At 67.5% G+C, this 115,343-nt stretch carries 88 protein-coding genes, 2 pseudogenes and 2 riboswitches (1 of these 92 only partly in view); of the genes and pseudogenes, 52 read left to right on the forward strand and 38 right to left on the reverse strand.

Going from position 1 to position 115,343, the window contains the following annotated elements; genetic code table 11:
* The 3 genes from QFZ33_RS08095 to sufU all read left to right on the forward strand — a co-directional run.
* Positions 1-2,429, forward strand: partial view of a LuxR C-terminal-related transcriptional regulator gene (locus tag QFZ33_RS08095; protein WP_307026425.1) — the 3' portion only. Its footprint begins 337 nt before the window's first position; only the last 2,429 of its 2,766 coding nucleotides appear in the window; its start codon lies off the left edge, out of view; its stop codon occupies positions 2,427-2,429.
* 484 nt (positions 2,430-2,913) lie between these two features.
* Positions 2,914-4,239, forward strand: coding sequence for a SufS family cysteine desulfurase (locus QFZ33_RS08100; RefSeq protein WP_307026427.1), 1,326 nt, complete (start codon positions 2,914-2,916; stop codon positions 4,237-4,239).
* Positions 4,240-4,268: 29 nt separating this feature from the next.
* Entirely contained in the window at positions 4,269-4,718 is a 450-nt protein-coding gene (gene sufU / locus QFZ33_RS08105; protein WP_307026429.1) for a Fe-S cluster assembly sulfur transfer protein SufU, read from the forward strand.
* Between the two features lie 10 nt (positions 4,719-4,728).
* Here the strand turns inward: sufU and nhaA are convergent, their stop codons facing one another.
* From nhaA to QFZ33_RS08125, 4 genes are all read right to left on the reverse strand, one after another.
* Positions 4,729-6,081: a Na+/H+ antiporter NhaA gene (gene nhaA / locus QFZ33_RS08110; RefSeq protein WP_307026431.1), complete on the reverse strand. Its 1,353-nt coding sequence runs from the start codon at positions 6,079-6,081 to the stop codon at positions 4,729-4,731.
* Between the two features lie 166 nt (positions 6,082-6,247).
* Positions 6,248-6,469, reverse strand: coding sequence for an SCO4848 family membrane protein (locus tag QFZ33_RS08115; protein WP_307026433.1), 222 nt, complete (start codon positions 6,467-6,469; stop codon positions 6,248-6,250).
* Between the two features lie 4 nt (positions 6,470-6,473).
* Positions 6,474-6,971 (reverse strand): DUF2505 domain-containing protein, encoded by a 498-nt coding sequence (locus QFZ33_RS08120; protein ID WP_307026436.1) that lies wholly within the window; start codon positions 6,969-6,971, stop codon positions 6,474-6,476.
* A 47-nt stretch (positions 6,972-7,018) separates the two neighbouring features.
* A complete protein-coding gene (locus QFZ33_RS08125; protein WP_307031718.1) occupies positions 7,019-8,533 on the reverse strand; it encodes an SDR family oxidoreductase in 1,515 nt (504 codons plus the stop codon).
* Positions 8,534-8,818: 285 nt separating this feature from the next.
* Between QFZ33_RS08125 and mfd the strand changes: the two genes are divergently transcribed.
* Positions 8,819-12,622: a transcription-repair coupling factor gene (mfd, locus tag QFZ33_RS08130; RefSeq protein WP_307026438.1), complete on the forward strand. Its 3,804-nt coding sequence runs from the start codon at positions 8,819-8,821 to the stop codon at positions 12,620-12,622.
* Between the two features lie 5 nt (positions 12,623-12,627).
* Entirely contained in the window at positions 12,628-13,449 is an 822-nt protein-coding gene (locus QFZ33_RS08135; RefSeq protein ID WP_307026440.1) for a metal-dependent hydrolase, read from the forward strand.
* Here the strand turns inward: QFZ33_RS08135 and QFZ33_RS08140 are convergent.
* The 7 genes from QFZ33_RS08140 to nirB all read right to left on the reverse strand — a co-directional run bounded on the left by QFZ33_RS08140 (position 13,441) and on the right by nirB (position 21,635).
* Entirely contained in the window at positions 13,441-14,403 is a 963-nt protein-coding gene (locus tag QFZ33_RS08140) for a DMT family transporter (RefSeq protein ID WP_307026442.1), read from the reverse strand. The genes QFZ33_RS08135 and QFZ33_RS08140 overlap by 9 nt on opposite strands.
* Before the next feature lie 115 nt (positions 14,404-14,518).
* Positions 14,519-14,752, reverse strand: a complete 234-nt coding sequence (locus QFZ33_RS08145; protein ID WP_003801920.1) for a hypothetical protein — start codon at positions 14,750-14,752, stop codon at positions 14,519-14,521.
* A 46-nt stretch (positions 14,753-14,798) separates the two neighbouring features.
* Positions 14,799-15,542: a deoxyribose-phosphate aldolase gene (gene deoC, locus QFZ33_RS08150; protein ID WP_307026444.1), complete on the reverse strand. Its 744-nt coding sequence runs from the start codon at positions 15,540-15,542 to the stop codon at positions 14,799-14,801.
* 69 nt (positions 15,543-15,611) lie between these two features.
* A complete protein-coding gene (locus tag QFZ33_RS08155; RefSeq protein ID WP_307026446.1) occupies positions 15,612-16,511 on the reverse strand; it encodes an FAD-dependent oxidoreductase in 900 nt (299 codons plus the stop codon).
* A 275-nt stretch (positions 16,512-16,786) separates the two neighbouring features.
* Positions 16,787-17,953, reverse strand: a complete 1,167-nt coding sequence (locus tag QFZ33_RS08160) for a uroporphyrinogen-III synthase (protein WP_307026448.1) — start codon at positions 17,951-17,953, stop codon at positions 16,787-16,789.
* 14 nt (positions 17,954-17,967) lie between these two features.
* On the reverse strand, positions 17,968-19,002 hold the full coding sequence (cobA, locus tag QFZ33_RS08165) for a uroporphyrinogen-III C-methyltransferase (RefSeq protein ID WP_307026450.1): 1,035 nt from the start codon (positions 19,000-19,002) through the stop codon (positions 17,968-17,970).
* A 2-nt stretch (positions 19,003-19,004) separates the two neighbouring features.
* Entirely contained in the window at positions 19,005-21,635 is a 2,631-nt protein-coding gene (gene nirB / locus QFZ33_RS08170; RefSeq protein WP_307026452.1) for a nitrite reductase large subunit NirB, read from the reverse strand.
* Between the two features lie 296 nt (positions 21,636-21,931).
* On the opposite strand from nirB, the gene nirD reads away from it, so the two are divergent.
* A complete protein-coding gene (gene nirD / locus QFZ33_RS08175; protein ID WP_307026454.1) occupies positions 21,932-22,297 on the forward strand; it encodes a nitrite reductase small subunit NirD in 366 nt (121 codons plus the stop codon).
* 32 nt (positions 22,298-22,329) lie between these two features.
* On the opposite strand, the gene QFZ33_RS08180 is transcribed toward nirD, so the two are convergent.
* Positions 22,330-24,114, reverse strand: coding sequence for a phospho-sugar mutase (locus QFZ33_RS08180; protein ID WP_307026456.1), 1,785 nt, complete (start codon positions 24,112-24,114; stop codon positions 22,330-22,332).
* Positions 24,115-24,244: 130 nt separating this feature from the next.
* Here QFZ33_RS08180 and QFZ33_RS08185 point away from each other — a divergent pair, with 130 nt between their 5' ends.
* Positions 24,245-24,739, forward strand: coding sequence for an RrF2 family transcriptional regulator (locus tag QFZ33_RS08185; protein WP_307026458.1), 495 nt, complete (start codon positions 24,245-24,247; stop codon positions 24,737-24,739).
* 7 nt (positions 24,740-24,746) lie between these two features.
* On the opposite strand, the gene QFZ33_RS08190 is transcribed toward QFZ33_RS08185, so the two are convergent.
* On the reverse strand, positions 24,747-25,565 hold the full coding sequence (locus QFZ33_RS08190; RefSeq protein ID WP_307026460.1) for a purine-nucleoside phosphorylase: 819 nt from the start codon (positions 25,563-25,565) through the stop codon (positions 24,747-24,749).
* A 118-nt stretch (positions 25,566-25,683) separates the two neighbouring features.
* Here QFZ33_RS08190 and QFZ33_RS08195 point away from each other — a divergent pair, with 118 nt between their 5' ends.
* Together QFZ33_RS08195 and QFZ33_RS08200 are read left to right on the forward strand one after the other, a co-directional pair.
* Complete coding sequence (locus QFZ33_RS08195; protein WP_307026462.1) at positions 25,684-27,099, forward strand: NAD(P)H-quinone dehydrogenase; 1,416 nt, start codon at positions 25,684-25,686, stop codon at positions 27,097-27,099.
* Between the two features lie 224 nt (positions 27,100-27,323).
* On the forward strand, positions 27,324-27,695 hold the full coding sequence (locus tag QFZ33_RS08200) for a hypothetical protein (RefSeq protein WP_307026464.1): 372 nt from the start codon (positions 27,324-27,326) through the stop codon (positions 27,693-27,695).
* 10 nt (positions 27,696-27,705) lie between these two features.
* On the opposite strand, the gene QFZ33_RS08205 is transcribed toward QFZ33_RS08200, so the two are convergent.
* The 4 genes from QFZ33_RS08205 to QFZ33_RS08220 all read right to left on the reverse strand — a co-directional run bounded on the left by QFZ33_RS08205 (position 27,706) and on the right by QFZ33_RS08220 (position 33,693).
* Entirely contained in the window at positions 27,706-28,413 is a 708-nt protein-coding gene (locus QFZ33_RS08205) for a hypothetical protein (protein ID WP_307026466.1), read from the reverse strand.
* 93 nt (positions 28,414-28,506) lie between these two features.
* Positions 28,507-30,069, reverse strand: coding sequence for an FAD-dependent oxidoreductase (locus tag QFZ33_RS08210; protein ID WP_307026467.1), 1,563 nt, complete (start codon positions 30,067-30,069; stop codon positions 28,507-28,509).
* Positions 30,066-32,267, reverse strand: coding sequence for a molybdopterin oxidoreductase family protein (locus QFZ33_RS08215; protein WP_307026469.1), 2,202 nt, complete (start codon positions 32,265-32,267; stop codon positions 30,066-30,068). Before QFZ33_RS08215 ends, QFZ33_RS08210 begins: the two co-directional genes overlap by 4 nt.
* Position 32,268: 1 nt before the next feature.
* Positions 32,269-33,693 (reverse strand): MFS transporter, encoded by a 1,425-nt coding sequence (locus QFZ33_RS08220; RefSeq protein WP_307026471.1) that lies wholly within the window; start codon positions 33,691-33,693, stop codon positions 32,269-32,271.
* A gap of 280 nt (positions 33,694-33,973) precedes the next feature.
* On the opposite strand from QFZ33_RS08220, the gene QFZ33_RS08225 reads away from it, so the two are divergent.
* Complete coding sequence (locus QFZ33_RS08225; protein ID WP_307026473.1) at positions 33,974-35,386, forward strand: MFS transporter; 1,413 nt, start codon at positions 33,974-33,976, stop codon at positions 35,384-35,386.
* A gap of 100 nt (positions 35,387-35,486) precedes the next feature.
* Here the strand turns inward: QFZ33_RS08225 and QFZ33_RS08230 are convergent, their stop codons facing one another.
* The 4 genes from QFZ33_RS08230 to QFZ33_RS08245 all read right to left on the reverse strand — a co-directional run bounded on the left by QFZ33_RS08230 (position 35,487) and on the right by QFZ33_RS08245 (position 41,519).
* Positions 35,487-37,298 (reverse strand): acetyl/propionyl/methylcrotonyl-CoA carboxylase subunit alpha, encoded by a 1,812-nt coding sequence (locus QFZ33_RS08230; protein ID WP_307026475.1) that lies wholly within the window; start codon positions 37,296-37,298, stop codon positions 35,487-35,489.
* A 102-nt stretch (positions 37,299-37,400) separates the two neighbouring features.
* Complete coding sequence (locus QFZ33_RS08235; RefSeq protein WP_307026477.1) at positions 37,401-38,060, reverse strand: Maf family protein; 660 nt, start codon at positions 38,058-38,060, stop codon at positions 37,401-37,403.
* Positions 38,061-38,170: 110 nt separating this feature from the next.
* The gene (locus tag QFZ33_RS08240; protein ID WP_307026479.1) at positions 38,171-40,741 is read right to left on the reverse strand and encodes an MMPL family transporter; all 2,571 of its coding nucleotides are present in this window, start codon (positions 40,739-40,741) and stop codon (positions 38,171-38,173) included.
* Between the two features lies 1 nt (position 40,742).
* Entirely contained in the window at positions 40,743-41,519 is a 777-nt protein-coding gene (locus QFZ33_RS08245; protein WP_373427243.1) for a TetR/AcrR family transcriptional regulator, read from the reverse strand.
* Between the two features lie 189 nt (positions 41,520-41,708).
* Here QFZ33_RS08245 and QFZ33_RS08250 point away from each other — a divergent pair, with 189 nt between their 5' ends.
* Positions 41,709-42,272 carry a hypothetical protein gene (locus tag QFZ33_RS08250; protein WP_307026481.1) on the forward strand — a complete coding sequence of 188 codons (564 nt, stop codon included), beginning with the start codon at positions 41,709-41,711 and terminating at the stop codon, positions 42,270-42,272.
* Positions 42,273-42,312: 40 nt separating this feature from the next.
* Here QFZ33_RS08250 and QFZ33_RS08255 read toward each other — a convergent pair.
* The 5 genes and pseudogenes from QFZ33_RS08255 to QFZ33_RS08275 all read right to left on the reverse strand — a co-directional run bounded on the left by QFZ33_RS08255 (position 42,313) and on the right by QFZ33_RS08275 (position 48,311).
* Positions 42,313-43,018: pseudogene (locus QFZ33_RS08255) on the reverse strand (alpha/beta fold hydrolase).
* 104 nt (positions 43,019-43,122) lie between these two features.
* Positions 43,123-44,526: a dicarboxylate/amino acid:cation symporter gene (locus tag QFZ33_RS08260; RefSeq protein ID WP_373427244.1), complete on the reverse strand. Its 1,404-nt coding sequence runs from the start codon at positions 44,524-44,526 to the stop codon at positions 43,123-43,125.
* A 221-nt stretch (positions 44,527-44,747) separates the two neighbouring features.
* On the reverse strand, positions 44,748-46,433 hold the full coding sequence (locus QFZ33_RS08265; protein WP_307026485.1) for a DUF885 domain-containing protein: 1,686 nt from the start codon (positions 46,431-46,433) through the stop codon (positions 44,748-44,750).
* 52 nt (positions 46,434-46,485) lie between these two features.
* Positions 46,486-46,731 (reverse strand): acyl-CoA carboxylase subunit epsilon, encoded by a 246-nt coding sequence (locus QFZ33_RS08270; protein ID WP_214850353.1) that lies wholly within the window; start codon positions 46,729-46,731, stop codon positions 46,486-46,488.
* Entirely contained in the window at positions 46,728-48,311 is a 1,584-nt protein-coding gene (locus QFZ33_RS08275; RefSeq protein ID WP_307026486.1) for an acyl-CoA carboxylase subunit beta, read from the reverse strand. The genes QFZ33_RS08270 and QFZ33_RS08275 overlap by 4 nt, the downstream gene beginning before the upstream one ends.
* A gap of 230 nt (positions 48,312-48,541) precedes the next feature.
* Here QFZ33_RS08275 and QFZ33_RS08280 point away from each other — a divergent pair, with 230 nt between their 5' ends.
* The 21 genes from QFZ33_RS08280 (at position 48,542) to QFZ33_RS08380 (ending at position 81,215) form a co-directional block, all read left to right on the forward strand.
* Positions 48,542-49,444 (forward strand): SDR family oxidoreductase, encoded by a 903-nt coding sequence (locus tag QFZ33_RS08280; RefSeq protein ID WP_307026488.1) that lies wholly within the window; start codon positions 48,542-48,544, stop codon positions 49,442-49,444.
* Positions 49,445-49,523: 79 nt separating this feature from the next.
* Positions 49,524-50,540 (forward strand): biotin--[acetyl-CoA-carboxylase] ligase, encoded by a 1,017-nt coding sequence (locus tag QFZ33_RS08285; protein WP_307026490.1) that lies wholly within the window; start codon positions 49,524-49,526, stop codon positions 50,538-50,540.
* Entirely contained in the window at positions 50,533-51,132 is a 600-nt protein-coding gene (locus QFZ33_RS08290; RefSeq protein WP_307026492.1) for a PH domain-containing protein, read from the forward strand. Before QFZ33_RS08285 ends, QFZ33_RS08290 begins: the two co-directional genes overlap by 8 nt.
* Positions 51,122-52,327 carry an adenylate/guanylate cyclase domain-containing protein gene (locus tag QFZ33_RS08295; RefSeq protein ID WP_307026494.1) on the forward strand — a complete coding sequence of 402 codons (1,206 nt, stop codon included), beginning with the start codon at positions 51,122-51,124 and terminating at the stop codon, positions 52,325-52,327. Before QFZ33_RS08290 ends, QFZ33_RS08295 begins: the two co-directional genes overlap by 11 nt.
* Positions 52,328-52,564: 237 nt before the next feature.
* On the forward strand, positions 52,565-58,669 hold the full coding sequence (locus QFZ33_RS08300; RefSeq protein WP_307026495.1) for an Ig-like domain-containing protein: 6,105 nt from the start codon (positions 52,565-52,567) through the stop codon (positions 58,667-58,669).
* 81 nt (positions 58,670-58,750) lie between these two features.
* Entirely contained in the window at positions 58,751-59,722 is a 972-nt protein-coding gene (locus tag QFZ33_RS08305) for an AAA family ATPase (RefSeq protein WP_307026497.1), read from the forward strand.
* A gap of 22 nt (positions 59,723-59,744) precedes the next feature.
* Positions 59,745-61,049 (forward strand): DUF58 domain-containing protein, encoded by a 1,305-nt coding sequence (locus QFZ33_RS08310; protein ID WP_373427339.1) that lies wholly within the window; start codon positions 59,745-59,747, stop codon positions 61,047-61,049.
* Positions 61,046-63,469, forward strand: coding sequence for a transglutaminase family protein (locus QFZ33_RS08315; protein WP_307026500.1), 2,424 nt, complete (start codon positions 61,046-61,048; stop codon positions 63,467-63,469). The genes QFZ33_RS08310 and QFZ33_RS08315 overlap by 4 nt, the downstream gene beginning before the upstream one ends.
* A 14-nt stretch (positions 63,470-63,483) precedes the next feature.
* Positions 63,484-64,863 carry an RDD family protein gene (locus QFZ33_RS08320; RefSeq protein ID WP_307031721.1) on the forward strand — a complete coding sequence of 460 codons (1,380 nt, stop codon included), beginning with the start codon at positions 63,484-63,486 and terminating at the stop codon, positions 64,861-64,863.
* Positions 64,860-65,738, forward strand: a complete 879-nt coding sequence (locus QFZ33_RS08325; RefSeq protein ID WP_307026502.1) for a PP2C family protein-serine/threonine phosphatase — start codon at positions 64,860-64,862, stop codon at positions 65,736-65,738. Before QFZ33_RS08320 ends, QFZ33_RS08325 begins: the two co-directional genes overlap by 4 nt.
* Complete coding sequence (locus tag QFZ33_RS08330; protein WP_307026504.1) at positions 65,725-66,384, forward strand: hypothetical protein; 660 nt, start codon at positions 65,725-65,727, stop codon at positions 66,382-66,384. Before QFZ33_RS08325 ends, QFZ33_RS08330 begins: the two co-directional genes overlap by 14 nt.
* A gap of 73 nt (positions 66,385-66,457) precedes the next feature.
* Positions 66,458-67,573, forward strand: a complete 1,116-nt coding sequence (locus QFZ33_RS08335) for an FHA domain-containing protein (RefSeq protein WP_307026506.1) — start codon at positions 66,458-66,460, stop codon at positions 67,571-67,573.
* Positions 67,570-69,222, forward strand: a complete 1,653-nt coding sequence (locus QFZ33_RS08340; protein ID WP_307026508.1) for a serine/threonine-protein kinase — start codon at positions 67,570-67,572, stop codon at positions 69,220-69,222. Before QFZ33_RS08335 ends, QFZ33_RS08340 begins: the two co-directional genes overlap by 4 nt.
* Before the next feature lie 90 nt (positions 69,223-69,312).
* Complete coding sequence (locus QFZ33_RS08345; protein WP_307026511.1) at positions 69,313-70,017, forward strand: hypothetical protein; 705 nt, start codon at positions 69,313-69,315, stop codon at positions 70,015-70,017.
* Entirely contained in the window at positions 70,014-74,474 is a 4,461-nt protein-coding gene (locus QFZ33_RS08350) for an FtsK/SpoIIIE domain-containing protein (protein ID WP_307026512.1), read from the forward strand. The genes QFZ33_RS08345 and QFZ33_RS08350 overlap by 4 nt, the downstream gene beginning before the upstream one ends.
* 88 nt (positions 74,475-74,562) lie before the next feature.
* Entirely contained in the window at positions 74,563-75,222 is a 660-nt protein-coding gene (locus QFZ33_RS08355; protein ID WP_307026514.1) for a hypothetical protein, read from the forward strand.
* A gap of 128 nt (positions 75,223-75,350) precedes the next feature.
* Positions 75,351-77,645 (forward strand): NAD-dependent DNA ligase LigA, encoded by a 2,295-nt coding sequence (gene ligA / locus QFZ33_RS08360; RefSeq protein ID WP_307026516.1) that lies wholly within the window; start codon positions 75,351-75,353, stop codon positions 77,643-77,645.
* Entirely contained in the window at positions 77,642-78,481 is an 840-nt protein-coding gene (locus QFZ33_RS08365; protein ID WP_307026518.1) for an inositol monophosphatase family protein, read from the forward strand. Before ligA ends, QFZ33_RS08365 begins: the two co-directional genes overlap by 4 nt.
* Positions 78,482-78,613: 132 nt before the next feature.
* A complete protein-coding gene (locus QFZ33_RS08370; protein WP_307026521.1) occupies positions 78,614-79,126 on the forward strand; it encodes a GNAT family N-acetyltransferase in 513 nt (170 codons plus the stop codon).
* Positions 79,127-79,166: 40 nt separating this feature from the next.
* A complete protein-coding gene (locus QFZ33_RS08375) occupies positions 79,167-79,550 on the forward strand; it encodes a RidA family protein (RefSeq protein ID WP_214850445.1) in 384 nt (127 codons plus the stop codon).
* Positions 79,551-79,694: 144 nt separating this feature from the next.
* The gene (locus tag QFZ33_RS08380; protein WP_307026524.1) at positions 79,695-81,215 is read left to right on the forward strand and encodes an HNH endonuclease signature motif containing protein; all 1,521 of its coding nucleotides are present in this window, start codon (positions 79,695-79,697) and stop codon (positions 81,213-81,215) included.
* A 189-nt stretch (positions 81,216-81,404) separates the two neighbouring features.
* Here QFZ33_RS08380 and QFZ33_RS08385 read toward each other — a convergent pair whose 3' ends face one another.
* On the reverse strand, positions 81,405-82,067 hold the full coding sequence (locus QFZ33_RS08385; RefSeq protein WP_307026526.1) for a response regulator: 663 nt from the start codon (positions 82,065-82,067) through the stop codon (positions 81,405-81,407).
* Between the two features lie 40 nt (positions 82,068-82,107).
* The gene (locus QFZ33_RS08390; protein ID WP_307026528.1) at positions 82,108-83,829 is read right to left on the reverse strand and encodes a sensor histidine kinase; all 1,722 of its coding nucleotides are present in this window, start codon (positions 83,827-83,829) and stop codon (positions 82,108-82,110) included.
* Positions 83,830-84,025: 196 nt separating this feature from the next.
* On the opposite strand from QFZ33_RS08390, the gene QFZ33_RS08395 reads away from it, so the two are divergent.
* The 4 genes from QFZ33_RS08395 to gatB all read left to right on the forward strand — a co-directional run bounded on the left by QFZ33_RS08395 (position 84,026) and on the right by gatB (position 89,228).
* Complete coding sequence (locus QFZ33_RS08395; protein WP_307026530.1) at positions 84,026-85,516, forward strand: CitMHS family transporter; 1,491 nt, start codon at positions 84,026-84,028, stop codon at positions 85,514-85,516.
* Positions 85,517-85,857: 341 nt separating this feature from the next.
* On the forward strand, positions 85,858-86,154 hold the full coding sequence (gene gatC, locus QFZ33_RS08400; protein WP_003802035.1) for an Asp-tRNA(Asn)/Glu-tRNA(Gln) amidotransferase subunit GatC: 297 nt from the start codon (positions 85,858-85,860) through the stop codon (positions 86,152-86,154).
* Between the two features lie 3 nt (positions 86,155-86,157).
* On the forward strand, positions 86,158-87,720 hold the full coding sequence (gene gatA, locus QFZ33_RS08405; protein ID WP_307026532.1) for an Asp-tRNA(Asn)/Glu-tRNA(Gln) amidotransferase subunit GatA: 1,563 nt from the start codon (positions 86,158-86,160) through the stop codon (positions 87,718-87,720).
* Positions 87,720-89,228 (forward strand): Asp-tRNA(Asn)/Glu-tRNA(Gln) amidotransferase subunit GatB, encoded by a 1,509-nt coding sequence (gene gatB, locus QFZ33_RS08410; protein ID WP_307026534.1) that lies wholly within the window; start codon positions 87,720-87,722, stop codon positions 89,226-89,228. The genes gatA and gatB overlap by 1 nt, the downstream gene beginning before the upstream one ends.
* Before the next feature lie 93 nt (positions 89,229-89,321).
* Here gatB and QFZ33_RS08415 read toward each other — a convergent pair whose 3' ends face one another.
* Positions 89,322-90,230, reverse strand: a complete 909-nt coding sequence (locus tag QFZ33_RS08415; protein WP_307026536.1) for a LysR family transcriptional regulator — start codon at positions 90,228-90,230, stop codon at positions 89,322-89,324.
* Between the two features lie 133 nt (positions 90,231-90,363).
* Here QFZ33_RS08415 and tdh point away from each other — a divergent pair, with 133 nt between their 5' ends.
* The 5 genes from tdh to QFZ33_RS08440 all read left to right on the forward strand — a co-directional run bounded on the left by tdh (position 90,364) and on the right by QFZ33_RS08440 (position 95,956).
* Complete coding sequence (tdh, locus tag QFZ33_RS08420; RefSeq protein WP_307026538.1) at positions 90,364-91,410, forward strand: L-threonine 3-dehydrogenase; 1,047 nt, start codon at positions 90,364-90,366, stop codon at positions 91,408-91,410.
* A 64-nt stretch (positions 91,411-91,474) separates the two neighbouring features.
* Complete coding sequence (locus QFZ33_RS08425) at positions 91,475-92,671, forward strand: glycine C-acetyltransferase (protein WP_307026540.1); 1,197 nt, start codon at positions 91,475-91,477, stop codon at positions 92,669-92,671.
* 45 nt (positions 92,672-92,716) lie between these two features.
* Positions 92,717-93,835, forward strand: a complete 1,119-nt coding sequence (locus QFZ33_RS08430) for an NAD(P)/FAD-dependent oxidoreductase (RefSeq protein WP_307026542.1) — start codon at positions 92,717-92,719, stop codon at positions 93,833-93,835.
* A gap of 11 nt (positions 93,836-93,846) precedes the next feature.
* Positions 93,847-95,058, forward strand: a complete 1,212-nt coding sequence (hutI, locus tag QFZ33_RS08435) for an imidazolonepropionase (protein WP_307026544.1) — start codon at positions 93,847-93,849, stop codon at positions 95,056-95,058.
* A gap of 109 nt (positions 95,059-95,167) precedes the next feature.
* A complete protein-coding gene (locus QFZ33_RS08440; RefSeq protein WP_307026546.1) occupies positions 95,168-95,956 on the forward strand; it encodes a DeoR/GlpR family DNA-binding transcription regulator in 789 nt (262 codons plus the stop codon).
* Here QFZ33_RS08440 and QFZ33_RS08445 read toward each other — a convergent pair.
* Positions 95,953-96,633: a histidine phosphatase family protein gene (locus QFZ33_RS08445; RefSeq protein WP_307026548.1), complete on the reverse strand. Its 681-nt coding sequence runs from the start codon at positions 96,631-96,633 to the stop codon at positions 95,953-95,955. The two genes, QFZ33_RS08440 and QFZ33_RS08445, sit on opposite strands and share 4 nt — an antisense overlap.
* A gap of 87 nt (positions 96,634-96,720) precedes the next feature.
* Here QFZ33_RS08445 and QFZ33_RS08450 point away from each other — a divergent pair, with 87 nt between their 5' ends.
* Complete coding sequence (locus tag QFZ33_RS08450; protein ID WP_307026550.1) at positions 96,721-97,500, forward strand: CPBP family intramembrane glutamic endopeptidase; 780 nt, start codon at positions 96,721-96,723, stop codon at positions 97,498-97,500.
* A gap of 141 nt (positions 97,501-97,641) precedes the next feature.
* Here QFZ33_RS08450 and QFZ33_RS08455 read toward each other — a convergent pair whose 3' ends face one another.
* Positions 97,642-98,280: a VOC family protein gene (locus QFZ33_RS08455; protein ID WP_102970773.1), complete on the reverse strand. Its 639-nt coding sequence runs from the start codon at positions 98,278-98,280 to the stop codon at positions 97,642-97,644.
* A 130-nt stretch (positions 98,281-98,410) separates the two neighbouring features.
* A riboswitch (SAM riboswitch) is annotated at positions 98,411-98,486 on the forward strand.
* Between the two features lie 11 nt (positions 98,487-98,497).
* Here QFZ33_RS08455 and QFZ33_RS08460 point away from each other — a divergent pair.
* The 4 genes and pseudogenes from QFZ33_RS08460 to QFZ33_RS08475 all read left to right on the forward strand — a co-directional run.
* Positions 98,498-98,685: pseudogene (locus QFZ33_RS08460) on the forward strand (PLP-dependent transferase); the annotation flags it as partial.
* A 105-nt stretch (positions 98,686-98,790) separates the two neighbouring features.
* Positions 98,791-98,906: riboswitch (SAM riboswitch) on the forward strand.
* Between the two features lie 12 nt (positions 98,907-98,918).
* Positions 98,919-100,121, forward strand: a complete 1,203-nt coding sequence (gene metX / locus QFZ33_RS08465) for a homoserine O-acetyltransferase MetX (protein WP_307026553.1) — start codon at positions 98,919-98,921, stop codon at positions 100,119-100,121.
* A 215-nt stretch (positions 100,122-100,336) separates the two neighbouring features.
* Positions 100,337-101,719 (forward strand): MFS transporter, encoded by a 1,383-nt coding sequence (locus tag QFZ33_RS08470; RefSeq protein ID WP_307026555.1) that lies wholly within the window; start codon positions 100,337-100,339, stop codon positions 101,717-101,719.
* A gap of 101 nt (positions 101,720-101,820) precedes the next feature.
* Entirely contained in the window at positions 101,821-102,957 is a 1,137-nt protein-coding gene (locus QFZ33_RS08475) for a zinc-dependent alcohol dehydrogenase family protein (protein ID WP_307026557.1), read from the forward strand.
* Positions 102,958-103,031: 74 nt separating this feature from the next.
* Here QFZ33_RS08475 and QFZ33_RS08480 read toward each other — a convergent pair whose 3' ends face one another.
* Positions 103,032-103,964: a LysR family transcriptional regulator gene (locus QFZ33_RS08480; protein WP_307026559.1), complete on the reverse strand. Its 933-nt coding sequence runs from the start codon at positions 103,962-103,964 to the stop codon at positions 103,032-103,034.
* A 114-nt stretch (positions 103,965-104,078) separates the two neighbouring features.
* Here QFZ33_RS08480 and mmsB point away from each other — a divergent pair, with 114 nt between their 5' ends.
* Positions 104,079-104,981 carry a 3-hydroxyisobutyrate dehydrogenase gene (mmsB, locus tag QFZ33_RS08485; RefSeq protein ID WP_307026561.1) on the forward strand — a complete coding sequence of 301 codons (903 nt, stop codon included), beginning with the start codon at positions 104,079-104,081 and terminating at the stop codon, positions 104,979-104,981.
* Positions 104,982-105,031: 50 nt separating this feature from the next.
* Positions 105,032-106,516 carry a CoA-acylating methylmalonate-semialdehyde dehydrogenase gene (locus tag QFZ33_RS08490; RefSeq protein WP_307026563.1) on the forward strand — a complete coding sequence of 495 codons (1,485 nt, stop codon included), beginning with the start codon at positions 105,032-105,034 and terminating at the stop codon, positions 106,514-106,516.
* Positions 106,517-106,671: 155 nt separating this feature from the next.
* Here QFZ33_RS08490 and QFZ33_RS08495 read toward each other — a convergent pair whose 3' ends face one another.
* From QFZ33_RS08495 to QFZ33_RS08505, 3 genes are all read right to left on the reverse strand, one after another.
* The gene (locus tag QFZ33_RS08495) at positions 106,672-107,313 is read right to left on the reverse strand and encodes a hypothetical protein (protein ID WP_307026565.1); all 642 of its coding nucleotides are present in this window, start codon (positions 107,311-107,313) and stop codon (positions 106,672-106,674) included.
* A gap of 107 nt (positions 107,314-107,420) precedes the next feature.
* Positions 107,421-108,605 carry a winged helix DNA-binding domain-containing protein gene (locus tag QFZ33_RS08500; RefSeq protein ID WP_307026567.1) on the reverse strand — a complete coding sequence of 395 codons (1,185 nt, stop codon included), beginning with the start codon at positions 108,603-108,605 and terminating at the stop codon, positions 107,421-107,423.
* A 128-nt stretch (positions 108,606-108,733) separates the two neighbouring features.
* Positions 108,734-109,636 (reverse strand): SGNH/GDSL hydrolase family protein, encoded by a 903-nt coding sequence (locus QFZ33_RS08505; protein WP_307031723.1) that lies wholly within the window; start codon positions 109,634-109,636, stop codon positions 108,734-108,736.
* Between the two features lie 94 nt (positions 109,637-109,730).
* On the opposite strand from QFZ33_RS08505, the gene QFZ33_RS08510 reads away from it, so the two are divergent.
* Positions 109,731-110,381 (forward strand): alpha/beta hydrolase, encoded by a 651-nt coding sequence (locus QFZ33_RS08510; protein ID WP_307026569.1) that lies wholly within the window; start codon positions 109,731-109,733, stop codon positions 110,379-110,381.
* A 22-nt stretch (positions 110,382-110,403) separates the two neighbouring features.
* On the opposite strand, the gene QFZ33_RS08515 is transcribed toward QFZ33_RS08510, so the two are convergent.
* Positions 110,404-110,637, reverse strand: coding sequence for an RNA-binding S4 domain-containing protein (locus QFZ33_RS08515; RefSeq protein ID WP_003802087.1), 234 nt, complete (start codon positions 110,635-110,637; stop codon positions 110,404-110,406).
* Between the two features lie 33 nt (positions 110,638-110,670).
* Between QFZ33_RS08515 and QFZ33_RS08520 the strand changes: the two genes are divergently transcribed.
* The 3 genes from QFZ33_RS08520 (at position 110,671) to QFZ33_RS08530 (ending at position 114,189) form a co-directional block, all read left to right on the forward strand.
* Complete coding sequence (locus QFZ33_RS08520; protein WP_307026571.1) at positions 110,671-111,684, forward strand: DMT family transporter; 1,014 nt, start codon at positions 110,671-110,673, stop codon at positions 111,682-111,684.
* A 154-nt stretch (positions 111,685-111,838) separates the two neighbouring features.
* Complete coding sequence (locus QFZ33_RS08525) at positions 111,839-113,224, forward strand: glycine--tRNA ligase (protein WP_307026573.1); 1,386 nt, start codon at positions 111,839-111,841, stop codon at positions 113,222-113,224.
* Between the two features lie 2 nt (positions 113,225-113,226).
* Positions 113,227-114,189 carry a GNAT family N-acetyltransferase gene (locus QFZ33_RS08530; RefSeq protein WP_307026575.1) on the forward strand — a complete coding sequence of 321 codons (963 nt, stop codon included), beginning with the start codon at positions 113,227-113,229 and terminating at the stop codon, positions 114,187-114,189.
* Positions 114,190-114,242: 53 nt separating this feature from the next.
* Here QFZ33_RS08530 and QFZ33_RS08535 read toward each other — a convergent pair whose 3' ends face one another.
* Positions 114,243-115,103, reverse strand: coding sequence for a lysophospholipid acyltransferase family protein (locus tag QFZ33_RS08535; RefSeq protein WP_307026577.1), 861 nt, complete (start codon positions 115,101-115,103; stop codon positions 114,243-114,245).
* Between the two features lie 17 nt (positions 115,104-115,120).
* A complete protein-coding gene (locus tag QFZ33_RS08540) occupies positions 115,121-115,330 on the reverse strand; it encodes a hypothetical protein (protein WP_307026579.1) in 210 nt (69 codons plus the stop codon).
* Positions 115,331-115,343: the final 13 nt, after the last annotated feature.

A 115,343-nucleotide genomic window follows, 5' to 3' on the forward strand; every position in this document is an offset into this window, starting at 1 on the left:
TCGCCCCCGAGGAAGCCGACTCCCCGGTGGCGGTGCTACGGGCCGTCTGGGCCCACTTCCAGGAGCTGAAGGGAATCAGCGACCTCAACGGCCGCACCGACGCCCCCGTGCTCCTGGTGGTGGACGACGCCCACCACCTCGATGACGCCACGGCCAGCATGGTGGTGGACATGACCTCGGCCGGCTGGGCGACCGTGCTGGCAGCCGGGCGGCCGCGGCCGGGGCTGCCCCAGGCCCTGAACCAGCTCTGGTATGACGGCCTCGCCGAACGCATCGATCTCCGACCGCTCAGCGGCGAGCAGGTCAGGGAGGTAGTGGAACACACCCTCCAGGGGACGGTTCCCGTCAGCACCGTCCAGTCGCTGTGGTCTGCTTCGGGCGGCAACCCGCTGCTCCTCGATTGCCTGCTGAGTGATGCAACAGCCGCCGGAACCCTGGTCCAGCGGAACGGAATCTGGGTGCTGCTCGGACCGTTGCCGGCTGACGGACCCAGGCTTTCGGATCTCGTGGTGAAGGATCTCCTCCGGAGAACGCCGGAGGAGCAGGATGCGCTCAAGGTGATCGCTTTGGCCGAGCCGGTGCCCAGGCGCCTGATCGAGGACGTCTGTGGCGCCGGCGTCGTGCGTTCCCTGCTGGATAACCAGGTGGTGAGCGAATCCGCCGCAACGCATACCGAGCTGCGGCTCACCCATGCCATCCTGGGCGAATCAACGCGGCGCCAGGTGTCCGTCTCGCGGAGCCTGCAGTTGCGGCAGAAGCTTGATGCCCATCTGGATCCCGCCGCCGCAAGTGCCGAAGGCAGGCTGCGGCTGGTCGAATGGTCGCTGGAATGCGGCATGGAGGTGCCCGACCGGGAGCTGCTGGACGCGGGGCTGCTGGCCGCGACGACGTTCAACAACGCCGGCGCCCGGCTCATGGCCGGTCATGTGCGGACACCGGAGCTGCAGGCCCATGCGCTCTCAATCACCGCGCGGGCCAACTTCAATGAGGGGAAGTACCGCGAGGCCGCCGAACTCCTTGACGACTGCTGGCTCGATCTGGCGGGGGATGCGGAAGCTCCGCAGGTCCTCATGCTGAGGGCGTCATCCCACATGGCGCTGGGCAAGTCCGTGCCGTCGCTCAGGGCTGAATCACGCCACCAGCTGGCGGAGGCCGGGATCGCCCCGGACGATGCCTGGCAGGACAGGATCCACGGGCTGCTGGAGATGGCGGCCACCGGGGATCACGAAGGCATTAACGCTGTCATCACGGCGCTGGGGACCACGGACCCGGACACTGCGTCGGGCGTCGAGGCGACACAGCACGCCGTGGCGCAGGCCCTACTTGCCCAGACGCTGGTCGCCGCCGGCAGGTCACACCAGGCCCACGCCGCCGCGGCGGCCGCCGGCCCTTTCCTGCCCGCGCTCAGCGGCGGCCTGTACTTCTTCAACGAGTTTGTCCTGACGCGGCTGGCCATCAGCACCCTCGCTGCCGGCAACTGGGAGTCGGCCGAACATGAGCTGTCCGGTTATCCGGCGGAGCGCACCGAGGGTGCTTCGACCTTCGGCGGCGGGATCCAGGCATTGCGCGGCCTGGGACTGCTGCGGCAGGGGCAGCTGGAGCGCGCCTACCAGGTCCTCCTTCCTGCCGTTGAGGCACTCCGGGTCAATGACCCGCTGCAGGAGTTCAGGTTCGGCTCGTCGCTTGCCTTCTACGCCGCAGCACGCCTGGGCGACACCGCCCAGGCGAAGCGGCTCGAACAGGACTTCATCTCAGCCAGGCACGCCAGCGGACCCGGCTGCGACGCCGTCGCGGAGGCCTATGCGGCCGCCGCGGCGGAATACCTCGACCGGAAGGGCAGCGGCCTGGACAGGCTCCGTGAGCTCGCGGGGTCCGAGGCCGTTACGGACCATCCCGGAACCAAGATGGAGTGCCTCATCCTTTGCTCGGATCTTGGCGAGCGGTCGCTGGTGCAGGAGCTCGCCGCGCTCGCCACCACCGTCGAGGGCCGGTGGGCAGCCGGCTGGCGGCAGCTGGCCCAGGCCTGGGCCTCGGAGGACGCCGACGTCCTCATGGACACAGCCGCCGCCCTGGAGGAAGCGGGCCTGCTGAACCTGGCACGCGAGGCATACGCCCGGGCCGGCGCGCTGCTGGATGCCGCAGGGGAGCGGCGACGCGCCCGCCAGGCCATCGCGCACCGGGAGAAATGCGACCAGGAGCTCGGCGAGCGGTTCCGGGAAAGCCCGTTTGTCGCCTCCGTCCCCAGCGTCCATCTGACGCGCCGCGAGCGGGACATCGTGGAGCTGGCGGTGCAGGGCCTCTCCGACCGCGAGATCGCCCAGCACCTGATGGTGTCCGTGCGGACCGTCGAGGGCCATCTGTACCGCAGCTACGTCAAGCTCGGCGTCCGCCGGCGCGACGAGCTCGCGCTCGCCCTGCCGAAGAAGTAGCGCCTCCCAAACTGATTTTTTCTGGCCCCCTCAGGGCAAGATCCGCGCGGTTGCGCGCCGGACATCACTACCTGCGGGAACCAGTAGTTGAGTACTCAGAAAAACGAGTACCTGATACTGGTGCCGCGGGCGCCAGTACGCGATTAACTAATAGTGGCAGCGGAAGCCGGGCTGATCTCCCCTCCGAAGCTGCCACCAGATTTTCCAGGTCTCGCACCAGATTTCCGGCCCCAAAGGCCGGGTAAGGCGGGGCCGGCGACGTCAGAGCCTTCTGAGACCGAGGCTCTCCCCCCAGCCGTCGCCGGTCCTTTGAAGTAGTAAGTCCGCAACAAGCGAATATCTGACGGCATGATAAGGGCGGCCCGCAGCGACGAGGGCCGCCCTTCGCATGCGCCCCGATCAGGCGGGCTCCGCTCCTGCCATGCTGCGGCCAAAGGTGCTGTGGGACAATTGAGATGTACCTCAAGGCACCCAAGGAGTCCCATTGGCCGTAGTATCAACGCCAACCACGCTGACGCGTGCCCTTTCTGCGATGGACAATGCTGAGGTCCTGCGGATCCGCAACGACTTTCCGGTGCTGAACCAGACGGTCAACGGCCGCCCGCTCATCTACCTGGATTCCGGCGCCACCTCGCAGAATCCGCTGAGCGTCATCGAGGCCGAGCAGGAATTCTACGAGCAGCGGAACGCTGCCGTGCACCGCGGTGCCCACCACCTTGCCGTGGAGGCCACCGAGGTGTTCGAGGACGCCCGGCAGACCGTGGCCGACTTTGTCGGGGCGTCCTACGAGGAGATCGTCTGGACCTCCAACGCCACCGAAGGCCTGAACGTCATCAGCTATGCGCTGTCGAACGCCGCCCTGTGGGCAGCCCAGGGACGCGGCGGCTCCCGGCTGCGGGACTTGGCTCTGGGACCCGGCGATGAAATCGTGGTCACCGAAATGGAGCACCACGCAAACCTGATTCCCTGGCAGGAACTGGCCTACCGGACAGGTGCCACGCTGCGTCACATCCCGCTGGACGACGCCGGGGTGCTGCGGATGGATGAGGCAGCGGAAATCGTGGGGGAGCGTACCAGGCTGCTGGCGTTCACCCACGCCTCGAATGTGCTGGGCACCATCAACCCGGTCAGCGATCTTGTGGCCCTCGCCCGGCGGGCAGGCGCCCTGGTGGTGCTGGATGCGTGCCAGTCGGCACCGCACCTCGCCCTGGACGTCAAGCAGTTGGATGTCGACTTCGCTGTTTTTTCCGGCCACAAGATGCTGGGGCCAACCGGCGTCGGCGTGCTTTACGGCAAGCAGGAGCTCTTGGACGTGCTCCCACCGGTCCTGACCGGCGGTTCCATGATCACCACCGTGACCATGGAACGCGCGGAGTACCTCCCCGCACCGCAGCGGTTTGAAGCCGGCACCCAGAAAATTTCGCAGGCGGTGGCCCTTGCCGCCGCGGTCAACTATCTGACGGAAACCGGCATCGACCGGGTGCATCGCTGGGAGTCCGAGCTCGGCCAGCGGATGGTGGCGGGCCTGGAAGCCATCGACGGCGTCCGCGTGCTGGGTCCGGCCGCCGGCCAGGACCGCATAGGGCTGGCGGCCTTTGACGTTGCCGGTGTCCACGCGCACGACGTCGGCCAGTTCCTTGACGCGCGGGGCATAGCGGTCCGCGTGGGCCACCATTGCGCGCAGCCGCTGCACCGGCGCCTGGGCCTGACGGCCACCACCCGGGCCAGCGCCTACTTGTACAACACCACCGACGACGTGGACGAATTCCTGGACGCAGTGTCCGGAGTCCGCGCCTACTTCCGGGCCTAGCCCGGATCCCCGACGACAGGTACCTGAGCATGAGCCTCGACCAGCTTTACCAGCAGATCATCCTGGACCACTCCAAGGCCCGGCACGGCAGCGGATTGGCCGCCACGGCTGCCCCGGACGGCGCGTCCACCGGCCAATCACACCAGCTCAATCCCGTGTGCGGCGACGAGGTCACCCTGCGCGTGGCCGTGGACCACGGCACGGTGACTCAGCTGGCGTGGGACGGGGCCGGCTGCTCGATCTCCATGGCCTCCGCTTCCGTGCTGAGCGAGCTGGCCGAGGGCATGACCGTGGACGAACTCCGCTCGGTGATCGGGAACTTCCGCGATGTCCTGCGGTCCCGGGGAAAGATCTCTGCCGACCCGGAAATCCTCGGCGACGCAGCTGCCTTTGAAGGCGTGGCCCGCTACGCCGCGAGGGTGAAATGCGCCATGATCTCCTGGGTTGCGGCCGAGGATGCCCTGAACCAGGCGGCCTGAGGGCCGGTTTTCACAGGTCCCGTTCCGACCGTTCGAAGACATCCGGCACGCCGTCGCCGTCGTCGTCCCTTGCCTCCTCCGCTTCAAGGCGGCGGTAGTGCCTGTTGCGGGCCTTAAGCACGACGGCGGCCAACGCTGCGGCAGTCAGCGAACCGGCCAGGATGGCAACCTTTGCGTGATCGTCCTTGGTCGAGCCCGATCCGAAACTCAGTTCGGCGATCAGCAGGGAGACCGTGAAGCCCACGCCCGCCAGGAGGGAAAGCCCCGCGACGTCGACCCACTTCAGTCCGTCGTCGAGCTGCGCGCGGGTGGTTTTCGTGACGAGGAATGTTGTCCCCAACACGCCGATGGCTTTGCCAACGATCAGCGCTGTCACGATGCCCACCGCCACCGGGTCGGACAGGGCAGACATGAGTCCCGTAGTTCCGCCGAGCGCAACGCCCGCCGAGAAGAATGCGAAGACAGGAACCGCGAAGCCTGCAGACAATGGACGTAGCCGGTGTTCCAGGCGTGCAGCCATGCCGGTGGCGCCGTCGTCAATGGTGCTGACGTCGGTGGCGCCTGAGTGGCTGTACCGCCGCGAGGCCGCCACCGGAACGGTGAAGCCGAGCAGGACGCCAGCCACCGTGGCGTGGATGCCGGAAACATGCACGAGTGCCCACGTGGCCGCCGCCAGCGGCAGGAGCAGGTACCAGTGGCTCACCCGCTTCTGCACCAGCCACGCGAACAGAGCCAGCGGGACAAGGGCGGCGAGCAGCAGGGCCGGCTGGAGCCCGGAGGAGTAGAAGAACGCGATGATGCCGATGGCGATCAGGTCATCCACCACGGCGAGGGTCAGCAGGAACGTCCTCAGAGCGGCGGGCAGGTGGGTGTTGATGACAGCCAGCACTGCCAGCGCGAACGCAATGTCGGTGGCGGTGGGGATGGCCCAGCCCCTGAGCGCCTCGGCGCCCGCATTCCAGGTAATGAAGGAGTAGATGATGGCCGGGACAGCCACCCCGCCCGCTGCCGCCGTCACCGGAACGACCGCGCGGGACGGCCTGCGCAGATCGCCGGAGACAAACTCGCGTTTCAGTTCCAGGCCGGCAATGAAGAAGAACAGTGCCAGCAGTCCGTCGGACGCCCAGTGCCCCAGGGTCAGTTGCAGGTGCCAGGGCTCGTAGCCCAGCTTGAAGTCACGCAATCCAAAGTAGGCGTCGGCGGCGGGGGAGTTGGCCCAGATCAGCGCTGCGGCTGTAGCGGCGAGGAGGAGTGCGCCGCCTACGGTCTCCGTCCGGAGGATGGCGGCAATGCGCAGATACTCCGAATACGTGGAACGGCTGAAAACCCGGAACTTTCGGGCTGGGACAGGTGGCTTGGGCATTGGAGCTCCTCGCGAAGGGTCGACAAAAATCTTGCCGACCAGACTTCCCGGCGCACCTTTTGGACTAGCTTATCTGACTGGCGAAGATCCCTGGTTGAGCTTGTCGAAACCCGGGTTCCGACAAGCTCAACCAGCGGACCCAGCCGGTGCCAGTGAGCCCGCGCCGTCAGCTGACGAGCGCCGCGATTCCGATGGCGGCCGTGGCGGCCCCCAGCACCATGGATACCGTCACCAGGACAATATGGACGGTGAGGAACTTCGTGGCCTTGCCGGCGGCGTCCCGTGCCCGCGGGTCCTTCATGACGCGGCGCAGGAACTGCGGCCACACCGCCAGGGACCACACGCCCGAAACGATCAGGACCAGGGCAAGGAAGGCAGGGACGTCCACGGGGCTAGTGGCTTTCGAGCCAGGCCTGGGCCTGCTGCGACTGGATGTTCAGCGCCTTGCCCACCATGGGCTCGGCGGCGTCGGCAATCTTGCCGCCCAGGAACGGCACGGAGGAGGTGACGTTGCCAACAAGCTCAACCCGCGTGCTGCCGCCGTCCGCCACGAGACGCTGGACAGCGGACACGTCGATCGGCGCGCCGGCGATCTTCAGGGAGATGGTGCTCTGGCGCGAACCGTCGGCTGCCGGGGCGTCCCAGTTTTCCACCTGGGTCACCTTCAGGCTATCGCCGACGAACTTGCGGGCGATTTCCGGCAGGCGCGTCGTGGGGAGGGTGCGCACCGACGTGGTGCTGAATTCCCCGGCGATGTCGCCCGCCACGGTGAAGGACTCGAGGCTGCCGCCGACGTATTCGCTGGTGTGGCGCTGGAAGTCCTCGTTCGCGAAGACTGCGATGACGCTGTCGACGCCGTGGGGAAGGGTGGTGGATGCACTCAGTGCCATAGATCCTCCGTCGTTGTGGGGTCAGAACGCTTTTTGCTCCCCACATCCTACGGGGTTGGCCGCCCCTCCCCGGCACCCGGACGTCGGGCATCGGACTCTGCGACGCGGGATTTCTCCCCGGCGGACAGCCTCCGGGCCGCCGCGGTGATGTTGCGGGACATGGCCGGGAAGATGATGCTGTGGAACGGAAAAACGGCCAGCCAGTAGAGCCGGCCGCTGAGTCCTCTGGGGAAGAAAATCGCCCGCTGGCGGTAAAGGCAACCGGAGCCGTCTGGCTCCACGCAGAGCTCCAGCCAGGCGCGTCCCGGTGCACGCATTTCTGCCCGCAGCCGGAGCAGGCGGCCGCGCTCCATCCGTTCCACGCGCCACCAGTCCACAACCTCACCGGCCACCAGATGGCGCGGATGCCGCCGGCCGCGGAGCAGGCCCGCTCCGCCCGAGAGCTTGTCCAGCCAGCCGCGGACGCTCCACGCCAGTGGGAGCGAGTACCAGCCGTTGCGGCCGCCGATCCCCTCGATGATCGTCCACACGTGTGCCCGGTCCACATCGCTGGCAAAGGTCCGTTCGTCGACATAGACCCTGTGCCCGGCCCAACCCGGATCGCTCGGCAGCGGGTCGGCATCCGCGCCGGAGTTGGCCCAGGTGGTTTCCACCTGGCCGTCGCGTTCCTTGCCGAGCGCCAGGGCCACGGCCCTGCGGTAGCCGGTAAGACCGCCGTCGGGCTGCTTGATGTAGTTGTCGATGTCGTGTTCTGCCGAGACGGCATCGTGCTGCAGGGACTGGACCAGCGGGACGGACATGGACAGCGGAATCGGAGTCACCAGGGCAACCCATAATCCGGCCAGCCTGGGTGCCGGCACTGGAAGTGCCAGGACCGGCCGCGGCGGCAGGCCTGCCTCGGCCGCGTACACCTTCATCATGCCGGCGTACGTCAGAACATCCCGGGAGCCGATGTCGAAGGTGCGGTTGAGGGGTTCCGCCAGTGCGGCGGCTCCGACGAGGTAGTAGAGCACGTCCCGTACGGCGATGGCTTCGATCCGGTTGCGGACCCAGCTGGGCGCCGGCATAAGGGGCAGGGTTTCGGCGAGGTGGCGGATCATTTCGAACGACGCCGAGCCGGAGCCGATGACCACCCCGGCCTGGAACACGATGGCGTCCACCGGGCCGGAGAGGAATACCTCGCCCACCGCCTCGCGGGAGCGCATGTGCGTTGACAGTGCCGTGTTGCGCGGGTGCAGGCCGCCCAAATAAACGATTCGCCGGACCGAGGCAGCCGAGGCGGCACCGGCCACAAGCTCGGCCATGGCCTTTTCCTTGGCCTCGAAACCGGAGCCCGCCGCCATGGAATGGACCAGGTAAAACAGTACGTCCACGCCCTGCAGGGCTTCCTCCAGTGCCGCGGAGTCGTCGAGGCTGCTGCGGACCACTTCCACGTCGTCGAACCACGGCACGTCGGCAATTTTCTCCGGGGACCGGACCAGCACCTTGACGCGGTGGCCGGCGTCCAGCAGCCGGGGGACCAGCCGCCCGCCGATGTACCCCGTGGCGCCGGTGACAAGCACTGTCCGGGCCTCGAGGTTGGCGCCGGCCCGCGCCGTGCCGCTGTCATTTCCGCTGCTGTCATTTCCGGTTTGGTCGCTCACTGGCGTCTCCTTGGGGCGGCGGCATGGCTGTGCGAACTTCAAGATGTGCTGTACCTCACCTGCTCAGCAAGCTTAGCAATGCGGCACCCGGGGCCTGGATGCCGCGTGCGTGCCCGCAGGGGTAGGCTGGAAGCCCCGGCATTCGCAAGAATCTCGGCTTTTCGTGTTGCCTGCGTTCGAATGAGATTCCAGGAGATCCTGCCCATGAGCTCCAAAGGCCAGAGCCCCACCGGCCAGCCCTCTAACGGCCTGCCCCTCAACGGCCTGCGCGGCGCCCTTCATGCGGACAGGACGTTCGCCCGGGTGCAGGCCGAGGCGGCGCGGAGCTTCAGCGTCCGCAGCGAGGACTACCAGATCAGCGCCCCGGCAGGTTTGCGGCCCGTGCTCCTGGCGGAGATGGCGGACGGCCTGCTGAACGCAGCGGAAAATGACGGCCCCGCCGCGGATCACGCCGCGCCGGGGGTGGTCCTGGCCGTCACCGCCACGGGACGCGAGGCCGAGGATCTTGCCGCCGCGCTCCGCGCCTACCTGCCGGCCAACGCCGTGGCCGAGTTCCCCAGCTGGGAAACCCTCCCGCACGAGCGACTGTCCCCGCGTTCGGACACGGTGGGCCGCCGCCTGTCGGTCCTGCGGCGCCTGGCGCATCCTGAAGACCCAGCCCACAGTGATAGCGCAAGGCACCCTGATGGCGCAGCCCACCCGGAAAACGCAGCCCACAGTGATAGCGCAAGGCACCCTGATGGCGCAGCCCACCCGGAAAACGCAGCCGGCCCCCTCCGCGTGGTGGTGGCCCCGGTCCGGGCCGTGGTCCAGCCGATCGTGGCCGGCCTGGGGGAACTGGTTCCGGTGACGCTGAAGGTCGGCCAGGAGGTCCCGTTCAATGACGTGATCCGTAACCTCGCGGCCGCCGCTTACTCCCGGGTGGACATGGTCACGCACCGCGGCGAATTTGCCGTCCGCGGCGGCATCCTTGACGTGTTCCCACCCACCGAGGACCACCCCATCCGGGTGGAGTTCTTCGGCGACGAGGTGGACCAGATGCGCTGGTTCGCCGTCGCTGACCAGCGCTCGCTGTCCGCCCCCGGCGTGCATCACCCCACCGAACTCCACGCCCCGCCCTGCCGGGAAATTCTCATTACCCCCTCGGTCATGTCCCGGGCTGCCACGCTGAAGTCCCAGCTTCCCCCGGCTGCGGACATGCTGGAGAAGATCGCCGGCGGCATTGCCGTGGAGGGCATGGAATCCCTGGCGCCTGTGCTGGTGGACGCGATGGTCCCGTTCATGGAGCAGCTGCCCGCAGGGTCCATCTCGGTGGTCATCGAACCTGAGAAGGTCCGCACCCGCGCCCACGACCTCGCGGCCACGAACGAGGAGTTCCTGGAAGCAGCGTGGTCCACGGCCTCCGACGGCGGGACCGCGCCGCTGGACCTGAGTTCGCAGGCCTCAGCCGCCCTGCATTCCGCCAGCTTCCGGTCGCTGGCCGAGACCCGCTCTGCGGCGCTGGGGCATGAGGTGTCCTGGTGGTCCATCACGTCGCTGGCCACGGACGAGGAACTGACGCCGGACATCGACGTGCTCAATCTTCACGCCCGCGAACCGCGCGGCTACCAGGGCGACGTGGCAGAAATGATGGACTTTATCGGTTCGCACGTGCGGGACCAGTGGCGGATCGTGGTGGCCACCGAAGGCCCGGGCCCGGCGCAGCGCCTGGCCGAACTGTTCCACGACGCCGACATTCCCTGCGCCCGGGTGGACACACTGGACCACGAACCCCAGGCGGGGATCATCGAGGTGACCACTGCCGCCGTCGGACGCGGTTTTGTCCTGGACGGACTGAAACTCGGTCTCCTGACCGAGGCCGACCTGCTGGGCCGCACCTCCGCAGGCTCCACGAAGGACATGCGCCGCATGCCGTCCAAACGGCGGAACGCCGTGGATCCGCTGCAGCTGGTGGCCGGCGACCATGTGGTGCACGAACAGCACGGCATCGGCCGGTTCGTGGAACTGATCCAGCGTAAGGTGGCCGGGGGCGGTGACGGCGTCCGCGAGTACCTCGTGCTGGAGTACGCGGCATCGAAGCGCGGTGCGCCGGGGGACAGGCTGTTCGTGCCCACCGACCAGCTGGACCAGGTGACCCGCTACGTCGGCGGCGACACGCCCGCGCTCAGCAAAATGGGCGGCGCGGACTGGGCCAGCACCAAGTCCAAGGCGCGCCGGGCGGTCAAGGAAATCGCCGGTGAGCTCATCCGGCTCTACTCGGCCCGGATGGCCTCTCGCGGCCATGCCTTCGCGCCGGACACGCCGTGGCAGCGCGAGCTGGAGGAGGCCTTCCCCTACGTGGAGACCCCGGACCAGCTCACCACCATCAACGAGGTCAAGGCCGACATGGAGCGGGAGATCCCCATGGACCGGCTGGTCTCCGGCGACGTCGGCTACGGCAAGACCGAGATCGCCGTCCGCGCGGCCTTCAAAGCGGTGCAGGACGGCAAGCAGGTGGCGGTACTGGTGCCCACCACGCTGCTGGCCCAGCAGCACTATGAAACGTTCACTGAGCGGTTCTCCGGCTTCCCGCTGCGCGTCAAGCCGCTGTCCCGGTTCCAGGCGTCCAAGGAAGCCAAGGAAACGGCCGAGGGCGTGAAGAACGGCTCCGTGGACGTAGTGATCGGCACGCACCGGCTGCTGTCCAAGGACTTTGAATTCAAGGACCTGGGCCTGGTGATCGTGGACGAGGAGCAGCGCTTCGGCGTCGAGCACAAGGAAGCGCTGAAGAAGATGCGCACCAATGTCGACGTCCTGGCCATGAGTGCTACCCCGATTCCGCGGACCCTGGAGATGTCCCTGACCGGCATCCGCGAAACGTCCACACTGGCCACCCCGCCGGAGGAGCGCCACCCCGTGCTCACCTATGTGGGCCCGTACACCGACAAGCAGACGTCCGCTGCCATCCGCCGCGAACTGATGCGCGAGGGCCAGGTGTTCCTCGTCCACAACCGCGTGTCCACGATTGAAAAGACCGCAGCCAAAATCCGCGAACTCGTCCCCGAAGCCAGGGTCGAGGTGGCACACGGCAAGATGTCCGAGAGCCGCCTGGAGCAGATGATCGTGGACTTTTGGGAGAAGCGCTTCGACGTCCTCGTGTGCACCACCATCATCGAAACGGGCCTGGACATCTCCAACGCCAACACCCTGATTGTGGACGGCGCGGACAAGTACGGCCTGTCGCAACTCCACCAGTTGCGCGGACGCGTCGGCCGCGGACGCGAACGCGCCTACGCCTACTTCCTCTACCCCTCCGAGAAGCCCCTGGGCGAGGTGGCGCTGGAACGGCTGAAGGCCGTGGCCACCCACAACGAACTCGGCGCGGGCATGCAGCTAGCCATGAAGGACCTGGAAATCCGCGGCGCCGGCAACCTGCTGGGCGGTGAACAGTCCGGCCACATCCAGGGCGTCGGCTTCGACCTCTACATCCGGCTGGTGGGCGAGGCCGTGGCCGAGTACCGCGGTGAAGCCGAGGAGAAGGCCGCCGAGATGAAGATCGAGCTGCCCGTGAACGCGCACCTGCCGCACGACTACGTGCCGGGGGAGCGGCTGCGGCTGGAGGCCTACCGGAAGCTGGCGTCGGCACTCACCAACGAAGACATCGACGAAGTCCTCGCCGAGCTCGTGGACCGCTACGGCGAGCCGCCACTGCCCGCACAGAACCTCGTCGCCGTGGCACGCTTCAGGGTGGGTGCCCGCGAAGCCGGGCTCTCCGACGTCGCCCTGCAGGGGAACTTCATCAAGTTCTCCCCGGCGCAGCTGCCCGAATCGAAGACCATGCGGCTCAACCGCATGTACCCGGGCGCGCAGTCCAAGCCCGCCCTCGACGCCGTTCTGATCCCCAAGCCAAAGACGGCAAAGATCGGCGGCCGTGACCTGCAGGACGCCGAAATCCTGGCTTGGGCCGACGGCGTCATCCGCAACATCTTCTCGGACGCCCCTGTCCCCGCCGAAGCCACGAAGGGCTAGCTGTGATGGGAGGACATCACGCCGCGTCAGGGGCCGCGGCGTGGGTGGCGATTGCCTCGACGGGGCCATACACCCTGGGCTGGTATCCGCTGGACGCCACCGGAGTGCTGATCGGCGGCATGGCGACGGCGGGCACCGCCCTCGTGTGCGACTGGGACCACCGCTCCAGCACAGTGGCGCATTCGCTGCCGCCGCTGTCCAACGTGATCGCGGTCGGCATCGAGAATGCCAGCGGCGGCCACCGACAGGGTACGCATTCGGTGCTGGGGGCGGCCATGTTCGTGCTGCTCGCCGCAGTTGCGGCGCAGATTCAGGTGGACACGCCGTGGGGCGTGCTGTCCGTCGGCGCCGGGCTGCTGTGCATGTTCATGATCAACATCGCCGCCAAGGCCCTGAAGCTGTTTCCGAAGTCCGGCTGGATCACCAACTGGGTCTTCGCCCTGGTCATGGCCGGCCTGGTGACTTGGTTTGCGCCCGACCAGTGGACGTGGCTGCCCATGTCCATGCTGATCGGCGTCGTGGTCCACATTGTGGGGGACATGGTGACCACGGGGGGTGTTCCGCTTCTCTGGCCGCTGATGATCAAACCGCCAAGGTTCCTGCGCCGGTTGTGGGTGTTGAGGAACTTCTGGCGGCCCAACGGCGCCTTCTCCATCCCGCTGCTGGGCCGGGCCGGGTCGCGGCGGGAGTGGCTGGTGCTGATTCCGGTGAGCGGCTACGCCATGGTGGGAATGTGCCTGGCGGCCTGGTCGCTGGCCGACACGCATTTTCCTGCGGCGCTGGCACTGGCCGGCCGGCTGGCCAGCAGCCTGCTCGGACTAACCTGAGACCCGGACTTTCCGTGGTTCACGGTCGGCGTCAGGTGCTCGCCGTGGAGTCCTTAGTTCCAGCCTTTGCCCCCACATGGTGCCGGCCAGCACCAGCACCACACCACAAATGCCGGTAGGGCCCAAAACATCGCCGGCCAGTGTCACGCCGATGACCGCTGCCCATACCGGCTCGGTTCCGAGCAGGAGGCTCACCCTGGTGGGGGAAGTCTTGCGTACCGCCCACATCTGAATGAAGAACGGAAACACAGTGCATACGGTTACGAGGTAGGCCATCTGGAGTACCGAGGACCAGTTCATGCTTCCGGCATAAGTCGTGATTGGCGTGCCCCAGAGACTGGACATAATGAGAAACACCAGCCCGCAGGTGGCCATCTGCACGAAGGTCAGGTTCAGCGAGTCGATGCTGCGGCGTGCAGAGAGCCGATGCATCCCGGTCACGTGTACCGCACGTGCAATGGCGGCCAGCAGGATCAGCAGATCGCCGAATCCGAAGGATGCGGCGGCGCCGCCCGTGGCAAGGAAGTACACGCCGGCAATCGCAACCACCGCGGCCAAGTAGAACAACCGACTCAGCTTTCGCTTACCGACGACGGTTTCCAGGACCGGCGTCATCACGATGGTCAGGCTGATGATGAGCCCGGCGTTGGTCGCGCTGGTCGCGGCGATGCCGAAGGTTTCGAAAGTGAAGACGGTGGAAAGCAGCAGGCCAAGAATGCCACCGACCACCGCCTCGGTCTTCTTCAAGCGTTTCCGCATCATGACGAGAATCAGGCCAAGCGCGGCGGCGGTCAGCAACATGCGGACAGTGAGAACTGCCAGCACCGTGTCCTGGGTGACCAATTCCTTTGCTACCCAGTACGTCGAGCCCCAGGCCACGGCGACGGTGAGCAGCAGTGCGTCCACAACGGATGCCCGCCTTGCTGTGGTCCGGGTGGGGCCGCGATCAGCCACAGCTCAACCCGCCCAAGATGAGTTCCTCAGAACGCACGGCATAGCCTTCCTTTTCTGTTAAAAAGCTGAAGCCCCGGAACATTCCGGGGCTTCGGCTTCAAAGTCTGCGCGGCGTTTAGTACTCGCCAGCGCTGTCCGAGCGGCCGGTGATGGTCTGCGGGATCCAGAAGGCTAGGGCGAACAGGCCAAGGCACACGGCCATCGGCCACGGGTTCTCCAGGGACAGGAAGGACAGCGAGTAGATGGCGCCCAGGAACAGAGCCATGATCACCACGAAGAGAACGATGCTGCCAGCCAGGGGGTTCTCGTTCTGGGGCGTCTTTACTTGCTGGTCAATCTTGCTGGACATTCATTCCTCCTCGGCCCCGCGGGGCTCAAACTGTGGCTGCCGCCGGTCAGTACGCAGACGAACCCTGTTCGCCTTTGACGATTGCAATACCGGAGCTGGCGCCAATACGTGTTGCACCTGCAGCAATCATAGCCTGTGCGTCCTCGAGGGAACGCACGCCTCCGGAGGCCTTGACCCCCAAATCCGGGCCCACTGTGCTCCGCATGAGGGCCACATCCTCGACGGTGGCGCCTCCGCCGTTGAAGCCCGTTGAGGTCTTGACGAAGTCGGCGCCGGCCTCTACGGCCGCTTCGCAGGCCAGAACCTTCTGGTCATCGCTGAGCAGGGCAGTCTCGATGATGACCTTGAGGATCGCCTCGCCCTGGTGGACGGCCTCGGCGACGGCCCTGATGTCGTCCACCAGGGCGCCCTTGTCCGAAGCCCTGGCCGCAGCGATGTTGATGACCATGTCCACTTCGTCGGCGCCGTCCAGCACGGCCCCGCGGGCCTCGAACGCCTTGACGTCGCCGGGCGTGGCGCCCAGCGGGAAACCCACCACGGAACACGTGAGCACACCGGTGCCCTTGAGCGCTGTCTTCACCGTCTTGACCCACACCGGGTTCACGCACACCGACTTGAATTTGTACTCGGCGGCCTCGGCACACACCTTGAGGATTTCCGCCTCGCTGGCCTCCGGCTTCAGCAGCGTGTGGTCAATGAAGGAAGCGATGCCCGACGCGTCGCTACCCTCCCCGGGAGTTCCTGCGGGGCTGGTCGCGGTGCCCGTCCGGGCGCTTGTCTCGTTGCTCATGCTGGTCCTTTCCGCCGGGGCCCCGTGTGTCGCGGCGTCCTTGCGAACCATCCTGCCACAGCAGGAAAGCTATGCAGCCGTGGCCAGTTGCCCCACGGAAAGCTCCGCCATGAGCTCGGCGGCGCAGGCGCCGGCAGCGGACCCGGACGCCACCAGCAGACCCAGCCGCACGCCGTCGAACGCTGCCGCATCCCCGATGGCCCAGATGCCCGGCACGGAGGAGCGGAAGTCACGGCCGACGACGATCCCGCCGGACGCCGCAGTCTCTACGCCGGCGGCGGCTGCGAGGCCGTCCCGGGGCGTGCGGTCCTCGGCGAGGACCACGAGGTCGCCGTTCATGCGGCTGCCGTCCTCGAACACGACGCCGGCGGCCGGCAGCATGGAGCCGGCAAGCGTTGGTACCACGGCGGCGGGCCGGGCGGTGGTGCGGACCGGCCGGACGCCGCGGGCGCGGAGCACCGCTTCGGCCTGCCCGGCGGCGGGGCCGGTGCCTACCAGGATGCCCAGCGGCCTGCGGCCCAGGACCCGGGTGACTTCCTTGACGGCATGGCCGATCGTGGCTGCATCGTCGATGGTGGAGTAGCTGAGGCAGCGGTCCGCGCCGTCGACCGGTGAGTCCACCGGGGCAGAGCCGGTGGCGATGACCAGCTGGTCGTAGCCAAACTCCATGCCGTCGGCGGTGGTGACCACCTTGGCGGTGGCGTCGATGTGGCTGGCCGGCTGGCCGAAGCGTACGGAGACGAACGGCAGGGCGGCCAGTTCCAGCAGGTCCTCGGTGGCGTCGTCGCGGCTGCTCAGCACTGTGACGGTTCCGGAGAACTGCGCTGCGGCCAGCTGGGCCACGAGAGCCTGGGCGGCCGGGCCTGCACCGGCGATGACGATCTTCGAAGCGGCGTCGCGGGCCGGATCAGAGTATGAACCGGTGGAGGGGGCGGTGGCGGTGGACGGAAACTGTGCCGGAGCGGACATGTGCGGGCCCTTTCGAATGCTGCACCAGGCGGGCCGATCTGGGGCCCTGTTGTGCTGATGGGACCCAGCCTAGGGGGAGCATTTTTCGCGGGTGTTTCCCGGCCGTTGCGGAATTGTCCCCGGCCGTTCACTGCTTTTTACCGCCCGGTAACAAAAGGGAGCTTTTGTACAGATATCACGCCCAAAACCACGTTTTTGGGGCCAGTATCTGTACAAAAACTCCCTCTGTTATTCGCATCACACGGGTAGTCGCATGACACCGTGTTCTCCGGCCGCTAGACGCGGATGCGGTACCCGCGCTTCACCACTGTTTCCACGAGCTTGCCGTCGGGCAGGGAGGACCGGAGCCGGCTGACCGTCATGTCCAGCGCGTGCACCGAGCCGCGGAGTTCCAGGAGCTCGGAGAGGGACTCCCGGGAAAGGACCGCACCGCCGGCGCCCAGGAGCGCGCGGAGCAGCAGCAGCGGCGCCGGGGCGATCTCCACCGGCTCGCCGTCAATGCGCAGCGACCGGCCGCGCAGTTCCACGTTTCCGGAGCGTGTGTCCAGCCGGCGGACATGGTTCAGCGCGAGGTGCTCGCACACCAGCCTGATCAGCGCGCCCATCCGGAACCGCTCCGGCACCAGCGGAGTGATGCCGGCATCGAGCAGCGGCTGCGCGGTTACCGGACCGACGACGGCGGTCGTCACGGTGGTCTTGAGGCTCTCCACGAGCTGCTTGTACAGCCCCATCTCGTGGGCCGTGCTCCACATGGCGTCCACGGCGGGGGCACTCGTGAAGGTGAGGACGTCCAGGTTGCCGCTGCAGGCGGCCTCGATCAGGCGGGGGAGCCGGTCGGCGCCGTCGGGCTTGACCCAGCGGTACGGTGTCACGGTCAGTACCGTGGCGCCGGACATCCGCAGCCGTTCCAGCTGGCGGACATCCGTGTAGCCGTGCAGCTGCACCGCCACGGTCTTGCCGCGCACGCCTTCGGCCAGCAGCATGTCCACCAGCGTTGCGGTGGTCTCGTCGCTGCTGATTCCGACGTCGGCCAGGCCGGCGGCGCGCACGGCGCCGCGGGCCTTGGGTCCGCGGACGAACATCCGGCAGGCGCCCAGGGTTTCCAGCAGCTCCTCACCGATCCCCGAAGCGTCTGCCGCCTCGCACCAGCGGCGCATGCCGTAGGCGGTGGTGGCGATGCAGAGGTCGGGCTTGGCCGCGATGATCGCCTTGGTGTCCTCGATGAGGCTGATGTCCTCGTTCACGGGGGCGATCTTCAGTGCCGGGGCGTGCAGGACCTCGGCGCCGCGGCGTTCCAGGGCCTCGATGAGGTCCCGCGAACGGCGGTGGGACGTGACGCCGATCCGGAAACCCTCCAGCGGGGCTTCGGCGGCCGCCTCCGGCGCTGTTTCGCTGAGGGCGGTTTCGGCGGGTGCTGTTTCAGTGGGGGCTAGTACATTCATTGCGTTCATGCCTATCACGAACCCAGCAGCGAGGCCGCCAGACGGTCGAGTTCCGCCTCGGCCTCGGCGTGCCCGCGGTTGGCCTCAGCCACCCGCACCACCTCGCCGATCACCAGGACGGCGGGGTTGCTGCAGCCGGCGGCGGCAGTTGCGATGGTGCCCAGTTCGGCGATGGTGGTCTTCTGGCCCGGCCGGTAGCCGCGCTCCACCACGGCCATGGGCATGTCGGCGCGCATCCCCGCGCGACGCAGGCCGGCGGCGAGGTGGTGCAGCGTGCCGATGCCCATCAGCACCACGATGGTTCCGCCCAAGCCGGCCAGGTGCGTCAGTTCCTTCTCCGTGAGCGGCGCGTGGCCGGACACGACGGTGAACATGTGGCTGACCTCGCGGTGCGTCACGGGGATGCCGGCGGCAGCCGGCACGGAGATGGCGCTCGTTACGCCGGAAATCACCCGTACAGGGACGCCGGCGGCGACGCAGGAGGCAACTTCCTCACCGCCGCGGCCGAAGACGTACGGGTCACCGCCCTTGAGGCGCACCACGTTGTTACCTTCCAAAGCGGAAGCGACCATGAGCTTCTCGATGTCGCACTGGCTCACCTTGTGGTGTCCCGGGCGCTTTCCGACGTCGACCAGCTCGGCAGAGGTGAGGGACGCCAGCTCCTGGTACGGGGCCAGCCGGTCGTAGAACACGACGTCGGCATCCCGCAGGGCTTTGACGGCCGCCACGGTCAGCAGCTCGCCGGTGCCCGGGCCGCCGCCAACCAGCGTGACGTGGCCGGCCCGGCCGGCGGCCGGCTCGGCCGCCACCGGAATGCCGGCGGCGCGGCAGCGGTCCAGCAGCGGCTCCCAGCCGGTCTGGCCGTCGTCGACCGCCGCGACGAGGAACGGGCGCTCGGGCAGCGGACCGTCGTGCCCGGCACCCTGCGGGGTGCTGAGGCGGGAGACGACGGCGCCGGCTGCTTCGTAGCGGCGCACGGCCTGGCGGGCGGCGAAATCCGAGCCGGTGACCAGGACGTCGCGTCCGGTGAGATCAATGCTGAGCTGCATGCCTATACCTCGTTCTCATCGCGGGGCCGCATGGGGATGGATGCCCCGATCAGCACCTTGCCTTTTTCCTCAGCCGTGGCAGGACGCATCTGGCCGCGCTCGTCCGGGACGAACGTGATGGAATCGTCCTTCTGGTCGGGGGCGTTGACGAAGGAGCGGAACCGGCGCAGGCGCTCGGGGTCCTTCAGGGTGTCTGCCCACTCGTCAATGTAGGTGTCCACGTGCTTCGCCATCGCGGCCTCGAGATCCTCGGCGATGCCCAGGGTGTCCTTGACCACTACGTCCTCGACGTGCTTGATGCCGCCGTCGAGCTCTTCCTGCCAGCGGGCAGTGCGCTGCAGGCGGTCGGCGGTGCGGATGTAGTACATGAAGTAGCGGTCGATGTACTTGATCAGAGTTTCGTCATCGAGGTCCTTGGCCAGCAGCTGGGCGTGTGCCGGGGTGGCACCGCCGTTGCCGCCGACGTACAGGTTCCAGCCGTCCGCGGTGGCGATCACGCCGACGTCCTTGCCGCGGGCCTCGGCACACTCGCGGGCGCAGCCGGAGACGCCCATCTTGAGCTTGTGCGGGCTGCGGAGGCCGCGGTAGCGGAGCTCCAGCTGGATGGCCATGGCCACCGAGTCCTGGACGCCGAAGCGGCACCAGGTGGAACCGACGCAGGACTTCACCGTGCGAAGGCTCTTGCCGTAGGCCTGGCCTGACTCGAAGCCGGCGTCCACCAGTTCCTTCCAGATCTCCGGGAGCTCCTCCAGCCGGGCGCCGAACATGTCGATGCGCTGGCCACCGGTGATCTTGGTGTAGAGGTTGTACTTCTCGGCGACGGCGGCGATGACGCCGAGCTTCTTCGGGGTGATCTCACCGCCGGCGATGCGCGGGACCACCGAGTAGGTGCCGTCCTTCTGCATGTTGGCGAGGGCGCGGTCGTTGGTGTCCTGCAGGGTGCCGCGGCCGGCGTCCAGCACGTAGGCGCTGTTCTGGCTGGCCAGGATGTTTGCGATGGTCGGCTTGCAGATGTCGCAGCCGGCACCGGTGCCGTACTTGGCCATGACCTCTTCGAAGGACGTCAGTTCCAGGACGCGGATAGTCTCGAAGAGTTCCTGGCGGGACAGTTCGATGTGCTCGCAGAGGGCCTTGGAGACTTCGACGCCGGACTTGGTCAGTTCGGTTTCCAACAGCTTCTTGAGCATCGGCACGCAGGAACCGCACTGGGTGCCTGCGCGGGTGCAGCCCTTGAGCTCGCCGAGTTCCTGGACGGGGGCGTTGCCGTCGCAGGCGCCGCAACCGTTGATGGCGTCGCGGATGGTTCCGGCGGTGACGTTGTTGCAGGAACAAAGGGTGGCGTCGTCCGGCAGCTCGGTCTCGGGGGCTTCCCCGCCGCCGGCGGCGGTCAGGTAGGCGCCGGGCTCTGCCGGGAGCTCGCGGCCCAGGAGCGGGCGGAGGCTGGTGTAGGGGGCTGCGTCGCCCACGAAGATGCCGCCCAGCAGGGTCTTGGCGTCGTCCGTGGTGACAATCTTTTGGTAGACGCCGCGGGCGGGGTCCGCGTACACGATTTCGAGGGCGTGCTCGGTCCGGGCGAACGCGTCGCCGAAGCTGGCTACGTCCACGCCGGAAAGCTTGAGCTTCGTGGCGGTGTCGAAGCCGGGGAACGTTGCCTCGCCGCCGTGCAGGCGGTCGGCCACGATTTCGGCCATGGTGTTGGCCGGAGCCACGAGTCCCAGGCACATGCCCTCGAAGTTTGCTACCTCACCGATGGCCCAGATGCCCGGCACCTGGGTGGCGCAGTAGTCGTTAATGACCACGCCGCCGCGGGGGCCAAGGTCAAACAGCGGTTCCTCGCCTTCGGCGGCGCGGAAGAGTTCGTCGCGGGGCTTGACGCCAATGGCAACGATGACGAGGTCTGCCGGGATGGTGCGGCCGTCGGCCATCAGTACACCGGTGACCTGGCCGTCGTCGTCCGCGAGGATTTCGGAGGGGAACACCCCGCCGTGGACCTCGAAGCCCTTCGCCTCGATGAGGCGGCCCAGGGCCTGCCCGGCGCCTTCGTCGAGCTGGGTGTTCATGAGCCAGGGGGCGCCGTTGATGACGACGGGTGTGGCGCCGAGCTGTTCGGTGCCGGCCGCGGATTCGAGGCCGAGGAGGCCGCCGCCGATGGTGACGGCGTTGACCTTGCGGCCGAGCTTTTCGCTGAGTTCGGTGATGGACTTGTTGATGGCCCAGACATCTTCGAGGGTGCGGTAGACGTGCACTCGCTCGGCGCCGGGCAGCGGGAGCCGGGCGGCGTCCGAACCGGTGGCGACCACGAGTTCGTCGTATTCATAGGTGTTGCCGGCTGCGGTTTCAACGGACTTGCCCGCGGTGTCGATCTTCACCACGCGCTCGCCCGTCTGCAGGGTCAGCGACTCGTGGTCCCACATGGAAGCAGTACCCAGCGTCAGGTCAACGGTGCTGTCCGTGAGGGCCTTGCTGAGGGCAACGCGGTCATAGGGCAGGTGGGCTTCTTCGGTCAGAACAGTTACCTGCCAGCCTTCGAGGCCACGGGCATGCATTGCGTCCGCAAAACGGTGGGCCGCCGGGCCGCCGCCGGCGACGACGATGCGGCGCGGAGTCTCTGTGCTTGAAGTCTGTTCGGTCACTGTGGGCCTTTCGCATGGGCCGCAGACGGTGCTCTGCAGCTTGTCCATCCAGACTAGGCAGCCGCAGTTTCGCTTCAGTTTCCCAATTGTTTCGTGAACTTAACTTCTGCATCACGGGATTGTTTCGGGCCATGTGAGGTGTCTTTTACGTACCCGACACATTGACTGCACCCCTTCGAAACACCGTCACCCTAGCTTTGGAATACGGCCGCAGCGACGGCAACAGCAGGCGCACTACACGCCTTGCAGGACCGGCAAGCGGCCGGAAAGCACGCAAAAAGGGAGAGGAGCCGGACATGACGGCAACACTGGAACTTGAGGATCTCGCCACCGGATATGCAGCAGGCTGGCACCGCGTCTGCGCGGTGGAGGACCTGGAACTGGCCTGGGGCGAAGCGGCACTCGTGGCCGGCCGGCAGGTGGCCCTGTTCCGCACGGGCCCCGGTGAGGTTTTCGCCGTAGCGCAGGAGGATCCGGCCACGGGCGCTTTCGTTATGGCGCGCGGCATCCTCGGATCACGCGGCACGCGCCCCACCATCGCCTCGCCGCTGCACAAGGAGGTCTACGACCTCGAGACGGGCGAGTGCTTTGGAAACCCGGAGCTGCGCCTGGCGGCGTTCGGCACGCGCATCGTGGACGGCTTTATCGAGGTTGAGCTCTAAAACCCCAGGGCACTAACAAGGCCCAGGGCAAGTTACAGCCCCAGGGCCTCGCGCACGTCAGTGAGTACCAGGTCCAGCGCGGCCCTCGCCGCCAGCCGGGCCTCGGGCAGTTCAGCGGCCGAGCCGACGCTCTGGATGACCTCCAGGTAGCACTTGAGTTTCGGCTCCGTGCCGCTCGGCCGGATGATCACGCGGCTCAGGTCGCGGGTCACGTAAAGCAGTCCGTCGGTCGGAGGCAGCTGTTCGCTGCCTTCGGCCAGATCCACGAATGACTCCACGGCCGACCCGCCAAACGATTCGGGCGGGTTCACGCGCAGCCGGTTCATCATGGCATCCAGCAGGCCGAGGTCACCCACGCGGATGCTCAGCTGGTCACTCGCGTGGAGCCCGTGCACCAGATACAGCTCGTCCAGGGTGTCGAAGATCGTCTTGCCCTCAGCCTTGGCTGCGGCCGCCAATTCCGCGATCAGCACCGCGGCGGACAGTCCGTCCTTGTCACGGACCAGATCCGGCGCAACGCAGTAACCCAGCGCCTCCTCATAGCCGTAGACGAGGCCCGGCACCCGGGAAATCCACTTGAACCCGGTCAGCGTTTCCTCATGCGCATACCCGGCTGCGGCGGCGATGCGCGAAAGCAGCCGCGACGAAACAATCGAATTGGCGAACACGCCGCCGCCCGCCTCCACTCCGGAAGCGTCCGCTCCGGAAACGTCGGCTCCGGTTGAGGCCGCTTTGGAGGCGGCCAGGCGCGCTACGACGTGCGCTCCCAGGAGGGCGCCCACCTCATCGCCCCGCAGCATCCGCCACGCACCCGTGTCCGGGTCCTTCGCGGCCACCGCGGCACGGTCGGCGTCCGGGTCGTTGGCCAGCACGATGTCTGCGTCCGCCTGCATCGCCTCACCTAGGGCCAGATCCAGGGCGCCCGGTTCCTCAGGGTTGGGAAAACTGACGGTGGGGAAGTCCGGGTCCGGCTCCGCCTGTTCGCTGACCAGCGTCACGTCGGTGAATCCGGCTGCCCGGAGGACGGAGACAGCCGTCGCTCCACCGACGCCGTGCAACGGTGTCAGGACGATCTTCAGGTCCCGGGCCGGGAAGAGCCCGCGGTCGGCCAGCCCTGCCGTGGCGGCCCCGTAGTCCTGGACGATCCCGTCGTCCAGGACCGTCCAGCCGTCCCGGACCAGGGGGATCGAGGCGAGGTCGCCCACCTTGCTGATTTCGGTGGCGATCAGGGCGTCGTACGGCGCCACGATCTGCGCGCCCCGGCCGCTTTCCTCCACCGCATGCCGGCCGAGGTAGACCTTGTAGCCGTTGTCCTGTGGGGGGTTGTGGCTGGCTGTGACCATCACACCGCCGTCGCAGTCCAGCGCCCGGACCGCATACGCCAGCAGCGGCGTCGGCAGGGGAGCCGGCATCAGGAACGTCTCGATGCCCGCCGCAGTGAACACCGCCGCTGTCTCCGTCGCGAAAATGTCGGAGTTGTAGCGGGCGTCATAGCCGACGACGGCGCGCGGCCGTGTTCCGGGCGCAGCCTCCGACACCGCGCGGACCAGGAAATTGGCGAAGCCCGCCGCTGCGCGGCGGACCACGACGCGGTTCATCCGGTTGGGCCCCGGGCCCAGGGCGGCACGCAGGCCGGCCGTTCCGAACTGCAGCGTTCCCCGGAAGCTGTCTTCAAGGTCCTGCCGGGCGGCGGGCGTGCCGGCCTCGGTGAGCTTCACGAGTTCGGTCAGCGTTGCCGCGGTCCGGGGATCCGGATCCTGGGCGGCCCAGGCACGGGCGTCGTTGAGCAGCTGCAGATCGGCTTCGGAGGACGTCATGGAAACCAAACTATCGTCAAAGTGCGGCGGAGCGGTGCCGGACGGGGCTGCGGACCGGTCACAACCTCACCGGTTCATGGCGGCCGGAGCGCTCCTTGACAAGAGATTCTGGACACGTACTGTCTTGGATGTGAAGTTGAACCAGGGGGTGGAGTGGGCCCTCCACTGCTGCGTCAATATGGCATGGGCGCCCGCCGGGGAAGCGATCAGCTGCGGCCGGCTGGCCGGGCTGTATAAGCTGCCACCGGCGTACCTGAACAAACAGCTTCAGTGCCTGGTGCGGGCAGGCGTCCTGCAGTCCGTGTCCGGCCCCAGGGGAGGGTTCCAGCTGGCGCGGCGGCCTGACCGGATCTCGGTGCTGGACGTCGTGCTGGCCATCGAAGGCCGGGACCTGGCGTTCCGCTGCGACGGCATCCTGGCGAACTGTCCCGGCGGTGATGCGGACCAGGACTACTTCCGCAACTGCATCATCTCGCAGTCCATGCGCCAGGCGGAGCTGTCCTGGCGGACCGAACTCGCACGGCAGACCGTGGCAGGCATTGCGCAGTCCCTCGAACGGCGGTTCCCCGAGGCTCGGGCCAGCTCGCTCGCACAACTCCTCGCCACAAACGGCACGCGGGGCTAGAGGGGGACTAAAGCCGGCCGATGATTTCCGCCAGGAGCTTGGAGATGCGCGGCCCCGCAGCGTGTCCGGCTTCGAGCACTTCCTCATGGCTCAGCGGCGTCGGGCTGATGCCGGCGGCGAGATTGGTGACCAGCGAAATGCCGAAGACCTCCATGCCGGCGTGCCGGGCAGCGATGGCCTCCAGCGCCGTGGACATGCCCACCAGATCGGCACCGATACGCTTGGCGTACTGCACCTCGGCCGGCGTCTCGTAGTGCGGGCCGGTGAACTGGGCGTAGACACCTTCGTCCAGGGACGGGTCCACCTCGCGGGCCAGGTCCCGGATCCGCGGCGAGTACAGATCGGTCAGGTCCACGAAGGTGGCGCCCTCGAGCGGGGACGCCGCGGTGAGGTTGATGTGATCTTTGATGAGCACGGGGGTGCCGGGTGCCCAGTCTTCGTTGAGCCCGCCGCAGCCGTTGGTGATCACCAGGGTCCGGCAGCCCGCGGCGGCCGCGGTGCGCACGCCATGGGCCACGGCCCGGACTCCCTTGCCCTCGTAGTAGTGCGTGCGGGCGCCGAGGACCAGGGCGCGCTTGCCTTCACGCGTCAGCACCGACCGGATGGTGCCCACGTGTCCCTCCACGGCGGGAGCCGAAAAGCCGGGCACCTCCGACGCCGCCAGCGTGGCAGTGGTCTCGCCGATGAGATCGGCAGCCTCGGCCCAGCCCGAGCCCAGGACCAAGGCGATGTCGTGCGCTTCGACGCCGGTCTCTGACGCGATGTAGTCCGCGGCCGTGCGTGCCGCCTCGAAGGGGTCCGTGTCCAGGAATTCTGTTGTGCTCACCCGGTCCAAGCTACCGTGCCGCAACCGGTGCGGGCAGCAGAAACGCGCCCACTCCGGGCTGCCCGGCCGGCACCGGACGGTTGGTGGTCCGGCGCAGGATGCGGGACAATGGTCGTTTGTGACTATGCATCCTGATTTCAGCGCCCCCCGAATCGCAATTCTCGGCGGAGGTCCGGGTGGCTATGAAGCCGCCATGGTGGCCGCCTCGCTGGGAGCCGTAGTCACCATCATCGAGCGGGCCGGCCTTGGCGGCTCCGCGGTGCTGACCGACGTCGTGCCGTCCAAGACGCTGATAGCGACGGCGGACCTGATGACCCGCGTCAGCGGCGCGGGGGAGCTGGGGGTCAAGTTCGACGTCGACGGCGGGGACTTCGTTCCGGTCATGCGCGCCGACCTCAAGCACATCAATGACCGCCTGCTCGGCCTCGCCCGCCAGCAGTCCCTCGACATCCAGACCGGCTTGGAGCACCAGAACGTCCGCATCCTGAACGGCTCCGGCAAGCTGGTGGACAACCACACCATCGAGGTCCTGACGGCCGACGGAACCGAAACGGTTGAGGCCGATGCCATCCTGCTGACCGTTGGGGCGCACCCGCGGGAGCTGCCCACGGCACGGCCGGACGGCGAGCGGATCCTGAACTGGGCCCAGATCTACAACCTGGACGAGCTGCCGGAGGAACTGATCGTGGTGGGTTCCGGCGTGACCGGTGCCGAGTTCGCCTCCGCCTACAACGGCCTGGGCTCGAAGGTCACCCTGATCTCCAGCCGCGACCGCGTGCTTCCGGGTTCCGACACGGACGCCGCCGAGGTGCTGGAAGAGGTTTTCGAACGCCGCGGTGTGAAGGTGCTGTCCCGTTCGCGGGCTGAGACGGTGGAACGGACCGACGACGGCGTGGTGGTCACCCTCGGTGACGGCTCCCAGGTCGCGGGCAGCCACTGCCTGGTCTGCGTGGGCTCAATTCCCAACACGGCCGGCATCGGCCTGGAGGAAGCCGGCGTCGCACTGACCGAAAGCGGCCACATTAAGGTCGACGGCGTATCCCGCACCACCGCCCCGAACATCTACGCCGCCGGTGACTGCACCGGCGTCCTGGCCCTCGCCTCCGTCGCGGCCATGCAGGGCAGGATCGCGATTGCGCATTTCCTAGGCGACCAGGTGACCCCCATCAAGCTGCACCAGGTGGCGTCCAACATCTTCACGTCCCCCGAGATCGCGTCGGTGGGCGTGTCCGAGGCAGAGATCGAGTCCGGCAAGTACCAGGGCGACATCATCAAGCTGTCCCTGAAGAGCAACGCCCGCGCCAAGATGCGCAACGTCAAGGACGGCTTCGTCAAGATCTTCGCCCGCAAGGGATCCGGGACAGTGATCGGCGGCGTGGTGGTGGGCGCCAACGCGTCCGAGCTGATCTTCGCCATCTCCATCGCGGTGAAGCAGAAACTGCACGTCGACGACGTCGCCAGCACCTTCACGGTGTACCCGTCGCTTAGCGGTTCCATCTCTGAGGCTGCACGCCGGCTGCACGTGCACATCTAAGCGGCGCCGGCTGGTCGCCTGTTCGGCTGGTCGGCCCTGTCCCGCTGGACGCCGCACATCCTGTGAATGGCGGCTTGCTCCTAGTCGCCACCGGCAGAGCTGAGTAAAATTCAGACTGTCGATCCCCGGGGTTGGCGGCACCGGGCTGCGACAGACCGATCACGTGCGGTCAGCCAAGCGGAGGTACTTCCGGACGGTCGGACCGCGGAAGCCAGGAGCATGCCATGATCACTGTTCAAAAAGCCGCAATCAACACCGCCCTCGTCGCGGCCCTCGTGGGCGGCGGTGCCTACCTCGCCATGGGCTATCCCGTCATCGCCTCGTCGACCGGAAGCCAGTCCAGCACGGACTCCGCCAAAGGTGGCCACCAGGCAAACGGGATCACCGAGCAGCTGCTGACGGGGACCACCGCCACCAGGGTGAAGAATGCGGTGCTCGCGGCCAACCCCGGCGCGACAGTCCACCGGGTTGAGACCGACGCCGAGGGCGCGGTCTACGAAGCACACATCACGAAGGCTGACGGCTCGCGGGCCACAGTGAAGCTGGACGGTTCCTTCAACATCACCGCCACGGAAGCCGGGCACGGACGCAGGTAAGTGCCGGGGCTCAGGAACAGGCGTAAGGAGGAACGGCGTCGCCGGGCGCGAAGGGCTCGAACCAGTGCCGGATATCCAGCTTGCCAGTACCCTGTTCGTCGGCGCCGTCCGCGTGGAGTGCGCCGTCCGCGTACAGGGTTCCTGAGTCGGCGTCTTCCAGCAGGACCTCCTCAACGATGGCCCGCCACTCCTCCGGGAGGTCCAGTTCGTAAATGTCCTCGGTGATCCGGGCCTGGTCGAGCAGGCAACGGACAGCGAGTTCGCCTGCGAGGCAGCCGGGGGCAGCCCAGCCGCGGGCAAAGGACGCGGTGACGTCCGCTGCCACCACAATGAACCGCTGCGTGAACTTCGCGTCATAGTTGGAAGCGAACTGCGGGGGCAGCGAGGACAGCACGGACGTTCCGGCGATGGCCTCAGGTGTGACAGTGTCCAGTTCATGCAGCGTGCCGAGGTCGCGGAACAGCTGGTCGATGAGGATGCTGGACGAATTCCACAGCAGGCCTGCCAGCAGCCGCGTCTGGCGCGCGGACCGCTCCCGGTCGTCGGAGCCGGCGGAGGCCATCTCCGCCAGGTCCTCGGGGTCGAACTGGAGCCGCTGTTCGGCGGTCATGTCGTCGGGATGCGGGTCCAGCCCCAGGAGCTCAAGGCTCAGCCCGGTCAGCTTTTCGGAATCGGCCAGCAGTTCTTCGGTGATGTCGTCGTCTTCGTCGGCATTCATGCCACCGATGCTACCGGCCAGCCGCGGTCAGCCCGATTTGTGTGACGCGGCAGCTCAAAGGTACGTGCAAGGTCCGGTCACCCGGCAGCGGCCTTAGGCGGCAGCTCCCTGAAAGTGCTTCTCGATCAATCCCTTGATGTCCTCGTGGCAGCCGCCGCAGCCGGTGCCGGCCCGGGTGGAAGCGGAAACCTCTGCCACGGTGGAGCAGCCGCCGGCCACCGCGTCGGCGATTTTGCCTCCGCTGACGCCGGCGCAGCGGCACACCGTGCTCTCGGGGTCGTTGGAGGCACCGGCCGAGGCCAGCTGGTCGGGTCCGTCGAGGCGCAGGAGCAGGGACCTGTCCGCAGGCAGTTCGGCGCCGCGTTCGAAGAGCTGCACCAGCTCTCCCGCGGTGCGCGGCATGCCCACGCTGACCAGGCCCTCCAGCACTCCGCCACGGGTGGTCATCTTGACGTAGCGCCCGTGCTCGGGGTCGGCCCACTGGGCGATCTGCAGGCGCGGCCTGCCGTTGACGGCTCCGGCTGTCAGGACTTCCTCATCCCAGGGTTCGACGGAGTTTTCGCCGGCCACCGCCATGTTCATGCCGCGGGCCTTCAGCACGATTACACCGGGCTTTTCCTGGGGGAGCGGGGGCAGTGAATCGGCGTCCTCCGCGGCACCCTCGGACTGGAGCAGGAGGTACTCGGCGAGCCATTCGGCCTGCCGCCAGCCGGGACCTACCAGGCCGGACGGTCCGCGCGCGGTGCGGCACTCGATGCAGGCAGGATCCGGGCAGCTGACCTCGGCGCAGTCGCCGATGGCGAAGATGTGCGGCTCGTGGTGGGCACGCAGCCGGTGATCCACCAGGATGCCTGTCCCGGTGGAGAGCCCGCAGCCCTCGGCGAGTTCAATGCGCGGGCGGACGCCGCAGGACAGGACCAGCAGGTCGCCGTCGATCGCCGACCCGTCGTCCAGCAGCAGAGCGGAGAACCCGCCGTCGGGGGCGTTGTGCTCAACGCCCGTGGAACGGGCATTGCCGGCCACCCGGACGCCGCAGTTGCGCAGGCTGGCGGCCAGAACGGCACCGCCGCCGCGGTCGATGTTCCGGCCCAGCGGGTGGGGCCCGTTGTGCACCACCGTGACCGTGGCGCCCTCTTCTGCGGCCGCCAAGGCTGTCTCAAGCCCCAGCACGCCGCCGCCCAGCACCACCACGCGCTTGCGGCCAGCCACCGCCTGGCGCAGCACCTCGGCGTCGCGGAGGTCGCGGAGCGCGGTGACACCCGGCGGGAGGACCGGAGCTGCGGGGTCTGGGTTCAGCCCTGTGAGGTTCGGGATCACGGGCCGGGAACCGGTGGCGAAGACCAGTCGGTCGTAGTGGGCCGAGCTGCCGTCCGAAAGGATGACTCTTTGCCGTGCACGGTCCACCCGCCGAACCTTCACGCCCAGCCGGACATCCACGCCGTCGGCCACCAGGGCTGCGGCGTCGGCCAGGGCCAGCGCCTCAGCGGTGGTGCGGCCGACCCCAAGGTCGGCCACCAGCACCCGGTTGTAGGCTGCCTCGGCCTCCTGGCCGATGACCGTCAGCCCCACCTGCCCGGCGCGCAGTGCCGGCAGCAGTTCGTCGACCAGCCGCGCGGCCACCGGACCGAATCCGACAATTACAATCTGCTCGCTCATGAGGCCTCCGATGTCTGAAGAACACTGGTTATCGGGGTGGCCGCTGCCAGCCGGACCCAGACTTTGTTGAACTTGAATTCGGGCATTCCCGAGATGGGATCCGTGGCCGCTTCCGTGAGCCGGTTCGCGCTTTCCAGCTCGGGGAAGTGGAACGGCAGGAAGACGGTCTCGGGGCGGATGGCGGTGCTGAGTTCGGCGCGGCAGACCACTTCACCGCGCTCGTTCGCCACCGAGACCTCCGCACCGTCCGTGATGCCCATGGCCGCGGCGGCTGCCGGATGGATTTGCATCCTGGCCTCGGGCTGGGATGCCAGGAGCTCTGCCACCCGCCGGGTCTGCGCGCCCGACTGGTAGTGCTCCAGCAGGCGGCCGGTGATGAGGGTCATGGGTTTGGCGGCCGGGTCTGGATTCGCCATTGGAGTACGACGGCGGCGGGGAGCCACCGCCGTCATGACCGCCTTGCCGTCCGGATGGGCAAACGCGTCCAGGAACATGCGTGGCGTTCCGGTGCTGCCGGCGGGGTAGGGCCAGTACGCTGCTGCGCCGCTGTCCAGCATGGCGTAGTCGATGCCGGAATAGTCGGCCGCCCCGCCAGCGGATGCCAGGCGCAGTTCTTCGAAGACGGTCTCCGGATCGTCGCTGTAGGTGGACGGTGCGTCGAGTGCCTCGGCCAGCCGGGCCATGATCCACAGCTCGCTGCGCGCACCGGCGGGTGGCTGGATCGCCTGGCGGCGGCGGAGGACGCGGCCTTCGAGGTTGGTCAGGGTGCCTTCCTCCTCGGCCCACTGCAGCACCGGCAGGACGAGGTCGGCCTCGGCTGCGGTCTCTGACATGAAGAAGTCGCAGACCACCAGGAAATCCAGGCTGCGGAGCCCTCGGATGACGGCGTTGGCGTCCGGCGAGGCGACGGCGATGTTGGAGGCATGCACGAAAAGGCAGCGGACGCCGTCGGGCTGTCCCAGTGACTTGAGCAGCTGGACGGCCGGCAGGCCGGGGCCCGGGATGAGGGACTCGGGGACGTTCCAGACCTTCGCCATGTGTGCCCGGGCGGCGGGGTCGGTGATCTTGCGGTAGCCGGGCAGCTGATCGGCCTTCTGGCCGTGCTCGCGGCCGCCCTGGCCGTTGCCCTGGCCCGTGAGCGTGCCGTAGCCGCTGCGGGTGCTGCCGGGAAGGCCCAGCAGGAGGCTGAGGTTAATGGCCGCCGTGGCGGTGTCGGTGCCGTCCACGTGCTGCTCCACGCCACGCCCGGTCAGGATGTAGCTGCCGCCCCGGCGGGCGCCGGCGGCCAGCCGCCGGGCCGTCTCGCGGATGAGCTCGGCGGGTACGCCGGTGATGGATTGGACCCGCTCCGGCCAGTAGGCGTTGACGGACCGGACCACGGCGTCGAAGCCGGTGGTGCGCGCCTGGATGTAGTCGGCGTCGAGGAGGCCCTCGTGGATCACCACGTGGGAGAGGCCCAGCAGCAGGGAGAGGTCGGTGCCCGGAAGGGGCTGCAGGTGCAGCCCGCCGCCATCGGAGGTGAATGCGGCGGTGGCGGAACGCCGAGGGTCCACCACGATGAGGCCGCCGGCGTCGCGGACACCCTGCAGGTGCTGGACGAAGGGCGGCATGGTCTCGGCCACGTTCGAGCCGAGCATCAGGATGGTGCTGGCGGTGTCCAGCGCCTCAAGCGGGAAGGGCAGCCCGCGGTCCAGGCCGAAGGCCCGCATGCCCGCGGCAGCCGCCGACGACATGCAGAACCGGCCGTTGTAGTCGATCCGCGAAGTGCCCAGCGCGAGACGGGCGAACTTGCCCAGCTGGTACGCCTTTTCGTTGGTGAGGCCGCCGCCGCCGAACACACCGACGGAGTCCACACCGTACCTGGCACGGGCGTCCTTGACGGCGGCGGTGACGCGGCCCAGGGCCTCGTCCCAGGAGATGGGGCGGAAGACGCCGTCGGGCCCCTTGAACATGGGCTCCGTGACGCGTCCGGGATGCTGCAGGAGCGATGCAGACGTCCACCCCTTGCGGCAGAGGCCGCCGCGGTTGGTGGGGAAGTCGCGGCCGCTCACTTCAAGGGCCGGCACGGCCGGCACGGGGTCTGACCCCGGCTGCACAGCCGGGGTCAGCCCTGTTGCGGCCGGGGCCGCAGGGGACTTGAGCGTCATGGCGCACTGCAAAGCGCAGTAAGGGCAGTGCGTGTCGGCGCTTTTGGTCATGTTAGACGTGTCCCATCGCGTTTCGGTTGGCGTTGCGGATGTAGCAGAACCAGCAGACGGTGAGCATCAGGGCGTACGCTCCGACGAATCCGTAGAAGGCCGGGGTGTAGGAGCCGCTGGCCGTGTTGGAGGCGTTCAGCACCTGCGGGATGACGAACCCGCCGTAGGCGCCGATGGCGGAGATCAAACCGAGCGCCGAGGAGGCCAGTCGCTGGGTCTGCACCGAGCTGGCTCCGGAGCGGGCCGCGCGGCTGGACGTCGCGAAGATCACCGGGATCATTCGGTAAGTGGCGCCGTTTCCGAAGCCGCTGGCGGTGAACAGCATCAGGAACAGGACCAGGAAGAGCCAGAAGTTCTTCAGCGGCAGCGTCCAGATCATCGTCAGCGTGATGACGGCCATGGCGGCGAAGGCTGACACGGTCATCCGGGCCCCTCCCATGCGGTCAGCCATGCGGCCGCCGTAGGGGCGGGCCAGCGAGCCGACCAGCGGTCCGAGGAAGGCCAGGGAAAGGGCCACAGCGCCGACCGAGATGGAGGAGAAGGCCGGGAAGTAGTCCTTGATGAGCTTGGGGAAGACGCCGGCGAATCCGATGAAGGAGCCGAACGTTCCAATGTAGAGCAGTGCCATGACCCACAGGTGGGGTTCCTTGATCGCTGCGAGGGATCCGGCCACGTCGCCCTTGGCGCTCGTGAGGTTGTTCATGTACTTGTAGGCGCCGAAGGCTGCGAGCAGGATCAGCGGGATCCACATGAGGCCGGCGACGGGGAGGTTGACGCTGCCGGCGGCCAGCACCGTGATGGCGATCGGGACAGCAAGCTGTGCCACAGCTGCGCCGAGGTTGCCGCCGGCGGCGTTCAGGCCCAGGGCCCAGCCCTTTTCACGGGCCGGGTAGAAGAAGGTGATGTTGGCCATCGAGCTGGCGAAGTTGCCGCCGCCGAAGCCTGCAAGGGCCGCTACGAACAGCATGACGCCGAACGGTGTTTCCGGGTTGGAGACGCACAGGGCGAGCCCTGTGGAGGGGATCAGCAGCAGCAGGGCGGAGACGATCGTCCAGTTCCGGCCGCCGAAGCGCGGAACCATGAACGTGTAGGGGATCCGGAGCGTGGCGCCGACGAGGCTGGGCATGGAGATCAGCCAGAAGATTTCGGACGTGCTGAACGTGAATCCTGCGGCGGGGAGCTGGACCACCACGATGGACCACAGCTGCCAGACGACGAAGCCAAGGAACTCGGCGAAGATGGACCAGTTGAGGTTGCGGCGCGCTATGGAGCGGCCCTGGGATTCCCACTGGTGCTTGTTCTCGGCGTCCCAGTTGGCGATCCAGCGTCCGGGACGCTCTTCAAGGGCGGGTGCCTCGGTGGTGGTGGCGGCGGCAAGATCGAGGGAATTGTGGGTCCCGACGTCTGCGGTGCGGTCAGCAGTCACGGTATACCTCCTTGGGGAATGTTGTCCTTCCAAGGTAGGGACAGCGCGTTTCGCAGACGGTCGCGGTTTGTTAACGTGCTGTGACATTTGCCTATCAGGCCGCATTGGGCGGCGTTAGGCTTGTCGGACGACCTCATGTTGAGACAACCAGGAAAGTCCGTATTCTGGACCGCTTGTCCGTTGCGTGGACGGCGGGAACTAAGATTGAACTCTGTTTTATCCCTATGTTTGGAGGGGCTTCCGAGCGAGGTCCGTCCAGTTCTCATGAAAGCGTCCCCACATGTCATCGCCTGCAACGTCAACGGAACATGGCACCGCCAAACCGGTGAACTCCAAGGGCAAAGTGATCTTTGCCAGCCTCATCGGAACGACGATCGAGTTCTATGACTTCTACATCTACGCAACCGCGTCGGTGCTGGTCTTCCCCAAGCTGTTCTTCCCCCAGGCAACGGAGATCAACGCCCTCCTGAGCTCTTTCGCAATTTTCGGCGTCGCGTTCGTCGCCCGGCCCATCGGCTCGGTCCTGTTCGGACACTTCGGCGACAAGTTCGGCCGCAAGGGCACCCTGGTGGCCTCCCTCCTCACCATGGGCCTGGCCACCTTCTTCATCGGGCTGCTGCCCACCGCCTCCGTGGCCGGCTGGGCCGTCCTCGCGCCGCTGATGCTGGTGCTGCTTCGCTTTGCCCAGGGGCTTGCGCTCGGCGGTGAGTGGTCCGGCGCGGCACTGCTGGCCACGGAGAACGCCCCCGAAGGCAAGCGGGCCATCTACGGAACGTTCCCGCAGCTCGGTGCCCCCATTGGCTTCATCCTGGCCAACCTGCTCTTCATCTGGTTCAACGCCGCCCTCAGCCCGGAGGAATTTGCGGCCTGGGGCTGGCGAGTTCCGTTCTTGCTCAGCGCCGTCCTGGTGATCGTGGGCCTGTATGTGCGACTCAAGCTGGTGGAAAGTGTCTCGTTCCAGAAGGTCCTGAAAGAAGACAAAGTGGTAAAGGTTCCGTTCGCGGCAACCTTCAAGAACCACTGGCGCCCGGTGCTGGCCGGAACCTTCATCATGCTGGCTACCTACGTGCTGTTCTACATCATGACCTCCTTCACCCTGACCTACGGCACCAAGCCCGCCTCCGTTGAGGCCGCCCAGGCCGCCGCGGAGAAGGCCGGCAAGCCGATGTCCGCTGCCGAAATCGCCAGCTTCGTTCCCGGCCTGGGTGTTTCCCGCGGTGACTTCCTCTGGATGCTGATCCTCGGCGTCGTCTTCTTCGGTATCTTCACCCTCGTGTCCGGCCCGCTGGCCGAGAAGTGGGGCCGCCGCAAGTTCCTCATGGGCGTCACCGCAGGCATCTTTGTGTTCGGCGCACTCTGGTTCACCATGTTCGGACCCGGCCCCGGAGCAGCAATCGTCGGCCTCATCGTGGGCTTCACGCTGATGGGCCTGACCTTCGGCCCGATGGCGGCGATCCTGCCGGAGCTGTTCCCGTCCAATGTGCGGTACACCGGCTCGGCCGTGGCGTACAACCTCTCCAGCGTCATCGGCGCCGCTCCGGCGTCGTTCATTGCCATTGCCCTGTGGCAGGCGACCGGCGGCAGCACCTGGCTCGTCGGCGTCTACATGGCAGCCGCTGCCGTGCTGACGTTCATCGCGCTGTGGATCACCCGCGAAACCAAGAACACGGACTACGAGAACAACGTGGCCTGATTCCCAGGTTTAGATGCATAAACGAAAATGCCCGGTGTGGATCACACCGGGCATTTTCATGAGCTGTTTCAGTTTTCGATCGACTGAGTCTTCAGTCGCCTTAGTCTTCGATGGTCGCGATCACGGCACCTGCTGCCACCGTCTGGCCGGCCGCGGCGGACAGACCGGTGATGGTGCCCGCGCGGTGAGCCGTGAGCGGCTGCTCCATCTTCATCGCCTCTAGTACGACGACGAGTTCACCTTCGGCGACGACGTCACCGTCGGCCACGGCCACCTTAACAATGGTTCCCTGCATTGGGGAGGTCAGGGCGTTGCCGCCCGCGACGGCGGTGGCGCCGCCGGTGCGGCTGCGCTTCTTGGACTTGGCCGGCTTCGCGCCGGCAGCTGCGGCCCCGCCGAAGCCGAGGCTGGCAGGCAGTGCCACCTCGAGGCGCTTGCCGCCCACTTCCACCACCACGGTGCGGCGCTCAGCGGCTTCCTCACCCTCCGGGGCGGCACCGTTTGGCGTCCACGCGGGAAGATCGTTGACGAACTCGGTTTCAATCCAGCGCGTATGGACGCTAAACGGACCCTCGGCGGGCGCGAACGCAGGGTTGCTGACCACGGCCAGGTCGAAGGGGATGACGGTGGGAATGCCTTCCACCACCATCTCCTCAAGGGCGCGGCGGGCCCGCTGCAGGGCCTGCGGGCGGTTCGCTCCGGTGACGATCAGCTTGGACAGCATGGAGTCGAAGTTGCCGCTGATGACGTCGCCCTCTTCGATGCCGGAGTCAATGCGGATGCCGGGCCCGGTGGGGTTCTTCAGGGTAGTCACGGTGCCCGGTGCGGGCATGAAGTTGCGGCCCGGATCCTCGCCAGTGATGCGGAACTCCAAGGAGTGGCCGCGCACCTCGGGGTCGCCGTAGCCAAGCTCCTCGCCGCAGGCCAGACGGAACTGCTCGCGGACCAGGTCGATGCCGGTCACTTCCTCTGAGACGCAGTGCTCCACCTGCAGGCGGGTGTTGACCTCGAGGAAGGAGATGGTGCCGTCCTGGCCGACAAGGAACTCGCAGGTTCCGGCGCCGAGGTAGCCGGCTTCCTTCAGGATGGCCTTGGACGATTCGTAGAGGCGCCGGTTCTGCTCCTCCGTCAGGAAGGGGGCCGGGGCCTCCTCCACGAGCTTCTGGTTGCGGCGCTGGAGTGAGCAGTCGCGGGTGGAGACCACCACCACGTTGCCGTGGGCGTCGGCGAGGCACTGTGTCTCTACGTGGCGGGGGGCGTCGAGGAACCGCTCAATGAAGCACTCACCGCGGCCGAAGGCGGCCGTGGCCTCGCGGACGGCGGAATCGAAGAGTTCGGGGATTTCCTCGCGGGTGCGGGCCACCTTGATGCCGCGCCCGCCGCCGCCGAAGGCAGCCTTGATGGCCACAGGCAGGCCGAACTTGTCCGCGAATTCCAGGATTTCCTCGGCGGACTCAACGGGGTCGGCGGTGCCGGGGACCTGCGGGGCGCCCACCTTCTCGGCGATGTGGCGGGCCCGGACCTTGTCGCCCAGGGCGGAAATGGCCTCCGGTGACGGGCCGATCCAGGTGATGCCGGCGTCGATGACCTTGGCTGCGAACTGGGCGTTCTCGGACAGGAAGCCGTAGCCGGGGTGGATGGCGTCAGCGCCGGACTGGCGGGCTATCTCGATCAGCTTGTCCATCACAAGGTAGGACTCAGCTGCCGTGTTACCGCCCAGGGCATATGCTTCGTCGGCGAGCCGGACGTGGAGGGCGTCCCGGTCAGGATCGGCGTAGACGGCGACGGAGGCGATGCCCTCGTCCCGGGCTGCGCGGATAACGCGGACTGCGATCTCACCGCGGTTCGCGATCAGAACCTTGGTGAGTTTTGAATGCACTGGACCTGCGGACTGCTCCGGCTTTACTGACAAGGCGTCTCCTTCTTTCCTTCAGGGAGCCTAGCCTGATTTTGAGGATTCCGCCGATATTACTGGCGGAATCCGCGGGTAAGAGGCCCGGTCTTTGTAGGGAAGCTACAACTCCCCGGGAATTGCCGAGTCCGGCAGGTCCTGCCAGAACTCGGTGATGCTCACGTTCGCCTGGGCCAGCAGGGAGCGCAGGGTGGAAACCGACAATCCGACGACGGCGTGCGGGTCGCCGTCCACTTTCCGGATGAAGGCGCCGCCAAGGCCGTCGATGGTAAAGGAGCCGGCACAGTGCAGCGGCTCGCCGGTGGCAATGTAGGCGTCGATCTCCGCGAGCTCCATCTCCATGAAGTGCACCTCCGCGGAGGCGACGCTGCCCAGCGTGGCGCCGGAGCCGCCGTCGTCGTCCGTGTCGCGGCAGTCCACCAACCAGTGGCCGGTGTGCAGGACCCCGCTGCTGCCGCTCATCCGGAGCATCCGCTGCCGGGCAACGTCCACGGTGTACGGCTTGCCGTGTGACTCGCCGTCGAACTCGAACACGGAATCGCAGCCGAGCACCAGGGCGCCCTCGGCCTCCGGCAGCGACGCGACGGCCTCCGCCTTGGCACGGGCCAGAAGCAGGGCGGTGTCCTGCGGATCGGTGACGCCGTAGCGTTCCTGCACGGCGTCCTCGTCGACGTCGGAGACGAGGACCTCGTGTTCGATGCCGGCCTCAGTCAGGAGTTTGGTGCGGGCGGGGGACTGGGAGGCAAGGATGAGGCGGGTCACGGCTCCAGCCTAATTCATCCCAGCAAAGCAACGCGGGGGTCACACAGCGCCCATTCCTAGGGCTTTTGTGGGCGCTAAGTGACCCCGCGTTGCTTTGGCGAGCGGCGACCTTAGCGCGCGGTGACCTCCGCGGGCTCGGCATCTGGCTCGGCATCTGGCTCGGCTTCCGGCTCGGCCGCCTTGGCGGCTGGTGCGTGCTTGCGAAGCTTTGCCCCTTCAACGTCCACGTCCGGCAGGATGCGGTCCAGCCAGCGCGGCAGCCACCACGCCTTCTCGCCGAGGAGGTACATGACTGCCGGAACGATCGTCATCCGCACCACGAAGGCGTCAACCAGCACGCCGAATGCCATCGCGAAGCCGAGCGGCCGGACCATGAACAGGCTCGAGAAGATGAAGCCCGCGAAGACGCTGACCATGATGATGGCGGCGGCGGTGACCACCGCGGATGCGTGGCTGAAACCGGAGCGGACGGCGTGCTTCGCGGACTCGCCGTGCATGAAGGACTCACGCATGCCCGAGGCGATGAACACCTGGTAGTCCATTGCCAGCCCGAACAGCACGCCGATCAGGATGATCGGCAGGAAGCTCAACACGGCGCCGGGGTTGTCGATGCCGAACACCGCACCCAGCCAGCCCCACTGGTAGACCGCAACCACGGCGCCGAATGCGGCCGCAAGCGAGAGCAGGAAGCCGCCGGTCGCCAGCAGCGGCACCACGATCGAGCGGAACACCAGCAGCAGCAGGATCAGCGAGAGCCCCACCACGATGGCCAGGTATGACGGCAAGGCGTCGCCCAGCTTCGTGGAAACGTCAATATTGCCTGCCGTCTGGCCGGTCAGACCGATGCGGACTCCGGTGGAGTCCTCGATCCCGGCCTTTTCGGCGCGGATGTCGGACACCACGTTCACGGTGCTGGCGCTCGCCGGCCCTTCCTTCGGGATGACCTGAAACACCGCCGTCCCGCGGTCCTTACTCAGTGCCACCGGAATGACGGCGGTCACGTTCCCCGTCTTGCGCAGGATGTCCGCAACGTCCAACTGCTTGGCCTGTGCCTCGGTTACACTCAGGCCTTTCGGGAAATCACCCACCACGATGATCGGTCCCGTCATGCCTTCGCCGAAGCTGCGCTTGGTGGCGTCATATGCCTTGAAGGCCTGGGAATCGGCAGGTTCCGAGCCGCCGTCGGGCAGCGCGAGCCGCAGCTGGGCAGCGGGCAGCGCCACAATGCCCAGCGCCAGGACCCCGGCCAGCATGGCCAGAACAGGGTGTCTGGTGACAAGTCCGCCCCAGCCGTGGCTGCTGCGGTGTTCCTCCTTGGCGCGGTCCTCAGCTTCACGGTTGGGGTCGGCGTTGTGCTTCTCAGCCTTGGCCCAGGCCCGCCTGGAGATCAGCCTCCTGCCCACGAGGGAGAGGCTCGCCGGGGTCAGCGTCAGGGCAACGAGGACGGCTACCGCAACGGTCCCGGCCGCGGACACGCCCATGACCCCCAGGAACGGAAGCCCCGGAACGACCAGTGCCGCGAGGGCGATGATGACCGTCAGGCCGGCAAAGAGCACGGCATTGCCGGAGGTTCCCGTGGCACGCGCCACTGACTCTTCCGCGTCCATGCCTGCCAGCAGCTGCCCGCGGTGGCGGTTGACGATGAACAGCGAGTAGTCGATGCCGACGGCGAGGCCCAGCATGAGCGCGAGCATCGGGGAAATGGAACTCATGTCAATGAGGCCGCTCAGTGCCATGGTGGCGCCGACGCCCACCGCCACGCCGATCACGGCCATCAGCAGCGGCAGCCCGGCGGCGACCAGTGTGCCGAGCATGATGATCAGGACCAGTGCCGCCACGCCGATGCCGATGATCTCAGCCACGCCGAAGATTTCGGAGACGTCCTCGCTGATTTCCTTGCTGGGCAGCGCGGTAACGCCGGCCGAGGAGACCTCCTGCACGATGTCCTGGACTTCCTGGCGCACGTTGGGGTCCAGTCCGTTGATGGAGGTCTTGAACTGGACCTGTGCAATAGCCGCCTTGCCGTCCTCCGAGACGAAACGCAACCCCTGAGAGGCTTCGACCTGGCGTTTGGCCAGCTCCAGCCTGGCGGCGCCGTCCTGCGCTTCCTTTGTGCCGGCGTCGAGCTTTTCCTGACCGGCGGCCAGGGCGGCCTTCTGCTGGCCCAGGTGGGCCTCGATGGCGGACGCCGGGAGTCCGGCAGCGGTCATCTGCGCCTCGGCCGCGGCCAGCTGTTCCTTGCCGGCGGCGAGTTCGGCCGCGGCCTTGTCCAGTGCGGCCTTGCCCGCGGCTGCCTGGGCTTCGCCGCTGGCGAGATCCGCGGCGGCTTTGTCCAGCTGGGCCTGCGTGGCGAACGGGTCGACGGTTTCCCGGACGTCCGGGAGGGCCTCGAGCTTGGTCAGGGCAGCGGACACCGCGTCCTTGCCTGCCTGGCTGAACTGGGCGTCATGTGCCTGGAAGACAACCCCGGCCGAGCCGCCGGATGACGCCGGCAGCTCCTTTTGGAGCTTGTCGGCCATCTGCTGGGTTTCCGTGCCCGGAATCTGGAAGTTGTTGGACAGTGCGCCGTGAAAGGCTGCCGCTGCGCCGCCGACTGCCAGCAGGATTGCCAGCCAGAGCGAGACGACGAGCCATCTGTGACGGTAGGAAAACTTGCCGAGGCGGTACAGGAGAAGTGCCATGTCAGGACCGTTCTGCGTTGCGGGTGGAAGGTTTGGTGGAAGATTCATTCGTCGGAGGAACCGCTGCCGGCCCGGCGAAACCGGATCCGAGCAGGCCCATCGAATCGATGAGCAGCTGGCGGAGGATCGCCAGTGATTCGGGGGAAAGGTCGGGGCCGCACCGGCGGAACCACACGTCCATGGCAGCCTTGCCGCAGGAGACGACCGAACCTGCGAGGGCCCGGACGTAGAGCTCGTCCTGTTCAGTCTCGGTGCCCTGCTCCGCGTCGGTGCCCTGTTCAGGCCGGGGGCCCTGCGGGGAGCGCTCGCGGGCCGCAGCAACAATCTGCTCGGTGCAGTGGTCCCAGGCCTCAAGCTCGGAACGCGCCATGAGCGGATTGCCCTGGGTCAGGCCGAACAGCTCGGCCAGCGGCGCCACCGTCATGGGATCCGCCAGTTCCACCAAAGCGGCGCGGGCGGATTCGAGGATGGGTTCGTCAGCGGGCCGCCGGCGGAGCTGTTCGAGGGCGCTGTCCAGGAAACCGTTGGTCACCGACGCAATGGCGGCTTCGGTGCTGCTGAAGTAGTTGAAGAAGGTCCGGCGTGAGATGCCCGCCGCTTCTGCGATGTCCTCCACCGTGAAGTTGCCGGGGCCGTTCTTACGTAGAAGGGCAAGCGTGGAGTCGGTGATGGCCTGCCGGGTGGCGGCCTTGTTCAGCTCGCGCCGGGAAACAGGGCCGGCGGCGTCCGCCGGCGCGGACGCCGCTGACTGCTTCGAGGAAGAAGTGGAAGTGGACACCCATTTACACTACGTGCATCTTTGCACTATGTGCAACGCGATGGCCGGTGATTCACAGCCTGGCGGAAATATTCACAGCCTCCTCACAGCCAGCCAAAAGCAGTTCTTGAGGACCAGGGTGCATCCTGTTGTCGTGGCCGGCACGGGGGGGCAATGGTGCCTCAAGGCCGGCGGAGCGAGGAGCGGACCATGGAGCGTTCAAAGAAAGTGGCTCTCGGCCTGGGTGCGACTGCCTTGGCGCTGGGTGCCGGATTCGGTGTCACCGGGATGGCGACCGCAACAACAGCCACTCCCACGCCCACGCCAACATCAAGCAGCCCATTCAGCGGTCCCAATGACGGACCGCGTTTTGACGGCGACGGGCACGGGCGTGGACATGGGGGCGGCCACGGTGCCGTAAAAGCGGGCGCAGCGGCGCTCGCCGCCAAGCTGGGCGTTGACCAGGCGAAGGTGGAGGATGCCCTGAGGGCATTCCGCGAGGCCAACCGTCCGCCCGGCCGCCGCGCCGACGGCACCAGGCCGGACAAGGCAGCCAAGGAAGCGGCACTGGCAGCCTCGCTGGCCAAATCACTGGGGATCGATGAGGCCAAGGTCAAGGCCGCACTTGAGGACCTCCGCACCCAGGCGCAGGCGGACCGGGCGGCTGCCCTGAAAAGCCGGCTGGACCAGGCGGTGAAGGACGGCACGCTCACCCAGGCCGAAGCCGACGCGGTCGCGAAGGCCGTGGAAAAGGGAGTGATCGGCGGCCACTAGCCGCCTTACTCACGGCCGCGGCGCCCGCAGGTGCCGCTTGTCAGGCTGTGCGCTCGACGGCGGCGAGGATTGCCGCTCCGAGCTCCGCGGGCTTGGTGAACTGGGGGCCAGTGCCCCGTGGGAAGGTCCACGAGTTCGACGTCGCGGATGCGGGCCAGCTCTTCGACGTAAGGGTGCCCGGCATCCATCCACTCCGTTAACAGGGAGGAGGGGAATTCGCAGGCGATCACCGTGGCAGGGACGTCGTACCGGCGCACGTCCTGAAGGTGCTGCTTGTCGCAGGCAACGCCCTTGGGTTGCGGAATGGCGCGCTCGCGGAACGCGGCCCGCAGCCCGTCGTCAAGGTCGGTGAGGTCGGCGTCGTCGAAGACGTCCCACGAGGGCAGGGGGATCTCATCGCCTTCGGCAGGCAGCTCATCATTGATGACGCCGCCTTCCCCGAGCGGGCCGCTGTCCACGTAGACCGCCCGGACTACGCGGTCCGGGCGCTCGTCCACAGCGCCATGGATGATGGCGCCTCCGCCGGAGTGGCCGACGAGGACCAACGGGCCCTCAATGCCGTCAATGGCTTCCACAACGGCGTTGATATGGTCGCGAAGCCCGATGCCAGTCCGCTTGGCGTCCTTCGCCTCGAGCCCCGGGAGGGTCAGCGCATGGATCTGGTGGCCGGCCTCCACCAGCGGGGGAGTGACGCCGGACCAGGATGAACCATCGAGCCAGAAGCCCGGAACGAGAATGATGTCCATGCCGGTACCCTACCCTTGCTGCCTGCCGCCGGGGCCGATTGGGGCGGCCGGTCTTAAATGAGTGTGCCCCGGGAAACCCCAGGGGCACACTCGTTCTGCGAAGGTCAGGCCTTCGACTCAGCCAGCTCACGCTCGACGGCGGCGGGTGTCTCTTCCTCGCGGAAGGCCTCCCCGGTGCGCGGTGCGTTGTAGAGGGTTTCATCGAGGATCCCCTGGCGCTTGGCAACGATGGTGGGCACGAGTGCCTGGCCGGCCACGTTGACCGCCGTGCGGCCCATGTCCAGGATGGGGTCGATGGCCAGCAGGAGTCCGACGCCGGCCAGCGGCAGTCCCAGGGTGGAGAGGGTCAGTGTCAGCATGACGACGGCACCGGTGGTTCCAGCCGTCGCTGCGGACCCGAGGACGGAGACCAATGCGATCAGCAGGTACTGGCTGAAGTCGAGCTGGATTCCGAAGAACTGGGCCACGAAGATTGCCGAGACGGCGGGGTATATTGCGGCGCAGCCGTCCATCTTGGTGGTGGCGCCCAGCGGAACGGCGAAGGAGGCGTAGCCCCGTGGAACACCGAGGTTGCGCTCGGTGACGCGCTGGGTCAGTGGCAGCGTACCGATGGAGGAGCGGGAAACGAAGGCCAGCTGGATGGCCGGCCACGCGCCGGAGAAGTACTGCTTGACCGACAGGCCGTGGGAGCGCACCAGGACCGGGTAGACGCCGAACAGCACCAGGGCGAGTCCGATGTAAATGGCAACAGTGAACTTGCCCAGCGAGCCGATGGTGTCCCAGCCGTAGACGGCCACCGCATTGCCGATCAGGCCCACGGTGCCCAGCGGTGCGATGCGGATGATCCACCACAGCACCTTCTGGATGACGGCCAGCGCAGAGGCGTTGAGGGCCAGGAACGGCTCGGCCTGCTTGCCCACCTTGAGGGCGGCAACGCCGACGGCGATGGCGATCACCAGGATCTGCAGGACGTTGAAGCTGACGGACGTGGTCACGGCGCCTGAGCCGGTGACCGTGGAGCTGGCACCAAGGCCCAGGAAGTTCTTGGGGAACAGTCCGATGAGGAATGCCCACCAGTCGCCCTGCTTGCCGTCGTACTCCGCGTCGCCGGAGATGCCCGTGTTAGCGCCCGGCTGCAGGAACACGCCCAGGCCGATGCCGATCAACACGGAGACCAGCGACGTGATGGCGAACCACAGCAGAGTGTTCCAGGCAAGCCGCGCCGCGTTGGAGACTTCACGCAGGTTGGAAATGGAGCTCACCACGGCGGTGAAGATCAGCGGCACGACGGCGGTCTGCAGCAGCGACACATAGCTGGAGCCGATGGTCTGCAGCGTGGCGCCCAGACCGTTGGGACTGGTCTTGGTGCTGCCCGTGTACTTGGCCAGCAGGCCGAGGCCCAGTCCGACGATCAGGGCGGCGATGATCTGGAAGCCGAAGGAGCCTGCCCACCGGGGCAGCTGGAAGCCGGAACGCCCGGCCGTCGATGAAGTGGTTTGATTGCTCACCACAACAAGGTATGGCGCGCAAAATACAGCTTCCAGCAGACATTGAGAAATATTACGACCGCGAGGGCGCAAACCGTCGCCGCAATGCCCGGAAAATCGGCACCAGGTCAGTCTTTTGTGAAGTTATTCCCCCCGCACATGTGGCAAACATCTCCCAGCGCGCCGGGATTCCGACAGGCTCAATCAGCGGACAGTCGAGTCCGGCTCGATGGGGGATGTGCCTAGTCGAGCATGGCGCGTTTGAGGGTGTCGAGGCCTACGGAGCCGATGTTGAGAGCCTTGGTGTGGAAGGCCTTGAGGTCGAAACCCGGCCGGGCTTCGAGTTCCGCGCGGATCTCCTCCCACAGGCGCTGGCCCACCTTGTAGGACGGGGCCTGGCCCGGCCAGCCGAGGTAGCGTGCGAACTCGAACTGCAGGTTGCCCTCGCTGATGTCCAGGTTGGCCTTGAGGAAGTCGAAGCCCTTCTCCGGCGTCCAGGTGCCCGTTCCCCAGCGTGCGGGCACGTCAAGTTCCAGGTGCACCCCGATGTCGAAGACCACCCGGGCGGCCCGCATGCGCTGCATGTCCAGCATGCCCATGTGGTCGCCCGGATCCTTCAGGTAGCCGAGTTCCTCCATGAGCTTCTCGGCATACAGGGCCCAGCCCTCGCCGTGCCCCGAGGTCCAGCAGACGTTGCGCCGCCAGCTGTTGAGCAGTTCGCGCCGGAGAACGGCAGTGGCGATCTGCAGATGGTGGCCGGGCACGCCCTCATGGAACACCGTGGTGGTTTCTGCCCAGGTGGTGAACGTGTCCTCGCCCGCGGGCACGGACCACCACATGCGCCCGGGCCGGCTGAAGTCGTCCGACGGCCCCGTGTAATAGATGCCGCCCTCGTCGGTCGGCGCGATCCGGCATTCAAGTGTCTTCATGACGTCGGGAATCTCGAAGTGGATGCCGGCAAGGTCGGATACGGCACGGTCGGACAGCTCCTGCATCCACGCCGTCAGGGCTTCCGTTCCCACAAGCCGGCGGGCTGGATCGCTGTTGAGGATCTCCTTGGCCTCCGCTATGGAGGCGCCCGGCTTGATCTGCCCAGCCACCTGTTCCTGCGCGGCAATGATTCGCTCGAGCTCCTCAACGCCCCAGGCGTAGGTTTCTTCGAGGTCGACGGCGGCGCCGAGGAACACCCGCGAGGCGAGGGCGTAGCGCTCCCGGCCCACGGCGTCCTGCTCCGGGGCGACGGGCAGCAGCTCGTCCTGCAGGAATGCGGCCAGTCCGGCGTACGCCGCCCGGGCGGCGGCAGCACCGGCGTCGAGCTTCTCCTGCAGTTCCGCCGGGAGCGGGCCGTCCGCCGTTTTGGCGTCGGCGGCGAGCTTCGCGAAGAAGCCGTCCGCCGCGGCGTATTTGTTGGTTTGCTCGATCACGATCGACACCTGACGCCGGGCCGAGACCTTGCCGCTGTCCCTGGCCGTACGCAGGGACTCGATGTAGCCGGTGACAGCCGCCGGCACACTGTGCGTGCGGCCCGCGATGTTCGCCCAGTGCTCCTCGATGTCCGTGGGCATGAGATCGAAGATCGACCGGATGTTCTGCGCCGGGGAGTCGATGTTGTTCAGTTCGGCGAGGCTCCAGCCCGAGTCGTGGATCTCAAGCTGGAGTCCGAGGCGTTCGCGCAGGGCATCGAGGGTGACGGCGTCGACGTCGTCAACGGGTTCCAGCCCATCGAGGGCCTCCAGGGTCTTTCGTTCCGCCGCGGCGAACCTGCTAAGTCCGGCAGGGGAAAAGTCCTGGAACTCAGTGTCGTGCCCGGGGATGCCGAGCGTGGTGGCCAGGCTCGGATCCAGGGCGAGAAGCGTTTCGGTGTGGGCGTCGGCGACGGCGTCGATGGCGGTCCGGGGGCGCGCTGGGGCGGCAGATTCAGTAGTCACCCCACGAGACTAACCGCGGGGTTCCGGTTATGAAAGACTTACTGAATTTTAGTCAGCCCCGGCTTCGCTTCCAGGCGCCCGGACCCGGCGTCGGCGCCAGCCGCAGCTGCTGGCGCCGCACCCAGTGGCGCGTGCTGGGCTTCTCCGGGCCGGCTGTTTCGCCCGGCTCCAGGGAAAGTACGACGGCGGTAAGCGCCGCCAGCTCCTCGGGCGTCGGTTCGCCCTTGGTGACGGAGAACAGGGCCGCGGCCGGCCCAACGGACTGGGCGGGGTCAACCGCCGGATTCTGGGCGCTCACAGCGGGATGTTTCCGTGCTTCTTCGTGGGCAGGCTGGCACGCTTGTCGCGCAGCGCCCGCAGTCCCTTGATGATCTGCAGCCGCGTGTCCGATGGCGCGATGACGGCGTCAACATAGCCCAGCTCCGCGGCCTGGTACGGGTTGAGCAGCTCTTCCTCATACTGCCGGATCACGTCGGCGCGCTTGGCCTCGACGTCGCCCCCGGACTCGGCAACGGCGGCGAGATCGCGCCGGTAGAGGATGTTGACGGCTCCCTGCGCGCCCATCACGCCGATCTGGGCCGTGGGCCATGCGAGGTTCAGGTCGGCCCCGAGCTTCTTGGATCCCATCACGATGTACGCGCCGCCGTAGGCCTTCCGGGTGATCACGGTCAGCTTGGGCACGGTGGCTTCGGCATAGGCGTAGAGAAGCTTGGCGCCGCGGCGGATGATGCCCTGGAACTCCTGGTCCTTGCCGGGCAGGAAGCCCGGGACATCGACGAGGGTGATGATCGGAATGTTGAACGCGTCGCAGTGGCGGACGAAGCGGGCCGCCTTTTCGGAGGCCGAGATGTCCAGCGTGCCGGCGAACTGCAGCGGCTGGTTGGCCACGATGCCGACCGTGTGGCCTTCGACCCGGCCGTAGCCGATCATCACGTTCGGTGCGTACAGCGACTGCATTTCAAGGAAGTGCGCGTCGTCGACGATTTGCTCGATGACCTTGCGCATGTCGTAGGGCTGGTTCGCGGAGTCCGGGACCAGCGTGTCGAGGGTGAGGTCGTCGTCGTCGAGCTCGAGCTCCTGCTGGTGCTCCTGCACCGGCGCCTCGGAAAGGTTGTTGGAGGGCAGGAAGTCCAGCAGTTCCCGGACGAACTCGATGGCGTCGGCCTCGTCGGAGGCCAGATAGGTGGAGGTGCCGGTGGTGGCGTTGTGCTGCCGGGCGCCGCCGAGGGTCTCCATGTCCACGTCCTCGCCGGTGACGGTCTTGATGACATCAGGGCCGGTGATGAACATGTGGGAGGTCTTGTCCACCATGACCACGTAGTCGGTCAGGGCGGGGGAGTAGGCTGCGCCGCCGGCGCACGGGCCCATGATGAGGGAGATCTGGGGCACCACGCCGGAGGCGTGCACGTTGTTGCGGAAGATGTCCGCAAACATGGCCAGCGAGGCGACACCCTCCTGGATCCGGGCTCCGCCGCCGTCGTTGATGCCCACCATCGGGCAGCCGTTGCGCAGCGCAAACTCCTGGACCTTCACGATCTTTTCGCCGTTGACCTGGCTCAGGGAGCCGCCGTAGACGCTGAAGTCCTGGCTGTAGAGGGCCACGAGCCGGCCGTCCACGGTTCCGTAACCCGACACGACGCCGTCGCCGAGCGGCTTCTTCTTCTCCATGCCGAAGGCGGTGGAGCGGTGGACCGCCAGGGCGTCGAACTCCACGAAGGAGCCTTCGTCCACGAGCAGGTCGATGCGCTCGCGGGCGGTGTTCTTGCCGCGCGCATGCTGCTTCTCGATGGCTTCAGGGCCGGACGGCTGCTCAGCACGGGCCTGGCGGTCGCGGAAATCGGCAATCTTTCCCGCCGTCGTGGTCAGATCGTGGCTCATGAAGTGTCTCCGGCTCTGTAGCTGTTGTGCTGTGGCTGTTCTGCTGCGGCAGCGTGACGCGGGCCCTGGTTGCCGGTTTAAGTAGCATCCGTACAAATCCAAAGCCCTGATGGCTAGTCTAGTGACGCCAATTTCCGGGACCGCTGTAGGGTTCCTACAATTTTCGTCCGTGGCGCCGACGGAAACGCCGATGTTACTCGCGGGTAACAAAGTGCGGCTAGAGTGTCCCTATGACTTCGAGCAGCGACGCTTACCCTGTTCCGTCCACGCCTTACAGGGCCACCGGCAGCCTTCAGGGCCGGACCATCCTGATGTCCGGAGGAAGCCGCGGCATCGGCTTGGCCATCGCCCGGCGGGCAGCGCGCGACGGTGCCAACGTGGTGCTGCTCGCCAAGACCGGAGAGCCCCATGCGAAGCTCGAGGGCACTGTCTACAGCGCCGCCGAAGAACTGGAGGCCGCCGGCGGCAGTGCCCTGCCTCTGGTGGGGGACGTCCGGAACGACGACGACGTCGCGCGCGCCGTGGACGCCGCCGTCGGCCGTTTCGGGGGAATCGACGTCGTCATCAACAACGCCTCCGCGATCGATCTTTCGCCGACGGACACGGTGGACATGAAGCGCTACGACCTCATGCAGGACGTCAACGTCCGCGGCACCTTCCTGCTTTCCAAGCTGGCGCTCCCCGCACTGCGCAAATCCTCCGGCGGCCACATCCTCACGCTCTCGCCGCCCCTGAATCTCGACCCTAAGTGGGCTGGCCGGCACCTGGCATACACCATCGCCAAGTACGGCATGAGCCTGACCACCCTGGGCCTTGCCGAGGAGCTCAGGAACGACGGCATCTGCGTCAACTCGCTGTGGCCGCGGACGCTGATCGATACGGCCGCCATCCGGAACATGGCCGGCGGTGAGTTGATGGTCCGGGCTGCCCGCGGACCAGAAATCATGGCCGACGCAGCCCATGCCGTGCTCACCGGTACTGCGGACCGTACCGGCAACATCACTGCCGGCACCATCAACACGGGCAACTTCTATACGGACGAGCAGGTCCTGGCCGCCGCCGGCGTCACGGATTTCAGGCACTACAGCCTGGGGGCCGCCGAAGCGGACCTGGTCCCTGACATCTTCCTATGAGCCGGCATCTTCCTATGCGCCGGCTTCTGACCACGGGCCTTCCCGGCCGTGCGGCCCGGCGAGTCGCTAGGATTCAACTATGGATGCCGCACGCCCTGACGATAGCCGTGGACCGCAGGAAAACCTGACCGGAGCGAGGGGCCTGCCCGAGCGGCCCGCCCTGGACCGGGAAGCCCTGTCCGACGCCAACTTCCTCGCCGCCACCGGCATCGCGCAGCTGACGGTTGTGGAGACAACCGGGTCCACCAACACCGACCTTTTGCAGGCCGTGACCGCGGATCCCAAGGCCTGCCCCGATCTGGCAGTCCTGACGGCGGAGCATCAAACTGCGGCCCGTGGCCGGCTGGACCGCGCCTGGGAAGCGCCCGCCCGCAGCTCCGTCCTGGTCTCGCTGGTGCTGCGGCCCGTTAATGCTGACGGCCGCCCCCTGCCCACCCAGACCTACTCATGGCTGTCGCTCCTGGCCGCCGTCGCGCTGCGCGATGCACTGGACGAGACGGCGGGAATTCCGGCTGAGCTGAAATGGCCGAATGATGTCCTGGTGCGCGGCGGAAAAATCGCCGGCATCCTCGCCCAGCTCGGCCCCCTGGGCGACGGATCGGTGCCGCCCGTCATTCTGGGCACCGGGCTGAACGTCACGCTCACCGAGGACGAGCTGCCGGTGCCCACTGCCACGTCCGTCCAGCTGCAGGGTGCCGGAACAGTGGACCGCACGGCGCTCCTGAAAAGCTATCTCTCCCGTTTTTGCACGCTTTACCGCAGCTTCTGCAACGCCGACGGCGATGCCACGGCCGGCTTGGCCGGCGGCCCGTCGCTGCACAAGCGCGTCGAAACGGCGATGGTCACCCTCGGCCAGCAGGTCCGCGCCCAGCTTCCCGGCGACCACGAAATCATCGGCCACGCCTCCCGGCTTGATGACTCAGGCTCCCTGCTGGTGGTGGATGCCTCTTCCCACGAGCATGTAGTAACTGCGGGGGATGTGGTCCACCTGCGGCCGTGGTCCCCGCAGGGCCCTGAGAAGCATGGGGCTGCCAAGCGCAGCTCTGAGAAGCACAGCTCTTACCAGCAGGGGTCCGGCGAAAGCGGTTATGCGTAAAGAACTCCTCCCGGGCGAGCAGGTCATCGTGGTGACCCGCCCGCAGCCCAGGGTGCTGTTCCTTCCGGCGGTGGTTTTCGTTGTGGTGCCCGCCCTGGCGGCATTCGCAAGCGCGTGGATTATCCGCGGCGGCCTGTCCGCGCTTGCCCCGGCCATCACCGGGGAATGGACGTTCTGGGCGGTGGCCGGCTGTGTGCTGGCCGGCCTGTGGATCCTCCTGGGGTACTGCCTGCCCCGGCTGCTGCGGTGGCAGGCGACCAGGTATTTCCTGACCAGCCAGCGGGTCCTGGCGCGGTACGGCATGCTCCGGCGCCGGAACCGGCAGGTTTTCCTGGCCTCGGTGCGTAATGTCACAATCAGCCAGTCGATGCTCCAGCGGATGTTGCGTTCGGGGAATATATCCTTGGATGCCGGGCACCATTTCGGCAACGTGCTGAAGGATGTGCCGGAAGTTGCCACCTTCCACAGGTTCTTGCTGGACGCCCTTGATGAGCTTCCGGACGACGAACCATTTGGATTTGGTCAGGCGCCGGATGAGCCCGGCGCCCGGTTTCCGCGGGATGTGAGAGAAGGTGGAAGAGATGAACGATGAGGATCAGCGCGGCGCCCAGGAGACAGGCACCCACGAGGCCGGCACAGACGGGTTTGGCACAGACGGGTCTGGCACAGACGAGTCAGGCGCGCAGGACACCGGTCACCGGGAGGTGACGGACGCCGTCGTCGAAAATCCGGCCACCGGTACCCTGTCCGCGGAGCGCATAGCGGCAAAGAGTCTCGAATCAAGGCTTCTCGGCGGGGAACGCAAGCTGCGCCGCCGCGAGGTGGCGGGCGGTGTGGGCCTGTCGCTGCTCTCGGCGCGCAAACTGTGGCGGGCACTGGGCTTCCCGAACTTCGGTGACGACGACGTCGCCTTTACGGAACGCGACCAGGCGGCCCTGTCCACGGCTGTGGGCATGGTCCGGAACGGAAAGCTCACCGAGGAGGCAGCCATCTCGGTCACCCGTGCCATCGGGCAGATGACGGACCGCATGGTGGTGTGGCAGATCGAGGCCCTGGTTGAGGACATGGTCCACGAACAGGGGCTTACCGACGCCCAGGCCCGCAAGCGGCTGGTCCACGAACTGCCTGCCTTGGTGGATCCCCTCGAGGAGATGCTTGTCTACTCTTGGCGGCGTCAGCTTAACGCCGGTGTGCAGCGGCTGGCTGTCCGGGCGGAAGCCGGCCTGCAGGCCAGCGAGGAGGGCCGCGAAGGCGACGAGGACGATGCGCCGCTTCCGCTGGCGCGCGCCGTTGGCTTCGCCGACCTGGTGTCCTACACGAGCCTTTCAAGGCGGATGAACGAGAAGACGCTCGCCAAGCTGGTGCAGCGGTTCGAGAACAAGTGCGCGGAGATCATCTCGGTGGGCGGTGGCCGGCTGGTGAAGACCGTGGGCGATGAAGTCCTCTACATCGCCGAGACACCGGCTGCGGGCGCCGAAATATCGCTTGCCCTGGCCGAAGCCTTCACCCGGGACGAGATCCTGCCCGAGGCACGGGTTGCCATGGTCTGGGGGCGGATCCTTTCCCGTCTGGGCGACATTTACGGGCCCACCGTCAACCTTGCTGCCCGCCTCACCACGCTGGCCGATCCGGGGACCGTGCTGGTCGACTCGATGACGGCGGCGGCACTGGACCAGGACGAGCGGTTCGTGCTTATTCCCCAGGACGTGGAGAACGTCCGGGGATTCGGGGAGATCCAGCCGGTCACCCTGGCGCGGGGACAGGGCAAGGGCCTGGTCCTGGACTAAGGCAGCGTGGGGAGTCCTCCCCATCGCCGGGACAGGACTGCGCGGGTAGGCTGGCAGGGTAACGGACGGCCCCGGCGGCTGTTCTTGGACAAGCCGCCGCGCCCATGTAATAGTCGAGGCTCAGAATTGTTCCGGCGTCTCTACGGGGGAGTGGCGGAATGTCACCGGCCCGTGATGAACATCAGGGGCTAGCAAGCCGCGCTCAGGCGGCTGTGATTTCAGGGGAATAATAACGCTGTGTCAACTTTGTTCGGCAAGCTGGGGCTGAGGAACCGCCGCAACAAGATCGTCACCGGAACCGTCTTTTCCGCTGCTGCTGCGGCGCTGGTGGCCGGTGCCGTGATCTACCCGGGGTTCAAGACAACCGAGGTTGACCTTAACGACGGCGGCGTCTGGGTGGTCAGCAAGGCCCGGAACGCCGTCGGGCGCCTCAACTACCCCTCGCGGGTCCTTGACGGTGCGGTGACCCCGGCCAGCACCACGTTCGATGTCCTGCAGAACGCCGGAAAGGTATTCGTCGACGACGAATCCGGTTCCACCCTGAACCAGGTGTCCGCCGCCAACTTGAGGCTCGGCGGAGACAAACAGCTTCCCGGCTCAGCCCAGGTGAGCTTCGGCGCCGACACCATCTCGGTCACCGACCCTGCCGCCGGGAAGATGTGGGCGATGTCCCCGTCGACGGTCAACGCCTTCGATGAGGAGTCCAGTGAGCCCGCCGTGGCGGGTTCCCAAGGGCTGGTGTCCGCCGTCGGCTCCAATGACCGGATCTATTCGGCGGATCCGAAGACGGGGCAGGTGACAGTGACCACCGTGGACGCCGCCGGGGCAGCCACCGACACCGAGTCCAGCACGTGGGACGGGATGAAGGGCGCCGGGGACCTCCAGATCGCCGTCGTGGGGGACCAGGCTGTGGTCCTGGATGCAGCCGCCGGAAAACTCTTCCTGCCCGGCGGACGCGAGGTGCCGCTGGCTGACGCGCGGGAGGCGAAGCTCCAGCAGTCGGGCCCGGCGTCCGACTCCGTAGCCGTGGCCACCGGCAAGGCACTCCTCAGGCAGCCGCTGAACGGTGCCGCCGCGAAGGCCGTGACCTTCGGCGGCCAGGGGGTACCCGCGGCGCCGGTGCAGCTGGGCGGCTGCGTTCACGCCGCATGGTCCGGAGCCAACAAGTATGTCCGGGACTGCGCGAATAGCGCGGACAACAAGAACGTGGCCGTGCCCAAAGCCAGCGCCTCGCCCAGCTACGTTTTCCGGGTCAACCGGGACCTCGTGGTCCTGAACGACGTGAACTCGGGAAACGTGTGGCTGGTCAACCAGAACATGCAGCTGGTCAACAACTGGGACGACGTTGTCCCGCCCAAGAATCAGGCTGACGACCCTGACGAGGAGTCGGCAGACGACAACACCGTCAACGTCCTGCCCGACCGCACCAAGCCGAACCGTCCCCCCGAAACGAAACCCGACGTCGTCGGCGTCCGGCCCGGCCGCACCACTGTCCTCAGCGTCCTCGACAACGACTCCGACCCCGACGGCGACGTCCTGACCGCCTCGCTCGGCGCAGAAGGGCCGCGGGCCGGCAGCATCGAAAGCATCTATGGCGGGTCCGCCTTCCAGATCACGGTGCCGGCCGATGCCGCGCCCGGAACCGAGACCTTCGACTACACCGCGGCGGACGGCCGCGGGCTCTCGGCCGGCGGCAAGGTCAACCTGAGCGTCGTGGGCCCGGACGAGAACAGGCCCCCGGCCTTCAAACGCGGAGACCCCACCACACTCCTCGTGGAGCAGGGCAAGACCGTCAGCCAGAACATCCTCACCGACTGGGCCGATCCCGACGGCGACGACCTCGTCCTGATGTCAGCCACCGCCGACAATGAGCGGGACCAGGTCAAGGTCCGCCGCGACGGCCTGCTCACCTTCCAGGACTCCGGCGCCTCGGCCGGCAGGAAAAGCGTCACCGTGTCCGTCTGGGACGGCCGCGCCACCACCACAGGCAAGGTGGTGGTCAACGTCCAGCCGCCGGGCGCACTCGCTCCCGTGGTCAACGCCGACCACGTCACCGCGGTGGTGGGCCAGGACCTGGTCATCGCGCCGCTAAAGAACGACGTCGACCCCAACGGCGGAGCGCTGCGCCTCGCCCAGGTGGAAGCCAGCGGAGCCGCAGAGCTGGGCCCGGTCACCGACGGCGGCACCTTCACCTTCCGAAGCCGCACGCCGGGGCCGGTGTACCTGACATACCTGGCCAGCAACGGACCGCAAAGCAGCCAGGGCCTCATTCGGGTTGATGTGGAATCCGGCAAGGACTCAGGAAATCCCGTCGCCGTCCACGACGTGGCTCTCCTTCCGGTGGGCGGCAGCGTCCTGCTGGACCCGCTGGCCAACGACTCGGACCCGTCCGGGGGCGTCCTGGTACTGCAGTCCGTTGCGGTGCCGGAGAACGCCACGGCGTCGGTAAGCGTGATCGACCACAGCGTCCTGCGGATCACCGACGTCGCTGGCACCAAGGACCCCTTCCTGTTCCGCTACACGATGTCCAACGGCAAATCCTCCGCCACGGGAAGCGTCTCGGTGGTGCCCGTTCCCGCCCCGGCTGTGGTGGAGGCGCCGCAGCCCAAGCCTGACGAAGTCAACGTCCGCGTCAACGACGTAGTGACCATCCCCGTCCTGGACAACGACACGCACCCGCAGGGCGAAAAGCTGACGGTTGATTCGGTCCTGCCGCAGGCCGTCCCGGCGGAGGACGGCAAGAGCTTCGTCTCCGAGAACACACTCCGGTTTATCGCCGGCAGCCAGCCCAAGACCGTGCGCGCCATCTACAACGCCGTTGACCCGCAGGGCCAGAAGAGCGCCGCCGCCGTCACCATCCACATCCTGCCGCTGGAGGGTGCCGAAAACTCCCGGCCGCAGCCCAAGAACCTGACCGCCCGGGTGGTGGCTGGCGGAACGGTGCGCATTCCGGTGCCGCTGGACGGCATTGACCCCGACGGCGACTCCGTCCAACTGACGGGCATCGACAGCACGCCCGGCATGGGCAGCGCGACGGCGGGCAGCAGCTTCATCGACTTCGTCGCGGCCGGCAACGGTGCCGGGACCGATACGTTCCGCTACAAGGTAGTCGACCGGCAGGGAGCCGTGAACACCGGCACCGTCACCGTCGGCATCGCGCCGCGCAGCGACACCAACCAGAAGCCCACGCCGGTCGACGACCAGGTCAAGGTCCGGCCCGGGCGGCAGATCGCCGTCGATGCAGCCGGCAACGACACCGATCCGGACGGGGACCTGATCAGGATCGTCAGCGACGGCATCGAAGCCGATGCCGCGCTGAAGGCCACTGTCAGCAAGCAAAGCGGCCGCATCCTGCTGCTGGCACCGGCCGCCGAAGGCACCGTCAACGTCCGCTACACAGTGGCCGACGAACGCGGCGCCTCCGCACAGGCGGCCATCCGGATGGTGGTGGACAGCAACGTCCCGCTCCAGGCACCGGTCGCCCGGGATGACCGCGTGACCTCCGCGCAGACGCTTGGCAAGACCGCCGTGGACGTCCCCGTCCTCAAGAACGACGAGGACCCTGACGGCGTCGGCGAGAACCTGAAGATCAGCAGCGCCGCCGAGACCGCCCGCCCAGGGCCGGAGGGCAACATGATCGTCGAACTGACCGGCCAGCCGCAGCTGGTGCCCTACACGGTTGAGGACGTCGACGGCCAGAAGTCGACGGCGATCATCTGGGTGCCGGGCCTGGGCCAGCAGGTTCCCACCCTTGCCAAGGACGAGGTCCTCGAGGTGGTCGCGGGCCAGTCCGTGACTGCGAACCTCGCCGAATGGGTCAAGGTGCGGGACGGGCGTTCGCCCCGGCTGACCCAGACCGACCGGATCAAGCTCATCGGTGCGGACGGCAGCAACCCGGTGGCCGGCAACGGCACAGCCGTCAGGTACACCGCGGACAAGGACTACGTGGGCCCCGGGTCCATCACCTTCGAGGTGACGGACGGTTCCGGCCCGGACGACCCCGCCGGACTCAAATCCACGCTGAGCATTCGCACCAGGGTGTTGCCCGACCCCAACCGGAACAACCCGCCGGTGCTGCTCGGCGGTGCGGTGGATGTTCCGCTGGATGACCCCGCCGCCGCAGACCTGGCCAGACTGACCACCGACCCGGATGGCGACGACGCCGCCAACATGAAGTACGAGATCGCCGGTGCGGTTCCCCAGGGCTTCAACGTGGCCATCGACGGAGCGTCCCTGAACGTCTCCGCGAAGGACGGGCTGCGGCCTGGCGACGGGGGCGCCGTGCAGGTGAAGGCGAAGGACCCGCGCGGCCTTGACTCCACCGCCACGTTCCGGCTCGCCGTTACGGCGACCAACCGGGCCAAGCCGGTGGCCAATGACGACGTGCAGGCAAACGCCGCGGCGGGCAAGCCGGTGACTGTGAACGTACTGGCAAATGATGCCAACCCGTTCCCGGATACCCCGCTGAAGATCATCGGCGTCGCCACGGAAACGGGCCAGGGCACGGCCGCCATCCACGGCGACTCGGTGACGGTCACGCCGTCGGCCGGGTTCTCCGGCACCCTGATTGTGTCCTACACCGTCGGGGACAAGACCGAGGACTCGTCCCGGTACGCCACCGCCCGCATCCGGCTAACGGTCAAGGACAAGCCGCTCGCACCCACCACGCCGCAGGCCCAGAGCGTCGCCGACCGCACCGCGCTGCTGAACTGGACGGCCCCCGCGGACCGGGGCTCGCCAATCACCAAGTACACCGTGTACGGCGAAGGCGGATACAAGCAGGACTGTCCCGCCAACTCATGCACCCTGAACAACCTGGTGAACAACACGAAATACCACTTCCAGGTGACGGCGACGAACGAGTTTGGTGAGTCCGAACGCTCACCGGCGTCGGCTGAGGTCCGGCCGGACGTCAAGCCCGAGATGCCGCTGGCGCCGTCGCTGAAGTTCGGCGACAAGCAGCTCTCCATTGCCTGGAAGGCACCGGCCAGCAAGGGCTCGCCGATCAAGTCCTACGATCTGGAAATCTCACCGGCACCCAGCGGCCAGAACGCCCAGATCCAAAACCTGACGTCCACCAGTTACGTCTGGAAGGGACTCACCAACGGCGTGGCCTACAAGGTACGCGTCCTCGCCCGGAACGACGCGAAGGACCCCTCGGAGTGGAGCACCTACTCCGCGGCCGAGGTGCCGGCCGGCGTGCCGGTGACGCCGGCAGCCCCGAGCGTCTCGGACGTCGCGCCGGTCGGGGACCAGAGCCAGCTGCAGGTGAACTGGACTGCTCCGAACAACAACGGGGATGCCGTTTCCGCCTACACACTCACCACGCTGCACGGAGGGGCAGTGGTTAAGAGCCAGCAGGTGGCCTCCGGCACCTCCCTGAACGTCACCGTGAACAACTCCGAGGCCGACTATGCGTTCACGGTTTCCGCCACGAACAAGGCCGGCACGTCCGGAACCAGCGCCCAGTCCGATCCCATCCGGGCCGCGGGAAAACCCGGTTCGGTTAGCAGCGGTACTGTTCACGCCCCGGGAAACACCGGCCAGCTGAAAGTCACCTTCACCCCGCTGACCCAGGCCCAGCGAAATGGATCGCAGGCATCGGAGATTGGCTACCGCTGGTCCACTGCCTACGGCTCCGGCCCCATCAATGCACCCGGCGGCACCATCTACGGGCAGCCGAACGGCAAGGACATCACGGTGAACATCATTGCCTTCTCCACCAAGAACAACGTTTCAGGTGATGCCAAGGCCATTGGCTCTGCAGTTCCCTACGGTGCGCCCGCAACTCCTGCGGTTACCGGCGAGACGTCAGCCAAGGGGGACCCGCGGGTTCACTGGACCTGGAACGAGCCATACGACAACGGCCGGGTCATCAACCGCTACGAGGTCAGCTTTGACGGCGGCGGGTTTACGTCGGTGGGGCTGAACCGCCAGTACAACCGTGACGGCGGAGGCTGGAACCAAAACCATAGACTTCAGGTCCGTGCCTGCAACGGCACCGACGGCGACAAGGACTGCGGACAGCCGGGCTCTGCCGGTGCCACGTCAGGTGCTGATCCGACCCCGCCCCTGACCCAGGTCCGGGTCAAGCGGTCCGACAACAACAGCTGCCCCGGTAAACCCGGCGTCCCGGACCGGTACAACGCCGCCACGCGCAGCTGCGGCGGCAGCGACCCCAACTGGGTGTCCTATTCCGACGGCTGGATTCCCACCACCTGCTGGTCCGACATCTACAACAACGGAAGCCGCTGGTATCTGATGGACGGCGGGCCGCACAGCGGCTGGTACGTCAAGGGCGTCACGGTGGACATCCGGGGACCGGGCGTGGGGCAGTGCTGACCATTCCGCCCCCACCGCTTTTTTCACGCCGCCGCCTGCTGAAAACGAATATGCCTGCAATGACACAGAAGAGGAACAAACATGACAATGACTAGCGAGCAGGCCGCATGGTTTGCAGGGACGTTCGAGAAGCTCGTCGCCAATGTGGGCCAGGCCGTCCTGGGCAAGGCGCACGTCATCCGCCTGACCTTCACCGCGATGCTTGCCGAGGGCCATGTCCTCTTTGAAGATGCACCCGGTACCGGCAAGACCTCGCTCGCCCGGGCCCTCGCCGCCACTGTCCAGGGGTCCAACAGCCGCATCCAGTTCACTCCGGACCTCCTGCCCTCCGACGTCACCGGCGTGACCATTTACGACCAGAAGACCCAGAAGTTCGAATTCCACAAGGGACCGATCTTCAGCAACATCGTGCTCGCCGACGAAATCAACCGCGCCTCGCCCAAAACGCAGTCGGCTCTGCTGGAAGTCATGGAGGAGTCCCGGGTCACTGTGGACGGCACCACCTACGAAGCCGGGCGGCCGTTCATGGTGCTGGCCACCCAGAACCCGATCGAGCAGGCCGGCACTTACCGGCTGCCCGAGGCCCAGCTGGACCGCTTCCTCCTTAAGACCTCCATCGGCTATCCGGACCACGCCTCCACCGTCCAGCTCCTGGGCGGATCCAACCTCAAGGACCGGTCCCGGGACCTGCAGCCCCTCATCACCACGCAGGCCGTGGCTGACATGGCGGACCTTGCCGCCACCACGCACGTTGATACCGCGGTGCTGGAGTACATCTCCCGGCTGTGCGAGGAAACCCGCAACGCTCCGGAGAGCCGCCTGGGTGTGTCGGTCCGTGGCGCCCTCGCCATGGTCCGGGCGGCCAAGGTCTGGGCCGCGAGCCAGGGGCGCAACTTCGTCCTGCCGGACGACATCAAGGACCTCGCCGCCGTCGTTTGGACCCACCGTTTCGTGATGGACCCAGAGGCAGAGTTCTCCGGAGCCACGGCGGAAGCCGTTCTGGGACGTGTCCTGGCTGATGTCGCAGCGCCGCAGCAGCGCGCCTCCGTCTAGCGTGCAGCGCTTTAGGGTGCGGCTGTCTGGCGTGCGGCGGCCCGGGCTGCAGCTGCCCAAGGTGCAGCACCAAATCCGCCCGGCCAGGGTGTGGTCCGAGGTCAGCAGCATCGCGCGGCTCGCGCTGGGCCCCGCCTGGCGGATGGCCGACGGCGTGTGGGCCCGCCGCGTCCGGCCTGTCCTGTCCGTGGTCAGCGTCCTGGGCTGGTCCGTGCTGGCCGGTGCAATTCTCCTGTGGGCGGCCGGGAACGCCTACGGCTGGCAGGAGGCCAAGGCTGCCGCCATTGCGGCGATGGTTCTCTTCGTCATCGCCGGTGGCTTCATCCTGGGCAGGTCCTCCTATGGGGTCCTGCTTGACCTCGCGCGGACCAGGGTGGCGGTGGGGGACAGCGCCGTGGGAAGCATTGCGGTGTCCAACACGTCCGCCCGGCCGCTCCTGCCGGCTGACCTCGAACTGCCCGTCGGGGCAGCCACCGCCGTCTTCCACCTCCCGCGGATGAAGCCGCAACAGGTGCACGAGGATCTTTTCACCATCCCGACGGCGCGCAGGGCCGTCATCGTGGTGGGCCCTGTGCGTTCGGTCCGTGCGGATCCGCTGCACCTGCTCCGCCGGCAGGTGCTCTGGACGGAACCGCAGGACTTGTACGTGCATCCCCGGACCGTGGCTCTGGCCGGTTCCGCCGCGGGGTTCATCCGCGACCTGGAAGGCATGCCCACCACGGAGTTGTCCAGCGCTGATGTTTCCTTCCACGCCCTGCGCGACTACGTCCCGGGGGACGACCGGCGGCACATCCACTGGAAAACCACGGCCCGGACCAACAAGCTCATGGTCCGCCAGTTCGAGGAAACCCGCCGCGCCCACCTGGCCATTTCGCTGTCCATCAATACCGACGAATACGCCTCGGAAGAGGAGTTCGAGCTGGCTATCTCGGCAGCCGCGTCGATCGGACGCCAGGCCATCCGCGAGCAGCGCGAGCTGGACGTCCTGACCCAGACGGGTCCGCTGCGCTGCGAGACCGGCCGCAACATGCTGGACGACATGACCCGGGTCGTCGGCACCCCGCTGCGGAAGACCGCCGTCGACCTAGCCCGCACGCTTGCCGACACGGTACCCAACGCCTCCGTGGTTTTCTTCGTGGTGGGCAGCCAGGTGACGCCCACCCAGCTGCGCTCGGCCGCCGCCTCGGTGCCCCCCGGCGTCCGAAGCCTCGCTGTGCTCGTCGACCTGGGCGCCGACCCTGCCCGCGCCAACATCGGCGACCTCACAGTCCTCACCGTGGGTGACCTCTCCGACCTTCCCTCCGTCCTGCGAAAGGCTGCAGCATGAGTGAGGCCACAGGTCTCCGCCCCCGCCGTTCAAACCGGACCGGCCTCCCGGTCACGCCGGCCGTTCAGTCCGCCTTCGCCGACGGCCGGCCGCTGTGGCATTTTGTGCTCGACTGCGCTGCCCTCACCGTTCTGCTCGGGCTGGGTGTCCTCGGGTTCAGCCTCAGCTTCGGCGGCGACCCGTATTATCTGATTGCCGGTTTTGGCGGGACTATCCTGGGCCTGGCCATCGCTGCCTGCAACGCCCATTTCCGGCTGGGGCTGGTGATCACCACGGCTGCGGCCTTTGGCGGTTACCTAGTGCTGGGGACAGTCCTCGCCGTTCCTGATGCCGCGCTGGCGGGATTCCTCCCCAGCCTGGAATCCCTGCGGACGCTGTTGCTCGGCGTCGTCTTCTCGTGGAAGGACATGCTGACCGTCGGAGTGCCCGTGGGCACCGCTGGCGGGGTGCTGATCGTTCCGTTCCTGAGCTCACTCATCACGGCCGTGGCGGCCGGTGTCCTGACCTGGCGGATCCGGAGCCCTTACTGGCCGCTGCTGCCGGTCCTCGTCCTGTTTGTCACGGGCATCGCCTTCAGCACCAACGCCGGGTTCCTGACCGTGCAAAGGGGCATCGCGCTGACGGTGGTGGGTATCGCCTGGGCTACTTTCCGGCGGGAAGCCCTGCGCCAGCGCGACACCCGCAAGGTCTCGGTGAACCCTCCCCAGTACGACGCCGGCACCGCCGGGAAGGCACGCATGCGCCGCCTGGCGGCTGGAGCCGCGGTCCTGGCGGCAACGGTGGGAATTACCGCGGCCGTGTCGCCGCTCATCGCCGCCGGTGACGAGCGGCGCGTCCTCCGCAACGTCGTCGTTCCACCCTTTGATCCCAAGGACTACGTTACGCCGCTGGCGAGCTTCCGAAACTTCGTCAAGGACAAGAAGGACGACGCCCTGTTCACGGTCAAGGGACTGCCGAAGGACGCCCGGGTCCGGCTCGGGGCACTCGATTCCTTCAACGGCACCAACTACACGATGGATCCGAACGGCTCCGGCAGCTTCAGCAAGGTCGGTGATGCGAAATCGATCAACACGCTTGCCGACTCCACGGACACGGTCCCGACGAATGACTACAGCCTGGCCATCACCATAGATGACTACCAGGGCTACTTCGTTCCTGGCGGTCGGAAGACCACCGGACTCAGCTTCGGCCAGGGCTCGTCCGGCGCTGCTTCAGGGCTGTACTTCAACTCCGGAACCGACACCGCGGTGACCACCCAGGGCCTGTCCCAGGGTGACTCCTACACTGTCCAGGTGTCGGACCCGGTGAAGCTGGAGCACGGGCAGCTGACGCAATACGATTTCGCCAGGATCAGCCTGCCTGACACCAGCGACGTGCCGCCGGTGGTGGGCGCCCAGGCCATCGACCTGGCCGCAGACGCCCCCACCGCTGTGGACCAGGTCCGGCAGATCGAGGCCCATTTCCAGAAGAAGGGGGCCTTCAGCAACGGGCTCATTGCCGACGGGCAGCTTCCCAGCGTCTCCGGGCACGGTGCGGGGCGCATCCGCGACCTGCTGACCGCCAAGCAGATGCTGGGCGACGATGAGCAGTATGCCGTGGCGATGTCCCTGATGCTGCGGCACCTGGGCATTCCCTCGCGCGTGGTCATGGGGTTCTACCCCGATCCTAAGAGCCCGGAGAACGGAGCCGGCGAAATCAAGATCATGGGCAAGGACGTCCACGCCTGGGTGGAGGTGGCGTTCGACCGGGTGGGCTGGGTGGCCTTCGACCCCACACCGCCCAAGGACAACATTCCCATCCCGCCCGACCCGGAAAACAAGTCCAAGCCAAAGCCCCAGGTCCTGCAGCCGCCGCCACCGCCGCAGGAACCCGCCGACCTGCCGCCGGACTCCTCTCCCGACGCGCTCGACGCCGACGAGAAGAAGAACAATCCCTGGCTTCTGTGGGGTCCCATCCTCACGGCCATCGGCATCGCCATGATTCCCATAGGCATCCTCGCCCTGCCGCTGCTGCTCATCGCCCTGCTGAAGTCCCGGCGCCGGAAGGCCCGCTTTACCGGCGGCAATCCGGCCCAGCGCGTCGGCGGCGGCTGGAACGAGGTCCTCAGCCTGGCAACGGACATGGGCGCCGCCGTGGACAGCCGTGCAACCAGGCGGGAAACCGCGGCGGTAGTTGCCGAGGCGTTCCCCGCCACCGGCGCCACCACCACCGTGCTGGCGCACCGGGCTGACGCCTCCATTTTCGGGGCGGGCCAGCCGAGTGAGGATGAGGTCCGGGAGTATTGGAACGTGGTGGATGGCTCGCTCAAGGAGATGACCGGGACGGTCGGCTTCTGGCGGCGCCAGCGGGCGCGGTTCTCGCCCCGGTCGCTGCTGGCCGAGGCCCGCACCGCCCTGGCCGCGCGGGGGTTCCGGCGGTGAACGGTTCGCCTGTCATCGGTGGGGGACCTGCGGCTGCCGGGGGACCTGTAGCCGCCGGGGGAAGCGGGCCGTGCCCGCGCTGCGGGCAGCCTGTCCGCGCCGGGGCTAGCTTTTGCGGTGCGTGCGGGACGCCCCTGCCTAACCGGGGACCCCGGCTCGATCGGGGAGCCACGCGCAATCCGGGAGTCCCGCCCGACCTGGGCGGGAGGCAAGCGGCTCGGATTCCCGGTAGCATCCCGGTAGGGCTGGGGGAAGGAACGGATATGTCAGGCACGCTCACGCTGGTTCCAGCGGCGCCGGGCAAGCGTCTCGGCGCCGCCGTCCTCGACTGGCTGGCCCCGGTGGCCATCCTGACGGTCCTGCTGTCCTTTGGGTTCGCTGGCATCACCAGCACGCGGAGCGCCGGGCTCATCATCTACGACACAAGCCTGCTGGCCATCCTGGCGGGCGTCGGCGCCGGACTGGCGCTGGTCTACGCGTTCGCCGTCGCAAGTGTCGAGGGCCGTTCCGGCAACACCATCGGCAACCAGTTCATGGGCATCCGCAGTGCTGACAAGGACGGTTACGCCCCTGGCCTCGGTGCTGTGTTCCTGCGGGGCATCGTGACCGGAGCCGGCATCCTGCTGGCCGTCCTTGCCGCAGTTCTGGTGGCTGTCTTCAGGTGGTTCGACGCCGCCCTGCTCATCCTGGGGCCGTTGCTGCTCCTTGGGACGGCGTGGGCTGTGGTGGTGGTGCTCTCCAGCGCCTGGGACCGGAATGGCAGGCTCCGCGGATGGCATGACCGCGCGGCCAAAACCCTCGTGTTCGACGTCGTTCGGGGCCGCAACCCCGTGGCTACCGGCGGCATTGAAGGCCCGTACAGTTTCGCGCCCCTGGACCTGCCCCCGGTGCAGCAGGTGGCCTCCCCGGTTGCCTCCCGCACCCCGGTTGCTTCCAACACCACCGTCGAGCCGGCACCGCTTGCAGCCCCGGACGCCACCGGTCATCCAGTCAACGCCGTTCACCCGGATGACGCCATGGACCGCACCCAGGTGCGCGCCGGGGCGCGCCAGGACGCCCCCGAGGCGGTGCTGAGAATAAGGCTCGACGACGGCCGCGACTTCCGCCTGGAGCGGACCGTCCTGATCGGCCGGAACCCTGCCCCCGCTGCTGGAGAATCGCAGGCCCAGTTGTTGCCGGTCCCGGACCCGGGCAGGACCATTTCCAAGACCCACCTCCACCTGCTCACGGACGGCGCCGGCGTCTGGATAACCGACCGCCACTCGACCAACGGCAGCGCCGTCACCACACCCGACGGCATGCGCACGGCGTTGCAGCCGGGCGTACCCGCATTTGTCAGCCCCGGAACCACAGTTCACTTCGGGGACCGCACCTTCAACGTAGGACACGCATGAATTCACAGCAGGCGGCCGGAACCTCAGGGACCGGCAGCGAGCCCGGCCTCAAGCTGAGCTATGGCTACGGAACGGACCGTGGCCTTCGCCGCGAGCTCAATGAGGACTCCTACATTGCCTCCGATCCTGTGTTCGCCGTCGCAGACGGCATGGGCGGCCATGAAGCCGGCGAGGTGGCCAGCGGCATGTGCGTGCGGGCACTGGCACAGCTGCCACAGCTGGCCACGGGGGAACGGACAGCCACCGCGGGAGTGGTGCAGCAGTACCTGGCCATTGCCGACGAATCGATCCGTTCCGCCACCGGCTCGCGGGCAGGAACCACGCTCAGCGGTGTGGTGGTGGTGGAACAGATGGGTGTTCCCTACTGGCTGGTCATGAACATCGGGGATTCCCGGACATACCGGCTGAACCAGGGCCGGCTCAGCCAAGTCAGTGTGGACCACTCCGAGGTCCAGGAGCTCGTCGAGAGCGGCGAGATCACCGCCGAGGAGGCTGCAGTGCATCCCCGCCGGCACGTCGTGACGCGCGCGCTGGGCGCGGGTGCCGAGACCGAGGCCGACTACTGGCTCCTGCCCATAGAGGAAGGCGACCGGGTGATGGTGTGCTCCGACGGGCTCAACGGGGAACTGACGGACGGACAGATGCTGGACGTCCTCAGCACCGTCGAGGACCCGCAGGAGGCGGTGGACGCCTTGATCCAGGCAGCATTGCGGCGCGGAGGCCGGGACAACATCACGGTGATCGTCGTCGATGCCAGGAACGTGCTCAACGATGCCGGTGTGGCCACGACCGCACCCCGGACTGCCGCCGACGCGGAAGAGGAGGACACGCTGCCGCGTGCCGGAAGCGAGGACGCTGTCAATGGCCGCAGCTAGCTATGTCCCCGGCGGATGGGTAGGCCTCATCCGCTCGAGAACTGCGGTGATCCTCGACCCCGCCACTCCGGCCCCGCTGGTCAGCACCGTGTGGGATTTGCTGGAAAAAAGCCCGGATGCAGCCGAGGTTTTGCACGCCGTGACGGGAGGGTTCGGTGCACCGCTGTCCGCCAGCCCGTGGTTCGGGATCATCGGTTTCAGCGACTCGCTGCGGGTATTCCTGCGCGGCGACATCGACCTGACGGTCCAGCTTCCGTCGGGTCCCGTGAACCTCGACGGCCGGAACGTCACCACCTGGACCGAGCGGTGGCTGGACGCCCCCGAGTGGTTCAGCGTTTCGGCGCCGGCAGGGGCGGCATCCCGGCTGTCAGAGCTGCCTGTAGTGGAAGGGGCCGTCCTCCTGCAGTCACTGCGGGTCAGTCTTGCCGGATCATTCGGTGCCCTGCCGGACGGTGCCCTGCCTGCCGGCACCCATACTGCCGGCACGCAGACTGCCGCCGCCCTTTCCGCCGAGCCGGAGGCTGAGGCCGCCTACTCTGAAGTGTCGGCTGAGACCATGGTGGGCCTCACCGAGGATGCTTCCGTCGAGGCGGAGGAACCGGAGGCTGCCGTGCCTGCGAACGAGGCGCCGGCCCAAGGGGGATGAGCACGAGCCCGCCGAGCTCACCGGTTCTGCCTCCGAATTCACCAGCTCGTACGACCATCTTTGGGACAAGACCGTGGTGCGTAGCATTGAGGACGCTGCCGTGCGGACCGGCGAGGAGGACGACGGCGGCACTCCGTCCACCGGGGAGACGGCGGTTCCGGACATGGCAGTTCCGGAGACGGTGGACCAGGAGACAGCAGATCAGGAAACAGGGGCTCAGCAGGCGCCAGTTCCGGAGACGGTGGACCAGGAGACAGCAGACCAGGAAACAAAGGATCAGGACGCCGAATCTCCGGAAGCCCGCCAGCCAGTCATTGCCCGTGCAGCAGCGGCCCCGGCGCCCCCGTCAGCCCCTTCACAGGCAGGACTGATCGACTCGGTGCCGTGGGCGACCAGAGGAGATCGTGCCCCGGGACCGGAGGCGCCGCCGCCGTTCTCAGCACCGGAGGTCCCGCCGTCGTTCTCAGCACCGGAGGTCCCGCCGTCGTTCGCCGGGCCCCAGGTCCCGCCCTCATTCTCAGCGTCCGACGTCCCGTCGTCGCCGTTCGCCGGCCCCCAGGTCCCGCCGTCGTTCATCTCCATGCCCGCCTCCCGTGAGGCGGCGGAAGGGGACCACGACGGTCAGACCATCCTCAAGAGCGATCTCCCCGCCTCCGGAGCGCAGCAGGCAGGACAGGGACCGGAAGCTGGCCAGGGCACAGAACCCGGGCAGAGCGGGGTGGCAGGCAACGGCCCACTCGTGCTCGCCCGGGTGTGCCCCGGCGGCCATGCGAACCCTCCCACGAGCGGCCAATGCTTCACCTGCGGGATGCAGTTGCCGGACGTGGCCGTGCAGGTGCCGCGCCCAAGGCTCGGCCGCCTGCGGCTGTCCACGGGAGAGCTGATCGACCTGGACGAATCCATTGTGATCGGGCGGCAGCCGTCCGTGTCGCGGGTTCAGGGCGGCACCATGCCCCGGCTGGTCCAGGTGGCCAGCCCCGGCGGCGACATTTCGAGGTCGCACGTGGAGGTCCGGCTGGAGGGCTGGCACGTGATGCTGTGTGACCTGAAAGCTACCAACGGCACCGTGCTGGCCCGTGAAGGGCAGCCGCCGCGGCGCCTTGCCCAGAATGAAATGGCCATTGTCTTGGACGGCGACATCGCAGAACTCGGTGATGATGTTTCCTTGCGCTTTGAGGAGATCCTGTGAGTTCCAAGCGGCCGGCGGCCCCACCGCCCCGCATCCCCGGTTTCAGCTATGTGAGCCTGCTCGGCTCGGGTGGCTTCTCTGACGTCTACCTCTACGAGCAGGACCGGCCGCGCCGCAAGGTTGCGGTTAAAGTGCTGCTGTCCGGCCTCAAGACGGAGGGCGCGCGGCGCCGGTTTGAGTCCGAGGCCAACCTGATGGCCCAGCTGTCCTCGCACCCCTTCATCGTCACCATCTTCGAGGCCGAGGTGACTGGGGACGGGCATTCGTACCTCGCCATGGAGTACTGCTCGCGGCCCAGCCTGGACGTCCGGTACCGCCGGCAGCGCTTCAGCGTCGACGAGGTCCTGGCCGTCGGCATCCAGGTGGCCTCCGCCGTCGAGACAGCGCACCGGGCCGGCATTGCCCACCGGGACATCAAGCCTGCCAACATCCTGGTCACGGACTACAACCGCCCGGCACTCACCGACTTCGGCATCTCCGGCACGCTGGCCGGCGACGTTGATGAGGATGCGGGGATGTCCATCCCGTGGTCCCCGCCGGAACAGTTCCGCGACGGCAACGTCGACGGCGTGATGGTGGACGTATGGGCCCTCGGCGCCACGCTGTACACACTGCTTGCCGGACGGTCGCCCTTCGTGCTGCCAGGGGCCGACAACTCCCAGCGCGAGCTCATTTCGCGCATCACCAGCATGCCCGTCCCGCGACTGGGCCGCGCCGACGTGCCGGAATCCCTTGAACTGGCCCTGGCCACGGCAATGGCCAAGTCGCCGGCCTCACGCTATTCGTCGGCTCACGCTTTCGCCCTTGCGCTGCAGCGGATCCAGGCCGAGCTCAACCTGTCCGTTACGCCGTTCGAGGTGCTCGAGGAACGCCATCAGGAGGACGTGGACCTGGACGACGGCGTCGAGGAGACGCGCGTCCGCAATGTCGCCTCCATCGACCCGGACCGGACCGGAAGCGCCCCGACGTTCCCGGCCCGCACCAAGCCGCTGGACGGGGGAGGTGCTGCCCCGGGCACCCCGCCGGGGCCTGCTGCACCAACGCCTGGGCCGGTCCGCTTGGCGCCCCAAGCCACCTTTTCGACGGCGGGTACCGCGCCGGCCCGGGAGCCTTCGGGGGTGGTTACGCCTGCGGACGACTGGGCAGGTGCCACGGTCCTGCGAAGGAACCAGCCCAAGGCTGCGGAGGACGATGCAGCCGGCCAGGCGGGGGACCAGCCGGCCGATCATGGGAAGCGCAACCTGTGGCTCGCCATCTCCGGCGGAACGCTCCTGGTGCTGGCGGTCATCGTGGGCATTGTGGTGGCATCGGCTGCGCCGCAGCCGCAGGCCCGGCCCACCGAAACGGTCAGCAAGCCGCCCGCCGACGCCATCGACGACGGGTCCGTGCCCGACGTCGCCAAGCTGGCGGGCAGCGCAGGCGCCCAGGGAAAGGTCCGCTTCACCTGGACCAACCCGCGGCCGAAGCCGGGGGACATCTACAAATGGCGGATCAAAACGGTCAAAGGCGGCGGAAGCTATCTGTCGACGTCGGCAACCCGGGTGGAGGTCACCGCGAATCCGGCGGAACCCACCTGCCTCCAGGTGATCCTTGTCCGCAGCGACGGAACCGCATCACCGGCGGGCGAGGATTCCATCGCCTGCCTGTAGCCCGGCAGCTTTAACACCCGGCAGCGGGAGACGCGTAAGGCGTCAACAGCTCCCCAGCAACAAACAGCACCGACGACAAGACAGGGAAACATGGGAGATCTGGCCATAGATTTCTGCGGCGAGTGGTACGAGCCGACCGATGAGGACATCTTCAGCATCGGCCGCGAGGGCGACCTGGAAGTGGACGACAACCCTTACCTGCACCGACGCTTCCTACAGATCGCCAGGTATGACGGCATCTGGTGGCTCAGCAATGTGGGCAGCCGCCTCTCCGCCACGGTGGCCGACGGATCCGGCGGCATGCAGGCCTGGCTCTCGCCCGGCGCCCGGCTGCCGCTCGTCTTCAGCCACACCAGCATCATCTTCACGGCCGGACCCACTACCTATGAATTCGCCGTCCACCTGAAAACGCCGTCGTTCCGGCAAGAAACCAGCAGCGAAACCAGCGGCGGTGACACCACCATCGGCCCGGTGGTCTTCACGGACTCGCAGAAAGCCCTCATCGTGGCGCTTGCCGAACCCATGCTCCGGCGCGAAGGCACCGGATTCAGCGCCATTCCCTCCTCCGCGGAGGCGGCCCGGACCCTGGGCTGGGCCCTCACCCGGTTCAACCGGAAGCTCGACAACGTGTGCGACAAACTGGACCGTGCCGGAGTGGGGGGCCTCCGGGGAGGCGGCGGGAAGCTGGCCACCAACCGCCGGGCACGCCTCGTCGAGCATGCAGTCACCTCGCACCTGGTCACCGCCAGTGACCTTCACCTCCTGGAAAAGATGCGCGGGGACAGCGAAGCATGAGGATCCGACTGACCCTGCGCCGGGACCCCGCCGAGGCCAAGGACCTGGCCGTCACCGTGGACGGCCGCGCCACCGTCGCGGACATCGCCACCGAGCTGTGGACGGCCGACCCCGCCCGACGCCAGCAGCCTGCTCCGCCGAACCTCTCGCTCCGGATCGACGAGGCATTCGTTGCCGGCGGCATGCGCGGCATCGTCCTGGACCGGGCGGACAACCTCCTCGAGTCGGGGCTGCGGCCCGGGTCGGTCGTTTCGCTCACCCAGGTCAGCGACCAGTTCGGGAACCCGAACGACGCCGGCCCGGCCGCAGACCGCGGCCCCGCCGCGGCGACGCTGCGCATAGTCTCCGGGCCCGACGTCGGACGGGAATTTTCCCTGCCCTCCGGCACCAGCTACATCGGACGGGACCGGGGCGTGGACGTCCGGCTCACCGACCCCCTGACGTCGAAGCGGCACGCCCGCATCACAGTGGGGGAGAGCATCGAAATCGTCGACACGAACTCCGCCAACGGCCTCCAGATGGACGGACTGCCGGTCACCCGTGCCACGCTGAACTCCTCGGACACCGTGACGCTGGGAGACACCGAGCTCACCGTGGTGCCGCTGGCGCGCAGCGGCGCGGCAGCTCCGACGTCGCCCCTGGTGGACTTCAACCGCTCCCCGCGGGTGATCCCCCGGTTCGCCCCGGCCAAGCGCGTGCCCCCGGCCGGACCCAAGCGGCAGGACCACCATCCCTTCCCCTACATCATGCTGATCGCCCCGCTGATGATGGGCGCGGTGCTGTTCGCGGTGACCCAGAGCCTGGTGTCAATACTGTTCATGCTGATGATGCCGCTGTTCATTGTGGGCCACTACGTGGACCAGAAGCTGCAAAGCCAGCGCGAGCGCAAGGAACAGCTGAAGCAGTTCCGGGCGGCCATGGCCGCCTTCCGGCAGGACACCACCGAGCTGCAGCGCGTTGAGCGGGCCGTCCGGCTCCAGGAGGCGCCGTCCGTCAGTGACACCGTCGGCTCCATCTACAAACTGGGTCCGCTGCTCTGGACCCACCGGCCGGAGCACTCCGGGTTCCTGACGCTCCGGTTCGGGCTCGGCACAGTGCCGTCCAGGATTCCGTTCGAAGAGCCGAATTCCGCGGAAACCGAGACAGAGTACCGGCGCGAAATTGAGGGCTGCCTGGACCAGTTCCGGCTGATCGAGGGCGTGCCGGTGGTTTCACAGCTGCGGACCGCCGGCTCGTTCGGCCTCGCCGGGCCGCGCGGACTCGTGGATGACGTGGCGCGGGGAGTGGTGCTCCAGCTCGTGGGCCTGCATTCCCCGGCGGAAGTAGCGGTTGCCGCCATCACCTCGGCCCGGTCCCGGGAACGCTGGAACTGGCTGCAGTGGCTGCCGCACGTCGGCTCGAGCCACAGCCCGGTCAGCGGCGACCACCTTGCTGCCGGCTCGGCAGGCGGCACCAGCCTGCTGTCCCGGCTCGAGGACCTCGTGGAACTCCGGGAGGCCGCCCTGCGGTCGCAGGGTCCCGCGCACCGGCCGGGCATCCCCGATGAAACCGCGGATGTTCCGCCGCCGGTGCTGCCGTCCGTGCTGGTAATCGTCGAGGACGACGCGCCGGTGGACCGCGGCCGGCTGACCCGGCTCGTGGAGCGCGGACCCGACACCGGTGTCCACGTCCTGTGGGTGGCTGCCGGAGTTGAATCCCTTCCGGCCGCCTGCCGTGACTTCATGGCCGTGGACGGCGAGCACGGCAACACCACCGGCCAGGTCCGGCTGGGACGCCACACCTACCCCGTGAGCTGTGAAAGCCTCGACGCCGAACTGGCAGGCCAGCTGGCCCGCATGCTCTCGCCCGTGGTCGACGCCGGTAAACCGGTGGAGGACGACTCGAACCTGCCCCGCGCCGTGTCTTATGCGACTCTTATCGGCAAGGACTTCCTGGAAAATCCGCAGGCCGTGGCCGAACGCTGGCAGGAGAACAACTCCGTCCGCTCCACCGCCGTCGCCAACCGCAAGGACAACGGCTCGCTGCGTGCCCTTGTGGGTTCCAAGGGCGTGGAACCTCTCCACCTCGACCTCAAGAACGAGGGGCCGCACGCGCTGGTGGGCGGCACCACCGGCGCCGGCAAGTCCGAGTTCCTGCAGTCGTGGGTGATGGGCATGGCTACTGCGTACAGCCCGGACCGCGTCAGCTTCCTGTTCGTGGACTACAAGGGCGGCGCCGCGTTTGCTGACTGCGTCCACCTGCCGCACACCGTGGGCCTGGTCACCGACCTCTCGCCGCACCTGGTGCGCCGCGCCCTGACGTCCCTGCGGGCTGAGCTCCACTACAGGGAACACCTGCTCAACAGGAAAAAGGCCAAGGACTTGCTCTCGCTCCAGCGCGAGGCGGATCCCGAGGCCCCGCCCTACCTGGTGATCGTGGTGGACGAATTCGCTGCCCTGGCCACCGAGGTGCCCGAGTTCGTGGACGGCGTCGTCGACGTCGCCGCCCGCGGCCGGTCCCTCGGGCTGCACCTGATCCTCGCCACCCAGCGCCCCGCCGGCGTCATCAAGGAAAGCCTGCGCGCCAACACGAACCTTCGGGTGGCGCTGCGGATGGCCGACGAGGACGACGCCACGGACATCCTGGGCGTGCCGGACGCCGCGTACTTCGACCCCTCCATCCCGGGCCGCGCCGCGGCGAAGACCGGTCCGGGCCGCATCCAGGGTTTCCAGACCGGCTACGCCGGCGGCTGGACCACCGAACGCCCGCAGGGTCCGCAGATCGACATCGTGGAAATGGCCTTCGGGTCCGGTCCTGCCTGGGAAACGCCGGCCCCCGACACTGCGGTGCAGGACGAACCGGCCGGGCCCAACGACATCGCAAGGATGACCGCCAACGTCATCGCCGCGGCGGACCTGCTGGCCATCGAACCGCCGCGGAAGCCGTGGCTGAACGAACTGGCCACCACCTACGACTTCTCGCTGCTGCCCAACCCACGCACCGATGAACGGCTCCTGCTGGGCGTTGCGGACGACCCCGCCCGCCAGGACCAGCCCACCGTCTTCTACGAACCGGACAGAGACGGCAACATGGCCATCTACGGCACGGGCGGCTCAGGCAAGTCCGCGGCCCTGCGGGGCATCGCCATCGCCGCTGCCGTCACCCCGCGCGGGGGCCCCGTCCACGTCTATGGAATCGACTGCGGCTCCGCCGGGCTCAAAATGCTCGAAGAACTTCCGCACGTGGGCGGGATCATCAACGGCGACGACGTGGAACGCGTGGGCAGGCTGCTGCGCTGGCTCAGCGACCTCGCCGAGGACCGGGCAGCCCGTTTCGCCGAGGTCCGCGCCTCCACCATCGGGGAGTACCGCAAGCTTGCCGGCCTGCCGGATGAAAAGCGCATCTTCGTGCTGGTCGACGGCATGTCGGCCTTCCGTGAGGCCTATGAGTACAGCAAGCTCTCCGGCCTCTGGGACCTCTTCCTGCAGCTGGCGACCGACGGCCGTCCCCTGGGCATCCACCTCGTTGTTACCGGCGACCGCCCCAACTCCGTCCCGGCGTCGTTGCTTGCCTCCATCCAGCGAAGGCTGGTACTCCGGCTGTCCGCCGAGGACGACTACCTGACCATGGACGTGCCAAAGGACGTCCTGGGCCAGGCCTCGCCTCCGGGCCGGGGGCTGCTGGGCGGCCACGAGGTGCAGCTCGCCGTCCTGGGCGGCAACTCCAACTTGGCGCTGCAGGCGCGCGAAGTCCACAAGCTCAGCGAGGCTATGCTCCGCCAGGGTGTGGAAAGGGCTCCGCGCATCGAGCGGCTGCCCGAGCAGATCGACCTGGACATCCTGCCTGCCGGGCTGCCGGATCTGCCCGTGGTCGGCGTGGACGACGAAACGCTGCAGCCCGCCACACTCATGGCCAAGGGCCCGCTGCTGCTCGCCGGCCCACCCGGCTCCGGCCGGACCGTGGCCCTGGTGACCATGGCCTACGCGCTGCGCCGGTCCAACCCCGGCACCGAACTGGTTTACCTTGCCGCCAGGAAGTCCGCCGTGGCGTCCCTGCCGGTCTGGGATCGCTCGCTGGTGGGAGCCGACGACGTCGAGGAGGCGGTGGAAGCGCTCACGGACCACGCCTCGGCCAATCCGGGCAAGGTGGCCATCTTCATCGAGGGGCTCACGGAGTTTACGGACACCCTGGCCGAGTCCGGCATCGGAAGGCTCGTGGCGGCGTCCATCAAGGCCGACCAGTGGGTGGTCGGGGAATCCGAAACGTCCACCTGGTCATCGGCCTGGTCGCTCGCGCAGCCGTTCAAGTCGGGCAGGAGGGGGCTGCTGATCAACCCGGGCGACATCGACGGCGACAACCTCCTCAATACGTCACTCGGACGGGTCGGCGCCGGCTTCATTCCGGGCCGCGGCTACATCGTCGGGCGGGGCAAGGTGCGCAAGCTCCAGATCGCGCTGCCGCCGGAAAACCGACAGTAGTCAATTTGGCGCGCCGGGCGGGACTGTAGGAAGATACCCGGGACAAGACTCGGCGCGGGAGGGTCCCGCGCGGCTGCAAAGGTACTCCATGATCCGTCTTCCTCTTCTGCGCGGCGCGCTCGTGCCCGGAACTGCCGCTGCCATGCTGGCCTTCACGGTTGTGACCGGCGCCGCCGGAGCTGCGCAGGCGGCCTGCCTGCCGGAGGGGCCGTGTTCGGAGTCACCCACGCCTGTCGCTCCGCCGTCGTCCGGTTCCCCGGCGCCGCCCACGACGCCAACCGCCTCCGCGCCGGCGCCGCCGCCGGCCCAGAAAGCGCCGGCACCTTCGCCGGCTCCGGCTCCTGCACAGCCGGTGCGACCAGTAGCGCCTGCGGCGCCTGCGGCGCCGGTGCGGCCGGTGGCGCCCGAGACCCGCATGGCTCCTGCACCGGTCATACCGGCCGCCGCTCCCGCCGTCGTTCCGGCAGCGAATAACGGGATTGTGGCCGCGGTCCCCGCTGCAACACGGCCGGTGACCACCGCCTCCGCCAGCCCGGACCCGTCGTCGTCCGTGTTTTCTGCCGAGTCCAGCTGGACCAAACCGATCGCCACCCCCGCCGCCAGCCAAGCCGCCGCCGTCGTAGTTGCGGACAAGGAGTCCGGCCTCGGCATTTTCGGCCTGTTCGCCGTCATGGGCGGCGTCCTCCTGGTGGGTCTGGGCGGGCTGGCCTTCGCCCTGTGGAGCCGGAACCGCCCCGGTCACTGGTAGGGGCATTCGCCGGCGGCGGTTCTGACCGGCACCCGACATTCCCGTGATCCCCGGGATCGCCCGGCATCCCCGGTACGGGAGGCCTGCCGCCTCGGCAAAATGTCCGGGCTGTAAGGCAAGATAGGTCTGTGAGCACACCATCAGGCCCCACAGACAGCGCAGCCACCGGAACTGACCAGCTTGAGCCGGAGGCCATTCCCTCTGAGTCGGTACGGGATGAGTACGAGAACCTGGCGGACCTCGTCCGGAAGTACCGGTTCGCGTACTACCAGGAGGACGAGCCGCTCGTTTCCGATGCCGAGTTCGACACGCTCTTTCGCCGGCTGGAGGAACTCGAGGCGCTGCATCCGGAGCTCGTTTCCAACGATTCGCCCACCCAGGAGGTCGGCGGGGAAGTGTCCGCGGCGTTTGCCGCCGTCGAACACCTCCAGCGCATGTACAGCCTTGAGGACGTGTTCTCCCTCGAGGAACTGCAGGCCTGGATCGCCAAGGCGGAGGCAGGGGTCGCCAAGTCCGGGAACCCGGAGGCCGCCTGGCTGACCGAGCTGAAAATCGACGGCCTCGCCGTGAACCTGCTCTACCGGGACGGCAAGCTGGTCCGGGCCGCCACCCGCGGCGACGGCACCACCGGCGAGGACATCACCCACAACGTGCTCACCATCAAGGAGATCCCGCAGCAGCTCAGCGGCAGCGGTTTTCCTGCAGAAGTGGAAATCCGCGGTGAGGTGTTTATTCCGTCCAAGGCGTTTGCCGAATTCAATGAGGCGCTGATTGAGGCGGGCAAGGCTCCGCTGGCCAACCCGCGAAATGCCGCGGCCGGATCGCTCCGCCAGAAAGACCCGGCAGAGACTGCCAAGCGCCCGCTCCAGATGTTCGTGCACGGGATCGGCGCCCGCGAGGGCCTCCAGGCCGCCAGCCAGTCGGAGACCTACCGGCTCCTGGCAGAGTGGGGACTGCCGGTCAGCCCGTACTTCGAGGTCCTCGGCAGCCCGGCGGAGGTGCTGGATTTCATCGAGAAATACGGGGACAAGCGGCACAGCCTGCTCCACGAGATCGACGGCATCGTGGTTAAGATTGACGACTTCGCCACCCAGCGTGCCCTGGGCTACACCACGCGGGTTCCGCGCTGGGCCGTCGCCTACAAGTACCCGCCCGAGGAAGTGCACACCAAGCTCCTGGACATCGCCGTGAACGTCGGGCGCACCGGCCGGGTCACGCCCTTCGGGATCATGGAACCGGTCAAGGTGGCGGGCTCCACCGTGGGAATGGCGACGCTGCACAACCAGGACGTAGTCAAGGCCAAGGGCGTCAAGATCGGCGACATTGTGGTGCTCCGGAAGGCCGGGGACGTCATCCCGGAGATCGTTGGCCCGGTCCTGGCGCTCCGGGACCAGCAGGACCCGCCGGTGCGTGACTTCGTCATGCCCACGGAATGCCCGTCCTGCGGCACGCCGCTGGCTCCCGGGAAGGAAGGCGACGTGGACATCCGCTGCCCCAACGCCAAGTCCTGCCCGTCGCAGCTGCGTGAGCGCGTGTTCCACGTTGCAAGCAGGGGAGCGTTCGACATCGAAGCCCTCGGCTGGGAGGCTGCGATCGCGCTGACCCAGCCGACGGAGCCTGAGGTCCCGCCGCTGGTCAGCGAAGCGGCCCTTTTTGACCTGACACCGGAGGACCTTGAACCGGTGAAGATCCGGCGCGAGAAGCGGTCCAAAGGCGTTTCCACCGGCGAGTTCGAGCTGGTGCCCTACTTCTACAGCAAGGGCACGGCCAAGACGCCGTCCAAGCCGACGGCCACCACCGGAAAGCTCTTCAGCGAACTCGAAAAGGCCAAGACGCAGCCGCTGTGGCGCGTCCTGGTGGCGCTCTCCATCCGGCACGTCGGCCCCCGGGCGTCGCGCGCCCTGGCCAACCACTTCGGCACCATGGACGCCATCCGGCAGGCATCCGAGGAGGAGCTCGCGAGTGTGGACGGCGTTGGCCCCACCATCGCCGCCGCGCTCAAGGAGTGGTTTGCCGAGGACTGGCATGTCGAAATCATCGACCGCTGGGCGGCAGCCGGAGTCCGGATGAAGGACGAACGGGACGAGTCCACTCCGCGCACGCTCGAGGGGCTGACCGTTGTGGTCACCGGAACCCTGGAAGGCTTCAGCCGCGACGAGGCCAAGGAAGCCATCCTGGTCCGCGGCGGCAAGGCGGCAGGGTCGGTGTCGAAGAAGACCAGCTACCTGGTGGCCGGGGACAACGCCGGCACCAAGCGGGACAAGGCCGAGCAACTGGGCGTGCCTGTGCTGGACGAGGACGGGTTCCGGGAGTTGCTGGCCAACGGGCCCGCCAGGGCTGACGAGGATGGCGCTGGAGCTGAAACCTCGGCTGAGCATACTGAGGCAACGCGACTCCCCGCCGACGGGGAGGATTCCGAGTGACACCGGATACCGCAAACACCTTGAACGTGACCGGGCTCCTCGCCGTGGCCAAGGCCGCCGCGGCTGCTGGTGCCGGTGTCCTTGGCGAACGCAGCAACGGCGCCCTGGACTCGGGGACTGTGACCAACAAGGGCGAAGCCGGCGACTGGGTTACCGCCTTCGATGTGGCCGCCGAAGAAGCCGTGCGCACCGCCATCCGCAGTGCGCGGCCGGACGACGTGATCACCGGCGAGGAGCACGGGACAACACGCCCCGAGAAACCGACCGGGCTGCGGTGGTCCATTGATCCGCTCGACGGGACCACCAACTTCATCCGCAATATCGTCTACTACGCCACCTCAGTGGCTGTTGCCGATTCCGACGGCGTGTGGCTGGCCGGCGTCGTGCACGCCCCCGCGCTGGGGCGCGTGTACTACGCATCGAGGGGCCACGGCGCGTGGCTGGAGCAGGACGGGAAGCGGGTGCAGCTCACCGGTCCGGTCCCGGGACGGGCCGGCCAGATCCTGGCCACCGGATTCAGCTACGACCCCGAGGTGCGTGCCGAGCAGGCGGCGGCACTGGGCGGCTTCATGGACGGCTTTGCCGACGTGCGCCGGCTCGGTTCGGCCGCCCTGGACCTCTGCATGGTTGCCGACGGAACGCATGATGCCTTCGGCGAGCGGGGCCTGAACGAGCACGACTTCGCCGCTGGCGCCCTGGTGGCCGAGGAAGCCGGCTGCTGGGTGCGGCGCCCCCGGCTCACCAGCCCGCTTGAAGGAGGGCCCTCCGCCGAGGAACGGCTGTCAGCCTGGACATGCGCGGGCACGCTCGAGATATCCGGCAAGTTCCCGCTGTAGGTCACACGCGCTTCACATACGCGGTTGTGACAAAGCAGAGGCATCCCGCATCTGTCACGCATACCTGATAGATCAGTCACGGAAACAGCTGTTTCGCGGGGCGCATCGGTCTGCCGGCACTACCATTGACGGGTGCAGCCGCAGATCACCGTCCGTCCCGCAACCCCAGCCGACTATGCGGCCATCGCCCGCATCACCAGGGACGCCTATCTGGCGGCGGGATACTTCGAGAACGCGGACCACCCGTACATGAAGCAGATCCAGGACGTGGCTACCCGCGCAGGCCGTGCCACCATCTGGGTGGCAGAGCGCGCCGGCGCGATCGTCGGTTCGGTGACGCTGGCGCTGGCCGGCGAGAAGTATGCCGATATCGCGCTGGACGACGAGCTTGAGTTCCGCATGCTGGTGGTGGATCCGGCCGTGCAGCGCAGCGGCGCCGGCCAGGCCATGGTGGAAGCGATTATTGCGCACGCCAAATCGCTGGACGGGATACGTGCCGTCGCACTGACCACCGGCGGGAACTGGGAGAGCGCCCACGGGCTGTACCGGAAAACAGGCTTCCGACGGGTACCGGAGCGCGACTGGTATGTGCCCGGCACCGACATAAAGCTGCTGGTTTTCAGGCTCGACGTCCACCCCGCCTAGAGTGGAGCCGAGTTTTTAAACCCCTAGTGAAAGGCGCAGCATGCGCAAGACGTTCGGCACCGGCTCGGTCTGGGAACAGAAGCTCGGCTACTCCCGCGCGGTCCAGGTGGACAACACGCTCTACATCTCGGCCACCTCGGCCAGCGGCGAGAACGGCATCGTCGGCAGTGACTTCTATGAGCAGACCCAGTTCATCCTGCAGAAGCTGGAGACCGTCCTGGCCGACGCCGGATTCGCGCTCGCCGACGTCGTGCAGTCGAAGCTGTACCTGACGGACATCAGCAAGTGGGAGGACGCCGGCCGTGCGCACGGCGAGGTTTTCGGCGAGATCCGTCCCACGCTGTCGCTGGTCCACGTGCTGCCGTTCCTGGACCCTGAAATGCTCGTGGAGATCGAGCTCGTCGCACAGAAGAGTGCCAGCTAGAACGTCCCCACCCAAGCGTGAATTGGCAGCTGACGCCCCGCATCCACGAGGTTTGCGGGCATTAGCTGCCAATTCGGTTTTAAGCCTGATTTCCCGCAGGCCAGCGCCCGTTTAATTGTCAGTGGCCCGTGAAAGGCTGCGGGTATGGAAAGCAGTGCAGCTGTCGAGACGATGGCGGCGATCGACGCCTCCACTCCGGTGCTGGCTGCTTTTGTCCGCCGCGGGACGGGCGGCCTTGCGTTCCAAGGATCAGATAGCCCGGCGTCGGACGGGGGTGATCTGTTGCGGGAGCAGGCGGATGCGTGCCTGGACGCGCTGGCTGAGCTGGCCCGGATGGAGGCCCGGATGGCGGCTTTGAAGGTGCAGCTCGTCGCCGGGTATGCCGGTGCTGAGGAGGCCATGGCGTCGCCGGCCGAGTCCCCGCAGGACCGCACCGTCAGGGGGATGGCCGTGACCTCGGAGATCGCGTGCGTGCTGACCATCAGCGAACGCGCCGCCGGCGCCCTGCTGTTCGACGCCCTTGAACTGACCAGCGCCCGGCCGCTGACGCTGTCCGCGCTACAGGCAGGGGCCATGTCGTGGCAGCACGCCCGGATCATGGTCGACGAAAGCGCGAACCTCGATCCGGCCGGTGCCGCGGCGTTGGAGGCGCATTTCCTGGATCCGGACGCGCCGGACCCTGCGCGGGGTTGCCCGGCCGGGGAGCTCGTCCCGTGCCGGTTCCGTGCGAAGGTCCGGACCTGGCGGGAACGGCACCATCCGGTCGGCATCGAAACCCGCCACGCCCGCTCCGCGGCGGACCGGCGGGTGGAATACGCCCCGGACCGGGACGGGATGGCCTGGCTCTCGGCCTATCTGCCCGCGGCCCAGGCCGCCGGGATCTGGGAGCGCACCACCGCCGCCGCCCGGGCCATGCAAGGACCGGCCGAATCCAGGACCCTCACCCAGCTCCGCGCCGACGTCGCCTCGACCTGGCTCCTCACCGCAGGCCTTGAACAGTCACCGGCCGCCACCACTGACGGGACATCGCAGACCGAAATAACCGACGGGGTAGCGCAGGGCCCGGAGGGCGCCGGCGGCGTACCCTCACCCGTGGCGCAGGTCCTGGTCACGGTTCCGGCTCTTTCACTGCTCGGGCTGACCGAGGAACCGGCCATGCTTGACGGCTACGGGCCGATCCCGCCCTCCATGGCCCGTGCACTCGTCGCCGATGGGGCCCAGTCGTTCCGCAGGGTGCTCATCGACCCCCACGACGGCGCACCGTTGGAGATCGGACGGACCAGCTACCGCATCCCGAAGCCGATGCGCCAATGGCTGCGGCTCAGGGACGCCAGATGCACGTTCCCGGCTTGCAACAACCACTCCCTGGACAACGAGGCCGACCACCTCCTTGCATGGGCCCGCGGCGGGCCCACCGGGATCAGCAATCTCGGCCAACCATGTCCTAAACATCACCGGCTCAAACACAACTCGGCCTGGACACCCACTGCCGCCAGCGCCAACGACCCACCGGGGTGGACCTCACCCGCCGGACGCCATTACCCCAGCGAACAACCCGCTTGGGAACCACCACACTGGCCACCTCAGATCCAAGCCATACTCGATGACCGGACCATGCCCACTGGCCTTGACCCCGGCACGCCCGAACAGCCTGAAGCGGCTTAAGCACGTGGGCTACGGGTTGAGCGACCGACGATCAGTGACTGTCTCTTGGTGGTTCACTGGGAGTCGGCGGTTGTCCGCCTCAGCCGTGGCCGATTGAGGCTAGACCGGCACAGCGATAGCAGCAGAGCGCGAACGTACAGTTGAGGCCCGCGAACCCGCCGGGTCAGGGGCCTCAACTGTACGTTCGCTCTATGAAGCCGTGAGGCCGTAACGGTGTTCGGGCCGGCCGGTTGTGCCGTAGCGGAGCTGGATCTCGACGGCCCCGTCGTCCGCGAGCGAGGACAGGTACCGCTGCGCGGTGGCCCGGGACACGCCCACCCGCTGGGCGACGTCGGCCGCCGAGTACTGCTCGCCGGGCACCAGCGATTCGAGCACCGCCGCCTCCGTCGCGGATCTCGGCTTGGCCGACGGCGAGACGTCACCCGGAATGAGCGCCCGCTTCGCCCGCTCCACGGTGTCCTGGTCCAGGGAACCGGGCTGGCCGAGGATCCGCCGGTACCGGGCATAGGAGCGGAGTTGCTGCGACAGGGATTCGGCCGTGAAGGGCTTGAGCAAGTACCCGAGGGCGCCGCGCCGGAACGCCGTCCGCAGCGATGCGGCGTCCGACGCCGCACTGAGAATCATCGTGTCCACGTCCAGCTGATGCAGGAGGTCAAGGCCCGAGGCGTCCGGCAGGTACACGTCCAGCAGCACCAGGTCCGGGCGCAGGCTATGGATGGACTGCAGCGCCAGCGACGCCGAACCCGCCGGGGGCAGCGCCAGGAACCCCGCCACCGAATCAACATAGGCGGCGTGGAGCTTGGCGACGTGGAAGTCGTCATCCACGATCAGCACCCTGAAATCCTCAGACATCCTCGTCCTCCCGTACGGTATCCATAGTCTTTGCGCGCAATCAGTCTTTCCGCGCCGTGGTGGTGCCCGGCAGCGTGGCCATGAACACGGCGCCGGGTCCGCCGGCGTTGCCGGGTTCAAGCACCGTGACGTCGCCCCCGCGCCGCCGCGCCAGCTGCCGCGCCAACGCCAGGCCCAGACCCTGGCCGCCGGCGCGGGCCTGTCCCCCGCCGGCGCGGCCCTGTCCCTGGAGAACACTGCCGCCCGCCGTCGTAAACCCCTCGGCGAACACCGCCTCGGGGTTGCCGCCGTCCGGCAGCCCGTCGCCGGAATCGGCGACGACGACGTGCAGGGTGCCGCCGCCGTCGCCCTCCTCATCCAGCAGCTCAAGCTCCACCCAGCGCTCGGCGGCCGTGCCGGCCACCGCCGCGTTGACCGCGTTGTCGATCAGGTTTCCGAGCACCGTGGTGACGTCCTGCGGCTCCGTTACCTGGCCCCGCACCAGGGTTTCCGGCCCGATCCGCAAGGATACCCCCCGCTCTTCGGCCTCCACGCCCTTGGCCCCGATGAAGGCCTGCAAGTAGGGGTCCTGCAGCAGTTCGGCCTGGTCCACGGGGAACTTCAGCGGGCCTGTGGCGGCGATCCGCTCAAGGTAATTGCGCGCCTGCTGGTGCTGGCCGATGCTCATGAACCCCGCGATCGTGTGCAGCTGGTTGGCGAACTCGTGCCGCTGCGCCCGGAGGGCGGTGGACATGGTTCCGACGGCGTCGAGCTGCCGGGTCAGGTGCTGGAGTTCGGTGCGGTCACGGAGCATGACCACCCAGCCCAGATCTTCGCGGCGGTGCAGTGCCTTCCGGGCGCTGGCCACGAGGACCCGTTCCCCGGCCACCAGTTCCACGGCCTCGCCCTCACGGGCGTCGGGCAGAGTGAGGGCCTTGAGCCGGGCCGGTACCGGGGCGTCCTGCCAGAGCTGGCCGGAAAGGTCGGGCTGGCCAAGGAGACGTTGGGCCGCGGCGTTGAACACACTGATCCGGCCGTCGGCGGAGATGCCCACCACCCCCTCGTCTACCCCTTCCAGGACCGCCACCTGGTCGTGCACCAGCGCGCCGATTTCCTCCGGTTCCAAGCCGAGCGTGAGCCGCTGCAGCCGGCGCCGGAGCAGGAATGACGCGAGGACCCCGGCGGCCAGTGAGCCGGCCGCTGTCAGCACGATCGGCACGATGTCCCGGGCCAGGCTCTGCCCGATGGACTCGGTGGAATAGCCGACGCTCACCTCGCCCACCACGGTCCGGGAACCCGAACCCGGTGCGAATACAGGAACCTTCGCGCCGGCCGACGGGCCCAGCGTGCCGGTGTTGCGGGTGGTCACCTCGCGGCCCGCCAGCGCTTCGGACGGGTCCGTACTTACGCGCTCGCCCAGCCGGTCGGCGTCGGGATGGGCCAGCCGCAGCCCCGTTTCGTCCGTGATCACCACGAACAGGGCGCCGGTGCTGGCCCGGGCGCCCTCGGCCACCGCCATGAGCGGCCCGGCCTTCAGTTCCGCGGGCGGGGGAGTGCCCGCCTGCCGGCTGATGGCCTGCACGTTGGCGCGGACCGAGGGGTCCGAGGCCACGGTTCGGGCCAGGGTCAGGGCCTGGTTTTCAGCCTCGCGGCCCAGCCGTTCGAACGTTAGCCACGCATGCACCGCGCCGCTGAGGAGCACGACGAGGAGCACGACGCCCAGCTGCAGGAGCAACGTCTGGGTGGAGAACCTGAGCGGAAGCCTCCCGGCGGGGCTCATCATGGCACTCCTTCGTGGGTCGGGCGGGCTGCAGGGCGGTTTGGGCTGGCAGCGGGCGCTTGAGCAAAATGAGCAAAATGCTCCCAATAAGCAGTATGCCAATCAATTGAGCCAAAGGCACTGCCGTGATCGGGGCCACTCTAACGTCTGTAGTACGCATCACACCGGGGTGGTGCTGTTCACTTAGAAGGAGCCGGCTGTGCTGGTATTACTTGGATTCGCCATGATCGCGGTTTTCATGGTGCTGATCATGACGAAGAAGTTGACGCCAGTGCTGGCGCTGATCATCGTCCCCACCATTTTCGGTCTGTTCGCAGGTGCCGGACTCGGCATCGGCGACATGGTTATGGACTCGATGAAGTCCATGACCTCCACCGCCGCGTTGCTGATGTTTGCCATCATCTACTTCGGCCTGATGATCGACGTCGGACTCTTCGATCCGCTGGTCCGGTTCATTCTCCGCAAGCTCGGCAATGACCCCGCCAAGGTGGTCCTGGGCACCGCGCTCCTGGCTGCTGCCGTGTCGCTCGACGGCGACGGCTCCACCACCTTCATCCTCACCACCGCCGCCATGCTGCCGATCTACCTCCGCCTGAAGATGAGCCCTGTGGTCCTCACCTGTGTGGCCGGCTTGGCCAACGGCACCATGAACATCGTGCCCTGGGGCGGCCCCACCGCCCGCGCCGCCAGCGCCCTGAAGATCGACGTCAATGACGTCTTCGTCCCGATGATCCCGTCGCTGATCGCCGGCCTCGCCGTCGTCCTGGTCTTCGCCTGGGTGCTGGGCCTGCAGGAGCGCAACCGCCTCCGCACCACGCAGCCGGAAATCTGGAGCGTGCCGGAAACCGCTGAAGGGTTCGACGGCGGAGCTCCCGCCGGCGGCGGCCGCACCGGTTCCGGCCGCGGTGGTTCGGGCCGGGGAACCGCACCTGTTCCCGCAACCAACGGCCCCGCCGTCGGCGGTTCCTCCGGCGGTTCGTCGGTGGCAGTCCTGGAACGCACCGAGCTCCTGGTCGACGACAGCGACACCGCCATGGCGGACACCGCCCTGGACCCCAACCGCAAGACCCTGCGCCCCAAGCTGCAGTGGTTCAACCTGGCCCTCACCGTCGCCGTCATGGGCATGCTCATCGCCGACCTCGTGCCGCTGCCGTACGTCTTCATGGTTGGCTCCGCCATCGCCCTGCTTGTGAACTTCCCGCACGTCAAGGACCAGGGCGCTCAGCTCGTGGCCCACGCACCGTCGATCGTCGCCGTCGTCAGCATGGTCATGGCCGCCGCAGTCCTCACCGGCGTCCTGACCGGAACCGGCATGGTCGAGGCAATGTCCGCCTGGCTGGTCCAGATCATCCCGTCCAGCATGGGTCCGCTCATGGCAGTCATCACCGGCGTCCTCAGCATCCCCATGACGTTCTTTATGAGCAACGATGCCTTCTACTTCGGCGTACTGCCCGTCCTGAGTGAGACGGCCGCCCACTACGGCATCAGCGCCGCCGAGATGGCCCGTGCCTCCATCACCGGCCAGCCGTTCCACATGCAGAGCCCGCTGGTTCCCGCCATCCTGCTCCTGGTCTCCCTGGCGAAGGTGGACCTGGGCGACCACCACAAGAAGGTCCTCTGGAGGAGCGCAGTAGTAGCCCTCGTCATGCTGGCAGTAGCAGTCCTGACCGGAGCCATCGGCATCGGCTAGAGACGCAGGAACGCCACTAGTACCAAAACAAAAGGAAGCAGAGTGCGGAAGATTTCCGCACTCTGCTTCCTTACTGTCTGTAACCGTCACGAACGGGAAAAGGGGCACGACGGCCTCGGGACGGGCATCCGGAAGCGTGCGTCTAAGCGAGTGCCCCGCCGTCGGGGTTCCCTGCCCGAGCTTGCGAGGGAAGGGGGACGGCGGGGTGTGCGAGCGAGCACGCGGAGGATCGTCCGGCCCGGGGCCGGAAGGTGACCAGAACTGCCGCCAGGAGTGCGGAGACACAACAGCAAGCCACGTAGACTAGTCCGGAAACCCATTCCGAACTTGCAGGGAGATCCATGGCTGCGATCAACCGTGACGACGTCGCGCACCTAGCGCGGCTCGCGCACATTGAGATGAGTGCTGAAGAGCTGGACAGGATGGCCGGCGAACTTGCCGTCATCGTAGACGCGGTGAAATCCGTGAGTGAGGCCGCAGGTGACGGTGTTCCCGCAACTTCGCACCCGATTCCGCTGAGCAACGTGTTCCGCGAGGACGAGGTGGGCCACACCTTCACCGCCGAGCAGGCACTCTCCGGCGCTCCGGACTCGGACGCAGACCGTTTCAAGGTCCCGGCAATCCTGGATGAGGACTAGAACATGACTGAAACCAACAGCACGGAACTCATCCGTCTTTCCGCTGCCCAGCTGGCCGCGAAGCTCGCCGCCCGCGAGGTAACCGCCGTCGAGGTCACCCAGGCGCACCTGGACCGCATCGCCGCCGTCGACGGGGGAGAACGCGGCGTCAACGCGTTCCTGCACGTCAACACGGAGGAAGCACTCGCCGTCGCCGCCGAGGTGGACGCTATCCGCGCCGCGGGCGGGCAGGCCGCAGAGGAACTGCACGAGCTCGCCGGCGTTCCGATCGCCGTCAAGGACCTCATCGTCACCATCGGCCAGCCCACCACGGCCGGCTCCAAGATCCTCGAAGGCTGGTACAGCCCGTACGACGCCACCGTCGTCAAGAAGCTGCGCGCCGCGAAGATGCCGATCCTAGGCAAGACCAACCTGGACGAGTTCGCCATGGGCTCCTCCACCGAGCACTCGGCCTTCGGCCCCACCCGCAACCCGTGGGACCTGGACCGCATCCCCGGCGGTTCGGGCGGCGGCTCGGCAGCCGCCGTCGCAGCCTTTGAAGCGCCGCTGGCCCTGGGCACGGACACCGGCGGATCCATCCGCCAGCCCGGCGCCGTCACCGGCACCGTGGGCGTCAAGCCCACCTATGGCGGCGTCTCCCGCTACGGGGCCATCGCCATGGCGTCCTCCCTGGACCAGATCGGCCCGGTGTCACGCACCGTCCTGGACTCGGCTTTGCTGCAGCAGGTCATCGGCGGCCACGACCCGCACGACTCCACCTCCCTGCCGGACCCGCTGGGCGACCTTGTGGCGGCTGCGCGTCTCGGCAACGTGGACGGCATGAAGATCGGCATCATCAAGGAACTCCACGGCGAGGGCTACCAGGCCGGCGTCGAAAACCGCTTTAACGAATCGCTTGAGCTGCTCAAAGAGGCGGGTGCGGAGATCGTTGAGGTGTCCTGCCCCAACTTCCAGTACGCGCTGGGCGCCTACTACCTGATCATGCCCTCCGAGGCCTCCTCCAACCTGGCCAAGTTCGACGGCGTCCGCTACGGCCTGCGCGTGCTCCCCGAGGAGCCGCCGCTGACCATCGAGCGTGTCATGGGCGCCACCCGCGCCGCCGGGTTCGGCGACGAGGTCAAGCGCCGGATCATCCTGGGCACGTACGCGCTGTCCGCCGGCTACTACGACGCCTACTACGGCTCCGCCCAGAAGGTCCGCACGCTCATCCAGCGCGACTTCGAGGCTGCCTTCGCCAAGGCCGACGTCCTGATTTCCCCCACGGCGCCCACCACGGCCTTCAAGCTGGGCGAGAAGCTGGATGACCCGCTGGCGATGTACCTCAACGACGTCGCCACCATCCCCGCCAACATGGCCGGCGTCCCCGGCCTGTCCCTGCCCGGCGGCCTGGCCGACGAGGACGGGCTGCCTGTCGGCATCCAGCTGCTGGCACCTGCCCGCGAGGACGCCCGCCTCTACCGGGTTGGTGCTGTCCTGGAATCCCTGCTGGAAGCGAAATGGGGCGGTCCGCTGCTGGACAAGGCCCCGTCGTTGGCTGAGCTTGTCGAAACCCAGGAGGCAAAATAATGAGCACTGACGCAACCCTGAGCTTCGAAGAAGCCATGGAGAAGTACGACCCCGTACTGGGGTTCGAGGTCCACGTTGAACTCAACACGAAGACCAAGATGTTCTCCTCCGCGCCCAACGTTTTCGGCGACGAGCCCAACACGAACGTCAACGAGGTGGACCTGGGCATGCCCGGCGTCCTGCCGGTGGTGAACAAGACCGCTGTGGAGTCCTCCATCAAGATCGGCCTCGCGCTGAACTGCAAGATCGCAGAATCCTGCCGCTTCGCCCGCAAGAACTACTTCTACCCGGACACCCCCAAGAACTTCCAGACGTCCCAGTACGACGAGCCGATCGCATACGACGGCTACCTGGACATCGAGCTCGAGGACGGCACCGTGTTCCGCGTCGAGATCGAGCGTGCCCACATGGAGGAGGACGCCGGCAAGCTGACCCACCTGGGCGGGTCGGCCGGACGCATCCAGGGCGCCGAATACTCGCTGGTGGACTACAACCGTGCCGGTGTTCCGCTCGTGGAGATCGTCACCAAGCCGATCGAAGGCGCCGGTTCCCGCGCCCCCGAGCTCGCCAAGGCCTACGTAGCCGCCGTGCGGGAAATCGTCAAGAACCTCGGCGTCTCGGACGCCAAGATGGAGCGCGGCAACGTCCGCTGCGACGCCAACGTCTCCCTGCGCCCCCACGGCCGGGAACGCTTCGGCATCCGCTCCGAGACGAAGAACGTGAACTCGCTGCGCGCCGTCGAACACGCCGTCCGTTACGAGATCCAGCGCCACGCCGCTGTCCTGGACTCCGGTGAGCCGGTAATCCAGGAAACGCGCCACTGGCACGAGGACACGCGCACGACGACGTCGGGCCGGGCAAAGTCCGACGCCGACGACTACCGCTACTTCCCGGAGCCGGACCTGGTTCCCGTGGTTCCCTCCCGGGAATGGGTGGAGGAGATCCGCCAGACGCTGCCCGAGCCGCCGGCCGAGCGCCGCAAGCGGCTGAAGCAGGACTGGGGCTACTCGGACCTTGAGTTCCGTGACGTCGTCAACGCCGGCGTGCTGGACGAGATCGAGGAAACCATCACCGCCGGCGCCAGCGCTTCCGTGGCCCGCAAGTGGTGGATGGGCGAGATCGTTGGCCGCGCCAAGAACGCCGACGTCGACCCCGGCCAGCTGGGCGTCACGCCAGCCACCATCGTCGAGCTGAGCCGCATGGTGGAAGCGGGCAAGATCAACAACAAGATGGCCTCCTCGGTGCTGGACGGCGTCCTCGCCGGCGAAGGCACCCCCGCCGAGGTCGTCGAGAAGCGCGGCCTCGCCGTGGTGTCCGACGACGGCCCGCTCCTGGAAGCGATCGACGCAGCCCTGGCCGCGCAGCCCGACGTCGCGGAGAAGATCCGCGGCGGCAAGGTGCAGGCCATCGGCGCCATCGTCGGCGGCGTTATGAAGGCCACCCGCGGCCAGGCCGACGCCGGCCGCGTGCGCGAGCTGATCCTGGAGAAGCTCGGCGTCACCGTTTAACCGTTGGCCAACCCAACTGGGTCGCAGTTGCGGGGGTTTTGAGCGCTCAGACCCCCCTGTGCTGCGACCCAGTTGGGTTTAAACCAGGTGAACTCAAGCGTGGCTGAGCCGGGCCATGATGTCCTGCAGCGCCTCGCACACCACCCGGACCGACGCGCGCTTCAGGTTTTCTGGGCGCGCCAAAATATCGATGCGGCGCCGGGTGCTGATCCCGTGCAGCGGCCGCAGCACAATGTCGGGATTCAGCACAGGGCGCGCCGTATGCCGCGGCAGCAGGCCGATCACGCTTCCGGAGGCCACCAGCGCCGCCACCGTGGAGTAGTCGTTGATCCGGTGCACGATGTTCAGCTCCCGGCTGGACACGGCGGCGACGGCGGACAGCACGTCCGCGGGGGAGTAGCCGGCGCGGCTGGTCACCCAGGGTTCGCCGACGACGTCGGACACGGTCAGCGCCGCCTGGCCGGCCAGGCGGTGGCCGGCCGGCAGCGCCACGTCCAGCGGCTCATGCGCCAGCGGTATCACCGCCACCCTTTCCTCCGGCCACTTGGGGCTGTGGTCCATCCGGTGCGCCAGCACGAGGTCGTACCGCGCCGTCAGCGCGGGAAAATCCTGCTGGGCCACGTCCTCGTCGGAGAGCAGCACTCTCGGCTTGTCCGGCCCGTCCAGCAACCCTGCCAGCGGCGCAAACAGCGCCTGCCCCGCACTGTGGAAACCGCTCACCGTTACCGGAGCCACCGTGGAGCTGTGGTACGCGCCGATCGCCATCCGCGCGTCGGCCATCGCGCTGACGACGGCGGCACCGGCGTCCGCGAGCACCTGGCCGGCCTCTGTCAGGACCAGGTTCCGGCCCTCCTTGCGGGTCAGCGGCACCTCGACGCTTTTCTGCAGCTGGGCGAGCTGCTGGGACACGGCGGACGGCGTGACGAGCAGGGTATCGGCGACGGCCTTGACGCTTCCGAGCGCGCCCAGCTCCCGCAGCATTTCGAGCTGGTGGATCTCCATGCGCTCCATCCTATTCCTTAGCAATTACTTAATCGTCGATTGAGAAAATTCCCCTTGTGCTAATGGGTCGAAGGTGGCTCTAATGAAGGGAGAATTCCCCGCATGCCACCGCATGCCGAACGTAAGGAAGCCAATGAAGGCCCTCTACAAGGCCGGCGCACATGCCGGGTTTGAACTGACCGACCGCCCGGAACCCGAGGCGGGACCCGGCGAGGTCAAGATCCGGGTGCTGACCACCGGCATCTGCGGCACGGACCTGCACATCCAGTCGTGGGACGCCTGGGCTCAGGGCATCATCGAGGCCCCGCTGATCGCCGGCCACGAGTTCTTCGGCGAGGTGGTGGCCACCGGCGAGGACGTGCGCTACGTCAAATTGGGAGACCGCGTTTCGGGCGAAGGCCACATCGTCTGCGGGATCTGCCGCAACTGCCGGGCCGGCCGCCGGCAGATGTGCATCCACACGGTCAGCGTTGGCGTGCAGCGGGACGGGGCGTTCGCCGAATACGTCGTCATCCCGGAGACCAACGTCTGGGTGCACCAGGATCCGTCCGTCACCCCGGAACTCGGTGCCATCTTCGACCCCTTCGGCAACGCCGTGCACACCGCCCTGAGTTTCCCGCTGGTGGGGGAGGACGTGCTGATCACCGGAGCCGGGCCGATCGGCCTCATGGCTATCGCCGTGGCCCGCCATGCCGGCGCCCGCAAGATCGCCATCACCGACGTCTCGGCCCCGCGCCTTGAGCTGGCCCGCCAGCTCGGCGTGGACCTGGCCATCGACGTCTCCAGGACGCGGGTCCGGGAGGCGCAGCGCGAGCTGGGCATGCGCGAGGGCTTCGACATCGGACTGGAAATGTCCGGCCATCCCACGGCGTTGCCGGAGATGATCGACAACATGAACCACGGCGGACGCATCGCCATGCTCGGCCTGCCCAGCCAGTCCATTGATATCGACTGGGCCAAGGTGGTCACGCACATGCTGACCCTGAAGGGCATCTACGGCCGCGAAATGTTCGAGACCTGGTACGCCATGAGTGCGATGCTCTCCTCCAACCCGGCGGTGCACGCCAGCATCTCCGCCGTGGTCACGGACGTGCTGCCGGCCACCCAGTGGGAGAAGGGCTTCGAAATCGCGAAGGCCGGCGTCGGCGGCAAGGTGGTGCTCGACTGGTCGGAAATCTGACCTGAAATCCGGCCCCCTGCCATCCACACCTTTCTGACAGTTTCCCAGCCGAGGAGAACCCGCCATGTACTCAGCCATCAAGAACCAGCTCCGCGCCGAGCTGGACGACATCCGCACCGCAGGCCTCTACAAGACCGAGCGCCACATCGACTCCGCCCAGGCCAGCCACATCACCGCCGGGCAGATCGGTGAAACCGGCTCGCCCGTCCTGAACTTTTGCGCCAACAACTACCTGGGCCTGGCCGACCACCCCGAGATCATCGCCGCGGCCAAGTCCGCCATGGACGATCGTGGATTCGGCATGGCCAGTGTCCGGTTCATCTGCGGCACCCAGGACCTCCACCTCGAACTCGAAGCCAGGGTCTCAAAGTTCCTGGGCACGGAGGACACCATCCTGTTCTCCAGCTGCTTCGACGCGAACGGCGGCGTTTTCGAATCGCTCTTCGGCCCCGAGGACGCCATCATCTCCGACGCCCTGAACCACGCGTCCATCATCGACGGCATCCGGCTCTGCAAGGCGCAGCGTTTCCGGTACGCCAACCAGGACATGGCTGACCTGGAGGCCAAGCTCGTCGAGGCGAAGGATGCCCGGCGGAAGATCATCGTCACCGACGGCGTCTTCTCCATGGACGGCTACCTTGCCCCGCTGGAGGCCATCTGCGACCTGGCCGAGAAGCACGACGCCCTGGTGATGGTGGACGACTCCCACGCCGTCGGGTTCATGGGAGCCACCGGAGCCGGGACTCCCGAGCACGCCGGCGTCTCCCACCGTGTGGACATCTTCACGGGCACCTTCGGGAAGGCGCTGGGCGGCGCCTCGGGCGGCTACGTGTCCGGCCGCAGCGAAGTGGTGGCGATGCTGCGGCAGAAGGCCCGCCCCTACCTCTTCTCGAACTCCCTCGCGCCGGCCATCGTGGCGGCGACCATTAAGGCCCTGGAGCTCGTGCAGACCTCTGGCGAGCTGCGGGACACGCTGTTCCGCAATGCGGAGCTGTTCCGCCGCCGGATGACGGAGGAAGGCTTCGAACTGCTCGACGGCGAACACGCCATTGTGCCGGTCATGTTCGGCGACGCTGTGCTGGCAGCGAAGGTGGCCGACCAGATGCTCCAGCACGGGGTCTACGTGACCGCCTTCAGCTTCCCCGTGGTGCCGCGCGGTGCCGCCCGGATCCGCGTCCAGCTGTCAGCCGCGCACAGCGCTGACGACGTCGAAACCTGCGTCCAGGCGTTCGTCAAGAGCCGGGACGCCGTGGCTGCGTAGGCTCCGGTCACCTGTAACGTCCGGCCATCTGTAAAGATTGAGCCCATGGCATCAACGTATGACGTAGTCATTGTGGGCGGCGGGGTTGCCGGGCTGTCCCTGGCCTCCGCGCTGGCCGGCAAATGCACCGTGGCCCTCGTGGAGGCGGAGCAGCAGTTGGCGTACCACACGTCGTCGCGCTCGGCCCGGCAGCTCATCCCCAGCTACGGTCCGCCCGTAGTGCAGGAACTTACCGTCCGCACCCTCGAACTGATTGCGGCCGAGGATGCCCAACGTCCTGAGCCCGTGCTCTCCCCGCGGAGCTTTCTGCTGATCGGGGACGAAGAATCCGTCCGGGCCGAGGCCAGCGGGCAAATGCGCCGGGTCAGCCACGGTGAAGCGCTTGGACTCTGCCCGGCCCTGAAACCGGAGTCCTTCTCCGCCGCCGGCCTGGACACCGGGTCCTTCGGCTGCAATGCCCCGGTGCTTCTGGAAGGACACAGGGCGCGTGCCGAGGCTGCCGGCGTGGACATCATCACCGGCGCCCGCGTCCACTCAGCGCAGCGGCTGGGATCCGGCTGGGAGATCGGCGCCGGGCAGGAAGGCTTCTCCGCCGGCGTTCTGGTCAACGCGGCCGGCGCCTGGGCGGACGAGCTGGCGGTGCTGAGCGGTGTCGAGAAGATCGGCCTGCAGCCGTACCGGCGCACGGCGGCGATTGTCGGCGTCGACCATCCGCTGCCGGAAGGCAGCCCCATGGTGGCCGCCGCCGACGACTCCTTCTACTTCCGCAAGGAAGGCAGCGACGTGCTGATCTCGCCGTCGGAACACGTGGCCAGCCCGGCGGAGGACGCACGTCCCCGTCCCGGGGACGTGGAGCGGCTTATCTCCCGGCTCAATACCCTGACGACGCTGGGGATCGGACCCGTCCGGACGGCGTGGACCGGCCTGCGCACTGAGGCGGCCGACGGCGTTCCGGTCGTGGGGTTCGACGCCGAGGCCCGCGGGTTCTTCTGGCTCGCCGGCCAGGGCGGCTACGGGTTCCAGACGTCGTCCGGAATCGCGGAACTGGCCGCTGCCCAGATCCTGGCGGGGCAGGACGCCGGTGCCGGGCAGGGCGCCGGCGTTGGTCCGGTATCCCGGACGGAGGATGCGCTGGCTGCGACGCGCTGGTCCATCCGGCGCTGAAGAATGGAACCATGAGCACCCTGATCACCAATATCGCCGAACTGATGACCCAGGACGCGGAACACCGTGTCCTCAAGGATGCGGCAGTGGTGATCGAGGCTGAACGCATCTCCTGGATTGGCCAGGCGTCCGCCGCCCCGGCTGCCGACGACGCCGTGGACGCGGGCGGGCGCGCCGTGCTGCCCGGCTGGGTAGACTCACACACGCACCTCATTTTCGCGGGCGACCGTACGGCGGAGTTCGAGGCCCGGATGGCAGGGGAGGAGTACAGCGCCGGCGGCATCGCCGTCACCACTGAAGCCACCCGGAACACCGGGGACTACGACCTCACGCGGCTGGCCCAGGGCCGCGCCGCCGAAGCAGTATCGCAGGGCACCACGTACCTGGAGACGAAAACCGGCTACGGCCTGGACGTCGAGCAGGAGGCCAGGAGTGCGCGGATCGCCTCGACAGTAGCGGACGAGGTCACCTATCTGGGCGCCCACCTGGTGCCGGCCGGGATTGATGCGGATGAGTACACGAAACTTGTCTGCGGTCCGATGCTGGACGCGGCCCGCCCCTATGTAACGTGGGCCGACGTGTTCTGCGAACGGGGCGCCTTTTCGGCGGAGCAGTCCCGTGCCGTGCTGCAGGCCTGCCGCGACGCCGGCCTGGGGCTGCGGGTGCACGGCAACCAGCTGGGGCACGGCCCCGGTGTCCGCCTCGCGGTGGAGTTCGGCGCGGCGAGCGTGGACCACGTCAACTATCTTTCGGAGCCGGACATCGCAGATCTCGCCGCCGGCTGGTCGGGCTGGGATGCCGCCGCAGGAACGGGCGGGCGGGGAACGGTGGCCACCTGCCTGCCGGCCTGCGACCTCTCCACCCGCCAGCCGCTGGCGCCCGGCCGGAAGCTCCTGGACGCCGGCGTGCCCGTGGCGCTCGCGTCCAACTGCAACCCCGGCACGTCCTACACGAGTTCCATGGCGTTCTGCGTCACCACCGCGGTCCTGCAGATGGGACTGAGTGTCCATGAGGCCGTCCGGGCGGCGACGTACGGCGGCGCCCTGGCGCTCCAGCGCGAGTCCGGTAACGACGTCGACGGCGAACGCGCGGTGGGCTCCATCGCCGTCGGACACCGGGCAGACCTGCACGTCCTCAACGCCCCGTCCGCCACCCACCTCGCCTACCGCCCCGGCATGCCGCTGACCCACGCGGTTTGGCGTGCAGGGGTGCGGGCGCGGTAATGTCAGGCGGTGCCGTTACTCGCCGGTGATGACGCAAGATGATCGTTAGGGGTCTGATATAATCAAGAAACGTCATTTTCGTGACGTTTTGGATCTTGAAAGGCCCTGCATGACCCGCACCGACCGACTGACGGCCATCCTTGATCTCCTTGCCGGGACCGGCCAGGTGGAAGTCGAGGAGATCGTCACCCGGCTCGGCGTGTCACCGGCAACCGCCCGGCGTGACCTGGACAGCCTGGCCAAGCGGCGGCTGCTGACGCGGACCCGCGGCGGCGCCACCACCGGCGCCCTGGCCTATGACCTTCCCGGCAGGTACAACCGGGACGACCACGCCGTGGCCAAGCAGGAGATCGCCCTGGCCGCCTCGGCGCTCATCGCCCCGGGCATGGTCATCGGCCTGTGCGGCGGCACCACGAGCACCGCCCTGGCGCAGATCCTGGCCACCCGCGAGGACCTCAACTCGCCGTCGAACCAGCCCACCCTGACCGTGGTCACCAACGCCATCAACATCGCCTCGCAGCTTGCCGTCCGGCCCAACATCAAGGTGATGGTGACCGGCGGCATCCTCAACACGCGGTCCTATGAACTCGTGGGGCCGTACACTGACATCATCATGCAGAAGGTGGTGCTGGACATCGCCTTCATCGGGGTCAACGGCGTCGACGCCGAGGTAGGGCCCACCAACACCGGCGAGGCGGAGGCAACGGTCAACGCCTTGCTGGCCAGCCGCGCCAGTGAGTCCTATGTCATCGCGGACTCCTCGAAGGTGGGCCGCCGGGCGTTCGCCACCATGGACGGCTACAAGTTCACCCGGCTCATCACCGACTCGGGCATCTCCGCGGCGGACAAGGCCGCGTTCGAAGCCCGCGGCACCGAAGTGCTGGTGGCCGGCGCCTAGAAGATCACCGGGGGGGCGTCCAGCACCGTTTCGTCCACCCTCCGGTCCACCCACTGCGTGAACGGTGTGTCGAGTTCGTACTTGCCCAAACCGTTGCGCACCAGCATGCGGACCTCGGCGTTTTCGGGGTTGTTCAGCGACTCGAAGTATTCCACGGACCAGTGGAACCAGCGCATGCAGAACAGGCGCATGGTCAGCCCGTGCGTGACCAGCAGGGCGTTGGGGGAGTAGTCCGGCTTGGACCAGTGCCGGTACAGGGTCTCCATGAACGAGGAGATCCGGTCGTAGACGTCGGAGCCGGACTCGCCCTCCCGGAAGCGGTAAAAGAAGTGGCCGTAGGCGTTGCGGAGTTCCTTTTGGTCCTCGATGTCGCCGGAGATCTGGAAGTTGGCCCAGTCCTGTTCGCGCAGCCGCGGCTCCTCGATCACCCGCTCCGTCAGGGGGCCTAGATTCAGCGCCTCGAGGGTCTGGTGGGCGCGCAGGTACGGTGAGACGTAGACGCTTACCTGCCGCCCGTCCAGCTCGCGCCGGATGCGTTCCCCGGCGGCCTTCGCCTGCTCCAGTCCAAGCTCCGTCAGCGGAATCCGGTAGTCGGGCACCCTGTTGTAGATGGAGGTATCCGCGTTGGCCGCCGACTGGCCGTGCCGGATCATGATGATTTTCCCGGGAGCGCTCATAGTTTCCCAGCATAGGGTCAGCCCGCGATCGGACAGGAATCGACTGGCTGACAGGAAAGTACCAGCAGGTGCAGGCAAGATAGGAACATGTTGGTTCCCTCCCGCCGTCGGCTGCGGTTCGAAGTCTGGATTGTCCTTGGTCTCTCGCTCGGCCAGTCCGCCGTCTACTCCGTGGTGCAGCTGCTGGACAAAATGAGCCGGGCACCGCTGGCACAGGGGACCTCCACGCTGAACAGGTCGCAAAGCACCCGCGAGTACTTCGACCTGACCTACCAGCTGCTGGACATCATCTTTGCCCTGGTGCCGGTCCTGCTGGTGATCTTCTTCCTGACCGACCAGCGCCAGGCGAAACCGGGGTCAGGGCACGACGCCGGTTCCGCGTTCCGGAAGCTGGGATTCAACTTTGCCCGGCCGGGCAAGGACCTGCTGCAGGGGCTCGGGCTGGCCGCCCTGATCGGGATCCCCTCGCTCGGCCTCTACGCCGCCGGACGTGCCCTGGGCATCACGACCGCGATCATCCCCAGCGGTCTGGACGCCTACTGGTGGACGGTGCCAGTGCTGATACTGTCCGCCCTGCGCCACGCGATCGTGGAGGAAGTCATTGTGGTGGGCTACCTTCTAGACCGGTTCGGCAAATTCGGCTGGTCCGTGCCCCTGGCGATCTTTGTGTCCTCAATGCTCCGTGGCAGCTACCACCTGTACCAGGGCTTCGGACCCTTCATCGGAAACGCCATCATGGGCGTGGTCTTCGCCTGGATCTACACCAGGACCCGCCGGGTGATGCCGCTCGTCATTGCGCACGCCCTGCTGGACATCGTCGCGTTCGTCGGGTTCAGCCTGTTCGGCAAAGCGGTCGGCCTGGGGTAGTCGGCCTGGGGTAGGGATCAGCCATTCGGCAAGGCCGATGTGCCGGGCCAGCGCCGGCCCTTAAAAGTGATTCGGCCGCCATCGGCGGGTGACGTCATTGGCACCCGCTGATGGCGGCCGAAGTGAAGGGCAGAAAGTGCGTCAGATGGTGACGGCGCCCGCTGCGGTTTCGAACGTGACCGAGAGGATGCCCGGGGTTCCGTGCGGGGCGACCCAGTTCACGGCGACGTCCTCCAGCGGCCTTTCGACGGGCTCGCCGAGCCACTCGGTCACGCGCTCGGCAGAGCCCGCGATCGTGAGGCTGGACATCTTCACATTGCTGTCATAGGCGTTGGACGGGTGCAGTTCCGCATCACCCTCCCACTTCAGCATGTAGGGGACCTGCGGGTCCGCGATCAGGCCCAGGATGCCGATCTGCTTCCAGACAAGCTCCCGGCCGTCGGGGAACTTGCGGTTGCCGTTGACTGCGGAGCGGCCCAGGCGTTCCTCGAAGGGGGCTAGGTCATCAACTTCGACGCACCAGCCCATCCAGCCGCCGCCCGCCGCGGACCGGGCCCGGACGGCCTGGCCAAACGGCGCCTTGTCCGACGCCGGGTGGTCCAGGACCTCAACGACCTCAAGGTATTTGTGTCCGGCCAAGGGAATAATCATGTTCCGGGTCCCAAACCGGGGGTGCACTCCGCCCTTTACGGCTTCGACGCCGAGGGCAGAGGAGATACGTTCGGTGGTGGCCGCGAGGCCATCGTGTTCACAGGCGTAAGAGACGTGATCCATGCGCATGCCCTCATCTTGGCACTTTGTGACGGGGCTCTCAGCTAAGGGTTGCCTAACCTCGCGAAAAGCCCATACTTTGAAGAAGTTCGTCACAAAGCTGTGCGCGTAACAGTCCCATTCCTGCGCTGATCGCAGGTCATGAGTGCCAACGAACAAAGCCCCGGCTCGCTGGCCGCAACCCTTCAACCGCGGTGGGGTGCCCCGGGTGAAGAAACGCACGCCATCACACATTGGCGACGTCCGCTCCCTGGTCATCCACCCGGCGTCGACCACGCACAGCCAGCTCACGCCGGAGCAGCCGGACGTGGCCGGGTTTGCCCCGGCCACGTCCGGCTGTCTGTGGGCCCGGAGCACATCAATGACATCCTGGCCGACCACGACGCCGGCTCCCGCGCGGCAAAAGGCGCATGACTTTCCCGCGCTACCGGTGTGACTCCCGTCCCGTGAGGGGGCCGGGAGTCACACAGCCGTCACATTCTTCGCGCAGCCGTCCGACTATTTCGTAAACTTGCAACAGGTCATGAGTGCCAGCGACAGCCCCGGCTTGCTGGCCGGCAACCCTCCTTCCGCGGTGGGGTGCCCCGGGTGAGGACCTGGCCTGCCGGACAGCTGCCGGCGGGCAAGCGCGTAGAAGAGGTTTACCTATGACGATTTCTGTCAGCACCGACGTTCCGGCCAGCAAGGCTCCGCAAGGCACGGCTGCGGGCGGCACCGTTTCGGACGGCACTGTTCCCGACGGCCGTATCCCCGATGGCCGAGTTCCCGACGGCTCTGTCCAGCACCTCAACATCGGCAGCCTGGAACTTGAGGCCGGGGGATTCCTGCCGGACGTGACCCTGGCCTACGAAACCTGGGGAACGCTCAACGAGGACGGCTCCAACGCCATCCTCGTTCAGCATGCCCTCACCGGGGACACGCACGTGACCCGGGGCGGCGCGGGGACTGAAGAAGGCTGGTGGGAACAGCTCGCCGGGCCGGGTGCGCCGGCGGACACCGACAGGTTCTTCGTCATCTCCATCAACATCCTGGGCGGCTGCTACGGGTCCACCGGGCCGTCGTCGGCCGCTCCGGACGGCAAGCCCTGGGGTTCACGCTTTCCGCTGGTGACGCTGAGGGACTCCACCGTGGCCGAGGCGCGGCTGGCTGACCGGGTCGGCATCAGCAGCTGGCACGCCGTGGTGGGCGGCTCCATGGGCGGGGCACGCGCCCTCGAATGGGCAGTCACTTTCCCGGAGCGGGTGCGCCGCTGCGGTGTCATCTCCGTCGGCGCCAGGAGCACGGCCGAACAAATCGCCTTCGCCCAGGCGCAGACGCTTGCCATCCGGCAGGACCGCCACTTCAACGGCGGTGACTACTACGGCGGACCGGAGCCCGCGGATGGCCTGGCGCTCGCACGGCGGATTGCACACATCACCTACAGGTCTGCCTATGAACTCGATTTCCGTTTCGGCAGGAACGCCCAGGCCGCTGAAGAGCCGCTGCAGGCTGATGCCCTGGCGGGCCGCGGCCGCTACCAGGTGGAGAGCTACCTCGACCACCAGGGCAACAAGCTGGTCCGGCGCTTCGACGCCAACAGCTACATCGCCCTGACGGAAGCACTCATGAGCCATGACGTCACCCGCGGGCGGGGGACGCTCAAGGAGACCCTCGCCCGGACCACCGCCGACTTCTTCGTTGCCGCAGTGGAGTCGGACCGGCTGTACTTTCCGGCCCAGTCGCTGGAGCTGGCCGAATCCCTGCCCGGAAACGTGGATGTCCACATGATCGATTCGCCGATCGGCCACGACGGCTTCCTCACGGAGATCGGCCAGCTGAACGCCCAGCTCAGGGCACACCTCCTCAGCTGACTTTAGGCCCGGTCCAGGCGCTGGAGCCGGCCGTATCGTGGCAACTCCCAGGCCGTATATGTGCATAAATGCAGATGCGCCCTGCACTATTTGGCGTTGAGCTTGCCTCATCGGCAGACCATACTCGTTGAATCCGGCGTTAGTGGTGCGCATCACACACCCTTCGCCATCGACCGGTCCCCGTGGCGTCGAGGAAGACGCCGAAGGAGTTTGCAATGAGTACGGAAAGCTCCGCCGCCAGGCGTGTAGAGGAAACCGACGTCAAGGCCTCAGGCCTCAAGAAAGTTGTCACGGCATCCATGGCCGGCACCGTCGTGGAGTGGTACGAGTTCTTCCTCTACGCTTCGGCTGCCACCCTGGTCTTCGGCAAGACCTTCTTCCCCAACGCCGGCACCGAACTGGACGGCATCATCGCCGCCTTCCTCACGTACGCCGTCGGATTCGTTGCCCGCCCGATCGGCGGCATCGTCTTCGGTCACTTCGGCGACAAATTCGGCCGCAAGCAGCTGCTGCAGCTGAGCATCATCCTGGTTGGCGTCTCCACCTTCCTGATGGGCTGCCTGCCGACGTTCCAGCAGATCGGCTACTGGGCGCCCGCGCTCCTGGTGTTCCTGCGGTTCGCGCAGGGCTTCGCCGTCGGCGGTGAATGGGGCGGCGCGGTTCTCCTCGTTGCAGAGCACAGCCCCAGCAAGTCCCGCGGATTCTGGGCCAGCTGGCCCCAGTCGGCCGTGCCGATGGGCAACCTGCTCGCAACGGCCGTGCTGTTCATCCTGTCCTCGACGCTGACCCAGGAAGCCTTCCTCGGCTGGGGCTGGCGCGTGGCGTTCTGGCTGTCCGCAGTGATCGTCGTGATCGGCTACTACATCCGCACCAAGGTCAACGACGCCCCGATCTTCCTCGAAGCCCGCAAAGAGGTTGAGGCCGGGCACAAGGGCTACGGCGTTGCCGAGGTCTTCAAGCGCTACCCGCGCGGCGTCTTCACCGCCATGGGCCTTCGCTTTGCAGAAAACATCCTCTACTACCTCGTGGTGACGTTCTCCATCACCTACCTCAAGACCGTGGTCCAGGCCGACACGACTCGGATCCTGCTACTGCTGCTGGTGGCCCACGCCGTGCACTTCGTGGCCGTTCCACTGGTGGGCAAGCTTTCGGACCGCTTCGGCCGCAAGCCCGTCTACATGGCCGGCGCAATCCTGGGCGCCACCTGGGGTTTCTTCGCCTTCCCGATGATGGACACCAAGAACGACCTGATCATCCTGGCTTCCATCATGATCGGACTGCTGTTCCACGCGCTCATGTACGCCGGCCAGCCTGCGATCATGGCGGAAATGTTCCCCACCCGGATGCGCTACTCCGGCGTCTCCCTGGGTTACCAGGTGACCTCCATCGTCGCCGGCTCACTCGCCCCGATCATCGCCGCCTCGCTCCTTTCCACCTACAAGTCCTCCGTTCCGGTGGCCATCTACCTGCTCATCGCCTGCGTCATCACCGCCGTGGCGGTGTTCTTCCTGAAGGAGACCCGCGGCGTCTCGCTCCACGACGTGGACGCGGCCGACGCCCAGGGCACCGCGGACCTGCTCGCGGCCGGCAAGAAGTAAACCGGCCCCCTAGCCCCGACGACTGCGAGCATTCAGCAGCTGCCCGGACCGCCATGCACGCGGGCCGGGCAGTTGCCCGTTCGCCGACACCAAGGATTCCCATGAAAGCAGCTGTCCTCTACTCGACCGTCCCCAGGGCCGGTACTGCACCGCAGAAGCCCAGCTACAAGGACGCCCGGCCCCTGGTGGTGCAGGAGCTGGAAAGGCCGGAACCGCGCGCCGGTGAGCTGGGCGTTGCCATCACGTACTCCAGCCTGTGCCACTCCGATCTTTCCGTGGTGGACGGGTCGCGGGTCCGGCCCCTTCCCATGGCGCTGGGCCACGAGGCGGTGGGGCGCGTCGTGTCCGTCGGCGCCGGCGTCTCCGACGTGTCGGTTGGCGACCATGTGGTGCTGGTCTTCGTCCCGAGCTGCGGGGACTGCCGCGCGTGCCGCTCCGGCCGTCCTGCGCTCTGCCACCGGGCGGCGGAGGTCAACGGCTCCGGCGACCTGCTGCACGGCAAGGCCCTGCTGCGGACGCCCTCGGGGGAGCGGATCAACCACCACCTGGGTGTCTCGGCCTTCGCCGACTACGCCGTGGTGGCCCGGGAATCGGTGGTGGTGATTGACGACGACGTCCCGGACACCGTGGCGGCGATGTTCGGTTGCGCTGTGCTCACCGGAATGGGAGCGGTGCTGAATACGGCCGCTGTCAGGGCCGGCCAGTCGGTGGCCGTCTTCGGGCTCGGGGCGGTGGGCCTTTCCGCTGTCATGGCCGCCTCGCTCGCAGGGGCCGGCAGCGTGATCGCCATCGATCCCAATCCTGGCAAGCACCACCTCGCCCTCGATTGCGGTGCCACAGCCGTAGGGACGCCTGACGACGCGGCCAGACTCATCAAGGAAGCCGCCGGCGACGGCGTCGATGTCGCCATCGAAGCCGTTGGCTCGGCCGGCGTGATCGCCGCGTGCCTCGGGCACGTGACGCGGGGTGGCGCCGTGGTTTCCGTCGGCCTGCCCCATCCGTCGGCCGAGCTGACGGTGCCGGCGCTGCAGTTCGCCGGAGCCGGCAAACGGCTCCTCGGGTCGTACATGGGCGACGCCGTTCCCGGGCGCGACATCCCGCTCTACCTGAGCTACTGGCGCGAGGGCAGGCTGCCGGTGGAGCTGCTGCACACCGACACCAGGCCTCTCACCGAGATCAACGAGGGGCTGGACGCACTGGCATCAGGGCAGGTGGTACGGCGCCTGTTCCAGGCCTGACAGGGGCAAAGCCTGGCGGGGGCACGGCCGAACTGGGCCAAAGCCTGAGGGCTGGGTGCCGGTCTGCGCCCGCTTCAGCCCGCCAGTACCCCTGCCCGGGCCTTCACTTCCTCCTTGAGTGACGCTACGACGGCCTGCACCGCCGCCGAGCGGAGGGATTCCGGCCGTGCCACCGCCCAGATGGGGAGCTGGCGCTCGAAGTCGTCGGCGAGCACGGGAACGAAGTCCGGTTGCCCCGCCACCATGAAATTCGGCAGCAGCCCTATGCCTGCGCCCTGCCGCACCGCCTCCATCTGGGCGAACACACTCGTGGCCTGGAAGCTGGAGCTGGGCATGGGCAGCTGCGAGGACCAGCGGTGCCCCAGCTCCGCCACCTGGAGCGCAGACTCAACGTAAGAGACAAAGCCGTGCTGCCCGACGTCGTCGAGCGTTTCCGGCAGACCGTGCTCCGCGGCGTAGCCGGTGCTGGCGTAGAGGCGCAGGTAGTAGTTGCTTAGGAAGATGGTCTGGGCGTTGCTGACGTCGGTCCGGCCCACCACGATCTCCAGGTCCACACCGGATCTGTTCTGGCTGACCTTCCGCGTGGCGCTCAGCATCTCGATGTTTAGCTGCGGGTTCTGCTGCTGCAGCCGGACCAGCGCGGGCGTGACGAACACGGCTCCGACACCGTCCGTCGTCGCCACGCGCACCAGCCCGGACAGGGCGCTCTGGTCCTGGCTGATCAGGCCGGAGAGCGATCCGAGGGTGCTCTCGATGGCCTCCGCCGCCTCCACGGCGGAGGCGCCGAGCTGGGTCAGTTCCCAGCCGTGCGGGCTGCGCTCGAGGGTGCGCCCGCCGAGTTGCTTGTCCAGGGCGAGGATCCGGCGGGAGATAGTGGTGTGGGTGGTGCCCAACGTTTCCGCCACCGCGTTGAACCTGCCCAGGCGCGCAACCGTCAGCAGGATCAACAGGTCGTCCGGGCTGGGAAGCCGCCTCTGGTCCACGGCAAGCCTTTCGTCCATGTGCATCAGTGCACATACCGTCTGTAATTTTTCCCCTTGATTGCACTCTAGCAGGGTGTGATGGTGGACACAGACCTTCCGGCCCGACGCGGCCGGATCCGAAGCAAAGGAGCTTGCGAAATGGCAATAATCGGCTGGATCGGCCTCGGCAACATGGGCGGTTTTATGTCCGCCAACCTGGCGAAGGCCGGGCACGATGTCCGCGGCTTCGACCTCAACCCCGCGGCGCTTGCCGCCGCCGAGGAGGCCGGCGTCAAGCCGGTCGGCAGCATTGCCGAGACCGTCGACGGCGCTGACGTGGTGTTCACCATGCTGCCCAAGGGTGAGCACGCCCGTGCCGTGTACCTGGGCCAGGACGGCGTGCTGGCGCACGCTGACACCCGCACGCTGCTCGTGGACTCTTCCACCATCGATATTGCGTCCGCCCAGGAACTGCACGACGCCGCTGCTGCCGCCGGCTTCCGCTTTGTGGACGCCCCGGTATCCGGCGGCATGAGCGGGGCGAAGGCCGGGACGCTGACCTTCATGGTGGGCGGCGAGGAGGGCGCCGTCGCAGACGCCACCGGCTACATCGGCCCGATGGCGGCCAACATCATCCCTACCGGCGGCGCCACCACCGGGCAAGCGGCCAAAATCTGCAACAACCTGATGCTGTTCATCAACCTGGCGTCCACCGCCGAGGGGGCCGTCCTGGCAGACCGGCTGGGCCTGGACAAGCAGGTCTTCTGGGACATCGCGTCCGTTTCCTCTGGTGACTCCTGGGCGCTGCGGACCTGGTACCCGGTGCCCGGCGTGGTCCCCACTGCCGCCTCCAACAACGACTTTGCGCCCACCTTCACCACGGAACTGGCAAACAAGGACATCGGCCTTGCCATCAGCGCCGCCGAGGACACCGGCACGCCGCTCGAGATCGGCAAGCACGTCCAGCAGCTGTTCCAGCAGCTCATCGACGCCGGCGAAGCGGGCAAGGACTGCTCAATGATCATCAAGCTCGCCGACGGCTCGCTGGACTCCGCCAAGTAGCCCCTGTCACCGAATCTTCCCCAACTCTGAAACACGAAAAGAGACTTCCCTTGGAAACCATTCCGCATTTCATCAACGGCGCCCGCGTCACCGACGCCGCACGCTTTGGCCCCGTCTTCAACCCCGCCACCGGCGAGCAGGAGAAGCAGGTTGCCCTCGCCTCGGCGTCGCGGACCGAGGAGGCCATCGCAGCCGCCCGCGCGGCGCTGCCCGCGTGGCGGGCCACCAGCCTGGCCAAGCGCACCAACATCTTCTTCCGGGTCCGCGAGATCCTGAACCAGCGCAAGCCCGAGCTCGCGGCGATTCTCACCAGCGAGCACGGCAAGGTCCTCTCCGACGCTGCGGGTGAAATTTCCCGCGGCCTTGAAAACATCGAGTTCGCCACCGGCCTGTCCCACATGCTCAAGGGGGAGCGCTCCGAGCAGGTCTCCAGCGGCGTCGACGTCCACTCCGTGCGCCAGCCTGTGGGCGTCGTGGCCTGCATCACCCCCTTCAACTTCCCGGCCATGGTGCCGCTGTGGATGATCGGCAGTGCGCTGGCCTGCGGCAACACCGTGCTGCTGAAGCCAAGCGAGAAGGATCCGTCGGCCGCCATCTTCATCGCCGAGGCCTTTGCCGAAGCGGGGCTGCCCGCCGGCGTGCTGAACGTGGTCCAGGGGGACAAAGAAGCCGTTGACGTCCTGCTCGAGCACCCCGACGTCAAAGCCGTGAGCTTTGTCGGCTCCACGCCCATCGCGCAGTCGATCTACAAGCGGGCGGCCGACCACGGCAAGCGGGTCCAGGCCCTGGGCGGCGCGAAGAACCACATGGTGGTGCTGCCCGACGCCGACCTGGACATGGCGGCCGACGCTGCGGTTTCCGCGGCCTACGGTTCGGCGGGCGAGCGCTGCATGGCCGTCAGCGTCCTGGTGGCGGTGGGCAACATCGCCGACGACCTGGTGCAGGCGATTTCCAGCCGCATGGCGGGCCTCAAGATCGGCCCGGGAACCGACCCGGCCTCCCAGATGGGTCCGCTAATTACCGCGGAGCACCGGGACCGCGTGGCCTCCTACGTTGCGGGAGCGGAAAACGAAGGTGCCACCGTCGTCGTCGACGGGCGCTCGCAGCAGTTCGAATCGAACGGCTTCTTCATCGGCGTCAGCCTGGTGGACCACGTAAAGCCGGGCATGAAGGTCTACGACGACGAGATCTTCGGCCCGGTCCTGTCAGTCGTCCGCGTCGACACGTACAGCGACGCCGTCCGGCTGGTGAACGAAAACGAGTTCGGCAACGGCACAGCCATCTTCACCCGCGACGGCGGCGCCGCACGGCAGTTCGAGTTCGACGTCGACGCCGGCATGGTGGGCGTCAATGTGCCCATCCCGGTCCCGGTGGGCACCTTCTCCTTCGGCGGCTGGAAGAACTCCCTGTTCGGCGACACCCACATGTACGGCCCGGACAGCATCCGGTTCTACACCCGCGGCAAGGTGGTCACCACGCGCTGGCCGGACCCGTCCACCTCGGTCATTGACCTCGGGTTCCCGCAGATCGACTAAACTCGAAACTCGGTTCCCGGGCCGGTCAAAGACCGTCCTGGGCCTCAGCCCGCGTCCCGCAGCCACAAGCAGCGGCACGCGGGCTGTCCCTTTTCCTGTGCGAACGGACACTTTGAGGCCCTGCGGATGCGCGCCGGGAAGCCTGTAGCGGCTGCCTATCCGTTCATGATGTCGTTGCGCCGGGCCATGTACTCCTCCATGGAAAGTTGGCCGTCGCTGTACTGCTGATCCAGCTCAGCCAGTTTCCGTGCGCGGAACCCTTGCGGAGCCGACGGCGGCGGGGGAGTCGACGGCGCCGGTCCAGTGGAAGGGGCCGGGTTCTGCTGTGGCTGGGGCGGATTGGCACGGTATTGCGGGCTGTCCTCATAGGGAACCTGCCCCTGCTGCCAGGACGGCGCACCGGCGCCGCCGGGACCAGGCTGGTTGGGATACGGCTGGTTGGGATACGGCTGGTTAGGGTACTGCTCGTTCGGGCCGGGCTGGTTCGGGTATGGCTGATTCAGTGGCGGAAGCTCTTCCCGGCCACCGCGCGGGGGGAATCCCAACCCGCCGCTGAAGTAGTCCTGCTGCGTGTAGCCGTCCCGTGGCCGGTTGTCCGGACGGCCCTGGAACGGGCCTCCGAACGGGCTGCCCGGCTGATTGCCGAACTGGTCGGGTCCCTGATTGGGAAGCTGGCCCGGGTACTGTCCGGGCAGGCCGGGCCCTTGGTTCCGCTGTTGGACTGACCTCCGGTACATCCGCATGCCCATGGGAATCAGGACGGCCAGAATGATGATCCAGAAAAACAAGTCGAACACGGTGAAGCCTTCCGGTGAGTGTCCATTCCAGCTTAGTCCTGCCAGGAAACGCGCCCGGGATCCTTATGCCCACAGCGCACGGCTGCACCAGAAAACTGCGCTGGAAGTCAGGGACCGGCCGGAATCCGGACTGTCGGCATCTCGAGGAAGTCCCCGTATTCAGCCACTGCCACCGCCAGCGCCTGCTCAGCGGCATGGCCAAGCGGCCGGGTGAGACGGATGTCGAGTTCGCAGCGCTGCGCGGCGGACCCGTGCCGGACCAGCGAGTGCCGCCAGGAGCCCGCCAGCACTCCATCGGACAGGACCACATGCATGGGAGTGTCGCCAAAGGGATAGGCGGGCGCGGTTCCGCCGAAGTAATGCCGTGAGACCGAATAGCCCATGATGTATTCGTCGTAGCACTGGACCAGATCGATCTGCGGCCGCCCATCCCCGGCCCGCTCTGGTTCCAAGCTCCGCCCCGATCCGCCACTGTGCCCCAATGTCTCCCCTCCGGAATCCGGCGGCCGAAGATAGAAGTCAGCGCCGTCGAAGCTGGCGGCAACGATGGCGCCCGGAGCGATCTCCTCCGCCAGCGCCAACCCCTTGCGCACATCAGTCATCGTGAGTCCGGACCAGTCCGCGCAGTCCCGGACGGTCGCAGGCCCACGGCTCCCGAAATACCTCAGCGCCAGGGCCGCCAACGACTCCTCCCGGGAGAGCGCGGCAGCCGGGGCCGCCCCGGCGACGCGCTCATCGAACGCCGCATACGTCTGCCGCAGCGCGCCGCCGGGACTTCGGACGGGCGCGCCGCTCACCAGCACGCCGCTGATCTCGGCATGCATGATCAGGTACGCGAGGCCGAGCCCCTTGGCGGCGAAGCCGGCACCCTGAAGCTTGGCGGCCAGCTGCTCACGAGTGAGATGCACTCCATCAGCCACCGCCTCCGCCAGGACATCAGCGCTCCTGGACGCTGCCTCATTGTCGATCCCGGTCCTGCGGTACGTGCCGCTGTTTACTTGGTGCAGCCGGGGTGCGGACAGGGCCCGCACCCACGGCAGGTCATCGCGGTGCACAAAATGCCACGTGGGCCGCAGGATGTGGGTCCGGAGAATGCGACCATCGGCAAGTGCCCGCTCCACATCGGCGGCCGTCGCGCCACCGGTCCGCTGGGCCAAGGACCAGCGCGCATAGGGGAACTCCTGCGCCTGTACGGCCAGCAGGTTCTTCACGGCTTCCTCCGCCGTGGCCGCCCGCGGCTCCCTCAGCTGCTGGCCGGCCAGCCGCGTCCGCAGCACCTCAGGGGGTTCCATGCCCGACGTCGCTCCTCACCTTGGCGGTTCAGTCACCCTTTGCAGCTCAGTCAGCTTGGGCGGTTCAGTCACCCTTAGCAGTTCAGTCAGCTTGGGCGGTTCAGCCGCCTAACCCGGCACTCGCCGAATCAACAGCCGCTCGCCCCAGCCACCCGCCGGCTACTGCCGGACGGATCACCCAGGCCCAACGGGCCTTCGCCCGAACCCAACGGAACCCCCGGACCGAACGCGGGTCCCGGCGTCGGCCGTTTGGGGGTGATGCCGTCGCCGGAGGACCGGTGGCGCAGGCGCCGGACCACCCACGGCACAAAATACTCCCGCGCCCAGACGAGGTCTTCAGTGCGCGCCTCGCGCCAGCTGCGCGGCGGCAGGGGCTTCGGCGCGAGCGGTTTCAGGCTGTGCTGCACATTGAGTGCCTCGAGCACCATGGCGGCGATGGTGTGGTGGCCCAGGGGAGAGAAATGCAGCCGATCCTCGTTCCACATCTGCGGGTCCTTCAGCTGCCGGAGCGACCACATGTCGGCGATGACGGCGTCGTGCCGGGCGGCGATGGTGCGGAGGTTCTCGTTGTAGATGGCCACCTTGCTGCGGATCCGGCCCAGCACCGACGAGCCTGTGTCCGGGCCGTTGAACAGCACCACAGTGGCCCCGCTCATCCCAAGGATCTGCACCACCGGGTCCAGCCGTTCGGCCAGGGCATCCGGGTCCCCGCCGGGGCGGATCAGGTCGTTGCCGCCCGCGGACAGGGTCACCAGGTCGGGCTTGAGCGCCAGGCAGGGTGCCAGCTGCTGGTCGATGACCTGCTGCAGCAGCCGTCCCCGCACAGCAAGATTTGCGTAGGCGAAATCCTCATGTCCCCGTCCAAGCTCCTCCGCCACCCGGTCCGCCCAGCCGCGGTAGCCTCCCGGGCTGCTGGGTTCGGGGTCGCCGATGCCTTCTGTGAAGGAATCGCCCATTGCCACATACCGGCTCCAGGGGTGGCGGACAGAAAGCTCCAGGGCTTCTTCCAGGGGATCTTGGGCATCCTGCATGGGTTCGGTTCCGCTCACAGTTCCATCCTGTACCGCCACCGCCTGGCTACGCCACCGTAAGTTGTTACCAGTGGGTAACTGTAAGAATGGAGCCATGACTCTAGCCGACTCCTTTCCCGCCCCCGTTGTTCTGTGGTCCAAGCCTGAGGAAGCCAGGGCCGGCAAGCCACTGCTCGTCCTCCTGCACGGCTACGGCGCGAACGAGCAGGACCTCCTCAGCCTGGCTGACATGCTCCCGGACGAGTTCACGGTCGCATCGGTCCGGGCACCCATCGCCATGGGACCGGGCTTTTCCTGGTTCCCGCTGACGGGCTCGATCGAATATTCCGTCGACGCCGTGAAGGCCGCGTCGGCGTACGTGCTCGACTGGCTGGACACGGTCAAGGGCAACCACCCGTCCGTGACCCTGCTTGGGTTCTCGATGGGGATGGCCATGGCCACCACCCTGCTGCGTCAGCGGCCCGCTGACTTTGCCGCCGTCGTCGGCCTTTCAGGCTTTGTGGTCAACGCGGAGTCCGACGGCGAGTTCCGCGACGCCGAGCTGGACGGAACAGTGCCGCTGTTCTGGGGCCGGGACCAGCAGGATCCGGTCATCACGCCGGACAAGATCGAGTACACGATGGGCTGGGTCCGCAAGCACGTGAAGCTGACCAAGGTGCTCTACACAGGCATGTGGCACGGCATCAACGCCCAGGAGGTAGGGCACGTGTCCGAGTTCCTCACCCACGAGGTACTGGCGAAGTAGGCCCTCCTACAGAAGCAAGCTTTTACGCCTGGGGAGCGCTGACCCGGACGGTCTGGCCGTTGACCGTGACCGTGTCCCCGTTGTGAAGCTGCCGGCCGCGCCGGTCGTCGATCTCACCGTTGACCTTGACCAGGCCGTTCTTGATCAGCTCCGTAGCCTCCACGCCGTCCTCCACGAGGTTGGCGAGCTTCAGGAGCTGGCCCAGGCGGATCATGGTGTCGCGGATGGGGATTTCTTCGATTTCCGGGTTGCTCATACCAGTAATGATGCCTGACGTAAGGTGAAACCAATGACCCATGCACCCCGGCTGCCCCTTGCCGTGGGCCTCCCGATGGCCGTGGCCTCCGGCCTTGCCATTCCCGTCCAGGGGCGGATCAACGGGGCCCTTGGTGCACGCCTCGGTGACGGCATCGCCGCCGCCGTCGTCAGTTTCAGCACCGGGCTGATCGTGATGGTCGTCGTGTCCCTGCTGGCTCCCCGCGGGCGCGCCGGCCTCGCGCGGATCCTGCCCGCGCTGCGTGAACGCCGCTTCCCGCCGTACTACGCGCTCGCGGGCGGCATTGGTGCGTTCTTCGTCTTCGCGCAGTCCTTCACCGTGGGGCTGCTGGGCATCGCCCTCTTCACCGTGGCGACCGTCACCGGCCAAACACTCAGCGGCCTCCTTGTGGACCGCTTGGGCATCGGCCCGGCGGGCAAGAAGTCCGTGACCGGTATCCGGGTCATCGGCTGCATCCTCACCATCGCGGCCGTCTCGTGGGCGGTGTCACCCCGCTTCGCCGGCGGCGCTGCGGGCGCGGCCGGTGCGTCCGGTAGTGCGGCAGGCGCCGGGGTTGCCGACCCCGCAGCACTCCTGCTGCCGATCATCCTGCCGGTTCTCGCCGGCTTCCTCATGAGCTTCCAGCAGGCCATGAACGGCACCGCCACCGTGCACTACGGCACCCCGATCGCGGCCACGCTGGTGAACTTCATCGCCGGCACTTGCGTGCTGTGGGTGGCCTGGTCCATCAAGGTGGCCGTCGCCGGGCCGGCCAACCCGCTGCCGGCGGAATGGTGGTACTACCTCGGCGGGCCCATGGGCTGCGTGTTCATCGGTCTCGGCGCGCTGCTGGTGCGCAGCCTCGGGGTGCTGGTGACGGGCCTCGGCATGATCGCCGGCCAGCTGGTGGGGTCGCTCGGCCTGGACCTGCTGGTGCCGACGCCGGGCACCGTGGTGGAGGCTGCCACCGTTCTGGGGACCCTGCTGACCCTCGCTTCCATCGTCGTGGCCACCCTGCCCTGGCCGCGGGGTGCCCTCCGAAGGTGAGGGGCGCCTTCCGGAGGCAGCTCCCGGTAGGCTAGGTCTCGCAGCTTCCTGCACTGTTTTCCCTTTCCCACGCCCCCGCCCGGCATCCAGCCGCGGGCCAGGGCCAGAGACACCGCGGACCGCACCCAGCGGCCCTGTAGAAATTGGAGTTCCCATGGCAGCAAAATCCGTCCTCGACCAGGTCATTTCCCTTTCCAAGCGGAGAGGTTTCGTTTTCCAGGCCGGCGAGATCTACGGAGGCTCGCGTTCCGCGTGGGACTACGGACCCCTCGGTGCCGAGCTGAAGGAAAACATCAAGCGCCAGTGGTGGCAGTCGGTGGTGCGCGGCCGCGAGGACGTGGTTGGCCTGGACTCCTCCGTGATCCTGCCCCGCCAGGTATGGGAGGCTTCCGGCCACGTGGAGGTCTTCTCCGACCCCCTCGTCGAGTGCCTGTCCTGTCACAAGCGCTACCGTGCCGACCACCTCGAAGAGGAATACGAGGAGAAGAAGGGCCGTTCCGCCGAGAACGGACTCAAGGACATCGCCTGCGCCAACTGCGGAACCCGCGGCGAATGGACCGAGCCGCAGGAATTCTCCGGCCTCCTGAAGACCTTCCTGGGCCCGGTGGCCAGCGAGGAAGGCCTGCACTACCTGCGCCCCGAAACCGCCCAGGGCATCTTCGTGAACTTCAACAACGTGCTCACCACCTCTCGGAAGAAGCCGCCGTTCGGCATCGGCCAGATCGGTAAGTCCTTCCGCAACGAGATCACGCCCGGGAACTTCATCTTCCGCACCCGTGAGTTCGAGCAGATGGAAATGGAATTCTTCGTGGAGCCGGGCACGGACGAAGAGTGGCACCAGTACTGGATGAAGGAACGCATGTCCTGGTACACCGGCCTCGGCATCCGCGAGGAAAACCTGCGCTTCTTCGAGCACCCGCTGGAGAAGCTCAGCCACTACTCCAAGGGCACCACGGACATCGAATACCGCTTCGGCTTCCAGGGCTCCGAGTGGGGCGAGCTGGAAGGCATCGCCAACCGCACGGACTTCGACCTCTCCACGCACGCCAAGGCCTCCGGGACGGACCTCAGCTATTTCAACCAGGCCACCAACGAGCGCTTCACCCCGTATGTGATTGAGCCGGCCGCCGGCCTGACCCGGTCCTTCATGGCGTTCCTCATCGACGCCTACACCGAGGACGAGGCCCCGAACGCCAAGGGCGGCGTGGACGTCCGCACCGTGCTCAAGCTTGACCCGCGGCTCGCCCCGGTCAAGGCTGCTGTGCTCCCGCTCAGCCGCAACGAGGACCTCTCACCGAAGGCCAAGGACCTGGGCACCCAGCTGCGCAAGAACTGGAACATCGACTTCGACGACGCCGGCGCCATCGGCCGCCGTTACCGCCGCCAAGATGAGATCGGCACGCCGTTCTGCATCACCGTGGACTTCGACACGCTCGAGGACCAGGCGGTCACCATCCGTGAACGCGACACCATGAGCCAGGAACGCGTGTCCCTGGACAAGGTGGAGGGCTACCTGGCCGCCCGGCTGATCGGCGCCTAGCCGTGGCGATCCAATACCGTGAATGGCGCGAGGGCGACGACCTCGCCCTGCTGGAGGTCTGGGGCGACCCCGAAACCGACCAGGCGGGCCAGTTCCGCGGCACCCTCGCGCCTTCGGGCAACGCGCCGTGGCGGCGCTGCATCGTGGCCGAGGACGTCGTCGACGGCGTGGCCATCCCGGTTGCCGCCGGCGTGGTCCACGAGGCCAGCCTGCACCCGGAGCGGCTGTGGGTGTACGTCGAAGTGGCCCGGGACCACCGCCGGTCAGGCATCGGCTCCACGCTGCTCCTGATGCTGCGCCGCGAGGCGGAGGGATCGCCGTCGGGCGTTACCCGGCTGCGCTGCAAGGTGGAGCCGGGTACCTCCGGTGCCGCCTTCGCGGAGGCCGCGGGGCTCACCCTGATCCAGCACACGCGGCTGGTCGTGGTGGAGCCGGCGGCCCTGAAGCTGCCGGTCTTCGGCGACGGTTCCGAGGAAGCGGCGTCGGAGCGCATCGAGGACCTGGCCACCGGCTCCGTGGAGCTTTCCGACGTCGTGGGACGGTACTACTCGTCCGTCCACGGCTGGGACAGCCCGGGTGAACTCGGCATCGGCACGGTGCAGCGGCTGTTCCTGGACGAGCTCAGCGGTGCGCACGGCGCGATCGTGCTGCGCGCCCCGAAAGCCAGCGCCTTCGGGTCCGGCGTGCCGGCAAGCCGCAAGGGCAAGATCCAGGCCTTCGCGATCAGCTATGCGCAGGGGAATTCCGATCACCCGTCCGATGTGTTCGTCGGCCATGAGCCGGAGCTGGATGCCGACGAGGCGCAGGCCGCGGTCCGCGACCTGCTGGCACTCATCGCTTACCAATACCCGGTGCTCATGGAAGTGGACGATTCAATGACAGCGCTGCGCGCCGTCGTCGGGCCCCTGATGGAAGCGGGCAAGGCCCGGCGCCAGGGCTCCGAGACGTTCGTCGTCTCCGACTGACCCAACCAAGTAGCAGCACAGGGGGTTCCCAGCCGTGGGAACGCCCTGTGCTGCTACTCACTTGGGGTGTTCCCCTCCGGGGCCGCTGTTGTTCGGGAAGTACGACGGCGGTCCCTTGCCAGATCGGTCGCATCGAGCCTTTGGCGTTCCGCCTCGGACATTGCGCCGCCCCCGAGATCCGCCGGCAGCCACCAGTCGCCCGGCCGCGCCGCTACGGGGAAGCTGGCGATGGCGGCGTCGATTCCCGCCTGGAGCGTCCTGCGGAGCCGCGCCGTTTCGGCGTCGGCATCGATGCCCGTGGCCAGATGGACGGGCTCACCGATGTGCACGCGGACCGGTGCGCGCCGGACGCGGTGCAGCGGAAGGCCGTTGCCGCGGGTCAGGATCCGGTGGGCACCCCAGACGGATACCGGAATGAGCGGCACTCCCGCCTCAGCCGCCATCCTCACGGCCCCGGTCTTGCATTCGCGGACCCTGAAGCTGCGGCTGACCCCTGCCTCGGGCAGAACAGCCAAGTATTCACCGGCGCGGAGCCTGGCCACAGCGTCGTCGTAGGCCGTAGTTCCGGAACCGTAGCCCACCACCACCTGGCCCGCTGCGCTGATGAAAGGGCCCGCCAGCCAGTGGTCTGCGGCTCCCTGATGGATCATGAACCGCAGCTGCCCGCGGTTGTGGGCCCAGAACACAAGCTCGGCGGCCGCGAAGTCCAGATAGCCGAAGTGGGTAATGGCGACGACGGCACCGTGGCCCGGCAGTACCATCCTTGCCGCCTTGTTGCCGGTGTCTGTTTCCCCGTCAGGCAGGTTTTCCTGCCCGGTCACAATCAGGCGGATCCGGAACAGCCACCGCAGGAATAGCCCTGCCCGCACGAGGAGGCGGTAGAAGCGGTCGCTGGCAGCGGGGGTCCAGGACATGGGGTTCCTGCCGCCCTTCAGTGGCTGCGCCGGGGCGGCCAGGGGATGAAGCCGCTGGTGGACTGCATGTATTCACCGTAGTCGGGGCGGCCGGACATGGCCTGCTCCATGAGTGGCTTTCCGGTCTTGGCGGTCGCCGTCCAGATCATCAGTGCAGGGGAGCGGATGGTCAGGACGCCGGGCCACGAGTCCGCAGCCGCCTCACGACTGCCCGTTACAGCCTTCATAAGACACCAACTG

The organism is Arthrobacter globiformis (assembly GCF_030815865.1).
Taxonomy (GTDB): domain Bacteria; phylum Actinomycetota; class Actinomycetes; order Actinomycetales; family Micrococcaceae; genus Arthrobacter; species Arthrobacter globiformis_B.

What these genes read in the sequence shown, in the direction of transcription:
- sufU (WP_307026429.1), top strand. Translation starts at nt 4,269, where the DNA reads ATGAGCCTCGACCAGCTTTACCAGCAGATCATCCTGGACCACTCCAAG.
- nhaA (WP_307026431.1), bottom strand. Translation starts at nt 6,081, where the DNA reads ATGCCCAAGCCACCTGTCCCAGCCCGAAAGTTCCGGGTTTTCAGCCGT.
- QFZ33_RS08120 (WP_307026436.1), bottom strand. Translation starts at nt 6,971, where the DNA reads ATGGCACTGAGTGCATCCACCACCCTTCCCCACGGCGTCGACAGCGTC.
- mfd (WP_307026438.1), top strand. Translation starts at nt 8,819, where the DNA reads ATGAGCTCCAAAGGCCAGAGCCCCACCGGCCAGCCCTCTAACGGCCTG.
- QFZ33_RS08135 (WP_307026440.1), top strand. Translation starts at nt 12,628, where the DNA reads ATGGGAGGACATCACGCCGCGTCAGGGGCCGCGGCGTGGGTGGCGATT.
- QFZ33_RS08145 (WP_003801920.1), bottom strand. Translation starts at nt 14,752, where the DNA reads ATGTCCAGCAAGATTGACCAGCAAGTAAAGACGCCCCAGAACGAGAAC.
- deoC (WP_307026444.1), bottom strand. Translation starts at nt 15,542, where the DNA reads ATGAGCAACGAGACAAGCGCCCGGACGGGCACCGCGACCAGCCCCGCA.
- QFZ33_RS08155 (WP_307026446.1), bottom strand. Translation starts at nt 16,511, where the DNA reads ATGTCCGCTCCGGCACAGTTTCCGTCCACCGCCACCGCCCCCTCCACC.
- QFZ33_RS08160 (WP_307026448.1), bottom strand. Translation starts at nt 17,953, where the DNA reads ATGAATGTACTAGCCCCCACTGAAACAGCACCCGCCGAAACCGCCCTC.
- cobA (WP_307026450.1), bottom strand. Translation starts at nt 19,002, where the DNA reads ATGCAGCTCAGCATTGATCTCACCGGACGCGACGTCCTGGTCACCGGC.
- nirD (WP_307026454.1), top strand. Translation starts at nt 21,932, where the DNA reads ATGACGGCAACACTGGAACTTGAGGATCTCGCCACCGGATATGCAGCA.
- QFZ33_RS08180 (WP_307026456.1), bottom strand. Translation starts at nt 24,114, where the DNA reads ATGACGTCCTCCGAAGCCGATCTGCAGCTGCTCAACGACGCCCGTGCC.
- QFZ33_RS08200 (WP_307026464.1), top strand. Translation starts at nt 27,324, where the DNA reads ATGATCACTGTTCAAAAAGCCGCAATCAACACCGCCCTCGTCGCGGCC.
- QFZ33_RS08205 (WP_307026466.1), bottom strand. Translation starts at nt 28,413, where the DNA reads ATGAATGCCGACGAAGACGACGACATCACCGAAGAACTGCTGGCCGAT.
- QFZ33_RS08210 (WP_307026467.1), bottom strand. Translation starts at nt 30,069, where the DNA reads ATGAGCGAGCAGATTGTAATTGTCGGATTCGGTCCGGTGGCCGCGCGG.
- QFZ33_RS08215 (WP_307026469.1), bottom strand. Translation starts at nt 32,267, where the DNA reads ATGACCAAAAGCGCCGACACGCACTGCCCTTACTGCGCTTTGCAGTGC.
- QFZ33_RS08225 (WP_307026473.1), top strand. Translation starts at nt 33,974, where the DNA reads ATGTCATCGCCTGCAACGTCAACGGAACATGGCACCGCCAAACCGGTG.
- QFZ33_RS08240 (WP_307026479.1), bottom strand. Translation starts at nt 40,741, where the DNA reads ATGGCACTTCTCCTGTACCGCCTCGGCAAGTTTTCCTACCGTCACAGA.
- QFZ33_RS08250 (WP_307026481.1), top strand. Translation starts at nt 41,709, where the DNA reads ATGGAGCGTTCAAAGAAAGTGGCTCTCGGCCTGGGTGCGACTGCCTTG.
- QFZ33_RS08275 (WP_307026486.1), bottom strand. Translation starts at nt 48,311, where the DNA reads ATGAGCCACGATCTGACCACGACGGCGGGAAAGATTGCCGATTTCCGC.
- QFZ33_RS08280 (WP_307026488.1), top strand. Translation starts at nt 48,542, where the DNA reads ATGACTTCGAGCAGCGACGCTTACCCTGTTCCGTCCACGCCTTACAGG.
- QFZ33_RS08285 (WP_307026490.1), top strand. Translation starts at nt 49,524, where the DNA reads ATGGATGCCGCACGCCCTGACGATAGCCGTGGACCGCAGGAAAACCTG.
- QFZ33_RS08290 (WP_307026492.1), top strand. Translation starts at nt 50,533, where the DNA reads ATGCGTAAAGAACTCCTCCCGGGCGAGCAGGTCATCGTGGTGACCCGC.
- QFZ33_RS08295 (WP_307026494.1), top strand. Translation starts at nt 51,122, where the DNA reads ATGAACGATGAGGATCAGCGCGGCGCCCAGGAGACAGGCACCCACGAG.
- QFZ33_RS08305 (WP_307026497.1), top strand. Translation starts at nt 58,751, where the DNA reads ATGACAATGACTAGCGAGCAGGCCGCATGGTTTGCAGGGACGTTCGAG.
- QFZ33_RS08315 (WP_307026500.1), top strand. Translation starts at nt 61,046, where the DNA reads ATGAGTGAGGCCACAGGTCTCCGCCCCCGCCGTTCAAACCGGACCGGC.
- QFZ33_RS08325 (WP_307026502.1), top strand. Translation starts at nt 64,860, where the DNA reads ATGAATTCACAGCAGGCGGCCGGAACCTCAGGGACCGGCAGCGAGCCC.
- QFZ33_RS08330 (WP_307026504.1), top strand. Translation starts at nt 65,725, where the DNA reads ATGGCCGCAGCTAGCTATGTCCCCGGCGGATGGGTAGGCCTCATCCGC.
- QFZ33_RS08345 (WP_307026511.1), top strand. Translation starts at nt 69,313, where the DNA reads ATGGGAGATCTGGCCATAGATTTCTGCGGCGAGTGGTACGAGCCGACC.
- QFZ33_RS08350 (WP_307026512.1), top strand. Translation starts at nt 70,014, where the DNA reads ATGAGGATCCGACTGACCCTGCGCCGGGACCCCGCCGAGGCCAAGGAC.
- QFZ33_RS08355 (WP_307026514.1), top strand. Translation starts at nt 74,563, where the DNA reads ATGATCCGTCTTCCTCTTCTGCGCGGCGCGCTCGTGCCCGGAACTGCC.
- QFZ33_RS08375 (WP_214850445.1), top strand. Translation starts at nt 79,167, where the DNA reads ATGCGCAAGACGTTCGGCACCGGCTCGGTCTGGGAACAGAAGCTCGGC.
- QFZ33_RS08380 (WP_307026524.1), top strand. Translation starts at nt 79,695, where the DNA reads ATGGAAAGCAGTGCAGCTGTCGAGACGATGGCGGCGATCGACGCCTCC.
- QFZ33_RS08385 (WP_307026526.1), bottom strand. Translation starts at nt 82,067, where the DNA reads ATGTCTGAGGATTTCAGGGTGCTGATCGTGGATGACGACTTCCACGTC.
- QFZ33_RS08390 (WP_307026528.1), bottom strand. Translation starts at nt 83,829, where the DNA reads ATGATGAGCCCCGCCGGGAGGCTTCCGCTCAGGTTCTCCACCCAGACG.
- gatC (WP_003802035.1), top strand. Translation starts at nt 85,858, where the DNA reads ATGGCTGCGATCAACCGTGACGACGTCGCGCACCTAGCGCGGCTCGCG.
- gatA (WP_307026532.1), top strand. Translation starts at nt 86,158, where the DNA reads ATGACTGAAACCAACAGCACGGAACTCATCCGTCTTTCCGCTGCCCAG.
- gatB (WP_307026534.1), top strand. Translation starts at nt 87,720, where the DNA reads ATGAGCACTGACGCAACCCTGAGCTTCGAAGAAGCCATGGAGAAGTAC.
- QFZ33_RS08415 (WP_307026536.1), bottom strand. Translation starts at nt 90,230, where the DNA reads ATGGAGATCCACCAGCTCGAAATGCTGCGGGAGCTGGGCGCGCTCGGA.
- tdh (WP_307026538.1), top strand. Translation starts at nt 90,364, where the DNA reads ATGAAGGCCCTCTACAAGGCCGGCGCACATGCCGGGTTTGAACTGACC.
- QFZ33_RS08425 (WP_307026540.1), top strand. Translation starts at nt 91,475, where the DNA reads ATGTACTCAGCCATCAAGAACCAGCTCCGCGCCGAGCTGGACGACATC.
- QFZ33_RS08430 (WP_307026542.1), top strand. Translation starts at nt 92,717, where the DNA reads ATGGCATCAACGTATGACGTAGTCATTGTGGGCGGCGGGGTTGCCGGG.
- hutI (WP_307026544.1), top strand. Translation starts at nt 93,847, where the DNA reads ATGAGCACCCTGATCACCAATATCGCCGAACTGATGACCCAGGACGCG.
- QFZ33_RS08440 (WP_307026546.1), top strand. Translation starts at nt 95,168, where the DNA reads ATGACCCGCACCGACCGACTGACGGCCATCCTTGATCTCCTTGCCGGG.
- QFZ33_RS08445 (WP_307026548.1), bottom strand. Translation starts at nt 96,633, where the DNA reads ATGAGCGCTCCCGGGAAAATCATCATGATCCGGCACGGCCAGTCGGCG.
- QFZ33_RS08450 (WP_307026550.1), top strand. Translation starts at nt 96,721, where the DNA reads ATGTTGGTTCCCTCCCGCCGTCGGCTGCGGTTCGAAGTCTGGATTGTC.
- QFZ33_RS08455 (WP_102970773.1), bottom strand. Translation starts at nt 98,280, where the DNA reads ATGCGCATGGATCACGTCTCTTACGCCTGTGAACACGATGGCCTCGCG.
- metX (WP_307026553.1), top strand. Translation starts at nt 98,919, where the DNA reads ATGACGATTTCTGTCAGCACCGACGTTCCGGCCAGCAAGGCTCCGCAA.
- QFZ33_RS08470 (WP_307026555.1), top strand. Translation starts at nt 100,337, where the DNA reads ATGAGTACGGAAAGCTCCGCCGCCAGGCGTGTAGAGGAAACCGACGTC.
- QFZ33_RS08475 (WP_307026557.1), top strand. Translation starts at nt 101,821, where the DNA reads ATGAAAGCAGCTGTCCTCTACTCGACCGTCCCCAGGGCCGGTACTGCA.
- QFZ33_RS08480 (WP_307026559.1), bottom strand. Translation starts at nt 103,964, where the DNA reads ATGCACATGGACGAAAGGCTTGCCGTGGACCAGAGGCGGCTTCCCAGC.
- mmsB (WP_307026561.1), top strand. Translation starts at nt 104,079, where the DNA reads ATGGCAATAATCGGCTGGATCGGCCTCGGCAACATGGGCGGTTTTATG.
- QFZ33_RS08500 (WP_307026567.1), bottom strand. Translation starts at nt 108,605, where the DNA reads ATGGAACCCCCTGAGGTGCTGCGGACGCGGCTGGCCGGCCAGCAGCTG.
- QFZ33_RS08505 (WP_307031723.1), bottom strand. Translation starts at nt 109,636, where the DNA reads ATGCAGGATGCCCAAGATCCCCTGGAAGAAGCCCTGGAGCTTTCTGTC.
- QFZ33_RS08510 (WP_307026569.1), top strand. Translation starts at nt 109,731, where the DNA reads ATGACTCTAGCCGACTCCTTTCCCGCCCCCGTTGTTCTGTGGTCCAAG.
- QFZ33_RS08515 (WP_003802087.1), bottom strand. Translation starts at nt 110,637, where the DNA reads ATGAGCAACCCGGAAATCGAAGAAATCCCCATCCGCGACACCATGATC.
- QFZ33_RS08520 (WP_307026571.1), top strand. Translation starts at nt 110,671, where the DNA reads ATGACCCATGCACCCCGGCTGCCCCTTGCCGTGGGCCTCCCGATGGCC.
- QFZ33_RS08525 (WP_307026573.1), top strand. Translation starts at nt 111,839, where the DNA reads ATGGCAGCAAAATCCGTCCTCGACCAGGTCATTTCCCTTTCCAAGCGG.
- QFZ33_RS08535 (WP_307026577.1), bottom strand. Translation starts at nt 115,103, where the DNA reads ATGTCCTGGACCCCCGCTGCCAGCGACCGCTTCTACCGCCTCCTCGTG.
- QFZ33_RS08540 (WP_307026579.1), bottom strand. Translation starts at nt 115,330, where the DNA reads ATGAAGGCTGTAACGGGCAGTCGTGAGGCGGCTGCGGACTCGTGGCCC.